The following is a 115,343-nucleotide window of genomic DNA, read 5'->3' as shown; positions in this document are numbered from 1 at the left end:
GGTGCGAGTGACCAATCGGGTCAGAAGGCCGGTCCCGGCGCGTCGATCACCACGGTTTCATCACGGTGATGTCACCATTGACAACATGAAGCCCCGCATCCTTGTCGTCGACGACGACGCCGCGCTCGCCGAGATGCTGACGATCGTGCTGCGCGGAGAGGGTTTCGAGCCCTTCGTGGTGGGCGACGGGACGCAGGCCCTGACCGCCGTCCGGGAGATCCGTCCGGACCTCGTGCTCCTCGACCTCATGCTGCCCGGCATGAACGGCATCGACGTGTGCCGGGTGCTGCGCGCCGATTCCGGTGTGCCGATCGTGATGCTGACCGCGAAATCCGACACCGTCGACGTCGTGCTGGGCCTCGAGTCCGGCGCCGACGACTACATGGTGAAGCCGTTCAAGCCGAAGGAACTGGTGGCCCGGGTGCGCGCTCGACTGCGCCGGACCGACGAGGAACCAGCCGAATTGCTGTCCATCGGACCGGTGGAGATCGACGTGCCCGCGCACAAGGTCACCCGCGACGGTGTGCCGATCTCGCTGACCCCTCTCGAGTTCGACCTGCTCGTCGCCCTCGCCCGCAAACCGCGGCAGGTGTTCACGCGCGATGTCCTCCTGGAACAGGTGTGGGGATACCGGCATCCGGCGGACACTAGACTCGTCAACGTGCATGTCCAGCGGTTACGCGCCAAGGTCGAAACCGACCCGGAGAACCCCGAGGTCGTCCTGACGGTGAGGGGGGTCGGCTACAAGGCCGGCCCGCCGTGATCGGGCGATCTCGACGACGGGTCAACAGCACTCTCGGACGCTTCACCCGCACCGCCGGCGCTGTCGGACGTGCCTTCGGGCACATCTGGCGGCGCTCGCTGCAGTTGCGGGTCGTCGTGTCCACGTTGGTGCTGTCGGTCGTCGTGCTCCTGGTACTCGGATTCGTGTTGGTCTCTCAGATCACCGACCGGTTGCTCGACGTGAAGCTGGCGGCGGCGACCGAGGAGATCGACCGCGCCCGCATATCCGTGGAGCGTGATCTCTCGAGCGGCGCGGGGAACATGTCGGTACAGAACCGCCTGCGCCAGACTCGATCACTGCTCACCGACCGGGATGCCGACACCGGCCAGGCGTCGGGCACTGTCGGCGCGTTCGACACCGTGCTGCTGGTGCCGGGCGGCTCGGACAACGGCGTCGCCAGCGGCGTCGGGCCGACCGCGGAGGTGCCGTCGAACCTGCGCGACATGGTGCGCGGCGGGCAGGTGGCCTATCAGTACACCCAGGTTCCCGACGGCACCGGCGGGCGGGCGCCCGCGCTGATCGTCGGCACGCCGACCAATGCGTCGGTCCCGGGCTTGGAGCTGTATCTGGTGTTCCCGCTGACCGCCGAGCAGAACACCCTCGACCTCGTCCGCGGGACGTTGCTGACGGGCGGCATCGTGCTGCTCGGGCTCCTCGCCGCGATCGCCTGGCTGGTCTCGCGGCAGGTCGTCATCCCGGTGCGTTCGGCCTCCCGGATCGCGGTGCGCTTCGCCGACGGGCGGCTCAAGGAACGAATGCCGGTTCGCGGCGAGGACGACATGGCACGCCTGGCCATGTCGTTCAACGACATGGCCGAGAGCCTGTCCAAGCAGATCACCCACCTCGAGGAGTTCGGCGGTCTGCAGCGCCAGTTCACCTCCGACGTCAGTCACGAGCTGCGCACCCCGCTGACGACGGTGCGGATGGCCTCCGACGTGCTCTACGAGGGCCGAGACGAACTCGACCCGGTCCGTAAGCGCTCGGTGGAGCTGCTCGACAAGGAACTCGATCGATTCGAGACGCTGCTCAACGAGCTGCTCGAGATCTCCCGCCACGACGCCGGTATGGCCGAACTGGCCGCCGAGCGAATGGACATGGCGATCCCGATCGACGGTGCGTTGGCCACGGTCGGCCATCTCGCCGAGGAGACCGGCACCGAGCTCATCCTCGACCTCCCGGCCGAACCGGTCCTGGCCGAGATCGACCCGCGTCGCGTCGAGCGCATCCTGCGCAACCTACTTGCCAACGCCATCGACCACGGTGAGCGGAAACCGGTCACGCTCACCATGCGTTCGGATGGTGACGCGGTGGCGATCACCGTGCGCGACCAGGGCATCGGCCTGCGTCCGGGGGAGGAGAAGCTGGTGTTCAACCGATTCTGGCGTTCCGACCCGTCCCGGTTCCGACGCTCGGGCGGTACCGGGCTCGGGTTGGCCATCAGCATCGAGGACGCGCGCCTGCATCAGGGTCGGCTCGAGGCGTGGGGCGAGCCGGGCAAGGGTGCGTGCTTCCGGTTGACCCTGCCGCTCGTGCGGGGTCACAAGGTCCTCGGCTCGCCGTTGCCCCTGAAGTCGGTGGGCACTGTGCAACGCACGTCCACCCCGAAGACCACCGGGCGCGCTCCGGCGGGGCCAGGAGTGGGTGCCGAATGACCCGGTCATCGCGCGGAGTTCTCGCGGTGGCACTGGCCGTCGCGGCGCTGCTCCTGGTCGCCGCATGCGGTGCGATCCCCAACGACTCCTCACCGCAGCCCATCAAGTCGTTCGAGCGGGAGGGCGCGACCAACGCGGTCCCGGTGCCACAGTCCGACATGGATCCCGAGGCGCTGGTCCGGGCCTTCCTCAAGTCCACCGTCGACCCCGAGTCGGCGCATCGCGCGGCACGGGCGTTTCTCACCCCGGTCGCGTCCCAGCAGTGGGACGACCGCGGGGATGCGCTGATCGTCGACGAGATCAACACCTTCGTCGACCAGCGCAACGAGGACTCGGTGCGGATGCGGTTGATCGGCGACAACGTCGGGACCCTCAAGTCCGACGGCCAGCTGCTGCCCGCCTCGGGGCGGGTGGAGACCAGCATCAGCCTCACGCGCTCGGGCGACCAGTGGCGGATCGACGGGCCGCTGCCGACCGGCACGATGATCGACCGCGACCAGTTCGACAACACCTACCGCCCGGTGTCGCTGTACTTCAGCGACCGCACGGGGCGCCGGCTGGTGCCCGACCCGCGCTGGCTCTACGCCGGACAGGCCACCGACCCGACCGTCCTGGTGAACCGGCTGATCGCCGGTCCCGCAACGGATCTCGCGGCGGCCGTGGACAGCGGCTTCCCCAACGACGCCGCACTGCGGGGCCCGGTGGTGGGCTTGGCCGGCGGCGGGGTGCGGGTGGACCTCGACGGCATCGGGAGCGCGCCGGCCCGCGACCGGACCGTGCTCGCGGCACAGATCATCTGGACCCTTGACGGCGCGGACATCTCCGGGCCGTATGTCATCGACGCCGACGGCGCCCCGCTGGCCGCCGAGCGCGCCTCGGGCTGGCAGACCGCCGACGTGCGCGCCTTCGACCCGAACTCCGTACCGACGACCGACGTCGGGCTCAACATCGTCGCCGGCGGGGCCCTGCGCGCGGTGACCGACACCGCGACCGTGGCCGTCCAGGGACCGTTGGGGGCCGCACGCGACGTGCGTTCGGCGACCATCTCAGACACCGGCGTACGGGTTGCCGCGGTCCGTGGCCCGTCCGGTCCCGACCGTAGGCTCGAGCTGGTGATCGGCGACTACGGCGGCGACGTCGGGCCGATCGTCGGTGGCTCCTCCATCACCCGGCCGTCGTTCGGTTCCGACGAGAACACCGTCTGGGTCGTCGTCGACGGCAGGCCGGTCCAGTGGCAACGCGACGACGACGGCACCCAGACGGTGCCCGTCGAGGCGTCGTCGATCCCGACGGTGGCGCGCGGGGCGATCACCGAGATGCAGGTGGCACCGGACGGTGTGCGAGCCGCGCTGGTGGTCGGCGGCCAGATCGTCTTCGCCGTCCTGTCGACCAACGCCGAGGGCCAGGTGTCGCTGACGAGCCCGCGGATCGCGGCCTACAACATCGGCAATCGCGCGGTCTCGGTGGACTGGGCGTCGCCGACGACGCTGATGATCGCGCGGGAGGCGCCGGAATCGCCCGTCGTGCAGCTGTCGATCGACGGCACCCCGGCGGTGGGTTTGCTGAGCGGGAACGTGTCGCCGCCGGTGCGCGCGGTGGTCGCCAACACGTCCACGATCTACGTCGGCGATCAACGTGGGGTGCTCCGGCTCGGCAGCAGCAACGGACAACCCGACCAGTACTGGACCGAGGTCGAGCCGGCGATGATCGAGGGCGCGATCCCGGTCCTGCCCTGAGGCGCAGGTCGCCCCAGCGTGGATCCATGTCAGGTGGCGCTCCTGTCGCGCCGACGCGAGTCAGGCCGCCGCCAGCACGACGACGGCCACGACGTCGAACCCGTTCTCGGACAGCACGCGCACGGACTCGGCCGCGGTCGCGCCGGTGGTCAGCACGTCGTCGACCAGGATGGCGGCGGCCCCGCGGGTGGGTGCGACGCCCGCGCGCAGCCGCACGGCGCCGCGGAGATTGCGGGCGCGCTCCCGGGCGTCGAGTCCGGCGGAGTCCCGTGCCGTCGCCGAGGTCCTCAGCAGCGGTGCCACCTGTACGCGTCGGCCGAGCGCCGGTGCCGCATGCGTCGCCACCGAGGTGACCGGGTCTCCACCGCGGCGTCGGGCGGTCATGCGGCGCGTCGGGGCCGGGATCAACAGCATCCGGTCGGCGTCGGGCAGCTCGCCCCAGCCGGCGAGCACGCGGATACCGCGTGCGAGTGCGGCGCCGAGTGGCCGCGCGAGATCGCGCCGGTCGTGTTCCTTGATCGCGATGATCGCCTGCCGGTACGGACCGCGGTACCGGCCCAGCGCCCACACCGCGACGCCCGCCTCCACCCGCGGATGGGCGGCGACCGGCACGTCGGACAACGCCGCCTCGCACCGCCGACACCACCCGGATCCCGGGCGTCCGCACCCGCCGCAGAGCACGGGGAACACCAGATCGGCACCCGCGTCGAAGACCTCCCGCCGCCATGTCACGCGCCGACGGTAGAACACCTCGCAACGGTGTGACGGGATCCCGGCTCGGGTGTGGACAACCGGCGCCGGGGCTCGGCCGGAGCACGAAACCGTCGCCGATCCGGATCGACTGAGACCCGGCGACCCCGATCGTCCCGACATGCCGACGCGGCACCGGCAAAACGTGGCCGATACCGGAACTTGCGGCTACGGTCGGGGGTACAGCAGGTTGCCGGTGGCCCTCGAGGCCGGTGCCGGCCACGACCGCTTCTGCCGGAGGTGATGCCCCTGTCGCCAGAGTGTCAGCTGTCAGCTGACATGGACACATCCTCGATGCCGTTCGAATCATCAGTGCGACAACAGATCACGATGGTTCAACCGGTTTCGGGACAATTCAGGAGGTAGTTGAATGTCCACAGTCATCCACCGCAAAGGCCAGCGCGAACCGAAAACCGCCGACCCACGACCGACCGTGGAGGAGGGCCTCGCGCCCGACCGCCGGCAAGCCGAGAACGATTCCTACGACCCAGAGTTCGCCTTCGTCCGCCCACCGGGAACGAAGGAATCCGACGATCCAGCCGAACCAACAGCGAAGGTCGTGTTCAGCGGCCGCAACGTCGAGATCCCCGACCACTACCGCATCTACGTCGGTGACAAGCTCGCTCGCCTCGAGCGATTCGATCCGACCATCTACCGATTCGACGTCGAGCTGAACCACGAACGCAACCGGAGACAGTCCAAGGTCTGTCAGCAGGTGGAGATCACCGCGACGGGCAAGGGGCCGATCGTGCGAGCGCAGGCCTGTGGCGAGAACTTCTACGCCGCGCTCGAGCACGCGCTGGACAAGGTCGAATCCCGACTACGACGGGTCAAGGACCGGCGGCGTGTCCACCACGGCAACCGCCGGCCGCTCTCGGTCGCCGAAGCCACCGAGATCGGTGCCCCGCCCCTGCGCGACAATCAGCTCTCGGTCGACGGCTTCGTCGGTGATCCCGGGGCCGATTCCGCACGTGCCGCCGATCAGTGGGACGACGGCGTGGAGGATCACACGCCAGGTCAGATCGTCCGCGTGAAGGAACACACCGCGGTACCGATGACCGTCGACGACGCGCTCTACGAGATGGAGCTGGTCGGTCACGACTTCTTCCTGTTCCACGACAAGGAGACCGACAAGGCGTCCGTGGTCTACCGCAGACACGCCTTCGACTACGGGCTCATCAGGTTGACGTGAACCCCGGGCGGGCACCCGTCGGCGGTCACCCGGTGGGCATCCGACGTCCACCTCGTCGACCCAGCTGACGGTCCGATCAGGGTCTGCTCAGCTCACATCGCTACCATGGGATCCGGTCTGTGCGTTCGCGCGGGCCGGATTCCGTGTGTTTTCTACAGGTGAGGGACTCGATCCACGGTGCTGAACAAGCTGTTGCGTGTCGGCGAAGGCCGCATGGTCAAGCGACTCGATGCGATCGCATCGCACGTCGAGACGCTGTCCGATGACGTCGAGGCGTTGACCGACGCCGAGTTGCGTGCCAAGACAGACGAGTTCAAGGAGCGGATCGCCGACGGGGCGTCGCTCGACGAGCTTCTGCCCGAGGCGTTCGCGGTGGCCCGCGAGGCCGCGTGGCGAGTCCTGGACCAGAAGCACTTCCACGTCCAGATCATGGGTGGCGCGGCGCTGCACTACGGAAACATCGCCGAGATGAAGACCGGTGAGGGCAAGACGCTCACCTGTGTGCTCCCGGCGTACCTGAACGCACTCGCCGGGGACGGCGTCCACGTCGTCACCGTCAACGACTACCTGGCCAAACGTGACTCCGAGTGGATGGGTCGCGTGCACCGGTTCCTGGGTCTGGACACCGCGGTGATCCTGACCGGCATGAGTTCGGCCGCACGTCGCGAGGCCTACGCCGCCGACATCACCTACGGCACGAACAACGAGTTCGGCTTCGACTACCTGCGCGACAACATGGCGCATTCCCTCGAGGACCTCGTCCAGCGCGGCCACGCCTTCGCGATCGTCGACGAGGTCGACTCGATCCTGGTCGACGAGGCCCGCACGCCGCTGATCATCTCCGGCCCGGCCGAGGGGTCGAGCAAGTGGTACACCGAGTTCGCCCGGATCGCACCGCTCCTCGAGCGCGATGTGCACTACGAGGTGGACATCAAGAAGAAGACGGTCGGCGTCCACGAGGCCGGCGTCGAGTTCGTCGAGGATCGCCTCGGCATCGACAATCTGTACGAGGCCGCCAATTCGCCCCTGGTCAGCTATCTGAACAACGCGATCAAGGTCAAGGAGCTGTTCCAGCGCGACAAGGACTACATCGTCCGCAACGGCAACGTGATGATCGTCGACGAGTTCACCGGCCGTGTGCTCGACGGGCGTCGCTTCAACGAGGGCCTGCATCAGGCCATCGAGGCGAAGGAGGGCGTCGAGATCAAGGCCGAGAACCAGACGCTGGCCACGATCACGCTGCAGAACTACTTCCGCCTCTACGAGAAGCTGGCCGGCATGACCGGTACCGCCGAGACCGAGGCCGCCGAGTTCGACCAGATCTACAAGCTCGGGGTGCTGCCGATCCCGACGAACAAGCCGATGATCCGCAAGGACCAGGGTGACCTGATCTACAAGACCGAAGAGGCGAAGTTCGCCGCCGTGGTCGACGACGTCACCGAGCGCCATGAGGCGGGCCAGCCCGTCCTGATCGGTACGACGAGCGTCGAACGTTCGGAGTACCTGTCACGCCAGCTCAAGAAGCGCGAGGTGCCGCACAGCGTCCTGAACGCGAAGTTCCACGAGCAGGAAGCGCAGATCATCGCCGAGGCGGGTCGGCTCGGTGCGGTGACCGTGGCCACCAACATGGCCGGTCGCGGCACCGACGTGGTGCTCGGCGGCAACCCCGACATCATCGCCGACACCCGGCTGCGCAAGGCCGGACTCGACCCGGTCCACACCCCGGACGAGTACGAGGCGGCGTGGGACGAGGCCATCGAGGTCGCCCGCAACGATGCCGCGAAGGACGCCGAGAAGGTCCGCGCGGCGGGCGGGCTCTACGTGCTCGGCACCGAACGCCACGAGTCGCGCCGTATCGACAACCAGCTGCGCGGTCGCTCCGGCCGTCAGGGCGACCCGGGCGAGTCACGGTTCTACCTGTCGGTCGCCGACGAACTCATGCGCCGGTTCAACGGCGGCGCGCTCGAGGCGATCATGAACCGCCTTCCCGACGACGTGCCCATCGAGGCCAAGATGGTCACCAAGGCCATCCGCAGCGCTCAGACGCAGGTCGAGCAGCAGAACTTCGAGATGCGCAAGAACGTGCTCAAGTACGACGAGGTGATGAACGAGCAGCGCAAGGTCATCTACGCCGAGCGCCGCACGATCCTCGAGGGCGAGGATCACCACGAGCAGGTCAAGGAGATGGTCTCCGACGTCGTCGGAGCCTACGTCGACGGCGCGACGGCCGAGGGCTACGCCGAGGACTGGGATCTCGACGAGCTGTGGTCCGCTCTGCGCGCGCTGTATCCGATCGAACTCGAGCCGAAAGATGTCGTCGGCGAGTCCGAATACGGTGAGCGCGATGACATCTCGGCCGAAGAGTTGCGGGAGAGGCTCGTCGCCGACGCGCGCGCCGCCTACGACGCCCGTGAGAAGCAGATCGACTCGATCGCCGGTGAGGGTGCGATGCGCCAGCTCGAGCGCAGCGTGCTGCTGAGCGTGCTCGACCGCAAGTGGCGAGACCACCTGTACGAGATGGACTACCTGCGCGAGGGCATCCACCTGCGTTCGATGGCCCAGCGCGACCCGGTCGTCGAGTACCAGCGCGAGGGCTTCGACATGTTCCACGGCATGCTCGAGGGCCTGAAGGAAGAAGCGCTGACCATCCTGTTCAACGCGCAGGTGCAGACCGAGCAGCCGGCCCAGCAGCAACCGCTCCCGAGCGCGGCGGATCTGCGAGCGGCAGTCGGCGCGGGCGCCCCGGCGCCCGTCCCCGCGGCCCCGGTCGCGGACTCGGGTGCGCAGGCCCCGGCCGCCCTGCGGGCTCCGTCCCAGTCCGGTGACCCGGCGGTCACGTACTCCGGTCCGGGGGAGGGCGGCGGTACGGTCGTCCATTCCGAGGAAGAAGAGCTCTCGGGCGCGGCGGAATCCGCCAGCCGCCGTGAGCGTCGCGCCGCGGCCCGCGCGAAGGGGGCACGGCCCAAGCCCCCGAAGTCGAAGAAACAGCGCCGCTGACGAGCAGTCGGCCGCCGGTGGCCGGTCCCGGATTCTCCGAGGGTCGACCGCCGGCGGTTTTTTTTCGTACTTGATGGAACCGGGACGACGCCTGGTGCGTCCAATCCCCATGCGTCCACTCCTCACGGGTCCTGAACTCGCCCACACAGGCACATCCGGGCCACACGAGCCCCGGCCGATGCAGACACCGCGGGTCCGGGTTCGTCCGGCCCCGCCGTACGAGCCCGACGGTCCGGTGGTGACGGCAGTCCGCACGGTTGCCCATGTCCCCTCGCCCCGTCCGTATCCGGCAGCCGCCCCCAGCACGACGTCGGCACGCAAGACCGCGTCGGCCGCCGCCGAGGCTCGCCGCTTCACCGTGGCGGTGTCCCGGGTGCTCTTCGAGGTGCTCGACCGACGCCGCTCGATCGCCCACCTCGGCGATGTCGTGGCGCCGGCGGTCGCCGACCAGATCGCGGCGCTCGTGCGGCACGACGCCTTCCGCATTCCCGAGGCACCCGGCCCCGGCACATCCGGGACCGGCCCGGCGCCCTCGACGACGCAGGTCCCGACCGGGAACGTGCTGCGGCGGGTGCATGTCCAGTTGTGCGATCCCAGCGCTGCCGAGGTGTTCGGGTCATATGAGGGCGGGGGACGGACCCGGGCGTTCGCCGGACGCATCGAGCGCAAGCCGATCCGGGTTCGAGGTGCTATGCCCGCGGGCCGGCGCTCACTGGTTCGCGTCGAGTACCGCTGGCAGCTGGTCGCGCTCGAGTTCGGCTGACAGTGCGCGTGGCCGAACGTTCATCGCGCGGCCATCGCGCTGCGCCGACCACGAAACCCAGCATCGGCGATTAGGATCGGCGACGTGGTCACCCGTCTGTCGCCCCGCGACGCGATGTACTACTTCCTCGACGATTCGCGTTCGACGACCCACCTCGGGGCATTGCTGATCGTCGATCCCGTGGCCGAGCGCGACACCGCGGGCGGTCCCGAGCCGTCCGGCCATGCGGCGCGCGAGTCGATGTTCGACTACTCGCGTCTGGTGTCGCTGGTGGAGAACCGTCTGCAGCTCATCCCGCGGTACCGCCAGACGGTTCGCGAGGTGACCCTCGGACTCGCACGCCCGGTCTGGGTCGACGACCGCGACTTCGACATCAACTTCCACATCCGTCGTGCCGGCCTGCCCCGTCGAGGTGAGAGTGTCGACCTCGACGACTTGGTCGCCCGCGTGATGTCCCGGCCCCTCGACCGCACCCGACCGCTGTGGGAGATGTACCTCATCGAGGGTCTCGCCGACGGCCGGCTGGCGATCCTCACCAAGTCGCACCGATGCCTCATCGACGAGCACGGGAGTCGCGAGATCAGCGAGGTCATCTGCGACGGCGCCGAGGCGGCCGAGCCGCTGCCCGAGGAGTTGTGGATGCCCGGGTCGCCACCGGGGGGCACCAACCTCGTCGTCGGCGCGCTGGCCGAGGCGCTCGCGCGGCCGGGCGACCTGGTGGACACGATGCTGCACGGCAACGGGATCGTGTCCGAGATGCGCGCCGCGATGGGCACGACCGTGCGACGCGTCGGAGATGTGGTGTCGCAGCTGAGCGACTCCGCACCGCGCAGCCCGCTGAACAATCCGGGCACGACGACCCGGTCCATCACGACCGCCCGGTTGCCGCGTCGTGGATGTGCGAAGGTCGCCGAACACCACGGGTGCACGATCAACGACGTCGAACTCGCGATCATCTCCGGGGTCATGCGCAAGTGGATGCTGTCGTTCGATCCGGCGGAGGTACCCGCCGACACGGTGCGCGTGGTGGTCCCGTTGTCCGCGCGCGATCCGGGAGTGGAGCGCACCGCCGAGCCCGAACCCGGGTGGATCGGCGTGGGCAAGCCGAGTTTCGTGACGGATCTGCCGGTGGGAGAGAGCAATCCGGTGGTTCGGCTGTCCCAGGTGGCGGGACTGGCGGATCGGTACGCGCAGTCGTCACGACGGATGACCCTCGGCCCGAGTCCGTTGTTCCCGGAGCTCGGTGCGGTGCCCTTCCCGGAGTTCAGTTCGCGGGCGTTCCGGTCGCTGAACAGTCGTGCCTACAACGTGCCGGTGGCGATGAGCACCGCCCCCGTCCCGGACCGGTTCGTCCTCGGCGCACCGGTGTCGCAGATGTTCTCGATCCCCACCCTCGTGTCGCAGCGTGCACTGGCGATCAGCATCGTCGAGTACCGTGACCAACTGCACTTCGCCTTCGTCGCCGACCGCGGTGTCATCGCCGATCTGCCGGCGATGGCCGATTACGTGTACGAGTCCTACGAAGAGCTGACCCAGCCCTACCGCGAGCCGACAGGAGCAATCGACGAATGAGGGTGTACCTGCCGGCGACGTTGGCGATGGTGTCGCGACTGACCACTGACGGCGAGTTCCGTCCGCTCGGTGGTACCGGCTTCGCGCTGACGCCCGCGCTCCGGGAGGCCTTCGTGTCCGGGGACGACGAGGAGCTGTCCGAGGTCGCGTTGCGCGAGGCCGCGCGGGCATCGCTGCGCCTGCTCGCCGGGGAGGCGCCGGAGCCGGGCGATGTGGATGCCGACGCCGATCTCGCCGCCGACGAGGCGGTCACCTCGCCGGGGGACACCCCGCGCCTGCCGCCGCGACGGGTGGTCGTCGCGGCCGATGTCGAGGACGTGACACCGCGTCCCGATCTCGACGACGCGGTGGTCAAGGTCTCCGGTGCCGTACCGCTGTCGGCGATCGCGTCCGTTCACGTCGACGTCGCCGAGGCGGAGCCGAAGGTTCGGGCCGCGGTCGTGGTGATCGACGCCGCCGACATGGGTGACCTCGATGCCGAACTCGCCGTCGGTGACGTCGAGGACTTCGACCTCGCGTGGTACGCCACCCAGGAGCTGCCTTTCCTCCTCGAACTGCTCTGAGCCGGCACGCCAACCTACGGTTCCGTAGGTTACTGTGTGTCCGACACGCTCCCGACGTCGAAGGCGGTTAGTGAGATGGGCTTGCTCGAGCGATTCGAGGAACCGGTTTCGGGGGTCGCGGCCCGCAGCCGCGGCGCGCAATGGGCGCGAGCCGCGCTCACCCGGATCACGACGCCGCTGCTTCCCGACGACTACCTCCACCTGGCGAATCCGCTGTGGTCGGCCCGCGAACTGCGCGGCAAGGTCGTCTCGGTGACCCGGGAGACCGAGGACACCGCGACGATCCGCATCCGGCCGGGATGGGGCTTCTCCTTCGACTACGTGCCCGGACAGTACGTCGGCATCGGCGTGCTGATGGAGGGTCGCTGGGCATGGCGGTCCTATTCCCTCACCTCGACCCCCGATTCGTCGGCGAACGACAAGACGATCTCGATCACGGTCAAGGCGATGCCCGAGGGATTTCTGTCGAGCCACCTGGTCAACGGCCTGACGCCCGGTACGGTCGTTCGTCTCGCCGCACCTCGCGGCGAGTTCGTACTGCCCGACCCGCTGCCGGAGAAGGTCCTCTTCGTGACCGCGGGAAGTGGTCTCACGCCGATCATCTCGATGCTGCGCACCGTCCGGCACCGGGGCCAGCACACCGACATCCGGCTCATCCACTCGACGCCGACTCCGGCCGACCTGCTGTTCGCCGACGAGCTCGGTGGCCTGGCGGCCGACGGCATCGTCGACCTGCACGTGCAGTACACGCGCTCGGACGGGCAGATCACGCCGGAGGTCCTGCCGTCCCTCTGCGCGGACTGGCGCGAGCGCCAGACCTGGGCGTGCGGACCCGCCGGGTTCCTGGACGGCTTGCAGCGCCTGTACTCGGAGGCCCATCTGGCCGAACGCCTGCACATCGAGCGGTTCGCGCTCGAACGCGGCGTCGTCGGGGCCCAGGGCGGCACCGTGACGTTCTCGCGGTCGGGGAAGTCGGCGGCCGTCGACGGTGCGACCACACTGCTCGAGGCGGGGGAGTCGGCGGGCGCGATCATGCCCTTCGGATGCCGGATGGGGATCTGTCAGAGCTGCGTGGTCATGCTCGACAAAGGATGTGTGCGCGATCTGCGTTCGGGCGTCGAGCATGTCGAGGGCGAACGGATCCAGACCTGCGTCAGCGCCGCGGCGGGGGATTGCACCCTCGACGTCTGACCGGGGAGTTCGTCGCGAGCCGCTCGTACCGACCGGTGACCCGGTAGGGTGAACGACGTGCGTGGCGAGAGGACACCGGCCCGTGGAAACGCCGGCGAAGGCACCCGTGAGAGCTGAGGCTTCGGTCCCCAGCCAGATCCCCGTCCTGAGTGACGGTGGGGTCACGTTGCGGCCGCATGAGCCCCGCGATCTCGATCGCATGGTGGAGCTGGCGGCAGATCCGGCCATGATGCGGTGGACCCCGATCCCGGCACCGTACAGCCGCGCGGCGGCGGAGCGGTTCGCGCTCGACTATGCGCCCCGGAGCTGGTCGGACGGAACCCGGATGCTGTGGGCCGTCGAGTTCGACGGCAGGTTCGTCGGCACCGTCGACATCGAGGGCGAGGGCCCGCTCACCCGACTCAGCTACGACCTGCACCCCGACGCCCGGGGATGGGGCGTGATGAAGCGCGCCGTCCTGCTGGCCGTGAACTACGCGTTCGGTGAGGCCGGCAAAGAGGTCGTCCGCTGGACGACGGTGGCCGGCAACATCGACGCGCTGCGGGTGGCCCATTCGTGTGGATTCCGCCTCGACGCCGCGGTACAGAACGGTGTCGAGGTCCGTGGTCACATCCGCGACGCCTGGGTGGGATCGCTCCACGCAAACGACCCGCAGCACCCGAAGACCGACTGGCGGACAGACGTTTTCGAGACCGATCGGTTCCGTCTCCGGCCGCTGGCGGAGACCGACGACCCGCGGATCCGGGAGACGCTCGACGACCCGGCATCGCGCAAGTACCTGTTCGCACGCCCCGATCCGTTGGAACTCGAGCATGCCGCCGCCGAGCGGCTCCGCAAGTGGTGGACCGCCGCGCAGGGTACGACGTGCACCTGGGCGGTGGCCGACCGCGAGACCGACGCCTATCTGGGCGACATCACGCTGCTGCACATCGACGAGGTCACCGGGGCCGAGGCCGGCTTCTACACGCATCCGGAGGCTCGGGGGAAAGGTGTTCTCGCCGAGGCATTCCCGGCTGCGGTCCGGTACGCCTTCGACAAGCTGGGCTTCCGTCGCCTCACCCTCTTCGCCGCAGACAGCAACGAGGGCAGCAAGAAGCTCGCCCGCAACGCAGGCTTCCGGGAGTTCGGCACCCAGAAGCTCGCCGCCCGATCCGCAGGCGTCTTCGAGGACCTCATCGGCTTCGAGCTGTTCCGCGACGATTACGAGGCCAACCGCAACAAGTGACGGCTCCTGCCTGAGGCCCCTTCGTCGACTGGGCGTCGTTTTTCGTTGACTGGGCGTCGATCCCCGTCGACTGTGCGTCAGTTCGCGTCGACTGGGCCTTGACCGGTCCCGCGGCCGGATGTCCCGGGCCGGCTGAGCCCCGTCGAAGCCCTCGTCACACTCACTGGACACATCGCCGTAGCTAACCTACGCTTGCGTAAGTTACGGAAACGTAGGCGTAGGCAGCGGTCACCGGCGCACCTCGAATGCGCGCGACCGACCACCGGCGAAGGGAACCACACATGGCGATCTCCGACATCCCCGAATACGCACATCTGACCGAATCCGACGTGGCCGCTCTGGGAGCGGAGCTCGACGCGATCCGCGCCGACATCGAAGCCGACCGCGGCGAGCGAGATGCGCGATACCTGCGCAACACGATTCGTTTCCAGCGCGGCCTGGAGGTCGCCGGTCGTGTTCTGCTCTTCGGCTCGACCCGTCGATCGGCGTGGTGGGCGGGTGCGTGCACGCTGGGCGTCGCCAAGATCGTGGAGAACATGGAGCTCGGGCACAACGTGATGCACGGGCAGTGGGACTGGATGAACGACCCGGAGGTGCACAGCACCACCTGGGAGTGGGACAACACCGACCCGTCGGCGCACTGGAAGCACACCCACAACTACATCCATCACAAGTACACGAACGTGCTCGGCATGGACGACGACGTGGGCTACGGTCTGCTGCGCGTCACCCGCGATCAGCGGTGGCGTCCGTTCAACTACGGAAACCTGGTCTACAACACCATTCTCGCGCTGGCCTTCCAGTACGGGGTCGCCGTGCAGCACCTCGAGCTGGGCAAGAAGCGCAAGACCCCCGAGGCGCAGGAGGAGTTCCGGCGCAATCGCAACGATGTGCTGTCGAAGATCGGCAAGCAGGTCGCCAAGGACTATCTCGCGTATCCGGCGCTGGTGAGTGCCGCCACCGGGCACAAGGTCGGGTACGGCCGCGCGTACGCCAAGGCCGCGACCGCGACCGCGCTCGGCAACGTGATCCGCAACGTGTGGAGCAACGCCGTCATCTTCTGCGGACACTTCCCCGACGGCGCGGAGAAGTTCACCAGGCAGGACATCGACAACGAGACGCAGGCCGAGTGGTACCTGCGCCAGATGCTCGGCAGCGCCAACTTCGACGCCGGATTCGCCCTCGCCTTCATGAGCGGCAACCTGTCGTACCAGATCGAGCACCACATCTTCCCGGACCTGCCCAGCAACCGGTACGCCGAGATCGCGGTGCGGGTGCGGGCACTGTGCGACAAGTACGACCTGCCCTACACCTCGGGACCGTTCCCGGTGCAGTACGCGAAGGCATGGCGGACGATCGCCAAACTGTCGCTCCCGGACAAGTACCTCTCCGCGACCGCAGACGATGCGCCCGAGACGGCGTCGGAACGTCGCTTCAAGCAGGGGCTCCCCGACGGTGCCCGACTGCAGGCGACGGTCGACGAGACGACCGGCGCCCGCCGCGGGCTGCGCTCGGCGATCGACAGCCTGCGCTCTCGTCGACGCGACAAGCTGGTCCGCTCGCTGCGCAGCCGTCCGGGCCGTGTCGATGTGTCCGAGGACAACGTCCGCCGCGACGACGAGGCCGCCTGATCCGCGCAGGTCAGACGGTTGCAGTTGTCGGACGAACCGCTTGTGCGGACGGCGAGGGCATAATGAGGCGTAATGGCAATCACTGACATCAACGAGTACGCGCACCTGACCGACGCCGACGTGGAAGCACTCGGCGCCGAGCTCGACGCGCTCCGTCGCGAGATCGAGGCGGACCGCGGGATGCGTGACGTCCGATACCTCCGGCGGACGATCTTCGCGCATCGCGCCCTCGAGGTCGCGGGTCGCGCCGCGCTGCTGGGCAGCCGCTCCCGGCCCCTCTGGCTGCTCGGTACCGGTGCCCTCGCGCTCTCGAAGATCATCGAGAACATGGAGCTCGGGCACAACGTGATGCACGGGCAGTGGGACTGGATGAACGACCCGGAGGTCCACTCGACCACCTGGGAGTGGGACATGGTGTGTGCCTCCCCGCACTGGAAGCACTCCCACAACTACATCCATCACAAGTACACCAACGTCCTCGACATGGATCACGACGTCGGGTACAAGACGTTGCGCGTCACTCGCGACGAGCCCTGGCAGCCCAAGATGCTGTTCCAGCCGCTCACCAACATCGTGCTCGCCGCGTTGTTCGAGTGGGGCATCGGCCTGCACGACCTCGACCTGAAGGACGCGCTCACCGGGAAGAAGTCCCGAGAGGTGGCTCTCCCGCAGCTGAAGGTCTTCGCACGCAAGGTCGGTAAGCAGCTGGCGAAGGACTACCTCCTGTTCCCGACGCTGTCGGGCCCGAACTTCAAGCACACGCTGACGGCGAACCTCACCGCGAATCTGATCCGCAACGTGTGGGCCTATGTGGTGATCTTCTGCGGGCATTTCCCGGACGGCGCGGAGAAGTTCACCGCGGACACGCTCGAGAACGAGACGCAGGGTCAGTGGTATCTGCGGCAGATGCTCGGCACGGCGAACTTCAACGCCGGCCCCGCCATGGCGTTCTTCAGCGGCAACCTGTGCTATCAGATCGAACACCATCTGTATCCGGACCTGCCGAGCAATCGGTACGCGGAGATCGGCGTCCGGGTGCGCGAGCTGTGTGACAAGTACGATCTCCCGTACACGACCGGATCGATTGTCGTGCAATACCTTCAGACGTTGCGCACGATCAACAAGCTCTCGCTGCCCGATTCGTTCCTACGCGCGACGCCCGACGACGCGCCGGAAACCGCGTCGGAGAAGCGTTTCGCGGGGATGACACCGCGCGCGAACGGCCTCAAGACCGCCATCCGCGAGCTGCGCGCCCGTCGACGTCGGCGCTGACGGCTCGCACCGTCAGTGCGGCTGCTGTGACTCCGGGGACCGGGGCTCCTCGACCGGGTCACCTTCGCCGCCGCTGACCGCCACCAGTAGGTGGCGCACCGCCATGGCGCGTCGGTACGAGTGACCGGTGAGCTCGTCCAGGCTGCACTCCGGGTCCGCCGGCGGGCCCAGATGGGTACAGCCCCTGGGGCATTCGGCGATGGCGGACTGCAGATCATCGAAGGCGGCGACGATGTCGTCGGGTCCGACGTGCGCGAGTCCGAAGGACCGGATGCCGGGTGTGTCGATCACCCAGCCGCGCGGGCCGGTGTCCTCGGGCAGTGCCAGTGCCACCGACTGTGTCGAGGTGTGCCGGCCCTTGCCGACTCCCGACACCACGCCGGTCGCTCGATACGCATCCGGCACAAGGCGATTGACCAGTGTCGACTTGCCCACCCCGGAATGGCCGATGAACGCGGTGATCCGGCCGCGCAACGTCGCGAGGATCTCGTCGAGCGGGTCGTCGCGACCCGCGCACACCACCGGTAGGTCGAGATCGGCGAAGGCCGCGGTGAACTCGGTCGGATCGGCGAGGTCCGACTTGGTCAGGCACAGGATGGGGGACAGGCCGCCCACATACGCCGCTGCCAGCGCGCGTTCGACGAACCCGGTGCGCGGCGGCGGATCCGCCATGGCGGTCACGATGAGGAGCTGGTCGGCGTTCGCCACGACGATCCGCTCATAGGGATCGGAGTCATCTGCGGTGCGACGCAACACAGTTCGACGATCAGCGACCCGGACGATCCGCGCCAGCGAGTCGGGACGGCCGGACAGGTCGCCCACCACGGACACGTCGTCGCCGACGACGATCGGCGTGCGCCCCAGCTCGCGAGCCCGCATGGTGACGACGCGTCGGGCCGGGTCGCCGCCGAGTACCACGCCCCAGCGGCCGCGATCGACCGACACCACCATCCCCTGCTCGGCGTCGTCATGCGAGGGCCGCTGTTTGGTGCGCGGCCTGGTGCCTTTGCCCGGACGGACCCGGACATCGGATTCGTCGTAACTCGCGGCCCGGCGACTCACCGGGAGGCCCGTTCCCGTCGGGTCATAGGCCCTCGATCATTTTCTGCCACATGGCCGGGAAGTCGGGCAGCGTCTTGCTCGTCGTCTCGATGTCGGCGACGATCACGCCGGGCGTCACGAGGCCGATGATCGCGCCCGCGGTCGCCATCCGGTGATCGGCATAGGACTCCCATGTGCCCCCGTGTAAGGGGGCGCCGGCGGTGCCGGTGATGCGGAGGCCGTCGTCGGTCTCGGCACACGTCCCACCCAGGCGGGTGATCTCCGTGGTGAGTGCGGCGAGCCGATCGGTCTCGTGCCCGCGGAGATGGGCGATCCCCGACAGCACCGACTGCCCGTCGGCCAGCGCGCACAGCGCGGCGATGGTGGGGGTGAGCTCGCCGATGTCACGGAGGTCGAGGTCGACCGCCTTGAGTACCTCGGGTCCGCGAACCGACAGCGTGCCGTCGAGATTCTCCACGGCGCAACCCATCGCGGCCAGCACGTCCGCGATCCGCGCGCCGGGTTGGGTGGTCACGGCGGGCCAGTACGGCACTCGGACGGTTCCGCCGGTCACCGCCGCCGCGGCGAGGAATGCGGCGGCGTTCGAGAGGTCGGGTTCGACCGTCCAGTCGACGGCCGCGATCGGTCCGGGTGCGACACTCCAGACATCGGGTCGCGAGGTGTCGACGACGACTCCGGCCGTCGCCAGCATGTCCACGGTCATGTCGATGTGCGGGGTCGACGGGACGGCCGGCCCGACATGCCGGACCACGACGCCGGCGTCGAACCGGGCCGCCGACAACAGGAGTCCCGACACGAACTGCGAGGACCCGGACGCGTCGATGGTGACCTCGCCGCCGGGAACGGTCCCGCTGCCGTCGACGGTGAACGGCAGCCGATCACCGTCGACGGCGACGCCGAGTCGTCGCAGTGCGTCGAGGATCGTGGTCTGTGGCCGCTCGCGCGCATGAGGGTCGCCGTCGAAGAACACCCGACCGGTGGCCAGGGCGGCGGCCGGAGGTAGGAAACGCATCACGGTCCCGGCGAGGCCGCAGTCCACCGCGGCACCGTGGAGGGGTCCGGGTACGACAGAGACGGTGGTCTCGCGGGCGGGGTCGATCCTGATCTCGGCGCCCAGTGCCTCCAGCGCGGCCAGCATCAGATCGGTGTCGCGGCTCCGGAGCGTTCCGCGGACGGTGGACGGTCCATCGGCGAGGGCGGCGAGGACGAGTGCACGGTTGGTGATCGACTTCGAACCCGGCAGCTCCACCGTCGCGTCCAGGCCGCGTCCGGCGGGCGCATCGTGTCCTCCGGTGACCGTCGGCGCGTTCCAGGAACTCATGGCGTCCAGTCTGTCATGGTGCGTGCGCGACCTCGGTCGCCGATCGACCCGGAGGCCCGGGTCCGCCGGACGTCCTGCCGCGTGCGGTGAGCGGTGTGGACGGCTATCGCGTGTCCTTGCGCAACGGGTGATCGGCGGGGATCTGGACGACGATGAGGGTGCGGCCGTCCGGATCGCTCGCGTGCATCTCGATCAGACCCCAGGGCTCGGTGCGCGGTTCGCGGGTGACGGGGACGCCGCGCTCCCGAAACTGCTCGGCGACGGCCTCGGCGTCGCGGACTTGCAGCCAGAGAACGGAATCGCTCGTCGCAGGGGGTGCGTCGGTCGCCATGTGTGTCGAGATCTCGATGAGTCCGTTGCCCGCGAAGAAGACGACGCCACCCGGATACTCGCGGTGCACCGGCAGCTCGAGCCGGTCGCGGTAGAAGGACTGCAGGCGTTCGGGATCGGCCGAGAGCAGGAGCACCCGGCTGGACAACACCTCCATCTACTGCCCCTCGGTGCTGCCGGCCGAACCGCCGAGCGCGTGGCCACGATTGACGTCGCTTCCGTGACTCGCCGCGTCGTAGGCCGCGCGTTCGCGAGCGAGTCGGTCGGTCTCGCCGATCGGTGCCGAATCGCCGAACGCGAACGCGGAATCGTGGGGCCACTCGTGCGGGAGATCGGGGTCGACGATGTCCGCATCGTCGTGTGCCGGGTCGGGATCTTGTCTGGAGGACATGGCTTCCACGATAGGCCGAACCGGAGCCCTCGCGGGGGATCCACGACCGACGTGCTTCGATGCGCGATCGTGCGGTCGTCGCAGTACAACCGCAAGGTCGCGGGCCTAGCGTTGTCCTGGTCGGGCGTCCAGCACGCGATCACCGGGAGGGATCATGACCAGCACCGAGCACCGAACCGAACACCGAGCCTTCGCCGAACCCGACGAGGTACGCACGTTCGGGCACGGCCAGATAGACATAGTCAGCGTGGGGCATTCGGACATCGGCCGGATGACCCTGCAGCCCGGCTGGAGGTGGTCGGTCGACGTCAAACCGATCGCCGGCACCGAGCTCTGCGAGGCGCCCCACTTCCAGTACCACGCCGCCGGCGTCCTGCACGTCGTGATGGCCGACGGAACCGAGTTCGACGCGGGCCCCGGGGAGATCACGTCCCTGCCCTCCGGTCACGACGCCTGGGTGGTCGGCGACGATCCCGTGGTCCTCGTCGACTTCTACGGCGCCAGCAACTACGCCAAGCAGCAGCACGGGTGACGCCCGTGCCTCGGGGGACGAAGCCGGGTCAGGACCCGCGCCGGGAGAATCCGCCTGAGGTGTAACCGTCCCAGGTGTCGAAGAGCCGCAACACCTTCGGGTCGCCGAGGCTCTTGATGTGGTCGGCCAGGTCCTTGGGCGTCGCCGGATTGGTGACGATGAACGGGTGCAGCGACGGGTCGTGTTCGGCCAGATAGCGGAGGGTGTCCGCCGGGGTGTCGGGGTCTGCGGCCGCCAGCGCGTCCCGGGGGTCGAAGGCGGCGGCACGAACGCCGTCGGCGCCGGAGAGGTCGGTTGTTCCATCGGGAGTGCCGACCACCGCGATGTCCCCGGTGTTGTGGTAATCGACCGGATCGGCGGAGACACTCCGCGTGTTCAACAGGAGGTTCAGCACGATCGCGGTGAGGGCGCCGGCGGAGATCCCTGAATGGAAGATGGTCTGGAACCAGTCGGGGAACTGGGCGTAGAGATCGAGGACGACGTTGACCGGCTCCTCACCGAGTTCGCGGTCGGTGTAGTAGATCTTGGCCTCGGTCAGCATCGCCACACCCACCGAGATGGCGACGACCAGGATGTTGGTGTTGTTGAGCTTCGCCTTGGCGAGCGTCCGGATGCCGCTGGCCGCGACCATGCCGAACAGGGCGACCCCGGCGCCGCCGAGCACCGGCAGGGGTATGCCCTCGATGACCGCTGCCATCTTCGGCAGGAGGCCGAGGACGACCAGGATGATGCCCGCGCAGGTCGCGACGTGGCGAGTCTTCACGCCGGTGATCGCGACGAGGCCGACGTTCTGGGCGAACGCCGTGTACGGGAAGGTGTTGAACACGCCGCCGAGCGCGGTGCCCAGGCCGTCGGCGCGCATGCCGTCGGCGAGCTTGCGGGGTGTGATCTTCTTGTCGACGATCTCGCCGACGGCGACGATGTCCCCGGTGGTCTCGGTCATGATCACGACGCCGACGATGATCATCGAGACGATCGCGCTGATCTCGAAGGTGGGTGCGCCGAACTGGAACGGCTGCGGGATGCCGAGCCAGGGGTACTCGCCGACCTGATCCCAGTGCGTCATCCCGAACGGGATCGAGATCAGGGTGCCGGCCGCCAGGCCGAGCAGGATCGACACCCGCCGGATCGCCGGGGGCGCGAATCGCTCGATGCCGATGATGACGGCAAGGGTGAGGAAGCCGAAGGCGATGTTCTTCGGGTCGCCGAAGTCGGGACCCGCGGCGGTGCCCCCGCCGAACCAGCCTGCCGCCACCCGCATCAGGGACACCCCGATGATGAGGATGATGGTCCCGGTGACCAGCGGCGGGAAGAAGCGGATCAGTCGTCCGACGATCGGTGCGACCGCGATCATGAACACGCCGCACGCGATCACCGAACCGTAGATGGCGGTGATGCCGTACGACGTCCCGATGGTGATCATCGGTCCGACGGCGGCGAAGGTCACACCCTGCATCAGCGGGAGGCGCACCCCGAACCGCCAGAAGCCGACCGCCTGCAGGATCGTCGCGATGCCGGCGACGAAGAGGTCGGCCATGATCAGGTGCACGATGTCGCCCTGTTGGAGCTGACCCGCGCTCACCATCGCCCCACCGACGATGAGCGGTACCGCCACCGCTCCGGCGTACATGGCCAGCACATGCTGCAGGCCGAGGGGGAAGAGACGAACGAAGGGTGGGATCTCGTCCACCGGATGCGCGGCGGTCTTCCCGTTCTTGATGACGCCCAGAACCGACATGGGTCGATTTCTACGGCTCGCAGGTTTCCGGAATTGAGCAGCCGTGTATCGGCGGCGTTTCCGGCAAGATATATCGGTGACCGCAACCGCTTCCCGCTGCAGCGCGGGCATTCTGCTCTATCGCCGGGCGCCCGCGGACCGCGCCGGCGTCGAGGTCCTCCTCGTGTTCCCCGGTGGCCCGATCTGGGCGCGCAAGCCGGATGCGGGGTCGTGGTCGTTGCCCAAGGGGCTCGTCGAACCGGGGGAGGACGAGTGGGCCGCCGCCCGGCGTGAGTATGCCGAGGAGATCGGGAGCCCGGTACCGGATGGCCGGCCGATCGAACTCGGCGAGGTGACGCTCAAGAGCGGCAAGCGGGTGATCGGTTTCGGCGTGGCGGGTGACCTCGACGTCGCGTCTGTCGTCAGCAACACGTTCGATCTGATGTGGCCGCCCCGGTCGGGCCGGATGCGGGCGTTCCCGGAGATCGATCGCGCCGAGTGGTGTTCGACCGATCTCGCGCGGACCAGGCTCAATCCCGCTCAGGTCCCGTTCGTCGACCGGCTGCTCGAGGCGCTGGCATCGTCCGGGGACGTGGCGGACTCGGGGGACCCGGCGGCCCCGGCGGACTGAGGCGACGACTCGGCGGACCGGGTGACCCCGGCGTCGCCGAGGAGGTACACGCGGGTGAGGTCCCGCCACAGGGGGAGGTGGGGATCGGTCGTCGGGTCGCGCCGGTCGATGAGGTAGGTCGTCGCCGCGCCGCGCATGCTTGTCAGGAGCAGCGGATACAGATCCGCGTAACGCGGCGACGCGGTGAGCTCGGGACCGAGGAAACCGGCCACCGCACGTCGCACGGTCTGGCCGATCTCACGCTCGGTCGGTAGCAGCGCCGTACGCAGATTGGCATTGGTCCGCGCGGCCACCCACAGTTCCATCGACGCGACGAAATACGGCTGGTGGAAGGTCGACCACCCGACGTCGGTGGCCAGCGCGATGCGCTGGATCGGATCTGCCGGCCAGTCCACGCGACTGGGCAGTTCGGCGATCCGGGTACGGGCGAGGTGTCCGACGGCCGCCATCAGCAGCGCGTCGCGCGAGGGATAGTGGTGCAACAACCTGCCCCGGCTGACGCCCGCCTCGTTCTGGATCGCGACCGTACTGGCGGCGGCGTACCCGCTGTCGACGAGGACGCGGATCGCGGCATCGAGGATGCGGGTCTGGGTGACCCCGCTGCGTTGCTGCCGCGCGCGCCGGGCGGCGCCGGGGGAGGTGGTCACGGAGGCATCGTAGTTCGGAGCGTCGCTGATTATCGACGGCCTCAGACGTCGAGGATGTGCGGGAGTCCCGCCCGGTAGCGATCGCGATCGATCTGTTTCAGCGGCTCGAGCATCGGCAGCTCCCAGAGCGGGAACACGGTGGCCGCGCGGGCGGGGCTGTCGGCGGCCGCGATGATCGCGTTGGTCACCCGACGCCCGGATTCGTTGGCGCCTTCCATCGTGGCGAGATCGATGTTGCTCCGGACGTGGTCGCCGCCGATGAACAGATTCGGGATGGATGTGTAGGCGTTCGGTCGGTTCTTGTACGAGCCGGCGGTGTTCACCATCAGCGGGGTGGCGTTGGCGATCGACGGCGACCAGGTGATGCCCGGGTCGAGGGACCAGGTGACGATCTCCTCCGACCGCAGGATCTTTCGCGACCCGGAGTTCATCGCGCGGCTCATCTGTGCCCACACCTCGCGCGCGATCTCGTTCCGGGTGCACTGCCTGGCGGGTTTGCCGTAGAGGATGCCCGGCTTCTCCCATTCCGAGATGTCGATGGACAGACAGTCTTTCACCCGGCCGTCCCCGTAGGTACGCGCGAAGTCGACGTTCCACGGACGGGCCTGGAAGAGCCCGGTCAGCGCCCACGGAGTACCCAGCGCCGCGATGTGGCTCGGCGGCATGTCGGCGCGCCGGGAGAGGAAGTACTGGATGCCGACCATCCAGTCGTCTTTCAGGGCATGAATCCCGGCCAGCGACGGGTCGGCGCTGATCAGCTCGGGCGACAGCAGCGGACGGAGCCGGTCGATCGGCATCGCGGCGACGTACCAGTCGGCATCCACCGACGCGCCCGAAACGAGTTGCGCACCGCTGATCCGGCCGCGGGCGAGAGTCAGCCGCGCCAGACCGGTCCCCATCTCGAACCGGACGCCACGACGGCGGAGGTGGGCGACCCAGGGATCGATCCACGCATGGTTGGTGGGGCGGTTGAGGATCCGGTCGACTCCGCCGTGCACGAGCCCGGCGTCGTAGCCGCTGATCAGTCCGGTCGCCGACGTGGCCAGGGCGAGTCCGATCTGGCCGATGGTGCGGGCCGACGCGGTGTCGGGTTTGGCCGCGACGAGTGCTCGCGTGAGCGCTCCGACGAGGTATCGCTGGTAGGCCCGGGACTTGCCCTTGGACTTCACGAACTGCATCCAGGACTGGTTCTCCCACTGGCCGATCCGGCGCTCGGTGCAGCTCGTCGCGATGATCAGCTCGCGGGTGACGAAGAAGGCGAGTTCGGGAGGCGGGACATCGACGACGAACTTCAGCCCGGTCATGAACGCGTTGCGCAGGTTGTCCAGCGTCACGATCTCGGGCGCGTGTTGGACAAAACCCATGATGGATGCCGGGGCGGTGGTCGGCGCGTATCCGGCGTCGTCGAAAGCGATCACCGCTGACTCGACGTCGACGAGATGCCGATCTCGAACATTGCTCGCGCCCAGCGGAATTCGCTCCATGGTGTCCGGCACGTGTTGGTAGCAGCCGGGGAAGAACCGGAAACCGTGCTCGCCGGGGAGCGCGAGGCGCCCGCCCCGCGCGGTGCCCGGGACGTCGTGGCTGTAGGCCTTGCCTCCGAGCCGGGACGGTTCGTAGACCGTGACCGCGAAGCCCCGTTCGACGAGTTCATGTGCCGCGGACAAGCCGGCCATCCCGCCGCCGAAGATCGCGACGTCGCGACCGCGCCCGCGGCCGTGACGTGGCACCGCCCGTGCGGTGGGTACGCCGACGCCCGGCAACGCCACCGCGGTTCCGGCGAGCACCGCGGCGGCCGCCGACCCGCGCAACACGGATCGACGCGGAAAACCGTTCGGAGATTTGAGTTTCGAGTTGGAATTGGCGTCCGTCATCCCCACGACCCTTCGTCGACACGATCTCGGCCGACCGAGAACAGTCAGCGTTGACTCATCTGGTGTGATGTCTACCACAGCGCGAAAGCGGGTCGGACGGTTTTGGCGAATCGTCTCAGTCGGTCGGTGTCGGCGTCCCGGCGGTGGGATCGCGGTCGGCCTACGCCGGCGGCTGGTCGCGCACGATGGTGAGGTGCGGCCGGGTTTCGGCGGTGGGTGCCGGGTCGGTGTCGATGCAGTCGGGACAGAAGTCGGTCAGGCCGGTGGTCGACCATCCGGCCTCTCCGAGCACTGCGTCGATGCGTGCGGCGCGCTGAACTGCGGATATCCCTCGTCCGCCGGTGATCCTCACCGATATCTCGGCCCCGCATCCGTCACAGCGCACCCGTAGTGTTTCCCCCATGAATGCAGGATGGCACACTAGACGATGCAGTTGATCGAACTTTTCGGGGGAAGAGAGCGCGATGTTCGTCACCACGCCGGCCGAGATCTTCACGGCCGCAGACCGGTCACGAGTGGGCCGCGGCTCAGCGTCGGCGGCCGGAGGTGCGTCTCGACGGGGACCTCTGTGCGCGCATGCCGGCCGCCGCGTGGGCGGTCTATCTCGAGGCGCTGGACCTGCCGGACCTGGCGCAGCGGGTACGCACCCGGCTGCCCCTGTCCTACTCGGACCTGGCCGACCCTCCCGATGCACGGCGAGCAGGGTCCACGAGGCACCGGCGGGCATCGTGAGTGCCACTCGGAAGCGGTCTGTGCATCTACCACGACCGCGCCCCGTGGAGCACTCGCTCACGACGGTTCGCGGCCGGTGAGGGTGCGCTGGCGGTAGTACTCGTACAGGCCGTCGAAGATGGCGTCGGCGACCTGGAGTGTCCGGGTGTCGTCGCCGGAGAGTGACAACCCGCGGAGGACGACGTCGAGTCCCGGTGCCTCCGGGGCGTCGTACCGGTCGTCTTCGATGTCGGCCTCGTGGACGATCTCGGCGATCGCCCACAGGACGGGGTCGCTCAGGTCGTGCCTGCGCAGGATTGTCTCGAAGGTGCAGTCGCCGTCGTGATGGCCCAGCTCGACCCCACGCATGTCGAAAGGGGTGGCATCCGAGGGGATTTCGGTGGGATCGGTGACGAAGACGAACTCCGCGGCGGGATCGACGTAACGGCGGATGAGCCATGCGCAGGCCGCCCGGTCGATGTGGACGCCGGCGCGCGTCGCCCACCTCATGACGGCCGCGCCGGTTCGGCCTCGACGACCTGGTCGGCCAGGGTGCGGAGCGCTTGGCGGGCGGTCTCGCGCGATTCGGTCGGAAAATGATCCCGGCGGGTGATCTCGCGGAACCTGCGACGCAGCGCGCCCAGCTGTTTGGCTGGGTCGGCGTGCTCGGCCACGTGTTGTGCCTCGGCCACGATCTCGGCGTACTCGGCGCCGCGCGCCTCCTGGAGTTCGGTCCGGATCCGTTCGAGCTCAGCCGGATTGGTGGGCGCGGCCTCCCAGACCTCGCCCGAGCCGCCGGCGTTGACCGCGTCCTCGGCCACCCATTCGAGTTGTTCGCGGGTTCGGGGGCTCGCGGGCAGCAGGACCACCCCGTCGGTCAGCTGGTATGCGCCGTACCTGCGGAGTTTGCGCCAGATCGCGATTCGCGGCGTCGACGGCTCCCGCGGTACCCGGTACACGAGCATCACCCAGGCTTCGGTCACCGATCACCTCCTCGACATGTCCATCAGATCATGCAACGGCAACCGATGTCGTGACCCGTCGCTCACCGTGCATCAAAACCTGGACAACTCGATTGTAACCGTGGTTGCATCTGCTGGAGTTGCACGACGGCCGTGGCACCAGAAGCCCGCGGCACGCGAGAGAGGGTTGGGTGTGGCGATGTCGGAGAGATCCGGTCTGCCCGGAGGTTCGGATTCGTCGAGGCGGTCGGAGGTGCCGTCGGAGTCGGTGGCCGGTGAGTCGGCTGGTGGCGGGACGGGCGCAGTGGTCGACCCGTCGGCGGGTGTGTCGTTGCGCACCGCGACCTGGGCGTGGTTCCTGATCTCGCTGCAGACCTTCGGAGGCCCCGCGGGCCAGATCGCGGTGATGCAGCGCGCGCTGGTCGACGACCGGCGCTGGATCGGTCAGCGCCGGTTCCTGCACGCTCTCAACTACTGCATGCTGCTGCCGGGACCCGAGGCGCAGCAACTCGCCATCTACGTCGGCTGGCTGCTCAACGGCACCGCCGGGGGATTGATCGCCGGCATCCTCTTCGTCTTGCCGGGCGCGATCGCGATCCTGGGACTGTCGGCCGTCTACGTCGCGTTCGGGGCAACCACCATCGTGGCCGCGCTGTTCGCCGGTATCGGCCCGGCAGTGCTGGCGATCGTCGCCCAGGCGGTCACCCGGGTCAGCAAGCGGGCACTCACCGGGCGTATCCAGATCGCCATCGCCGTCGCCGCATTCATCGCGCTCGCGGTCTTCGCCCTTCCCTTCCCGATCGTCATCGCGGTGGCCGGCCTCGTCGGCTGGTTGACCGGCCGCCACCATGTCACCGCCCGTGCCGAGACATCGGACGACGGGCCGGCGCCGGTCATCGCCGACGACGCGATCCACACGGCGTCCCCGAGCTGGCGTCGCGCCGCGATCGTGCTCGGCGTCGGTGTGCTGGCCTGGGTCATCCCGATGGGCATCGTCGTGGCAACCACCGGGACGGGCAGTGTGTTCACCCAGCAGGGCACGTTCTTCACCTGGACCGCCCTCATCACCTTCGGCGGTGCCTATGCCGTCCTGGCCTACATAGCCCAGCAGGCGGTCGACGTCTACGGCTGGGTCACCCCCGGTGAGATGGTGCGCGGACTGGGACTGGCCGAGACGACGCCCGGCCCCCTCATCATGGTCGTCCAGTTCGTCGCGTTCCTCGGCGCCTACCGCGATCCCGGCGGACTCGATCCCTGGGTCGCGGCGACCATCGGTGCGCTGTTGACCACCTGGGTCACGTTCGTGCCGAGTTTCGTGTTCATCTTCCTCGGTGCACCGTTCATCGAAAAGCTGCGCAACAACCGGCATCTCACGTCCGCGCTGAACGGCGTCACCGCGGCGGTGGTGGGCGTGATCGCGAACCTCGCCCTCTACTTCGCCCTGCACACGCTCTTCCGCGACACCACGGTCGTCACCGCCGGACCGCTGCACCTCGCGGTTCCGCACCTCGACACGCTGCGGCCGCTCGCGGTCGTGATCACGGTGATCGCCTTCGTCCTCATCTATCCGCTCAAGCAGTCCGTGCTCCGCACCCTCGGCGTCTGCGCGGTGCTCGGATTGCTCGCCGCCGCGGCCGGCCTGCCCCTGTACTGACCGTCGAGGTCAGCGTGTGAGGAACGGGCGGATCCAGTCGGGCGAGACGTCGTGGGCCACGGCCGCCGCGGTCTCCTCCTCGACGTCGACGAGCGCGTAGTGCTCGGCGCCCGCGGCCGTGGCGAGGATCAGCGTGGTCACGCCGCCCCGGCGTTGGAAGAGCGACGTGCGGCTGGCCCAGCCGATCACGCCGTCCCGGTCGACGACCACGCGTTGCCGGGCGACGCTCGGCGGGGCGATGACCACCGAGCGAGCCGTCAACCGATGTCCGAGATGACGGGCGCGGACGACGCCGAGTGCGGTCGAGGAGAGGACTGCGACGACTCCCAGCACGAGCCAGGGTGCCGGGATGGCGCGGGTGACGACGGCGATGCCGATGACGATGAGTGCGGCGGCCCCGCACAGGAATCCGCGGTTGAGGCGGCGCAACCGGGCGGTGGTGCCGTGTCCGACGAGCGGTGTGGTCAGCTCGGTCCGTTCGTGGGTGACGAGTCCGGCGACGCGCATGGCCTCGTCGATGGGTGCCGGCGGGAGCAGCAGGGGGTGTTTGGTGCTGCCGGTGGCGATCGCCTGCAGCCGAGCACCTTTCAGTGGCCGCATGAGTACCGGCTCGGTGAGGTGACTGCCACGGATACGCCGCTCGTCGAAGCTGATCGCGTTGGTGGTGAGCAGTCCGCGTTCGGTGCGCAGGGTCCCGTCGGGATGGCGGAGGAGTCGGAAGTTCCAGTAGTTCAGGACGTACCCCAGGACCGACAGGACGCCGCCGACGATGATCACGAGGAGGCATGCCCCCAGGACGACGAATCCGATCGCGGTGTCGCGCACCGCGTCGACGGCGTCGCGCGCGATGCCGATCCCCTCGTCGAAGACCCCGGCGTCGTTGGCGATCTGCGCGGTGAGGCCGGCCGCGCCGGCGGCCAGCGCGAGCCCGGCGACCGAGAAGGGGGAGTAGCGCAGCCAGGAGGTCTGGAACCGGGCCAGCACCTCGGCTTCGGGTTCCGCGGCGGCCGGATCGTCGGGATGTGTCCCGTCGGCCGGCGATGACGGTCCCCGGTGGGTGCGCGTCGCCATCAGGTTGTCGTGCAGTGCCCGCGCCTGGTCCACGGGGAGAGCGGTGAGGACGACCGTCGACGACTCGTCGTCACCGCCGGTGCCGATCTTGACCTTCTGCAGTTTCAGCACGCGGTGCACCGGGGAGGCCGTGAGGTCGACACTGCGGATCCGGTCCCGGCGCGCGGTCGCGACCTTGCGGGTGATCAGTCCGCTGCGCACCCGGACGTGTTCATCGGTGACCTGGTAGCGCGTGGTCAGCCAGGGCACCACCGTCACGAACGGCACGATCACCGCCGTGGCGATCAGGGTGAAGAGCGGTGCGCCCGAACCGGCGAAGACCAGCGCGATCACGACCGGCACCAGGGAGGGCAGGAGTTCGACGGGTTTGACCGCCATCATCCACGGCGACAGCCGGTGCCAGTCGTCGGGCCCGTCGACGGCGAACGGCTCAGGTCGCGTCATCGGTGAAAGCCTGTGTGCGGATGGTCAGGTCGGCGGCGGTCGTCCGCGCGACCTCGGCGTCGAGGCCGGCGATGTGGATGGTGCCGGCCGATGACGCCGTGGTGACGGTGAGCGTCGCCAGCCCGAGGAACTGCTCGAACGGGCCGGCCTCGGTGTCCACCACCTGTATTCGGGCGATCGGGATGATCACGCGGTGCCGGACGAACCAGCCCGATTGCGAGTACACCGCGTCGTCGCTGACCTCCCAGCGGTGAAAACGGTAGCGCCACACCGGGACGACAGCGGTGTAGACGACGGCGAGCACGGCGATGAGAATGGCCCCGAGCACCGCGGCCCAACGCGCCTCGTCGACGACCACGGCCACGACGACGGCGGCGACGACGCCGAGTGCACCGAGGACGAGAGGGCCGATGCGCCACAGGGTCTTGGCGCGCGGATCGACCCGGTTCGCCGGCTCGCGCAGGGTCGGGTGTACCTCGGAGTGCGCCGGCAGCGGTGGATCAGATGAGGGGTCCATTGCCGTCAGTCTAGGTGTGGAAGAGCCGGTGTCGCCGTCGGACCGACGTCGCGCTAGGTGACCGTGATCCCGCCGTCGACGGGGAGCGTCTGACCGGTGACGTATCCGGCGGCGGCCGAGGCCAGCCAGATCGCGGTGGCCGCGAGTTCTTCGCCGTGTCCGGTGCGGCCGAGCAGGACTCGCGGCATCTGTGAGTCGAGGTATCCGGGCTGGTAGGTGTCGGTCATCTCGCTCTCGAAGAAGCCGGGGGCGATGGCATTGACCCGAATGCCCTTGCGCGCGCCCCATTGCTGGGCGAGGTCTCGGGTGAGGCCGATGACGCCGGCCTTGCTCGCCGCGTAGGCCGCTTGCGGCAGCCCGGCGGTGGTGATGCCGAGGATCGACGAGATGTTGATGATGGCGCTTCCCGGCTGCATGACCCGCCCGCAGGCCTGGGCCATCCAGTACGAACCGTTCAGGTTGACGTCGATGACCGCGCGGAACTGTTCGGGTGTCTCGCGGGTCGCGGGGAATGCCGTCCCGACACCGGCATTGTTGATGAGCACATCGACCTTGCCGAAGGTTTCCATCGCGGCGTCGACGACGCGCTGACACTGGTCGGGGTCGGCCACGTCGGCGGGTACCACCAGCGCCTTGCGTCCCAGCGCCTCGACCGCCGCGGCGGTGTCGGCGAGCTTCTCCGCCCGTCGGGCGGCGAGCACCACGTCCGCGCCGGCCTCGGCGAAGCCACGCGCGAACGAGACCCCCAGCCCGGACGAGGCGCCGGTCACGATGACCACCTTGCCGGTGGTGTCGAACAGATCCATCACGGACATCGTTGTCTCCCTTGGGTACTCGGCAAGACGTCCGACGCGGTGCGCCGGCCGGCAGGAAAAGGCGTCAGAACCAGGCGGGTTCGACGTCGAGAGTCGTGCGGTCGAGGGCGGTCAGCAGGTCGAGCTGGGGACCGGTCTTGGGGAGCTCATACCGGAAGAAGTACTGCGCGGCAGCACGTTTGCCGTCGTAGAAATCGCCGGTCCGGGTGCCGACCGCGAGGAGCTGCTCGAGCCACATCCAGGCGATCACGATGTGTCCGGCCGTCTCCAGATAGACGGTCGCGTTGGCCAGTGACAGCTTGGGGTCGCCTGCCGACCAGATGTGCGCGGTCACCTTCACCAGGCGGTCCACCGCGGAGTGCAGCGCCTCGGCGTGATCGGCGAGTCCGTCGACCCCACGTGCGCGTCCGACGGTGGTCTCGATGGTCTGGGCCAGGCCGGCGAGTCCGGCGCCGCCCTGCATGATCACCTTGCGCCCGAGGAGGTCGAGTCCGTGGATGCCGTGTGCGCCTTCGTGGATCGGGTTGAGCCGGTTGTCCCGGTAGTACTGCTCGACGTCGAATTCGCGGGTGTAGCCGTACCCGCCGTGGACCTGGATCGCGAGGCTGTTGGCCTCGAGACACCATTGGGAGGGCCAGCTCTTCGCGATTGGGGTGAGCACCTCGAGCAACAGGTTCAACCGATCGCGTTCGGCGGGGTCGGTCGCGGTCGCCGCCTCGTCGACGAGGGTGCTGCAGTACAGCCCGAACGCGAGAGCGCCCTCGACATAGGACTTCTGGGCGAGCAGCATGCGGCGCACGTCGGCGTGCTCGATGATCGGGACCGGCTTGGTCGAGGGGTCTTTCTGGTCGACGGGCCGGCCTTGCGTGCGCACTTTCGCGTACTCGAGTGAGGCCCGGTAACCGGCGTAACCCAGTGCGGTGGCGAGGAATCCGACACCGATGCGCGCCTCGTTCATCATGTGGAACATGTAGGAGAGGCCGCGGTGCTCCTCGCCGACCAGGTAACCGACAGCGCCGGATGTCGGGTCGGCGGCGAACGTGCCGTCGCCGAAGTTGAGCAGGGTGTTGGTGGTGGCGCGGTTGCCCATCTTGTGGTTGAGGCCGACGAGCGCGACGTCGTTGCGGGTCCCGTCGGCGAGGTACTTGGGCACGATGAACAGTGAGATGCCCTTGACGCCGGGGCCACCACCGGGGATCTTCGCCAGGACGAGGTGGACGATGTTCTCGGTGAGTTCGTGGTCGCCGGCCGAGATCCACATCTTGGTGCCGGTGATCCGGTAGGTGCCGTCGCCTGCGGGTTCGGCCTTGGTGGTGATGTCGGCCAGCGACGACCCGGCCTGCGGTTCGGACAGGCACATCGTGCCGGAGAAGCGGCCTTCGACGAGGGGACGGACCCAGGTCTCGCGCTGCTCCTCGGTGGCGTATTCGGCGAGCAGGTTGGCGTTGCCCATGGTGAGGAAGTTGTACGACGACATGGCGGCGTTGGCGGCCTGGAACCACACGGCCGATGCCTGGCGGATGACGGTCGGCAATTGCATGCCGCCGAGTTCCTCGTCGAAGGAGGCGGAGATCAGGCCTGCCTTGCGGTACTCGGCGAGCCCGGCGACGATCTCGTCGGGCAGCACGACCTTGCCGTCGTCGCCGATGTAGGGCTCGTTGGCGTCGCCGATCTTGTTGGCGGGTGCGAAGCACTTCATCGCGATGTCGGCGCTGAGTTCGAGTACGGCGTCGAAGGTCTCGCGTGAGTGCGCGGCGAACCGGTCTCGCGAGGTCAGGGACTCGACGTCGAGCCATTCGTACAGCAGGAACTCGAGGTCCCGGCGGGACATGGGTGTGCTCATCGCATTTTCCTCGTCGATCGGGCGGCGGGCGCCGGTATCTGAATGTCCGCCGCTCGTCCATCATGCCCCGGCCGGACCAGGACACGACGACACACCCCGGCTCGGCTCGGCGACGGGCTGCGTGCGGACCGACGACGCCGGGTGGCGCCGTCACACGTCGATGCCGAACTCTTTGATCTTTCGGTAGATCGTCGCGCGGGAGATGCCCAGCGCGTGGGCGGCGGCCAGTTTGTTGTGACCGTTCTCCTCGAGGCTGCGCACGATGGCGTCGCGTTCGAGCGCCTCGATGCGGGTGAGGGTGTGTCGGCTCTGCGCCCGATAGGTCGGGGGAAGCTGTTTGACCGTGATCGTCCCGGACCGGTGATGGGTGACCACGTCGCGCAGGGCCTGCCGCAATTCGGCGACGTTGCCGGGCCAGGTGTACTTGCTGAGCTGTCGCATCGCATCCGGGGCGACCGGGAGTTCCTTTCCCCGGGTGAGTTGTCGGAGGATGGCGGGCACCAGGACCTGTAGGTCTTCGATGCGATGCCGGAGTGGCGGCACCTCCACGGTGTGGGAGAAGAACGGCAGCAGGGTCGCGCCCAGGGCGGGCAGGGTGTCGACGTTGCCGAGCGTGATTCCGAGCCATCCTGCGTGTTCGCGGCCCTGCAGCACGTCGGCGACGTCGAAGAGAATGTCGTCGTCGAACTCGTCGATGTCGCGCAGGATGATGGCGAAGTCGTCGCGCTCGATCTCGGTACCGAAACTGTCGAGGGTGTCGGCGTCGGAGAAGTCTTCCGCGGAGAAGACGCGGATGGTGCCACGGCGGTACTGGCCCGCTGCTGCGCGTAGCACCGCGGCCCGGCCGCTCCCGCGCTCGCCCGACACCGCGATCCAGCGGCCTGCTCCGACGTGCTGGGCGATGCGATCGCAGCATTCTCGCCATGACGAGCTGCGGCCGACGATGCCGGGGAGCGTCGCCGCCGTCGCCGGTCGGCGGCGGGGCTCGGGAGATGGCCCCGGATCCATCAGGTGGACGTGGAAGACCGCGATGCCCGCGTCGGTGTCGGAGAACTCGGCGACCGGTGCGAGTCGCACGGTGCGGCCGCTGGGCAGCGTGTTGACCCGGCGGGCGGTCGTGGTGTCGAGAGTCTGGTCGACCGCGTGCTCGAGCATCGACACCTGGTCCTGCGGGTCGATGCTCTGGCGTAGGCGCCGGTTCATCAATACGACGTCGGCGGCCAGCGCCAGGACCATCATCTGGGGTGCCCGCCGGCAGGTGGCGAGATAGGCTGCGAGAAGCCGGGATTCGCGCTCGCTGGCATTTGCCAACATCTGCTGCTCGATCTGGACGGTGGCCGATTTGGCCAGGGAGAGCAGCAGCGAACCGCCCTCTTCCACCCAGCCGGTGAGGTCGAGGGCGCCGACGATGCCGCCGGAGAACGGATTACGGATCGGGACCCCGGCACAACTCAGCTGGGCGAGGCAGCCCGCGTAGTGCTCGGCGCCGGTGACGAGTGTCGCCTGCCTGGTCTCGAGTGCGGTGCCGATTCCGTTGGTGCCGGCATGCTCCTCGCTGTAGCTGTACCCGGGAGCCAGGGATACGGCATCGAGCTGGCCGAGGAGTTCCCTGCTGCCGGCCGCGCGGGACAGCACGACGCCGTCCGGGGAGGTGAGGATGATGCTCACCGGCTCCGTGGACAGGTCCACGGCGAGCTGGTCGAGCACCGGGCGGGCCGCGCTCATCAACGGGCTGTCGGTGTTCGGTTCACGAACGAAGGGGAGCTCGAGCCGATCCGCCTGCACCTTGAATGAGCGCGACCGCCGCCAGGAGGTGGAGATCGCGTCTCGGACGGTGCCGTCGACACGGTCGTCGGGCGTCCCGTCCTCGCTCAAGAATCGTTCGCGCGCTCGCGCGACGTAGGTGATCGAGTTCCGGGCCCGGGCTGTGGGCTGATGATTCACCTGGGTGGACAACTCCCTACTATGATGTACGTCTCACATCAACCGCAGTGTACCGAACAGGTGCTGGTGGCGGGTGGCATCCGCTACGGAGTCGGCGAAACCGGCCTGCGGGGATCCATCTCGGCAGTGGGCCGGCCGCGATCGATGCCGAGAACGAATTCCGATCGCGACCGGCCCCCGTCACCGTTGTGCGGTGACGTCCCGCCGGGGTCGGTGGACCGGCCGGTGCATACCGGCCGGTTGCGTGGGGCGGTGTGCGGTGTGGCCGGCTAATAGATGTTCGAGGGTCGGACCATCCCCTCGGCGAGGTCGCCGAAGCCCGGCGCCTCGATGGCGCCCGGATGGGTGAGTACCTCCTCTACCACGGCGGTCTCCGTGGTGATCAGCAGAGCCGCGATGGACGCAGCGCTCTCCAGCGCGGCCTTGGTGACCTTCGCCGGATCGATGACGCCCTCATCGAACATGTCGCCGTAGCCACCGGTCATCGCGTTGAAGCCATGTCCCAGCGGCAGTCCGCTCACGACCCGCACCACCTCCTCGCCGTCGAACCCGGCGTTGGTGGCGATCCAGAAGAGGGGTTCGGCCATCGATCGGCGCACCACATCGATGCCGACCCCTTCGTCGCCGGATACCTCGGCGAGCGATTCCAGGGCTCGATGTGCCTGCGCCAGAGCAGTTCCGCCGCCGGAGACGATGCCGTCCTCGACTGCTGCCCGCGTCGCGGCCAACGCATCCTCCACTCGGAGCATGCGCTCCTTGAGTTCGACGCTGGTGACCCCGCCGACCCGGATCACCGCCACTCGGCCGGTCAGCCGCGCGATCCGGAGTTCCAGGCTGTCACGGTCCGCGTCGATGCGGGCACGCGCATGCTGGGCCTCGAGCTGGGCCACGCGGGCGTCGACGAGGCTCTGGTCACCCCGAGCGCCGACGATCGTCGTCGCATCCTCGGTGATGGTCACCCGGTCACACTTGCCGAGCTGTTCGACAGACACCTCCGACAGTTCCAGGCCGGTGTCCTTGGCGATCACCTGACCGCCCAGTGCGACGGCGAGGTCCTCGAGTTCGGCGACCCGCCGGTGCCCGAAGCCCGGGGCGCGGACCACTACCGATTGCATCGTCTTGTGCATGTTGCCGCCGACGAGGAGTTGCAGTGCCGGACCGTCGACGTCCTCGGCGAGGACCAGCAGTGGGCGGTCGGCGCGCTTGGCCGCCTCGATGCTGGGCATGATCTCCTGGACCGTGGTGATCTTCTTGTTCGTGAGGAGTACCACCGGGTTCTCGAGGACGGCTTCCATGCGTTCGTGATCGGTGACCATGTAGCCGGAGATGTACCCGTGGTCGAACTCGATGCCGTCGACCACGTCGACGCCGAGTCCGAGCGTGTCGCTCTCCTCGGTCGTGATGACACCGTTGCGCCCGACGTATTCGACGGCCGACGCGATCGCCGACCCGATGACCTCGTCATCGCTGGCGGCCAGAGTGGCTATCCGCTCGAGGTCGCTCCGGCCGCCGAGCGCGATGGACTGTTGCGACAGTGCCTCGATGACGGTGGCGATGGCACGTTCGATGCCACGACGCACTCGCATCGGGTTGGCGCCCTGTTCGACCGCGCGCAGACCCTCGCGAACCATGGCCTGCGCCAGCACGGTTGCGGTCGTGGTGCCGTCACCGACCGCCCCGTTGGTCTTCATCGCCACTTCTTTGACCAACTGGGCGCCCATGTTGGCGAACGGGTCGCGCAACTGGATCTCCCGGGCGATGGTCACCCCGTCGTTCGTGATGGTGGGAGGGCCGGTGAGCTTCTCCAGAACGGCGTTGCGTCCCTTCGGTCCCAGCGTCACCTTGACCGCGTCGGCGAGTGCGTTGACCCCTCGCTCGAGCCGCAGTCGCGCTTCGGCGTTGTAGCGCAACTCCTTGGCCATGGTAGTCCTGCCTTTCGTTCGTTGTTCTCGGCTGTGTACTGCGGTGAAACTGTTGTGTCTCTTGGTCCCTGAGGTGTGAGAAGCGACAGCAACGGAACCTCGAAGGGTCGGCGAGGTCAGGGGACGAGGATCGCCCGCCCGCGCACCCGGCCGGCGTCGAGGTCGTCGAGGGCCTGCTGGAAATCGTCGAGGGCGTAGGTGCTGGTGTGCAGCTTCACCTTTCCCCGCGCGGCGAGGTCCATCAGCTCCCCGAGGTCGTTGTAGGAGCCGACGAGGTTGCCGATGTAGTTGATCTCCGTCGAGATGACGTCGATGGTCGGCACGTTGATGTTCTCGCCGTAGCCGACGACGAAGAAGTTCCCGGCCCGCCGCAGCATCGCGGTGCCCTCGGCGGTGGCCCCGCCCTCCCCGACGAAGTCGAGTACGGCCTCGGCGCCGTGCCCACCGGTCAGTTCGAGGACCTTCTCGACGTGCGAGCCGACGGCGACGACCCCGACGTCGGCCCCGATCTGCTGGGCGAGTTCGACCGCGTCGGGGTTGCGGTCCACCACGACGATCCGGACCGCGGAGATGGCAGCGAGGACCTGGATTCCGATGTGGCCCAGACCTCCTGCGCCGATCACCACGCACGTGTCCCCGGGTCGCGTCATGCGCGCGACCTTCGCGGCGGCGTGGTACGCGGTCAGTCCCGCGTCGGCGAGCGCGGCGACGTCGGCGGGTTCCAGCGAGTCGTCGATCCGTACGACGCTGCGGGCCGTGGTCTTCAGGTACTCCGCATACCCGCCGTTGGTGTCGATGCCCGGGAACTGGCTGTTCTCGCAGTGCACGTCGTCGCCGAACCGGCATGCTCGGCAGAGCCCGCAGGTGATGAGCGGATGCAGGATCACCTTGTCGCCGACGGCGACATTGGTGACCGCGTCACCGATCGAGTCGACCCACCCGGCGTTCTCGTGGCCGATCGTGTACGGCAGTGCCACACCGGATTTCTCTTCCCATTGACCCTCGAGGATGTGCAGGTCCGTGCGGCACACTCCGGCGCCACCGATCTTCACGATCACGTCGAGGGGGCCGGTCACCACCGGCGCGGGAACCTCGTTGAGTTGCAACTTGTCGTGGTAACCCACGACCTGAACTGCACGCATGGTCTACTCCTGTTCCGTTCGGGTGGTGCCGCCGCGGGGGGTCCGGAGATCGGTGATGATGGGTCCGCTCCGGCCGTCGCAGGCGGTGTCGTCGGCGTAGCGGGTGGCGAGCAGACCTCGGCAGAAGTGGCTGTTGCCCTCCATCGAGATACGCACCGAGCGCGCGAAGCGCAGGCGCATCGGCACCTGTTCGGCCGGTAACGGCCGGCCATCCTCGTCGACGACGACGAGGCTGTTGGGACAGACGCTGAGTCCCAGCTCCATCCGCCGGCGCAGCAGCGCCGACTTGCGGTGACCGCGGGGGAGATCGCGCAGTGCGAGGCGATCGACCTCGGACACCAGTACGCGTCCCGCGGTGATCTCGGCAGCGACGCAGCGCTCCATCGCGGCGGTGTGGGCCTTGCGCCGGAACGTCAGTCGCAACTCGTCGAGGCTCTCGAGCGCCTCCGCTCCGAAAGTGCCCCTGTAGCCGGCGTGGGCGTCGAGCCCGGAGTTGATCTTGTCGCTGTCGTGGTGATCGTCCAGCAGGACCCGCACCTGACCGATCCCGTCGATGTCCTCGAGCGCGTCGAGGGCATCCGAACCCATCAGGTAGGCGAAGTTCGGTGAGCAGAACGACGTGGGCAGACGCAGGTGCACCGTCGTCCCGGCATCGTCGATCAGGATCGACCGGATGAAGTTGAGATCGGTGATCGGTTCGTCGAGCTCGGGATCGAGGACAGTGTCCAGCGCGGCGAGTATGTCGTGCTCGAGTCGGATCGCGCGACCGATGCCGGGCGCCGGGCGATGGTCCAACGCGGTCATGCGTTCACCGCATCTTTTGCGCCGGCTGCCACCTCGGCATCCGGATCGGCTGCGCTGGTGGGCAATCGGAGTTCCTCGGGTACCTCGATGTGCGGGTAGAGCGCGGCCGCGTTGAGGCCGAGAATCTTCTTCTTCTGCTCGACGGTGATCGGCGCGTACTCGGTCATGTCCTCCGGGATCTGGAAGTCGACGAACTTCTCGACCAGCCACTGCGGGGTCCACAAGGCGTAGTCACTGGCGAAGAGGATCTTGTCCTCGCCGATCCAGTAGAGGAGCTCGCCGATGATCTGGGCGAAGTACCGCGGACGGGTGTGGATGAACGGAATGGCCACGGCCAGGCCGCCGAACACATTTGACTCCTGTGTCGCGATCCAGCAGAAGTCCTCGAGCCGGGGGAGACCGACGTGCTCGACGACGAAGTTCAGGTCCAGGTAGTCGGTGGCCACCTTGTCGACGTCGGCGACGTCGAAGGCGTCTCGGTCCAGCGGCCGGATGGTGGGGCCCTTGTGGATGTGGACGTTCTTGATGCCGAGTTTGATGCACTCCTCGAGGTAGCGGCGCGACCAGGCGTCGTCGAGCTTGTAACCGCGTGAGTCGCCGAACCATTCGGCGGTGTAGAGCTTGACCCCCTTGAGGTTCATCACCTCGGCGTCGCGGCGCAACTGCTCGAGCCCCGCCTCGCCGTGCCGGGGATCGTAGGCGTGGTTGTAGGTCAGCAGACCGGGATTGTCCTCACACAGCTTCAGCGAGTCGTCGACCTGTGCGAAACCGTTGACGTAGAAGTCGCTCAGCATGGTGGCCTGGAAGATCGCGTGGTCGGCCGGGCCCTCCTCGAAGAGGTCACGCATCAGCCGCTCCGGGCCGTAGTAGGTGTAGGTGTCGTAGTCCCACACCTGGTCCTCGGGGCTGAGGTTGCGGTGATAGTCGTAGAAGCAGTCGATGAACTGCTTGCCGTGGATGTTCTTCTGGTTGGATTCGCGTCCGTCCCAGAGGTGGACGTGGGCGTCGACGATGAAGTACTGGTCGCCGTTCTTCTCGTACATCGTGTGCTCCTGACGATCATGGGCTGTGGTCTCGGCTGCTGGGGCTGGGCTGTGTCGAACGGGGGCTGTCTCGGATGTGGCAGGCGGGGCGGGGAATCGGTGGGCGGGGCCGGGTGATGGGGTGGTGTACGTCGTGACCGCCGGGAGCGGTCCGCCGGCGGTCACGACGCGGGCCTGATGCGAGCTCTCAGCTCTGGGCGGTGAGGTCGAACCCGATGTACTCGGCGGCGTCCTCGGGGCTGGCGAACAGGAAGGTCCGGTCGTCGAGGTGCACCATCCGCCCGTAGTGGGTCGAGCTGATCTCCTCAAAGATCGATCCGTCGAAGTCCTGACCGAGCGCATCGGTCAGTTCGTCGTAGTCGAACTCGAGCCGGTTGACCCCGTCCACGCGGATCATCGAGGGGTACTCGGTGAGTTCCACGCCGTCCTTCGCGCCCATGACGTCGGCGACGACGCGGCCGATCGGGGTGTTCATCAGGGTCACGCCGCACATGTTGGAGAACTCGGTCTCCGCACCGAATTGCATGGTCACTTGGTCAACTCCTCGGGGATGGCGACATCGATTGATGTCAGCAGGTCGGTGAACTTGGCGGTTGCCGCGTCCAGGCTGGTGGCGAAGGTGATCGACTTGTCCGCCGGCTGGGACCAGATCGGTTGCAGCGCGCGGGCCGCCTCGAGGCACCGGGGCACCCACACGGCGAGCCACCGGGCGAACAGCTCCTTGTTCTGGTCTCCGAATTCGTCGTCGCGCGTGAGGATTCGGAACAGGCTCCTGGTGTAGGCCAGGTCGCGGTCGTAGTCGTGCTCACCGGTGCCGACGATGGTGGGGGTGATGTAGTCGCCGTTGCGGGCGGCGACCTGCATGACCAGCTCCGAGCGGAACAGCGATCCGACGAGCTGTTCGAAGACGATGTTCGTGGCGAAGAGGAGCTCGCACCAGTCGCCGACCGCCGTCAGACGCTCGACCACCTCGCGGGTCGGCTGCCACTCCGGTGCTGCCTGCCACACCGCTTTGTGCGCCTCGCCGTCGAACTCCTCCTCGGCCTCGGACAGATCGAGATTGAACAGTGCGAGGTCTTGTGCGAAACGCATCTTGTGGGCGGCGTTCACCGCCACGGCGGTGTTGATCATGTTGGTCGGACCCGACCGCTGGATGGAGGTGAACACGTGTAGCGCCAGCCCGTTCTCGGCGTGCATCCAGGCGCCGAGGTTGCGCTCGATGAACTTCAGCCACGGTGAGTTCCAGGAATCGTATGCGCGCGCCCGCTTGGCGTTCTGCAGGCACAGGTCGACCTGGTGGACGACCGCAGAGTTGTTCCGGTAGATCGTCTGGTCCCACTCCTCGTTGGGATCGAGGAAGGCGTGCCAGTTGCTCGACTTCGCCGTCGTCCATTCCTGTGGGTAACCGCCCGGGCCGTTGCCGAACCCGTAGATCCAGCCCTGGCTCAGGTGCCGTTCGGGATCGGGCTGCACGTCGACGGTGACGTCCTCGTACATGGTCGCGCGCTTCTTGGCCGGCTGGTAGTAGCTGTACTTGCGGCTCTTGGAACTCGGGAAGTCCTTGGCGCCGGCTTCGGCGTCGGTGAACTCGATGGACGGGAAACTGCGTTCCCGCTGGTGGGGTTTGGGTGCGGTGGGTGCGGACATACTGCGCGCTCCTCGGGGTGTCGGCGGGCTGTCGGGGTGGGGTGGACTAGTCGAATGCCGGGCTGGTGAAACTGTCGTAGAAGATCTGGTCACGCGGCACCGAATGTTGTTCGGCGAGAGCCAACGCCGCGTCGACCATGGGCGGGGGTCCGCAGAAGTACACCTCCGTTCGGGACAGGTCGGATTCGCATCCGTTGACGATGTCGGTGACGTTGCCCTCGGCCACCGAGACGCCTGCGGGTGCGTCGGCGGCGGACTCGGACAAGCATGCGGTGAACCCGAAGTCGGCGATCTTCTCACCGAGAGAGGCGATCTCGTCGAGGCAGAAGAGATCGGCCGCGGTGCGGGCGCCGTAGTAGAAGCGCACCGGACGTTGGATCCCGGATTCGCTGATGTGCCGGAGGAGGGAGAGCAGCGGTGCCATCCCGGCGCCGCCTCCGATGCAGACGAGCGGGAGCACATGCCCGCTACGGAGGGTGCACGACCCGTACGGACCGTTGACCATGATCTCGGTGCCCGGTTCGAGTCCGCTCTCGAGCATGCCGGCGAACACGCCGCCCGGATACTTCTTGATGAGGAACTCGAGTTTGTCCGGGGTCGATTGTGTGGTGGCGATCGAGAACGACCGCTTCTCCTGCGTTCCGGGAATCGAGAGGTCCACGTACTGGCCGGGTTTGAACTCGAAGGTCGCCGGCTCCACGACATCGAGACGCAGGGACACGATGTCCTTGGTCATCGACTCGACCGCGGCAACGCGGGTTCGGACGTCCTGAATCGGTGCCCCGCCCAGCAACTCGTCCTCGTCGAAGTTCAGCAGTTCGATGTCGCAGTCGCTGTAGGCGTAGGTGCGGCAGAGCAGGACGTAACCCTCGGCCTCCTCGGCGTCGTTGCAGGCGAAGGTCGAGTAGTCGTCCATCTGGACGTCGCCGTCGAGCATGTAGGACTTGCACGCCGAGCACCGGCCCTCCCGGCACCCGTGCATGAGATGGATTCCCTGCCGGAATGCGGCGTCGAGAATGGTCTCGTCCTCGCCCACCTCCATCTCGATGTCGACGGGGGCGAAGTTGATGCGATGTGTATCGGCCACGGTGTCTCCAGTTCGAACTCGGGTGCGAGGACCCTTCGTGACGCTCCGCTCCTCAGGGAGCAGTGAATGGCTTGCGGGACATCCACTCGCTCCCTGAGGAGCGCTCGGAGCTTGCGGAGAGCGCGTCACGAAGGGTCGACGCGACTCAGGCCGGTACGGCCCCGTTGGTGTTGGCGCGGTACGCCGCGATGTGGGCGTCCCGCTCCTCGTCGGACATCAGATTGAGCAGCACGTTCGGACTGTTGAAGACGTTGCCGCGGACATCGTCGAGCGTCCACATCTTCTTCGGGTCCAGATCGAGGTGCGGCTGCGGGATCAGCGTCTTGCCGTCATCCCGGACGTAACCGAGGTCGGTGATGATGTCGGCGAGGTCCTTGCCGTGGTGGAGTGTCTCCCATTCGCGGAAACCGGTGAGGCGACCCATGTTCGGGGTCTCGCGACCCTCGTACTCCCCTCGGAACGCCACCGCGTCGGTCCAATAGCAGGTCTCCGAGCAGTAGGTGCGCCACTGGTTGTCGACCTTCTCGGTGACCATGTCCTCGCGGATGAGGGCAGGCACCATGCAGGTCCAGCACCGGTGCGGGTACTCATACCCCACCTCTTCGAAGGCGATGGGCTTGTTGCGGCCGGGGTAGGCGAGCCGGTTGTAGTTCTCCCACCACTTGCCGAACTTGTTGTACCAGCCTGGGTACTTCTCCTCGAACCACTCGAAGTCCTTGTCGGTCATGGCGTCGATGCGCCAGTAGTTGACCGGCCAGCCGGTGGCGAAGAAGCGGGCGACCTCATGCACGTAGTGCTTGTTGGTGATCCGGTTCCACGCCTCTTCGACGAGGTCGTGCGGGATGGTGAGCCCGTACTTCTCCAGCGGCAGAAGGTAACTGCGGTAGTAGTCGTCGTAGATCCAGCGACGCCACATCTCGGCGTAGCTCTCGCGGTCCTTGCGACGGTCCTTGGTGCCGTACTCGATGAAGGTGCCGATGGCCGCGTCGACGACACAGTGGTTGTTCCACCACGCGTAGCGCAGGTCCCGCTCCAGCAGCGGACGATTGCGCTCGTCGGCGAGTGCCATGAGCAGGATCGAGTAGCCGTTGGAGATGTGTCGCGACTCGTCGGACTGGACGGAGTGGAACACGGTGGGCAGCAGATAGTCGCCATTGGCGGCGGCCTCGTCGGGCATGGCGACGAAAAGAGTGTTGGTGAAGGCTGTTTCGGCGACGACGGTCAAGTAGATGTTGGCCGCGGTGATGGCGTCGCCGGTGATGAAACCCTCGCCGAACTGGCGACCGATGGTGCCGGCGTAGTTGTTGGCGAACGCCTTCTCGGTGATGTCGAAGCCGGCCGGGTCGATGTAGTTGTTCATGTACAGCTTCTTGAGGTTCATCTGGATCGTCGAATGACGAACCTCGTCGATCATCTGCACGGCGAGGCCGTTGTGGATCTCGGGATTGGGGACGGCGTCGATGGCCATCGGCATCGCGCGAGCCGCGGAGATCTCGGGGAACGGGATGATCGACAGGAACAGCTTCTGCCATTCCAGCCAGCGTTCCTGCACCTGGCGGAACATGTTGCCGCGGATGGCGCCGTCCATGGCGCCGTACACGCGATTGTCCTTCTCTTCCTCCATTGGGAAGTACGACCGCATGATCTGCTTGAGCGGATCCTTTTTGGGGGCCTTCTCGAAGGTGTAGTCGGTACCGAACCGGGTGGCCGGGGTGGCGAAGGTGGGCTCCCAGGACAACTCGGTGATCTTCGCATGGGCTTTTGTCAAGCTCTGCCTGCTCAAAGTGCGCCTCCTCGGTGGAGAGCCGGCGGACTGCCGGCCCGCATGGACTGGAGCGACTTCGATACAACCCTGTGACGTGGATTACAAACGTCTCACTGTGAGACGACGGCAACGAACCCGCCGCGTGCATCGCGCACGGGGCGGGTCCGGAAAGGGGAAGAGCTGCTAGTGCGCGCCGTCGGAGGCGGCGAACGACCCGGACGGCAAGAGCGGATCGTTGAGGCGCTGGGCGTACTGGTCGAAGTAGATCCGTGCGATCAGTTCGCGTCTGCTGCGGACGCCGGCCTTGTCGAAGATGGATTTCAGGTGATCCTGCACCGTGTAGGCCGACACGTGCAGGGCGGTGGCGATGTCCTTGGTGGCCACACTCTGCAGCACCATCTGGGTGACGTCACGTTCGCGGGCGGTGAGTCCGAACGCCTCGACGACCAGCGGGATGATCTCGGGCGGACGCGCCTCCTCGATCGTCACCACGACCTCACCCACCCGGCCGTCGGCCGACGACAGCGGCGAGGCGTGGATGACCAGCCACATGCCCGAGGCGCCGCGCACCCGGAGTCGCGGCGGGACCGTGGACTCGCCCGTCCCGTAACGCCGCGCCGCGCCGATGAGGCCGTAGATCGGGTTCATCACCGCGGCGCCGTTCGGGCCGGACGCGAGGTCGGCGATGCGTTCCTGACTCCCGGCACTCATCTGGACGATCTCGTTGTTGCGGTCGACGATGAGCACCGCCGGGCCGTGACCCGCCGCCGGTGACACGCTTGCACCGCTTCGCTCGGGCGCACTCACCACACTGCTCAACAGCCCCACGCGGACGCCGTAGGCGAGGGTGCGGGAGAGCGATCCCAGGAAGGCGACCTCGTCCGCATCGAACGGCCGGCACCCCGCGCCGCTGCGGAACATCGCGATCCCGGCCCACGCCCGATCGCCGTCCCGCAACACCATTCGGGCCTCGTCGTGGAAGCAGTACTCGGGAATCATCAACTGCGACATCCGGTTCGAGCGCTCGGTCGCGCCCCGGTTGAGCAGATTGAGCCCGACCGCGTCACGCTTGGCAGCGACCATCTCACGGTAGGCGGACGGCTCGACCTGGCCGTATTCGAGGAGCCCCCAGTCCGGATCCCGGTGATCCTCGCCGAGAAGCGAACCGTATTTGCGGGCGCTGGTGAGCAGCACGGTGTTGGGATCGAAGGTGCCGATGCAGACCGCGTCGACCGGCACCGCTCGGCGCAGCGACGCGACGGTTTCGGCGAAGAAGTCGTCGAGTCCGAGGCCGGCGTGGGCCACGACCTCGATGTCGCGACGCACGCGCTCGGCGGTCAGACTCGATGTCATCCGACAATTGTGGGCGTGAGCTGCGGCGGATGTCTATCCCACAATAGTGGGGTCACCCGGTCGGAGGACCCCGGTCGGATCGTGCCGGCGGCGGATGGTCTCCAACCGGGTTCGCTGGTCTGCCGACCAGAGCGCGTCGCGTTCGCCTGCGGTCCGCCCGGAGAAGTTCAGCAGAGCTCCGCACGAGTGGGCGGCGAGCGCCTCGTTCACGGCGGCGAGATGCTCCCCGACCTGGTCACCCAACGGGCCCGCGGGCACGCCGATGGCGATGACGGAGAACGCTCCGTCGCGACCGACGACGGCGTTGGGCACTCGTTGCGGCGCCCGCAACCGGCCGCCGAGGAGGCGGATCTCGACGATGGCCAGCGGGCTCGCCACCTGGGGGCCGGCGACCGCGAGCAATGCGTCCACGGCCGACGCCGGGAGACCTGCGAGCAGGCAGCCGCGTTCAGCGCTCGGCATCGGGCCGGGCGGGTCCATGTGCACCGCGTCGAGCGCGGCTGCCGGCAGTACGTCGACGTTCTCCAGCAGGACCGGCCCCGCCGATCGCATCGGCGCCAGCAGTGCGGCCGCGGTGGCCGGGTCGCCGGTGTGCGTGTAACGCACGTGGACGGCGAGCTGACCCTGCAGGGGTGGGGGCAGGTTGGGGTCCGGCGGGAGCCGGAGGATGGCCACCGAGGTGCCGGCCTCCTCGGGCAGGGTCGGGGCCCACTCACGCCACGCATGCAGGACGTCGCCCGCCGACGAACCGGCGAAGAAGATCCCGCCGCCGTAGACCGTGGGCAGATCGAACAACTCGAACTCGAGTGCGGTGACGATGCCGAAGCCGTCGCGTCCGCCGAGCAGTGCCCAGAACAGGTCCGAACCCGCGGACGCGTCGACCGTGCGGACGATTCCGTCGGCCGTGACGAGCTCGATCGACCGGACATGGTCGGCGGCGTAACCGAATTGCCGACCGAGGGGACTCAGGCCGCCGCCGAGCGTGTACCCGACGACGCCCACCGACGACGAGGAGCCGACGAGCCCGGTGAGGCCGTGTGGCGCGGTCGCCGCGGCCACGTCGCGCCACCGCACCCCGGCGCCGACGCGCGCGGTCCTGGTGACCGGGTCGACGCTGATCTCGGTCATCCGGGAGGTGGTGACGACCACCGTTCCGCGCCCCTCGATGGGCGAACCGTGCCCGGTCGCCCGCGCGCTGACACGCAATCCGTTGGAGCGCGCGTACCGCACGGCGGCGGCGACGTCGGCGGCATTCGTCGCACCGACGACCACGTCGGCAGCCGGGATCGCCGCGAGGTTGAAGCCGGACAGTTCGCCCGTGTAACCCTCGTCGGCCGCGGTGAGGACAGGGCCGGCGACCGCGGAAAGCAGGGCGTCGAAGTCGGTGGAGTCGATGGGTTCGGAGGTGATGGACACGATGATTCCTTCGGGATCGGGACGTGCGGATGAACGCTGTGCGTGTGTCGGTGGTGCGCCGGGACCGGCTGCTCCATGGGACTCAGAATGGCTGAGCCCCTTTTGTTCCCGCCATCCCTCGAACGCGGGAAATGCGCGCGCCAGAGTTCTGGGCCCGCGAGCGTCCCAGAATTCTGGGGGGCGGCGGTCAGTCGACCCGACCCCGATGGTTGAGCCGGTACCGAGCGAAGCCAGGCGCCGAGTCGAAGCCACTCGGTGACCCGACGCCGCTGTACACGCCCGACGGACGCTGCGCCACACGACGCGCGGCTGGTTGCGGATGCGGCCTCGCAGAGAGTCCCCAGACCCGGCCCAACAGAGACGAAGCGCATCTCACCCGAACGCGGCACAGATGTGGCTGGGGTTCACCACAGTCGACGATCCACCACAGTCAACGAGAATCAACGCACAGTCGACGAAAAACGATGCACAGTCGATGAATTCGCGTTTCGAGCCTGTGAAAACTCCTCGGAATCGAACGCACGTTCCTGTACCTTGGAGTCATGCCCGAGCTAGCCATTATCCTCGATCAGCTCATCGAGACCACCCCGCCCGCCGACGACCCCACAGGCAGAGCAACATTCGACGCCCTCGACACGTGGCGTCTGATCCGCAACCTTGCCGACCATCAGATCGTCACGCACGCAGCGCAACTGAACGCCCTCGGCGTCGCGCAGAAGGCTGGCAGCACCACCAAGAAGTTGCTGATCGAGTCAGGCCATGCCCCTGCTGCTGCACACCGCACCATGCGAAGTGTCGATGCCTTACACGCACTGCCCGTCCTCGCTCGTCACGCCGCCGACGGGCAACTGTCCGGCGAGATCGTCGATGCCATCGTGCGAGGCACGAACGAGATCGAGGAGCGATGTGCTGGCGCCCTTTCCGGGGATGACAAGAGGAGGCATGAGATGGAACTCCTCGCCCAAGCATTGTCCGGTGCGGCACCGACAGAAGTGCTCAAGCACGCCCGAGCCATCGGCAGCACGCTCGCCAACGCTTCCGGCACCGGTGTACCGGCGGCCGACGACCCATCGCTGAACTCGGTCAACGCCCACATCCGCGACGACGGACGCGTCGAAGTCCATGCCGACCTGACCCAGGTCGTCGGTGAGAAATTCCTGGCGATGATCGACGAACGTTCCTGCCCACGGCCCGAACCCGATGGCGCCGAGGATCGACGCACCGCCGAGCAACGCCGCGCAGACGCATTCGAACTCATCCTCGACCAAGCCGCGTTGGGTGCCAGCATCGACACCGTTGGCTCCCCACGCACCCAACTGATGCTGACCATTCCCGCCGTCGGGGACCCAGCGACGCTGCCGTGGACCGGTTCGGTCAGCCAAGCCAGCGCCCGACAAGTGTCGTGCGACGGATCCCTGACCGAGATCATCCTCGACGACGAAGGCGTACCACTGCAGATGGGCCACACCCACCGGCTGTTCCCGGCACACCTCCGTAGAGCAGTGATCATCCGCGACACCTGCTGCATCAAATGCGGTGCGCCGCCGTCACATACACAGGTCCACCACGTCACCCACTGGGCCGACGGTGGACCCACCGACCTCGACAACGGCTGCCTGTTGTGTCAACGCTGCCACACCCAGGTCCACCACCACGGGTGGGACATCGTGATGGGCTGTGACCGCCACCCCTGGCTCGTCCTTCCCGCCACCATCGACCCACAACGGCGGCCACTACCCGCCTACAACCGACGCACCATGCGCCTCGACGACGCCGCCTGACGCCACCCCCCCAGACCGCCAGACCTTTGCGTAGCACCTTCCGCACCCGGACCTCGTTCGGGATCGCAACCGTACCTTGACAACTTCACAGTGAGTTCCCTCCGTGCCCTGTTCCTGTTGCGATCACCTTCGCGCGGGAACGGGTTACCTGACAACGCGCAACGGCCTGTTCGCCGGCAATCGGCCCGCGAGACACGCTCCGTAACGGTTCACTGCGCGACCGCGACCACGTAGCCGCCCCGCCGATCGCCTAACCGGCTACGGGTTCATGGCGGACGTCGAACTGGCGCGCTGCGGTTCGTGGCTCGCCTGACTGCGGCCTGGGTCGGCCACATCCGCACCCTTTACGTCCGTCGGTGAGGATCTCGGAGCGCACCGGGCAGGAATGGTCGTCGGCGGTGTGGTGCGGGTAGAGGCAGCCGCGCAATGTTTGGTACCGGTCGAACGTCTTTCGCAATCTCGCCGGGTCGGGCAACTGGGTATCGCACAGCGTCACTTCGTGCTGAACGCCCCGCGAGGTCAGTCCGTCAGGGTCCGGTACGTGGCGGCTTCGAAGTCGAGGTATCCGTCGACCGACGCAGGATCGAAGAACGGGAAGATCTGCGTCGCCCAGAAGCCGCCGAGCCGGGTCTGGGGATCGATCCAGTAGTAGAGGTTGGCCAGCCCGGCCCACGACTGGGACCCGGCCGGGCGCCCGGTAGGCGCGTCGGCATCGTTGATCATGAACGGGTACGACCACGATTTCGGTGTGCCGGGGAAGAATTCGACGTCGTGGCTCAACGGCGGTATCACGCCGGGGAGTCGTCCGACGGCGAGGTGCCCGATCTGATTGCGAAGCGCGAGCTCGACGGTGTCGGGGCGCAGGATCTGCTCCCCGCCGTCGGATCGGCCGCCGCGCAACCACATCCGCAGGAACCTCAGATAGTCGGGGACCGTGGACCAGAGGCCCTGCCCGCCCATGTCGATCTCGGGATCGGCGGGCTGTTCCCAACGGTGGTTGGGCACGAGCTCGCCCCGCCTGCGCATGTGGAGGACGGCACGTCTGCTCCGGGCGTCGTCGGAGAGCGCGAATCCGGTGTCGGACATGCCGAGTGGGGCGAGGACCCGCTCGTGCATGACCTCGCGGAGTCGACGCCCGGCGACGGCCTCGATGACCTGTCCGACCCAGTCCAGGCCGGAGCCGTACTCCCAGTTCGTGCCGGGATCGAACAGCAGGGGGGTTCGCAGTGACGCCCCGGTCGCCGTGGCGACGGCGGGCACGCCGTGGTCCGAGGTCAGTCGGCGGTAGGTCTCGTTGAAGAAGTCGTAGCCGAAACCGGCGGTGTGCGTGAGCAACTGGTGTGTCGTGACATCGGACGCCGGCGGGCGGAGGCGGGGTTGGCCGTCGTCGTCGAAGCCCTCGATCACCTGCAGCTCGCCGATGTCCGGTACATAAGAACGCGCCGGTGCGTGGAGGTCGAGGTCCCCGTCCTCGACGAGCTGCAGCGCCACCGTCGCGGTGACCGCCTTGGTCGCGGAGAACAGTGCGAACACCGAGTCGACGGTCATCGGCTGGGGGTCGTCGAGGGCACGTACGCCGGCCGCGCCCAGGAACACCGTCTCCTCGTCGGTCGTCACGCCCGCGACCACACCCGGGACCCGCGGATCGCCCTCGGTGCGCGCCGTCAGGATCGGAGCCACCGCCTCGGCGAGGAGGTCGGAACGGACGGTGCCCGGGGGTCGGGTGTTCATGTGACGGCTTCTCCTCATCGACGTGGTTCGCGACCGGCGCCGACGAACGTGCGAAGCCGTTCGAGGGCGAGGGACAGGTCATCGGTGGATGCGGCGTAGGACAGCCGGACGTATCGGTCCGCGGCCGCGACCCCGAAGTCATTGCCCGGGGTCATGGCGACGTGGGCTTCGGCGAGCGCCCGGTCGCAGAACTCGGTCGACGTCAGCCCGGTGGAGCTGACGTCGAGATAGACGTAGAACGCGCCGTCGGGGATGACCGGCACATCGAGACCGATGTCGGCGAGTCCGTCGACGACGAGTTGCCTGCGCCGCGTGAACTCGCGGCGGTTGTGTTCGGCGACCGCGAGCGAGTCCGGGGTGAAGCACGCCAACGCCGCGTACTGCGACGGTGTCGGTGGGCACACGTAGAAGTTCTGCGCCAGCCGTTCCAGCACTCCCACCAGTTCGTCGGGGACGATGCACCATCCCAGCCGCCACCCGGTCATCCCGAAGTACTTGGAGAAACTGTTGACCACCACGGTCTGGGCGATCCCTGGCGACTCGGTGGCCAGGACGCTGCGCGGCGGCCGCCCGTCCGCGGCGGGATCGGACAGGCCGAGGTAGATCTCGTCGACGATCGACCATCCGTCCCGCGCGGCAGCCAGGTCGCACATCGCCACGAGTTCCTCGTAGGGCATCGACGTGCCGGTGGGGTTCGACGGCGTCGCCACGATGACCCCGCGGGTGGAGTCAGTCCACGCCTCGTCGACCTCGGCGGTGGTGAGCTGGAACCGGTTGGCGGGGGTCGTGGGCAGGAGCCTCACCCGCGCGCCGAAGGCGTGTGCGAACTGGCGGTTGCACGGATAGGACGGGTCGCCGATGAGGACCTCGTCGCCCGGGTCGATCAGTGCCGCGCAGGCCATCAGGAGTGCCGCCGACGCGCCCGCGGTGACCGCCACCCGCGCCGGGTCCACCGGGGCCCCGAAATGGTGGCCGTAGAAGTCCGCGATGGCCTCGCGCAATTCGGGTAGTCCGAGGGCACCGGTGTACGCCAGCGACCGCCCGGTCGCCTCGCGGGCTGCGGCGAGGACCGCAGGCGGCGCCCCGAAGTCGGGCTCGCCGATGTTCAGTTTCACGACGGAATGACCGGCCGCCTCGAGTTCGGCGGCCCGTTTCGCGAACTCCATCGCCTGGAACGGTGCGATCCCTGCGGCGCGTCGAGAGATCCTCATGCGTCACATTGTGCGCGGCGCGGAATTCGCGGTCCGACCCGCACCACCCGGCGATCTCCGACCTCGACGGGCAGGATGTGGGGGTGCCCATCCCCGAATTCATCCGCGATCTGCGAGCACAGGTCGGTCACCGCGAACTCTGGCTGTCCGGCGTCAGCGTCGTCGTCCTCGACGACTCCGGGCGGGTGCTGCTGACCCGGCGCGTCGACAACGGGCAGTGGGCCGTCGTGTCCGGCGTCCTCGAACCGGGTGAGGAACCGGCGCGGGCCGCCCTGCGCGAGGTACGCGAAGAGGCCGCGGTCACCGCCGAGATCGTCCGACTGACCAGTATCGACGTCACCCCGCTGATCACCTACCCGAACGGCGACCAGACCCGCTATCTCGACGTCTGCTTCCTCGCGCGGTACGTCGACGGCGATGCCCGGCCCGCCGACGACGAGAACTCCGACGTCGCGTGGTTCGCACCCGATGAACTGCCGTCGGATCTGACCGACACGTCCGCGCTGCGCATCGAGAAGGCGCTCAGCGGCAACGCCGAGGCCTGGTTCGCGCGGTAGGGGTTCCACCGGTAGGGGCTCCCTCAGGGAAGTCCCTGAAGTTCGCCCCAGAAGTGCCGCCGACCATCGCTTTCCGTCTTCGGCGAGCGCAGACTGGGCCCATGAGCACATCGACGAACACCACCGGCATGACCTTCTGGAAGGTCCTGGGAGTCATCGCGGTCGCGCTGATCGCGCTGGCCGTCCTCGGCCCGCTACTCGAGGGACTCTTCTGGATCGCTCTCATCGCACTCGCCCTCTACGGCGGCTACATGCTGTTCCGTTCGAACAAGAAGGGCACGCCGCCGACCGCCTACTGACCACGGCCCTAGCCCCCGAACAGCAGGTACAGGCCGAGGAACGTGTAGCCGACCATCGTCACCATCATGGTGAGCTGTCCGGTCAGCTGGTGCCGGCGGGGTAGGAGCCGCAACGACGCGTCGTGCGCCGCGGCGACTCCGAGCAGGTGTCCGCCGAGCACGAACGCCACCTTGAGTGTCACGGTGACGGTCGGGTGATCCGACATCACGTAGACCGGGTGGGCATCGCTGAGCCACAACACATTCCAGCCCCGTCCCAGCGGGTCGCCCAGCGCGAGGACGGCCTCCTGGCCTTGCTCGACCAGCGACTGCAGGTAGTGCGCGAGGATGTAGCCGATCACGATCGGGACGAGCGAGTGCGCCATCAGTCCCGGCAGGCGGCGTCGGAGGTCCGGTTGCACGCCGCCCACCGCGCGGGCGGCCGTCCAGAACGTCACCGCGACGACACCGACGAACACCAGCAGACCGGCGGTCGCGTACAACGTGGCGATCGTCCGGCTGCCGTCGGCTCCCTCGGCGACGAGGTCCTGCCACAGCGGGATCGCCGAGAAACTGTCGAATGCGGTGGAGCCGAGCAGGATAGCGAGGACCGTCACGGTGCCCGGGAGCACCGGCAACGTGGGCAGCGAGTTCATCGGACTCCGCGCGATCACCCGGCCCTCGCTGTTCCGGGCGAACGGCGAGAGTCGTGACGCCACTGTGCTGTACACCGCGAACGGGTCCGCGTCCGTTGTCCAGCGCAGCCCGTAGACGACGCCACCGGCGAGCGTGATCACCAGGTAGCAGATCAGCCAGATCCGCACCGACGACACCGAACTCGGGTCGGGGGACGCCAGTTCCAGCCAGACGAAGGCGAACAGGCCCGCCGCCGCAGGCCACCACCCCAGCCGGCGCGGATAATCCGTGAGCCCGACGACTCGTGGGCCGGCGACCTTCCGGACCACCCGCAGAACGGTCCGGACCGGCGACAGCAGTCGCCAGACCGGTCCGAGAAGCGCCGACAGCACGGTCATTCCGACCCAGAGCAGCACATAGAATGCGCCGGGCAGGGGATTGTCGTCGGTGTCAGGGCCGAAGGCGGACACGATCAGCCACACCGTGAGAACCAGGGCGAGACCGCTGATCACGCCGCGAACCCAGCGGTTGTCGACGGTCCTCGTCACCCATGGCGGCAGCTCTCGACCGGCGTCCGGTCGCCCGTAACGTGGTGTGCGCCAGGCGAAGGCGATGACCGCGAACGAGATCGTCAACGCCCAGGCGGCGCCGATCAACACCGCGGTCAGCGGAACCGGCAGGTACTCCGAACCACCCAGCCCGTGGGCGAGCAGAGCGTCAGTCGGCCTCGCGGGCGGGGTCATCGGCCTCGTTCCGGGTAGGGGGAGCGGTGGGGTCGGGGTGGGTGGCGCGATCGGCAGCGGTGTCGTCGGGTGCGTCGTCGGTGTTGCTGTCGGTGTCGTCCTCGTCCCCGCGGCGGCGGTCGATGATCGCGATCGTGACGATGACGCCCACCACCAGGAACGCGGGTATCACCGCCGGCAGGGCCAGCACGAGTGGATGCGTCGCGAGGTGGTGGACGGCGGGGCCGGCCGCGGAACCGATCACGGCTGCGGCTGGAGTTCTGGCTTCCGCGCGCCCGAGGTCGCCTCACGCGCGTTCACCCGGCCGGCCCCCCAGGAGAGCGCGGCGATGAGCAGGAGCGAACACACGAGCACCACCAGGGACGCGGCGCCGAACAGCCACGACGGGTAGTCGAAGGTGCGCTCGCGCTGCAGGATCGAGATCTCGGCGACGAACGGTTTCGTCGACGATTGCTGCGCGGGTTCACCTTCCGCACCGATGGCGGGGTCCGCCGGCAGGTACACCGGGACGCCGGCCATGGTGGTCCCGTCCTGCACGCGCAGGATGGTCTTCCACGAACCCGACACCGGCATCGGTTCGGTGGACCGGAACCGGTTGGGACCCACACGCTCGAGCCGGTCGATGACGATGCCGCGGTTGTTGTCGATCCCGCCCTGCCAGGACATCAACGTGACCCACTCGGGGTCGTCGCTGAGCGCATCGGTGGGCTCGAGGAAGACCTCGGCCGTGACGTTCTGGTCGGCCGCCGCGTTCGGGCCGGCCGGGGTCAGGACGATGCGTGCAGTGGTGTCCGCGGGGACGGAAACCCGCAGTCCGTTGGCGACGGCGCCGCCGATCACCAGCACCGAGAGCACGACGGCGGTGACGCTGATCCAACGGCGAGGGAGTCGCTCGCCGACGCTGACGATGCCGAGCATTCCGCCGCACAGACCGGCGACGACGCCCACCGGGACGGCCATCATCAGTGCCTCGCCCCACATGCCGGTGACCCACGGGAACGGATAGGCCGCGGCGATCCACCAGGACTCGATCCAGAGTCCGAGAGTCGCGACGCCCAGACCGGCCACCGCGCCGAAGAGCACCCGGCGCTTGAGCAGCGGGGTCAGCGCAAGCAGTTCGACGACCACCGCTGCGCCCAGGTAGAGCGGGAACACGTTGATCGGGGCGCCCAGAGCCGGTCCGACGACGACGGCGACGACCCCGCGCAACAGGATCGCGAACACCGCCGCGACGAGTGCCGCACCCGGCCCGAGGCTGATCCGGGCGGCGACGAGGGCGAACGCCCCGGCACCGGCGATCATCATGGGCTGCAGGACGAGGCGGAACTGCTCGACGCCGAAGTCGTATTCGATCTGGAACACCGACATGCCGATCACCAGGCCGCCGAACGCCAGGCAGCGGACGAGCCACTGACTCCGTCCGTCCTGCGGCGCATCGGGGCCCATGGCGGCCCGGCCCTCACGGTCGAGGATCACGACAGCGATGAGCGACAGACCCGCACCACCGATCAGCATGAGGTGCGTCGGGCCCCACAGCGTGACGTCCTGGCCGAAGATCCGGTGCCAGACGTCGTCGAGCGGGAATCCGAGCAGCGCGTAGAAACCGCAGCCTGCCAACAGGATTCCACCGACCGGGGCGTACCAGTTGCGGGTGATCCGGATCGCCGAGCGGCCGGGTTTGTCGAACGGCAGGAACACCGACAGCATGCCGGAGATGAACAGCAGGAACAGGCCCACCAGGATGAAGTAGTGCGCGGGGTTCGCGAGCGGCCCCTCGTCGCGGCCGTCGCCGATGTGCAGGCTGACGTCCCAGAGAAAGCCGAACAGCGCGCAGATGATCGTGCTGGTGAACAGAAAGATCGGCAGGGCAGCCCACGGCGGGCGGTTCACGCGGCGCCCGGCCCACTCCGACAGCGTGGTCAGCCAGGTGATCTTACGAGTGCGGTGCAGGTAACCGATCCAGAGCAGACCGATCGACACGACGGCGGCCACCGCGGACATCAGGAAGACCTGGTCGAGAGCCGCCCCGCCACCTTCGGCGGCGAGATGTAGAGGCGTGACATCGGTTGTTGACATGGTCGAAGTATGCACAACCGCACCCGGGTACCGGAAGTGCTATGCCCAAACCGGCGGTCACGCCGGGCGGGTCAGCCGATGGGAACGCAGGACGAGGTCGTGCAGATCTCTTCCGGCAACTCGATCTCGGGGAGTCCGGGGATGGCCGGCAGTCCGGGGATGATCGGCTGACCGGGAGTCGCCGGTGCATCGGGACCCGGGGCCGGGGGTGTTGCCGCGCCGCCCGGCACCGTCACCCGGATCGGTGCGGCGACCGTCGGGGTCATGCCGGTCAGGGGCGGGTTCGTGCCCCAGAACTCCTCGGTGGCGCCCGTGCCCGGCGGCAACGTGATCGTGGTGCAGCCCCAGTAGATGTCGTAGGTGCCGTCCGGGATCGTCGTCGATCCGGTGGGGGCGGGTGGCGTGCCCTGAGAAATTCGCAGCGGCAACGACTTCGACGACCCGGGGGTGATGAGCGCGCCGAGCTCCTCGGGGGTCTGGTACCCGAAGACGACGTTCGTCGGGGCGCCGCCCGCCGGGACGCCGACGATCTCGCAGCCGATGCGTTTCGCGGCCTTGTTCGTGACCGTCAGGGTGACCGTGTTCCCGGCTGCGGACGCTGTTGCGGTGACGTCGGTCGGCGCGGCCGCGGCATCGGGTGTGTGGGCGGCGCCGATCGCCGCCGCGGCGCAGACCGCCAGGCCGGCGGTGACCTTTCGGACTCGGATACTCATGCGGTTGTCCTTTCGCGTGGGTTCTGAGCCCGGGCCGAGCTCAACGTGCGGGATGATCTCGGTCGAGACAATCGAGATGCATGGTCGTCGGTGTTCGCGGGATATCGCATTTCGGCGAATTCTCATAAATGTGTGTCGAGTGAGTTTCTCACTGTGCTTCTGAATCGGCCGACCCATTTCATGGATATCGCCGGTCAATGCTCACCGAATCATTGTTACAGATCATCGGAATACCCGCAGAATGAGGGTGTACATCGAGATGGTCGTCTATTTCGCACGTTGCGGGTACGTCGACGTCGGATGGCGCGGGAGCGAACACCCGGTGGCCTCGGCACGGGGTCGGTAATCTGACTCGCGACCCAGGACGACCGAACAGACCGGGGACACCATGCCGACGGTGATCGCGACCATCAGCCTCAAGGGCGGGGTCGGGAAGACCACGCTCACCGGGGGCCTCGCCGACTTCCTCGCCGGTGTCTTCGGCAAGAAGGTCCTGCTCGTCGACCTGGACGCGCAGACCAATCTGACGACCATGACGATCGGCCAGGAGCGTTGGCTCGCGTGCAACGCCAGGCGTCAGACCGTCGCCACGCTGTTCGCCGATGTGCTCGACGGCACCCGGACCTTCGATCTCGAGGGCAGCGTGCAACGCGATGTCTCGACCGTGAGTGGACTCACCGGAATCGACCTGCTGCCGTCCTCGCTGGACCTCATCGAGCTGGCCGAGGAGCTGAGCGCCCATCGGGTCACCGCCGACGACCACCTGGCGGCCGTGGAGGTCCTGCGGAGCGCGCTGGAACCGATCGCCGGGAATTACGACTACATCCTCATCGACTGTCCGCCCAATGTCGGACCGTTCAGCCTCAACGGATTGGCGATGGCCGCCGGCTATCTGATCCCGACCATCCCGGATGTGCTGTCCACCTATGCGATTCCGCACATCCAGCGTCAGGTCGCGGATTTCGGCGCCGAACTGGGACGCGACATCGTCGAACTGGGGGTCGTCATCAGCAAGTACCGGGCGTCGTCGGCTCTCCATCAGGACACGGTGCGGCGACTGCGGCGGGATGCCACGATCCAGAACGTCCTGCCGACCTATGTGCACGAGGGCAATGCGATCGGCGCGGCAGCCGACTTCACGTCCTGGCCCAGCCTGCACGCGAAATACGGTTACCACGGACACTACGAACAGCTCCGCGACCTCACTCGCGCGGTCATGGTCGAGGCCGGCGCCAAACTCTCCGCGACCCTCCCGAGTTCCCGCGTCCCATTCGGTCAACTGACGCCGAAGCCCAGCTCAAGCGTCTAAATTCGTCTCAGCCGACCGACCGGGCGGCGTCTCGATTCCTCCTCAAGGGGTTCCCACCATGCGTAAAGTCCACATCACTTCGGTTCTCGGCGCCGCGGCACTGGCCGTCGCCCTCACCGCGTGCGGTTCCGACGACTCGGACTCGGCATCGGCAGGCACCGACGCGGAGGCGACGGTGACCGTCGACGGTCAGGAACTGGAACTGGCGGACAAGACGGTCGGTTGCACGGACGCCGCCGGCAAGGTGACGATCGGGATCGGGGCGGGCTCGGGGACCTCGGGTATCGGCGTCGTGCTGACGTCGGGCGATTCCCCCGAGGTCGAGTCCGTGGGTCTCGGCTCACTCGACGGAGTCACCCTGGGCTACCAGAAAGGCGCAGGCGGCGGCAGTGCAGACGTCACCAAGGACGGCGACACCTACACGGTGACCGGCGAGGCATCCGGTGTCGATCTCGCCAACCCGACCGAACCGGTCACGAAGTCCTACGAGATCAAGGTGACCTGCCCCTGAGAAGGATTCCCCGGTGCCGGGTCTCGATCCGGTGACAGGACCGGTCTCGATGTGTACACGTTTCTCTCGGTGCCGGTTTGAGTGTCGCCGTTCTGGGTACGTTGACGGATGTAGCAGATCGAACGATCTTGCGATCGGATGATCCGCTCAACGGATCAACGACGACCTCAGGAGGCAGACATGCTGGGAATTGGCATCATCGCGTGGATCATCATCGGCGGATTGGCCGGCTGGATCGCCAGCAAGATCATGAAGACCGATGCACAGCAGGGGATCATCCTCAACATCGTGGTCGGTGTCATCGGCGGGCTCCTCGGCGGTTGGCTGCTGACCCTGTTCGGGGTCGACGTGGAGGGTGCCGGTTGGATCTTCAGCTTCATCACCTGTCTGGCGGGTGCGTGCATCCTGCTGTTCCTCGTCAAGCTGGTGACCGGGCGGCGCGGACACACCCGCGTCTGAGGTCACCCGGACCCACAACGCTCGACTCCGCCCCGGCCCGCGTTCCCTCGGAACGACGGCGCCGGGGCGGAGTCGTGCTTGGTGCCCGGTGCATGTGCGTACGTTGGATTGGGTACGAGGACATGGCGACCGCACAAGTGAGCAACCGAAAGTGAGCATCCAGTGACTCGAGTGGCGATCATCGGCGGACACGGCAAGATCGCACTGCGGCTGGCCCGGATACTGACAGCCCGCGGTGACGAGGTGACCTCGATCATCAGGAACCCCGAACACGCCGAGGACGTCGCGGACACCGGCGCCGTGCCCGTGGTCGCCGACGTCGAGACGCTCGACACCACCGGCATCGCCACCGCGATCTCCGGCCACGACGCGGTGGTGTGGACCGCGGGCGCCGGCGGCGGGGATCCGGCACGGACGTACTCCGTCGATCGTGACGCCGCGATCCGGTCCATGGACGCCGCCGTCCGCGCGGGGGTGCACCGCTACGTGATGGTGTCCTACTTCGGTGCGGGCCCCGACCATGGTGTGCCCGAGGACAATTCGTTCCACGCGTATGCCGAGGCGAAAGCGGCCGCAGACACGTATCTGAAGTCCACCGAGCTCCGGTGGACGATCCTCGGACCCAGCCGGCTGACCGACGAAACCGGAACCGGCAGTATCGCTCTGGGTGGCGATCGGGTAGAGGGGGACGAGGTGAGCCGTGACAACGTCGCCCAGGTGGCGGCGGCAGTCCTCGACCATCCCGCCGCCGTGCACGAGGTGATCGAGTTCAACGACGGCGACACCCCGATCCTCGATGCCTTCCCGCGATCGTGAGGACCTCGGTCCTCCTGGGATCGGTTCCGGCCCGCGACGTCCGGAGGACATCTCCGGCGTCCTGACCTCGCTTCGCGAGATCGTCGGCGATGCGAATGTCCTGACCGACGCCGACGCGACGGCGGGCTTCCTGACCGACTGGACCGGCCGGTACCGCGGTGAGGCCGACGCGGTCGTCCGGCCCCGCACCACCGGCGAGGTCTCGCACGTGATCGCCGAATGCGACCGCTCGGGCATCCGGATCTGCGTGCAGGGCGGTAACACCGGGCTCGTCGGCGGTTCCGTCCCGCCGCCCGGTGGCGGGACGACCGATCCGCGGATCGTGCTGTCGACGGTGCGGATGACCGACATCGACGAAGTGGACACCGTGGGCCGGTACGTCGGCGTCCAGGCGGGCGCGACCGTCGAGTCCATCGACCGGCGTGCGGGGGAGTCCGGTCTCTCCTTCGGCATCGATCTCGCCTCGCGCCAGAGCGCGACCGCGGGCGGGGTCGTGGCGACCAATGCCGGTGGGACACGGATGATCCGCCGGGGCAACGCGAGGTCGCAGATCCTCGGGATCGAGGCGGTCCTCGCCGACGGCAGTGTTCTCCGCCGGTGGACCTCGCTGGTCAAGGACAACGTGGGATACGACCTGCCGTCCCTGCTCGCCGGCAGCGAAGGAACCCTGGCGGTGATCACTCGCGTCCTGTTCAGGCTCGTCACGCCGCCGACGGCCGCCACGGTCGCGGTCGCGTCGGTCGAGCGGGTCGAGAACGCCATCGACCTGATCGGCGCCGCGTCGTCGGCGGGGCTGACCGTCGAAGCCGCCGAACTGATGACCGAAGCGGGTGTCGCACTCGTCTCCGACCACGGGCACCGGCGGCCGACCACCACGCCGGGCCCCTACTACGTACTCGTGGAGCTGTCGGGGACCGGTGACATCGAGTCGGCGGCAGCCGAACTCCTCGCCGCCACCCCCGGGATCATCGACGCCGTCCTGGAACCGGCTCCGGCCCGCGCGCTCTGGGCAACCCGCGAAGGCCACACCGAGGCCATCGCCCGATCGAGTTCGACGCCGGTCGTCAAGCTCGACATCTCGGTGCCCATCAGAGCACTGCCCGAGGCGTTCGCGGAACTGTCCCGAATCGGTACGGACGGCGCGTTCCCTTGCCGGCCAATCCTCTTCGGGCACGTCGGGGACGGCAACATCCACGTCAACCTGCTCGACATCCCGCCGGAGCACGCGACCGCGGTGACCGACTCCGTGTTCGGGATCGTGGCCGCCAACGGGGGCAGCATCAGTGCCGAGCACGGGATCGGGCGCGCGAAAGTGGCCTGGACGCACCTCGGCCGCGACGCCACCGACCTCGCGACCATGCGGGCGATCAAGGCGGCGCTCGACCCGCGGGGTCTGCTGAATCCCGGGGTGCTGTTCGGGTGAGCGCCATGCCTCGGGCGGGAACCGCGCGGCGCGCACGGCGCGCGCGTGGAAATGCTGCGATCATGCACGGGTGGCTGATGTGAACCTCGATCGGTTGACCGCACTCGCTCACCGCTACGGCGTCGCCACCAGCTACGTCGGCTGGGGCGAGAAGCGTCACGACGTGGACCCCGAGACACTGGTCGCGGTCCTGCGGGCGCTCGAGGTGCCCGCGGGGTCGCCCGAGGAGATCGAGGAGTCGATCCGCGAGATCGACGAACAGCCGTGGCGCGAGTTCGTCCCGGCGGTGACGGTCGTGACCGAGGGCTCGGGCGCCACGTTCGCCGTCCACGTCCCGCACGGTCATCTGGTGAAGGTGTGGATCGTCAGCGAGACCGGCGAGGACGTCGCGGCTCCACAGCTCGACGTCTGGGTCGAACCGCGCCAGGTCGACGATGCCCTCGTCGGCCGCGCGACGTTCGCCGTGCCCGATGACCTGTCGCCCGGGTATCACCAGATCAAGGCACTCGACCTCGACGACTCGTCGGCGTCGAGTGCGCCGCTGATCGTGACGCCGCGTCGCCTGCACACCGCGGACCGGTTGATCGGCCGCAAACGGTGGGGACTCGCCGCGCAGCTGTACTCGATCCGATCGGCCGACTCGTGGGGCGTGGGCGACTTCGCCGATCTCGCCGGCATCTGCGAGGTGGCCGCGAGCGCGTACGGCGCCGACTTCGTCCAGGTCAATCCGCTGCATGCGGCCCAGCCGCAGGCGCCGATCGAGGCGTCCCCGTATCTGCCGGTGACGAGGCGCTTCGTCAATCCGCTCTACATCCGGATCACCGACATCCCCGAACTGGACGGGCTGTCGAAGTCGCAGCGCAAGTGGGTCAAGGCACTGGGTCGCAGTTTCCTCACCGAGAACACCGCCACCGACAAGATCCGGCGCAACAAGTCCTTCCGCGCCAAGATGGAGGCGCTCGAACTGATCTACGGCGTCCCGCTCGCACCCGCGCGCGCAAGCGCCTACCGCGACTTTCGGCGCCGTGAGGGCAAGGGCCTCAAGCGTTTCGCGACGTGGTGCGCACTCGCCGAACGCTACGACGCCGACGACCCGCGCTGGCACGGAAAGTTCCTCGACCGCGCGTACATGAAGAAGAAGCGCCGAAAGCTGGCCCGGCGCATCGACTTCTACATGTGGCTGCAGTGGATCTGCGACGAACAGCTCGCCACCGCCGCGCATGCGGCGCGCTCCGCGGGCATGGGGATCGGCGTGATGGCCGATCTCGCGGTGGGTGTCGCGCGGCACAGCGCCGACGCGTGGGCGCTGGGCGACGTGCTCGCCTCCGGGGCGACCGTGGGAGCGCCGCCCGACGGCTTCAACCAGCAGGGACAGGACTGGGACCAGCCGCCGTGGCATCCCCGGCGCCTCGCCGAGGCCGGGTACGAGCCGTACCGCGACATGATCCGCACCGTCCTGCGACATGCGGGAGGTGTGCGCGTCGACCACATCCTCGGACTGTTCCGGCTCTGGTGGATTCCCGACGGGAGCAGCCCGGCTCACGGGACCTACGTGCACTACGACAGCGAAGCACTGATCGGCATCCTGGCGCTCGAGGCGCAACGCGCCGACGCGGTCGTCGTCGGCGAGGATCTCGGGGTCTTCGAGCCGTCGGTGCAGGACTCGCTCCGCGAGCGCGGAATCCTCGGCACCTCGATCCTCTGGTTCGAACAGGGACCCGACGCGGCGATCCCGCCCGAGGACTACCGCGAGCTGTGCCTGACCTCGGTGACGACGCACGACCTGCCGCCGACCGTGGGATATCTGGCGGGCGACCACATCACGCTGCGATCGCGGCTGGGCCTGCTCGCCTCCGGCGAGGACGCCGAGCGGGCCCGGGACGCGCGCGAACGCGACGCGGTACTCGAACTGGCCTACGAGCGCGGACTGCTCTCCCGGGACACCCCGCTGACAGATCCCAAGGTCGTCGACGCCCTGTACGCGGTGATCGCACGGACCCCGTCGGTGCTGCTGAGCGTCGCTCTGGTGGACGCGGTGGGGGAGCGGCGGATTCAGAACCAGCCGGGCACCGACAGCAGCCAGTATCCGAACTGGTGTGTCCCGCTGGCCAATACCGAGGGCGACGTCGTCCTCGTCGAGGATCTCGTCAGCAGCGTGCGGTTCCGCAGGCTGGTGTCGGTGCTGAATAGATCGGGGCTCAACGAGTCGGGCGTGCCAGGTTCCTGACGGACACGATGGTCAGCACGAGCGCGACGAGGGCCAGCACGGCGACACCGATGTTGAAGGCGATCCCGGCGGGCCGGAGACCCCAGTACTGCGCGGTGATCCCCTGGCCGACGATCGGGATGGAGATCGCCACGTAGGCGACGACGAAGTAGGTCGAGGTGACCTCGGCCTTGCGTCCGGCCGGCGTCGCGGCGACCACCGACGCCAGGCCCTTGCTGAACGACATGCCCTGCCCCACACCGCAGATCACCGCGCCGCCGAGCAGCGCCGGGGTCGACGCGGCGACCAGCCCCAGGATCGACAGGCCCGTTCCGAGGATGAGGAGGGCGCAGCCGGCGATCAGCGCCGGCTCGGTGGGCATCCGACGTACGACGATCTGGGTGAGCGCCGAGGACGCGAACAGCACGAACACCAGGAATCCGGTGAACGCGTGGTCGTCGATGCCGAGGATGTTCGTGACGAAGGAGGGCATCACGCCGGTGAAGGTGCCCATCACCGCGAACCCGGCGAAGGCCGCGATCGACGCCCGGACGAACACGCCGCGGATGTCGGCGGGCACCGACAGTCTCTGCACGCTCAGCCGGGCGCCCGGGACGACGTCGACGGTCTCGGGGAGTCGCCAGATGCCGACGAAGACGAGGACCAGCAAGGCGAGATCGAGCACGAACGGGGTGTGCAGCGGGGACGGTGCGTACTCGGCGAGGAGGCCGGCGATCAGCGGACCCAGGCCCAGGCCGCCGATGTTGGCGGCGGTCGCCACCGCCGGCGCGCGTCCCCGCCAGGACGCCGGGGCGAGTTCGATGACCGCGGTGGTGGCGGCGCCGGCATAGATGCCGGCGGACAGCCCGGACAGCACGCGGCCCAGCAGCAACTGCCAGACGGGGCCCGCGGTCAGGAACACCACGGCGCTGACCGTCGACAGGATCGCACCGGCGATGAGCATCTTGCGCCGACCGATGACGTCGGACCAGCGTCCGAAACCGATCAGCGCGGCGATGACCCCGGCCGCGTACACGGCGAAGATCACGGTCGTGGTGGTGACGCCGAAGCCGAGTTCCTCGCCGTAGATCGCGTAGAGCGGCGTGGGCAGCGTGGTGCCCAGCATGATCACCGTGAAGGCGTAGACGGCCGCTGCGAACGATGCACCGGAAGGGGCGGAGGAGGAGGCGGGGACACTCGAACGGTCAGACATGGCAGCCGACACGCTACCGCCGCGGCCCTGGTACAGCGCTGTGTGCTGAGTTACAGTAACTGGTGGTAACAGTTAACTTCCGCAGTGCAGCAAGTTGGGGGTGTGTCGGATGCAACCAGAACTCGACGTCGTGATCGTCGGTGCAGGCTTCGGCGGGATGGGCGCCGCGATCGAACTCAAGCGTCAGGGGTTGGACAACATCGCGATCCTCGAGCGCGAAGACGATCTGGGCGGCACGTGGCACGTGAACCACTACCCCGGACTGGCCGTCGACATCGCCTCGGTCACCTACTCCTATTCGTTCGAACCCAATCCGTACTGGTCCCGACTGTTCGCGCCGGGCGCCGAGCTCAAGCGCTACGCCCACCACGTCGCGGACAAATACGATCTCAAGCGGCACATGGAGTTCGGCACCCTCGTCGAGTCCGCGTCATGGGACTCCGAGGATCAGCTGTGGCGTGTCCGGACAGGTGACGGCGGTGAGCGGACCGCCCGCTACCTGGTGACCGCGACGGGATTCCTGTCACAGCCGCACGTCCCCGACTTCCCCGGGATCGAGAACTTCGCGGGCACCATCCTGCACACCGCCGCGTGGGACGACGGATTCGACTTCGCGGGCAAGAAGGTCGCCGTGATCGGCACCGGCGCCACCGCCGTCCAGCTCATCCCGGAGATCGCCGCCCGTGCCGACACCCTGACCGTCTTCCAGCGCACCGCCATCTGGGTGGTCCCCAAGATAGACTTCGCGATCCCCGCGGTCGTGCAGCGGCTGTTCCGCCGGATCCCGCTCACCCAACGCGCTGCGCGACTGGTCAATTCGTCGCTGCTGGAACTGTTGATGGTGTTCGGCGTCCTGCACTACAAGCAGGTCAAGCCGGGCAACAAGCTGGCCGCCCGACTGGCCAAGGCCCACCTGCGCGCGCAGATCGACGACCCGGAGCTGCGGCGGAAGCTCACTCCGGACTACGACTTCGGATGCAAACGCCCGACCTTCTCCAACACCTACTTCGCCAGCTTCGCCAAGCCGAACGTGACGCTGGAGACCAGCGGCATCGCCGGCCTCGAAGCCGATGCCATCCTGGCCGCCGACGGCACACGCACCGAGATCGACACCCTCGTCCTCGCCACCGGGTTCAACCTCTGGGACGTCAACTTCCCGGCATTCGACATCATCGGCCGGGACGGGCGCAACCTCGGGAAGTTCTGGCGCGAGAACCGTTTCCAGGCCTACGAGGGCGTGACGGTCCCCAAGTTCCCGAACCTGCTGTCCCTCAACAGTCCGTACTCCTACAGCGGGTTGTCGTACTTCACGACCATCGAGGGCCAGATGAAGCACATCGCGCGACTGTTCGGTGAGCTCCGTCGCCGCGGGCAACGCACCTTCGAGGTCACCGAGGCGGCCAACGATGCCTTCCTCGACGAGGTGACCGACCGCCTGCAGTCGTCGGTGTTCTACAACGGGGACTGCGCGACGTCACGCAGTTACTACTTCAACCAGCACGGCGAGGCGACGCTCCTGCGGCCGGCATCGACGTTGCGCACCCTGCGCGAGATGAACTCGTTCCCGTTGCGCGACTACGAGTTCAGCTGAGCGAACCGGGGCGCGCCGGCGGGAGGGCTTGTCTCACAACAGCTCCCTGAGGAGCGAGCTTGCGAGCGTCACGAAGGGTTGAGCAACTCCGGTCCGTTGTTCGCGACCCGGTTGACCAGTGGGGCGACCTCGCGGATCGCGATGGCGTCGACCAGTGACCGGGCGGGTGGGGCGAACAGTTCGTCGGGCGCCCGGCCATCCGGATCGAGCCAGGCATCCCAGCTGTCGTACGGCATGATCAGCGGCATCCGGTCGTGGACGTCGCGCAGCTCGCCGACCGCATCGGTGGTGAGGATGGAGCAGCTGAGCAGCGGCGGGGCCGGTTCGGCCGTGTCGGCGTCGGTCTTGGGATGCCAGACCGACCACAGGCCCGCCATGAAGAGCCGGGTCCCGTCCTGCGGGGACATGAAGAACGGGATCTTGGTGGGTTTGCCCTTGCTGTCGACCGGACCCTTCTTCCACTCGTACCACCCGTCCATCGGTACGAGGCAGCGCCGCGACTTGACCGACGAACGGAACGAACTCTTCTCCGCCGCACTCTCGGCGCGGGCGTTGAACAGCAGCGGCCCCTTGCCGACCTCTTTGGCCCACGGCGGCACCAGTCCCCAGCGCATCGCCCGCACCCGCAACAACGGATCGTCGTCGGGATCGTCGGGCGAGTGGCGCTTGACGACGGTCATCACCGTCGTCGTCGGTGCCACGTTGTAGTTCACGCCGGGCGGGCGGGGAGTGGCATCGAGATCGGTGGAGTCCTCACCCGCCGGTTCGGGTACCTCGTTGACGGCCTCGATCTCCGCCGCGAGCTTCGCCGGGTCGGTGGTCACCGCATAGCGTCCGCACATGGTGTCCATGCTGCCCTAGTGGGGGCGACTAGGCGGCGGCGATGTCGGCGACCACGGCCTCGGTGACCGACACCAGATCCGCCGGGGCCAGTTCGATCTCGAGCCCGCGCTTGCCTGCGCTGCACAGCACGCGGTCGAACCCCGTGGCCGAGGAGTCGATCACCGTGGGCAGCAGGGTGCGCTGACCGACGGGCGAGACACCGCCGAGGACATAACCGGTGGTCCGGGTGACCGCCTTGGCCTCGGCCATCGTCGCCTTCGACGCACCGAGCGCGGCCGCCGCCGACTTGAGTGACAGCTTGCCGGGCACCGGGACCACCGCGACGGCCAGACCGGATCGCCCGCCGCCGGAGAGTTCGATGACCAAGGTCTTGAAGATCTGCTCGGGCCGCACGCCGAGGGTGTCGGCGAGTGCGGCGACGGCCTCCGCGCCGTAGGCCTCCGAACGCGGGTCGTGCGCGTACCGGTGTACGGAGTGGGCGATCCGAGCACGTTCGAGTGCGGCGATCGCCGGGGTGGATGCCATCGTCGGTTACCTCCTGGTGGTGAGCGGGGTCGCGGGGGTGGCGCGAGAGGCCTCCGCCGGGATCGGCCCGCCGCGATCGCAACGGCGACCCGGGAACAAACCGCCCGTCGCGCTCTGTTGGGACTGTTCGGACAGCGGACGTAGGGAAACGGACACGAAGGAGGTCGGGAGGCATATGAGCACAGCGGCCGTGATGGAGCTCCCGCAGCGCACCGAGCCGAGGTCACTCTCGGTGGGGGACGGGTCGGTAAGCTTGATCGACAACATCTCCGTGATGCCTCCCATCGAAGGGATCGTAGTGTCCGACACAGAAGCATCCGACACAGAGTCGTCCGGCCCGGGGTCGTCCGGCCCGGCACAGTCGGCGACCGGCCGGTCCGGTACCGCCAAGGCACCCCGCCGGGCCGATCCGAGCGAATCGCCGGAGCAGCTGACCGAGCGGTTCGAGCGCGACGCGCTGCCGCTGCTCGACCAGATGTACGGTGCCGCGCTGCGGATGACCCGCAATCCCGCCGACGCCGAGGATCTGGTCCAGGAGACCTACATCAAGGCGTTCACCGCGTTCGCGTCGTTCCGGGAGGGCACCAACCTCAAGGCCTGGCTCTACCGGATTCTCACCAACACCTACATCAACGGCTACCGCAAGAAGCAGCGTCAGCCCGCGCAGTACCCGACCGACGAGATCACCGACTGGCAGATCGCGGCGACCGCCGAGCACACCTCGCAGGGGCTGCGGTCGGCGGAGATCGAGGCGCTCGACGCCCTCCCCGACGACGAGATCAAGGCCGCGCTGCAGGAATTGCCGGAAGACTTCCGGATGGCCGTCTACTACGCCGATGTGGAAGGCCTGCCGTACAAGGAGATCGCCGAGATCATGGACACCCCGATCGGTACCGTCATGTCCCGACTGCACCGCGGTCGCCGTCAGCTGCGCGAGCTGCTGGCCGACGTCGCGCGTGAGCGCGGGTTCAATCGTTCCGCACGTGCGGCGGCGGATGCGGAGGTGGCGCGATGAGCGACGTCGATCCGGAGCTGACCCAGCTCGACTGCTCGGCCGTCATCGCCGATGTCTGGCTCCTGCTGGACAACGAGTGTGACCAGAACGCCCGGGAACGACTCCAGGGCCATCTCGACTCCTGCCCGTCGTGCCTGGCGCACTACGGCATCGAACAGCAGCTCAAGGCGCTCGTCAACCGGAAGTGCGGCGGCGACCAGGCGCCGCAGAGCCTGCGCGACCGTCTGCGCATCGAGATCCGCAAGACCGTGATCGTGCATGAGGTCTCCGAATCCGATCGCTGATCGCGTCGAGCTCGAGCACAACAACCACAACCCACGAAAAAGCCCGGGCGGCCTGTGAAGGCCGTACCCGGGCTTTTTGGCTTGCTCGCTCGCCGAGACCGCGTGGTGCGGTGATCAGGCGTTGGGGCGCTTGCCGTGGTTGGCAGCGTTCTTCTTACGAGCACGCTTCTTGCGTCCGCGCTTTCCCATGACGCATCTCCTTCATTGCGGGGCGGGCGCCGTGGGACCGGGCCCGCCGTGTACTGGTTCAGCTGTGCTGAGACAACCCTGGCATCGGCCGGGGAGGACATCCCTGGTGTCATCCGGGGAAGACATCCCTGGTGATCGGGACATCACAGTGTCTCAGGGATTCTCCCACGTACCAAAAACACCTCTGCTGACGCCCCCGGCACCGGGACCTCCGGGTACGACGCCGTGGGCTAATTTGGGTGCATGGCAGAAGACGTTGTGGCAGAGATCGTCGCGAGTGTCCTCGAGGTGCGCGTCGCCGCAGGGGAGCAGATCGAGGTCGGCGACACCCTGGTCCTGCTGGAGTCGATGAAGATGGAGATCCCCGTGCTGGCCGAGGAGCCGGGCACGCTCGCCGAGGTCAAGGTCGAGGTCGGCGACGTCATCCAGGCCGGCGATGTGATCGCCGTCTACGAGTAGTGAACCGGCCCCGGCCCGTCGTCGCCCCCGTGTCCTGAGATGTCCACCCTCTCCGACCTGCTCGCCGAACACACCACGCTGTCCGACTCGGCAGCCGCGCATCTGCAGCGCCTCGTCGCCGAATGGCAACTGCTTGCCGACCTCTCGTTCGCCGACCTCCTGTTGTCGGTGCGCACGGAGGCGGGCGCGGTCGTCACGGTCGCGCAATGCCGTCCCAACACGGCCTCGACGGTCTTCCCGACCGACGAGGTCGGCCGCGTCATCGACACCGAAGCCCATCCACAGGTGTTGCGCGCCTTCACCTCCGCCCGCATCCTGCGCGACGAGGACCCCACCTGGTTCGGCGCGACGGCCATGCGGCAGGAAGCGGTTCCGGTCGGCTTCGACGGCGAGGTGATCGCCGTGGCGACCCGAGCTGTCGACCTCACCCACCCGCGCCTGCCGTCGCCGCTCGAACTCGCCTATCAGGACTCGGCCGACGATCTGTGCCAGATGGTCGCCGACGGCACGTTTCCGCACGAGGAGGGGAATCCGCGCGGCTTGTCGACGCCCCGCGCCGGCGACGGCTTCGTTCGTCTCGACGGACAGGGCCTCGTCACCTACACCAGCCCGAACGCGCTGTCGGCCTTCCACCGGATGGGGTGGACCGCCGAACTCAATCACACCCGCTTGTCCGACGTCGTCAAGCAACTCATCACCGAACCGTTCGAGGCCGACGACGTCGCACTGATGCTCGACATCGCGGCCGGCGTCGCCGAGATCCCGACCGGCCCCTACCGCGACATCGGGATGCGCGTGGAGGCAGACGCCCGCCGCGCGACGGCCCTGATCCGCGCCGTGCCGCTCCGTCCGCGCGGCGAGACGACCGGAAGCGTCGTCCTGATCCGGGACGTCACCGAGGTCAAGCGACGCGACCGCGCACTCATCAGCAAAGACGCCACCATCCGCGAGATCCACCACCGGGTGAAGAACAACCTGCAGTCGGTCTCGGCGCTGTTGCGACTACAGGCGCGGCGCACGTCGAACTCCGATGCCCGCGAGGCGCTCAACGAGGCGGTGCGCCGAGTGGCCTCCATCGCGCTCGTCCACGAGTTGTTGTCGGGCAGCGTGGACGAGGAGGTCGACCTCGACGAGGTCGTCGATCGTCTGGTCCCGATCCTGGTCGATGTCGCGTCGGGGGAGGCGCGGGTGGCTGTGCGCCATCGCGATCGGCTCGGCGTGCTGACCGCCGAACTCGCGATGCCGCTGGTGATGGTCCTCACCGAACTCATCCAGAACGCGATCGAACACGGCTTCGACGGCGCGCCGCACGATGACGCCGAGATCGCGGTCGTCGCCGAACGGGATGTGCGCGGCCTTCGAATAGCGGTCCGCGACAACGGTTCCGGTCTCCCGGAGCATTTCGATCTGGCCACGTCCGACCATCTCGGCCTGCAGATCGTCAAGACCTTGGTGTCCATCGAACTGGGCGGTGAGCTCGACATCCGGTCCAATCCGGGTGGCCCGGGAACCGAAGTGGGTGTCTACATTCCGCTGCGCTCGTGAGCCGTGGTCGCGTACCGCATTGTCTGACCGCGGTTTCCGCCGGACGGTGGGGACGAGAGCACGAAAAAACCCGGCCGCGGCCGGTTTTCTTCGAGTCCGGGACGATGCCGGCCGTCGAGGCCTAGACGCTGCTCCGGGTACGCGTACGTGCGGTACGGCGCTTGAGTGCGCGTCGCTCGTCCTCGCTCATGCCGCCCCACACTCCGGCATCCTGGCCGGACTCGAGGGCCCACGACAGGCAGTCGGCGGTGACGGGGCACCGCGCGCAGACGAGCTTCGCGTCGGCGACCTGTGCGATGGCCGGGCCGCTGGTCCCCACGGGGAAGAACAGTTCCGGATCCTCGTCGCGACAGATGGCCTTGTGACGCCAGTCCATTCCACTACTCCTTCGGGCGCGTTCGCACCACTCGATCGTCTTGCTGGTGATTGTCGGCTGTAACTCTCAGTTCACGCGGCGCACCAAATGTTTCCGCGTTGTTGCTTGTGAATACTTTCACGAATCGGGCCGAAGTCAATGGGTTTGCTTCACACGTGGGCAACATCACGTCACCCGCCTAGCACTCCGGTCGCGGACTCCCGAAGGGGGGTCCGGGCACTTTGTCTCACGGCCTTGTTGTAGCCTACGCGTCTCGCGGCGGTACTGTCGACGACTTTCTGCAGGTCGCGACCCCGTCGCCGGTGAAAAACGCTCGTGACGTGGCCGGACGCCGAGGGTATTGTTCACCACATGCGCCGACGATGTTGATCCACACCGCCCCGGCGGCCCCACCGCAGGCTGACAGCCGCGGCGGTGGGCTCCGCCCTCCTCGAAGACCTCATCCCGCTCTACCCGCTGTACGCCGTCCTCTTCGCCGACCCCGGGATTCCGGGCGCCGGGCTCGGGCCCGCCGAGATCTCGGCGCTGTTCGTGATCTGGTCGGTGTCGTCGGTGATCGTCGAGGTCCCCACCGGTGTGCTGGCCGACCGCGTGTCCCGACGGAAGCTGCTGGTCGCCGGTCCGCTGATCACCGCGTCGGGTTTCGCGCTGTGGACGGTGGCGCCGTCGTTCGTTGCCTTCGCCGCCGGATTCGTCCTGTGGGCCCTCGGTGGAGCGTTGCGGTCCGGCACGACACAGGCGCTGGTCTACGACGAGCTGAACCGGCTGAGGCGCTCGCAGGACTACGCCCGACTGACCGGGCTCATGCGGGCGGCCGGGGCCATCGGAGTGATCGGCGGCACCGCGGCGGCCGCACCGTTGTTCGCGTGGGGCGGCTACGACGCCGCAGGCGCCGCCAGCGTCGTCGCCTGCGTGTTGTGTTCGGTGATGTCGGCGATGCTGCCCGAGGGTCGAGAGGCCGCCGCCGATCCACCGGAACCCGAGGACGCGGACCCCGACCTCGGTTGGCGGGAGATCGTCCGCCACGGCTGGGGCTCGGTGCGGACGCAGCCGGTCGCACGGCGCATGTTGCTGCTGGGTGTGGCGCTGACCTGGGTCGCGGCGCTCGACGAGTATCTCCCGTTGCTGATCGCGTCGTTCGTGGTCGACGCCGCCGCCGAGCCCGATCCGGCGGCGGTCGCGCTGCTGATGATCGTGGTGTCGGCCGGTGACATCGGCGGCGCGCTCGCGGCGGGGCGGTTCCGGTCGGTCGACGCGATCGGGCCGGCGGTGGGGGTGGGCGCGGTCGTGCTCATCGGGTCGGCGCTGTGGGGGCACCCGGTGGGCGCCGCGGGCGTCGCGACGGCGTTCGGGATCCTGGGGTGGGCGCGGGTCGTGGCCGACGCCGAACTGCAGGACCATCTGAGATCGGCATCGCGGGCCACCGTCACCTCGCTGGCCGGGATGGGCGAGGAGGTGGTCGCGATCCTGGCCTTCGCCGGCTGGGCGCTGGGGTCGACATGGCTGGGTCCGGCCGGGCTCTTCGCGGCGGCGGCGCTGCCCTACGTCGTGATGTCGGCGGTGCTGATCGGCGGTGCGATGACCGTGAGGGCGTCGCGGCGATGACGAAAACGTATGTCGCGGAACGCCCCGATGTAATCGCCGTCCATCTGTACGTCGATCGGGGCCTCCGCGCGGAAGCACACCTCGTCGACGTCGTCATCCCGAAAGAGGTGGCGTGCCTTGGGATCTGCCTGTGACAGGAGTCGCGTCGCCAGCGGGAGGTTACGGAACACACCGGTGGAGGTCGCCACGAACACCCCGAGGCCGGTGTGGAAACCGGTGCCGGGGTTGGTGCGGATCTCGCGCGGTCCGAGATAGGTCCACGGGCTGGTGTTGGACACGAAACCGTAACGCGCGCCGACGATCCGGTTCCGGCCCGGGATCTCGACGTCGAACGTGGCCGACGAACCGGACTGCTTCAGGAAGCTGGTGATCGTGGTCCACAGGTATCGGGCCGGCGTCGCGGTCTTGCCCGCGTGCCGCTTGTCCTCCATCGCGTGGATGACGACCGCGTCCATGCCCATGCCCGTGTTGAACAGGAACCAGCGGTCATCGGTGTGGCCGAGTCCGATCCGGCGACTGCGTCCCGCGTCGAGGAGGGTGATGATCTGCTGTGTCGCGAGCAACGGGTCGGGATCAATCCCCAGCGTGCGGGCGAAGACGTTGGCGCTACCGCCGGGGATCACGGCCAGGGCGGGCCGCCGCCGGTCGGGATCGCTGCTCGACGGCGGGTCGAGCAGTCCGTTGGCGGCCTCGTTCACCGATCCGTCGCCGCCGTGCACGATGACGGTGTCGAAGTCCTGGGCCGCGGCGCGCGCGGCGAGCTCGAACGCATGCCCGCGGTGCGTGGTGAGTTCGACGTCGAGGTGGAAATGCGCGCTCAGGGTGTGCGCCAGCGCGTCGCGGCCGGCCGGACTGGTCGCGGTGGCGAACGGGTTGACGATGAGCATGACACGCACGACACCCGAGGATATGGGGTCGTCGCCGCCCGCGCGTAATCGCGCGGATGTGTACGGCGCCATCGCTCCGGTACGCACACCCGCGGAGGTCCGCGCGGGGGGACCAAATATCCTGGGACGGTGAGCACCGAGAACGGCCGTCCGGAGTCCGATACCGATCCGTCGGTGACCCCGCGCCAGATCAAGATCGCCGGTGCGGTGACCACGCTGCAGGGGCTGGCCGGTGTTGCGGTCGCGGTGATCTTGGTCGTGCGCGGCCTGGCCGGGCACGAGGAGACCACCATCAGCGGTTACGGCACCGCGGCCTGGTTCGGCATCATCGGCGGGGGAGTGCTGGTCGGCGGTCTGGCGCTGCTCTCGGGGCGGCGGTGGGGACGTTCGATCGCCATGGTGGCGCAGATCCTGCTGCTGCCGGTGGCGTATTACCTGTTCACGAGCGGATGGCCGGTGTTCGGCGTGCCGCTGGCACTCGCGGCGCTCGCGGTCCTGGTGATGCTGTTCAGTCCGGCGTCCATGAGATGGCTCGCCGACGAACTCGAACCCGAGCGCTGACATCCTCCTCCGGCCGGTTCTCCTCCGTCCGGGTACGCCGCGCGGCCGAGGTGGACTCTCATCCGACGATCCACGCCCGGGCGGTCGTACAGTAGGGCGCATGACGCGCATCCTCGCGATTGCCAATCAGAAGGGTGGGGTCGCCAAGACCACCACGGTGGAGTCCCTCGGTGCCGCCCTCGCCGATCTCGACGTCTCCGTCCTCGTCGTCGATCTCGACCCGCAAGGGTGTCTCACCTTCTCGCTCGGGCACGATCCCGATCAGCTCACCTCCTCGGTCCACGACGTGTTGCTCGGTGACGAGGAGATCGCCGATGTCCTGCTCGACACCGAGGACAAGGTCACCCTGCTGCCGGCGACCATCGACCTGGCCGGCGCCGAGGCGCTGCTGTTGATGCGCCCCGGGCGGGAGTATGCCCTCAAGCGTGCACTCGCGGAGGTGAGCGAGGACTTCGACGTCGTGATCGTGGACTGCCCGCCGTCGCTCGGTGTCCTCACGCTGAACGGTCTCACCGCGGCCGACGAGGTGATCGTGCCGCTGCAATGTGAGACGCTCGCCCATCGCGGCGTCGGACAGTTGTTGCGCACGGTCCGGGAGGTCCAGCAGATCACCAACCCGAACCTCACGATGTTGGGTGCGGTGGCCACCCTCTTCGACGCCCGGACCACGCACAGCCGCGACGTTCTCGCCGACGTCGCCGATCGGTACGACCTGCCGGTGCTCGACCCGCCCATCCCGCGCACAGTGCGTTTCGCCGAGGCCTCCGCATCCGGGACGTCGGTCATGCGGGGGCGAAAGAACAAGGGCGCGACGGCATATCGCGCGCTCGCCGAGAATCTGTGGAAGCACTGGGAGGCGGGCGCCGAGGTCGGCACCTTCGAGGTCTGAGTCGGGTCTGAGGTCCGGGGGGCCGTGGGGGTCAGCCCGGACCGAAGGCCTCGATCCGGGGTCCGTGCTGTTCGACGACGATGTCGCCGAGGACACGCAGACTCACCACGGGCGCGGCCGGTTCGCTCCGGGCGAGCGGGATGGACCGGATCTCCCGGCCGGTCGCGACGTCGCGGACGCTGATCCCGGTGGTACTCGGCAGCAGGAGTTGTCCCGCCATCATCTGGCCGGGTCCCAATGTGCCGGGGACCTGGTAGATCGGATTCAGTGTCTGGGCATTCAGGACGACGGTCGCCTTCCCGGTCCAGTAGGTGACGATCCCGTCGGAGGAGATCGGGGCGCTGCCGGCGGGTGGCGTCGAGTCGCCTGCGACGGTGTTGGTCCCCGCCGCGTTCGCGTCGGTGTCGAACCGGCGGATCGCCGGCCCGCTCTCGGCGTCGAACGTGGGCGGTTCGGCCGGTGCGGCGCCACCGTCGTACACGGCGATCCCCGACGACGACATCGCGATGACCACGGGCGGCGGTCCGCTCACGTCGCCGGTGATGAGGGTCGACCCGTACTGTTCGACCTTCTCGTCGTCGCCGAGTACCGCGCCGAGGACCGTGAGCCGATACCCGGGGTCGTCGGCGCAGCGTTCGACGACGGCCACGCGGTCTCCCGACACCACCGACGAGAACAGCTCGCAGTCGACGCGATCGGGCGCGTCCTCCGGTCGGACCGGCGCCTCGACCCGGCCGTATTCGATTCCGCGAACGAGATTGGAACCCCAGGTCTCCATCCGGCGGGGGCCCTGCGCGACGACGTACCCCGAGTCGGTCGCGAGCCGGACCTCCGGGTCGGCGTCGCTGGTGCGGGCGCCCTTCCGGCTGCCGGTGCCCGCATCGAGAGCGGTCACCTCCGAGCAACCGCGGCTGTTGCGGTACACGGCCAGCGCCATATCGGCGCTCCCGGTCCAGGCGGTACCGACCGCACACAGGTCGAGATCGCGGCTGTACGACCAGAGTTCGCGACCGGTGGCCGGGTCGTGCCCGACGACCCGTCCGCCGTTCCCGGTGACGACGGCGGAGGTGCCGATCGCCGGGGCGCGGGTGGCGTCGGAGTCGGCCCGCCAGCGTGCGACGAAACTCGCGGGCACAGACTGTGCCGGCTGCACCGCGGCGGGTTCGGCCGCGGCCGGCACGCTCACGGTGTGGCGAACCGGGCTGAGGGCCCAGGCGGTGACGCACAGGGCCGCGACGACGACCACGATGGCCGCGGTGACCGCGAGATCGATCGGGCGGCGCCGTTCGGGCCTGACTCGTGCCACGCGGGTCAGCCGGTGGTCAGTCGGCGACAGCTGCTGTGGACTCCGGCGCGCCGGCGTCGGACGCGGCGGTCTGCTCGCCGGCGGGCTTGCGGTTGGCGCCACCGCGGCGACGACGACGGCGGCGCGGCTTCGCGGTGCCGTCGGCGGCAGGCGTTCCGGCGTCGGCGCCGGACTCGGTCGTCGTGGTCTCGGTTGTCGCGGACTCGGCAGCCGATTCGGTGGACGTCCCATTGGCGTCCGTTTGTCCGCCCCGGGTGCGACGGCGGGTGCGGGTCGAGCGCTTGCGCGGCTCGCGGTCCGCGCGCGTCTCCCGGGTCTCGTCGGGGTCGCGCGGCGGCTTGGCGGCGGCGATCCGGCCCGTCTTCGACTCGTCGATCGACAGGTCCGACCGGAGGTGTTCCGACGTCGAGTAGGTCTCCGGCGGATCGGGGATACCGAGGTTCAGCGCCTTGTCGATGAGCTCCCAGCGGTGCAGCTCGTCCCAGTCGACGAGGGTCACCGCGATACCCGTGCGCCCGGCGCGACCGGTACGGCCGATGCGGTGCACGTAGGTCTTGTCGTCTTCGGGGCACTGGTAGTTGATGACATGGGTGACGTCGTCGATGTCGATGCCGCGGGCGGCCACGTCGGTGGCGACCAGCACGTCGATGGTGCCGTCGCGGAACCGCTTGAGCGCCTTCTCGCGGGCGACCTGGCCGAGATCGCCGTGGACCGCGCCGACCTTGAAGCCGCGCTCGGCGAGGTCGTCGGCGACCTTCTGCGCGGTGCGCTTGGTGCGGGTGAAGATCATCGTGGCGCCGCGACCCTCGGCCTGCAGGATGCGGGCGACGAGCTCGGCCTTGTCCAGCGCGTGCGCCCGGTAGGCGTACTGCTTGGTGCGGTCGTGGACCGCGGAGTCGTTGGCGTTCTCGGCCCGGATGTGGGTCGGCCGGTTCAGGAACGTGCGGGCCAGGGTGACGATCGGACCGGGCATGGTCGCCGAGAACAGCATCGTCTGACGAGGCGCCGGCAATGCGGACATGATGCGCTCGATGTCGGGCAGGAAGCCGAGGTCGAGCATCTCGTCGGCCTCGTCGAGGACCAGGATCGACACCTTGCCGAGGACGAGGTGGCCCTGCTGGGCGAGGTCGAGGAGCCGGCCCGGGGTGCCGACCACGACGTCGACGCCGGACTGCAGTTCGGCGATCTGCGACTCGTAGGGACGGCCACCATAGATCGAGGTGACCTTCAGGGGGCGCTTCGTGCCATCGGCCAGGGTGACCTCGAGCGACGGCGCCGCCACCTGGAGATCGCCGGTCACCTGCACGCACAGCTCGCGCGTGGGCACGATGATCAGCGCGCGGGGCGTGGTGTCCAGCGGACGGACCCCGGACTCCTCGGCATGGGCGAGCCGGTGCAGCAGCGGGATGCCGAAACCGAAGGTCTTGCCCATGCCGGTGCGGGCCTGGCCGATGAGGTCGTGGCCTTCGAGCGCCAGCGGCAGGGTCAGTTCCTGGATCGCGAAGGTGTGGGTCTTGCCGTCTGCGGCAAGGGCCGAGACGATACGGTCGTCGACGCCGAGCTCGGCGAAGGTGGGGGCGGTGTGGGTGTCGTCGACGATGGTCGTCTGCACGGCGGAATCGCTCATGTGCGGTTGTGTGCCTTTCTGGGCCGGTCTGCGCGCGATGTGTTTCGGTGCGCGCACGGAGAAGGCTCGAAAGTGCACGCGCATATGTCGTAGTGGCACCGGGGATGTGACCGGGTATCGCGAGGAACTCGCAGTTCGGCGAGCAACGCCGTCGTCACATCCACACGCTCGCGCCGGCGAGCACGCGCTCCACGCGCAGCTCAGCGGGCAAGCGACGGGGGGTCCCGTCGGAGTGCACCGCCGTCGAGTGTACTTGGTGCCCCGCGGCGGCCCGCTACCATCACCTCATGGCGCCTGCATCCGACCCGTCCGAGTCGACCCCGTCACCTGCGACGTCCACCTCGGTGGCGTCGGCCGAGATGCGGGATTCGGCGATCGGGAAGCTGTTCGCCGTGCTGCTCGCCGGCGAGTTCGCCGCGTTCCACCGGCTCATCGAGGAGTCGGCGATGGCGCCGGATGTGCCCAGCCGCATCGCGATCGCCCGGATGGCGGCCTCCGAGGTCGGCCACTTCGACCGGCTCGCCGAGCGGGTGGAGGCGATGACCGGCCTCGGCGCCGCGGAAGCCGTCGAGCGCTACCGTTCGGTGTTCGATCAGTATCACCGCGCGACGACGCCGAAGACCTGGTACGAGGCGCTGGTCAAGGCGTATGTCGGCGACGGACTCGCGGCCGACTTCTACGCCGAGCTCTCCGACATGCTGCCGCCGGACTCGCAGGCCGTGATGGCCGAGGTGATGTCGGAAACCGCCAACTCCCAGTTCGCCCGTGACCAGGTCCGGGCGGCGGTCGAGGCCGACCCGTCGATCAAATCGGCCCTGGTGCTGTGGGGCCGCCGGCTACTCGGCGAGGCCATCACCCATGCGCAGTGGGTTCTCGCCGCCGAGGAAGAGGTCACCGATCTGCTCTTCGCCGGGGCCAGTTCGCTGACCGGCGTCGCCGGGTTCTTCGACGTCGTCGCCGGCAAACACGCCGAGCGGATGGCCGACCTCGGCCTCGCCTGACCCGGACCTGACCACGGCGGTCTCGGCCGACGGTGTTTCGCTCTGAGCGGAGTGGCTGTCCCGCCGTACCCCGGCTGCACTAGCCTTGTGCGGCAAGCGTTGACAGACACCGAGGAGGGCGGCACATGGCCGTGGAAGTGAAGATCGGCATCACCGACAGCCCGCGGGAGCTCACCATCGCGTCGACCCTGACCAGCGACAAGGCCTTCGCCGAGGTCGAGGCGGCACTGGGTGGCAAGCAGCAGCTGTTGTCCCTCGTGGACGACAAGGGCGCCCGCTACCTCATCCCGGTCACCAAGATCGCCTATGTCGAGGTGGGCGCGTCGGAGAACCGCCGCGTCGGATTCGGTTCCTGACCGGCCGCACAACCAGATCGACGAGAAGGGGCCTGTACGCCGGATGGCGTGCAGGCCCCTTCTCGTGCCGCAAGTGGTTCAGGCGGTGCCGTTGACAGTCGGCCCGCTCGGCTCGCTCCCGGCGCCGGTCGCATCCGGCTGCGCGTCGGCCACACTCGGCTCGACAACCGGCTGCGCGTCAGCCGACGCCGTCTGTCGCGGGAAGTGCGACAACCCGCCCCAGAGGAGAGCGACCGTGGTGTCCACGGCGGTCTGCTTGTCGACCGGGCGCTTGGCCTCGAGCCAGTAGCGGGCGTTGACCTGGCTGGCACCGACGAGCCCCGACGCGAGCATCCGCGAACGGTACGGATCTAGACCGGAATCGTGCATGACCAGGCCGTACACGGCGTCGACGCACGCCTCGGTCGCGCCCTCCACCCGGCGGATGACGGCGGGATCGGAGGCGTCGGAGGAGAAGATCAACCGGTAGCCCGAGTTGTCCTGATCGATGAAGTCGAAGAAGGCCTGGACCGCGGCACGGACGCGCTTGAGGTTGTCGGTGGTCGTCCGCAGGGCGGTGTTGACGTCGCTGACCAGCTTCTCGGCGTGGCTGTCCACGACCGCGATGTAGAGGTCGAGCTTCGACGGGAAGTGTTGATACAGAACGGGTTTGCTCACTCCCGCGTGCACCGCGATCTCATCCATGCCGGCCGCGTGGTAGCCGCGTTCGACGAAGATCTCACTGGCCGCGTCGAGCAACTGCATACGTCGTGCGCTGCGCGGCAGGCGAGTGCTGCGGCCGGGCACGGCGGACGCGTTGGTTGCGGTCGACATGCCCAAGAGAGTACTCGGCGGAGCTTCCTGCGCAGTATCGGTGGTCTGCTGTGAGAAAGTTGACCGGTGAGCCGCACAGAGGACGGTGGCCCCGGGTCCGAGCGTGGCCGGGTGCGTGCCAAGGATGTCGGCCCGAGATCGTCGGGACGCCCCAGACCGGACCAGCCGCTACGAGCGCGCTGGGACCCGACCGACGACAGCGGACGTCCCCGCGTCGACCGCGATGCCCAGCCGGAATACAAGAAGCAGTCGGCGCTCGGGCGGTTCGTCTCGACCTATGGGTGGCGTGCCTATGCGATCCCGGTGCTCACGATCCTGACGATCGCGCTGATCGTCGTCACCATCCGGGACGGCCGGACCGATGCGCTCGAGCCGGCGGCGGCCGCCAGCCCCGACTCCGCGGCGCGCAACACCGACATCAGCAAGGAGACCCGCCCGATCGGTGCCCCCACCGGCGACATCCAGGCGGCCGCGCTGCCCGCCGGGACGCTGCCCCAGGGCGGCCCGTTCACCGACCGGGCCCGCAAGACGTTCCGGGTCCTGCGCGGCGGCGGTCCGCCCGTCGGCACCGGCGGGCAGGTGTACACCTACACGGTGGAGGTGGAGAACGGCCTCAACCCGCAGGACTACGGCGGTGACCCGACCTTCGCGAAGATGGTGGACACGACGCTCGCCAACCCGCGCAGCTGGATCGGCGACGGCCGCGTGTCCTTCCGCCGTGTCGACCGCGGCGAACCCGACCTCCGCATCTCGCTCACCTCGACCGGCACCACCCGCGAGTTGTGCGGCTACCAGATCCGCCTGGAGACCTCGTGCTATTACCCGCCGCAGGCGCGGGTCACGCTGAACGAAGCCCGATGGGTGCGCGGTGCGCTGTCCTATCAGGGTGACGACGTCGCCTACCGGCAGTACCTCATCAACCACGAGGTCGGTCACGGCATCGGCTACGAGGCGCACGAGGCGTGCCGCGAGGACGGCGCGCTCGCGCCGATCATGATGCAGCAGTCCTTCGGCGTCGCGAACTCCGAGATCATGGCTCTCGACCCACAGATGAAGGCCAACCGGACCTTCGTGTGCCGTCCCAATCCCTGGCCGTTCCCCACCCGCTGACCGGGAATGCCGCCGCGGACTCATCCGTTGTGCCGGGGGTACGTAGTCAGCCCGAACAATGGAGGCGTTCGTGTCATCGCAAGGGTCGCCCACAGGGTCGCTGCCGCCGCTGGTGGAACCGGCCGCGGAACTGAGCAACGAAGAGGTGGCCCGCTACAGCCGTCACCTGATCATCCCGGACGTGGGGATGGACGGTCAGAAGCGTCTGAAGAACGCCAAGGTGCTGGTGATCGGCGCCGGCGGACTGGGTTCGCCGACACTGCTGTACCTCGCTGCGGCGGGCGTCGGGACGATCGGCATCGTCGAGTTCGACATCGTCGACGAATCCAACCTGCAGCGCCAGGTCATCCACGGCCAGTCCGACATCGGCCGGCCCAAGGCCGAGAGCGCGCGGGACTCCATCCTGGAGATCAACCCCTTCGTCACCGTCAACCTGCATGACCAGCGGCTCGAGCCCGAGGGTGCGATCGAACTGTTCTCGCAGTACGACCTCATCCTCGACGGCACCGACAACTTCGCGACCCGGTACCTGGTCAACGACGCCGCGGTCCTCGCGCACAAGCCCTACGTGTGGGGGTCGATCTACCGCTTCGAGGGTCAGGCCTCGGTCTTCTGGGAGGACGCCCCCGACGGCCGCGGTCTCAACTACCGCGACCTTTACCCGCAGGCACCGCCGCCCGGGATGGTGCCGTCCTGCGCCGAAGGCGGTGTACTCGGCATCCTCTGCGCCTCGATCGGATCGATCATGGGCACCGAGGCCATCAAGCTGATCTGTGGGATCGGCGAGCCCCTCCTCGGTCGTCTCATGGTGTACGACGCCCTCGACATGACCTACCGGACCATCAAGATCCGCAAGGATCCGGAGGGTGAGCGGATCGCCGGTCTCATCGACTACGACGACTTCTGCGGTGTCGTCTCCTCGGAGGCGTCCGACGCCGCCGCGGGGTCGACGCTGACCGCCGTCGAACTCAAGCAGAAGATCGACGCGGGCGAGAAGCTGGCGATCATCGACGTCCGGGAGCCCGTCGAATGGGACATCGTCCGCATCGACGGCGCGACCCTCATCCCGAAGGGCGACATCCTCTCCGGCGAGGGTCTCGCCAAGGTGCCGCAGGACCGGCCCACCGTGCTCTACTGCAAGACCGGCATCCGGTCCGCCGAGGCGCTCGCTGCGCTGAAGCGAGCCGGTTTCGCCGACGCCACGCACCTGCAGGGCGGCGTGACCGCGTGGGCGAACCAGGTCGACAAGACGTTGCCGGTCTACTGAGCCCGGTCATCGATCCGCACGTCGGTGCGGGTGGTTGCCGCGTGCCTTCCGGAAACGGACTACCGCGCTCGGTAATCTGGCCGACGTGAACACCGTCGAGCCGCCCGGACACGTGTTGAACACGTTCGGGCTCACCGCCCACCCGCCCATCGCGATGGGGGAATCGTGGGTCGGCGGGTGGCGTGTCGGCGAAGTCGTGCTCTCACTGGTTCCCGACCACGCGCGCGCCGCGTGGTCGGCGTCGGTGCGCGAATCCCTGTTCGTGGAGGGGATGCGCATCGCGCGTCCGTTCCGCGCCACCGACGGCCGGTATGTGGTGTCGGGCTGGCGGGCCGACACCTACATCGCCGGGACGCCCGAACCGCGGCACGACGAGGTCGTCCTGGTCGCCGACCGGCTGCACGAGGCGACCGCCTCGCTCGAACGGCCCCGGTTCCTGCTGCAGCCGCCTGCTCCGCCGCACACCGACGTCGACGTGTTCACCGCGGCCGATCGTGCCGCCTGGGAGGACGTCCCGCTGCGCTCGGCCCGGGCCGCCGGTATGGCCGAGCCGACCGCACCCGACGGTGTGCAGAGCGTCGACATGCTGAAAACCCTTGCGAAGCTTCGTAAGCCGGTGGACCTGCCGTCTCAGGTCGTGCACGGTGACCTCTTCGGCACGGTGCTGTTCGCCGGTGCCGCGGCCCCGGGGATCACCGACATCGTCCCGTATTGGCGGCCCGCCCCGTGGGCGGCGGCGGTCGCGGTGGTCGACGCCCTGGCGTGGGGTGGTGCCGACACCGAACTCATCCAGCGATGGTCGGATCAGCCCGAGTGGCCGCAGATGATGCTGCGGGCGACGATGTTCCGGTTGGCCGTCCACGCGCTGCACCCGCGGTCGACCTCGGGCGCACTGCCCGGGTTGCAGCGAGTCGTCGAACATGTACGTTTACTCGTATAACCGCAGCTCACAGCCCTGACTGACCGCTGACAGGGTTCTCACAACGCCCGTGTGACGGAGTGAGGACAACGTGACGATGCGGTCACCTCGCGGAAAATCCGCGCAACACGCCCCCTCCACACTTGGTCTCGAGTCGCACGACACCGGTGTCGGCGTCTTCCACGACAGCCACCACTGCACGCAGCCCTGTGCACGGCAGTGACACCACGTAGACCAGCAACCATCGGAGGCGGAGCCTTGGCATTCGCAGATCTCAGAGCACAACTGACACGGGACCACACGATCACCGACTGGGACCCGGAGGACCGGGTCGCCTGGGACAACGGCAATGCCGCGATCGCCAAGCGCAATCTGATCTGGTCGGTCATCTGTGAGCATGTCGGATTCTCGATCTGGTCCCTGTTCTCGGTGATGGCCCTGTTCATGGGCCCTGAGTACGGCATCAGCATGGACCAGAAGTTCGTCATCGCCGCCACCGCGACGCTGGTCGGTTCTTGCCTGCGTATCCCGTACACGCAGGCCACCGCCAAGTTCGGCGGCCGCAACTGGGCGATCTTCTCCGCCGTCGTGCTGCTCATCCCGACCGGGCTGACGATGATGCTGATGATGAACCCGGGCGAGTTCGGGTTCGGCTGGTTCCTCGCCGTCGCGGCCATCACCGGTTTCGGTGGCGGCAACTTCGCGTCGTCGATGACCAACATCAACGCGTTCTACCCGCAACGGCTGAAGGGCTGGGCGCTCGGACTCAACGCCGGCGGCGGCAACATCGGCGTGCCGGTCGTGCAGGTCATCGGTCTGCTGGTCATCTGGCTCGCCGCCGACCAACCCGAGATCGTGTGCGCCATCTACCTGGTCGCCCTGGCCGTCGCCGGTATCGGTGCCGCCCTCTACATGGACAACCTGGACCACCAGACGGCCAGCGGCCGGGCGATGCTCGACTGCCTCAAGTACCGCGACACGTGGCTGATCTGCCTGCTCTACATCGGTACGTTCGGTTCCTTCATCGGCTTCGGGTTCGCGTTCGGCCAGGTCCTCAACATCAGCTTCACCGAGGCCGGAGTCGCGAAGCCGGCGCTGGCAGCAGCGCAGATCGTCTGGATCGGTCCGCTGCTGGGGTCGGTCATCCGTCCTTACGGCGGAAAACTGGCCGATCGCGTCGGCGGCGGCAAGGTGACGCTGTACACCTTCATCGCGATGGTCTTCTCCGCGGCGATCCTCGTGGTCGCCGGCACGATCGCCGACAACAACGGCAAGACGATCACCGGCGCCACGTTGACGGCCTTCATCATCGGCTTCATCCTGCTGTTCCTGCTCTCTGGCCTGGCCAACGGGTCGGTCTACAAGATCATCCCGACCATCTGGGAGCACAAGGCGCAGGCGCAGAGCGGACTGAATTCGCTCGGGAAGACGAAGTGGTCGCGGAGCATGTCCGGCGCGCTCATCGGGATCGCCGGTGCCGCAGGCGGTCTCGGCGGTGTGGGTATCAACCTGGTGCTGCGCGCCAGCTACCAGTCCAACAAGTCGGCGACGATGGCCTTCTGGGTGTTCATGCTCTTCTACGTCCTGGCAGCGGTCGTGACCTGGTGGTTCTACGCCCGGCGCCCGATCGTCATCGCGGAGACCACCGATCTCGCGGTCACCGGTGCCCATGACGAAACGGCACCGACTGTCGACGGGACCGCATCGACCGGTGCTGCCGCCGAGGGCACCGACAAGCAGGCAACCAAGGAAGCGCTGGCCTGATCCTCACGGGACCGGCGAGGCAAGGGAGCAAAGAGCAGTGAACAGCGAAACCGCAACGCGCACAACCAAGACAGTTGTGGTGGTGGGCCATGGCATGGTCGGTCACCGCTTCGTCCAGGCGCTCCGCGAGCGTGACGCGACCGACCTGTGGCGTATCGAGATCGTCAGCGAGGAGATCGACCCGGCCTACGACCGGGTGGGGCTGTCCTCGTATGTCGGTGCCTGGCTTCGGGATTCTCTCGCACTCGAGGGGAACACGTACGCCGGGGACGATCGGGTCGTCACGCATCTGGGCGAGACCGTCACCGGCATCGATCGAGACGCCCGCCGGGTCGTCACCTCGAGCGGTCGCGAGATCGACTACGACGCAGTCGTTCTGGCCACCGGTTCCTACGCTTTCGTCCCGCCGGTTCCCGGCCACGACAACGACCGGTGCTTCGTCTACCGCACCCTCGACGACCTCGACGACATCCGGGCCGCGGCCGAGGCCGCCGGTCCGGGTGCGACGGGTGTGGTCGTCGGCGGCGGCCTGCTCGGACTCGAGGCCGCCAACGCACTCAAGCTCATGGGGATGACCCCGCACGTGGTGGAGTTTGCCCCGCGTCTGATGCCGATGCAGGTCGACGAGGGTGGCGGCGCGATCCTGAAGAACCTGGTGACCGAGCTCGGACTCGAGGTCCACACCGGGATCGGGACGTCGGAGATCGCCGACGCCGAGGACGGCGGCCTGCGGGTCACGCTGTCCGACGAGTCGACGATCGACGCCTCGCTCGTGGTGTTCTCCGCCGGCGTCCGACCGCGCGATCAGCTCGCTCGGGACGCGGGACTGGCCGTCGGCGAGCGCGGCGGCGTGCTCGTCGACGCCGGTTGTGGAACCGACGACGAGAACGTCTACGCCATCGGCGAGGTCGCCGCCGTCGAAGGCCGCTGCTACGGCCTCGTCGCCCCCGGTTACTCGACCGCCGAGGTGGTCGCCGACCGTCTGCTCGGCGGGACGTCGGAATTTCCCGGTGCCGACCTGTCCACGAAGCTGAAGCTCCTCGGCGTCGACGTGGCCAGCTTCGGGGATGCGTTCGGCACCACCGAGAACGCGCTGGAGATCACCTACCACGACGCGGTCGCCGGCCGGTACGCGAAGATCGTCGTCAGCGACGACGCGAAGACGCTGCTCGGCGGAATCCTGGTCGGCGACGCATCGGCCTACGCGATGCTCAAGCCGATGGTCGGCCGGGAGATCCCGGGCGACCCGGCGGCCCTCATCGCACCCGAGGGCGGCGCTGCGGTGGGTATGGACGCACTGCCCGACGACGCGGAGATCTGCTCGTGCAACGGCGTCTCGAAGGGTGCCATCTGCTCGGCGATCGCCGACGGCGCGTGCGACATCGCCGCGGTCAAGGGCTGCACCTCGGCCGGCACCACCTGCGGTGGCTGCCTGCCCAGCATCAAGCAACTGCTCGCCGCGTCCGGGGTCGAACTGAGCAAGTCGCTGTGCGACCACTTCACCCAGTCGCGCGCCGAGCTGTTCGAGATCGTCGCGGTGACCGGTATCCGCACGTTCTCCGAACTCGTCGACCGGTACGGCAGCGGGCAGGGTTGCGAGATCTGCAAGCCGACGGTCGCGTCGATCCTCGCGTCGACCTCCAGCGACCACATCCTCGAGGGCGAGCAGGCCGCGCTGCAGGACACCAACGACCACTTCCTGGCGAACATGCAGAAGAACGGCTCGTACTCGGTCGTGCCGCGGATGCCCGGTGGCGAGGTCACGCCCGAGCAGCTGATCGTGATCGGTGAGATCGCGCGCGACTTCGGGCTGTACACCAAGGTGACCGGTGGGCAGCGGATCGACCTGTTCGGTGCGCGCGTCGATCAGTTGCCCGAGATCTGGCGGCGCCTCGTCGACGCCGGGATGGAGTCGGGGCAGGCGTACGGCAAGAGCCTGCGGACGGTGAAGAGTTGCGTCGGTTCGACGTGGTGCCGGTACGGCGTGCAGGACTCGGTCGGCATGGCCGTGCTCCTGGAGAAGCGGTACCGCGGACTGCGCTCACCCCACAAGATCAAGTTCGGGGTCTCGGGATGTGCCCGCGAGTGCGCCGAGGCGAGGGGCAAGGACGTCGGCGTCATCGCCACCGAGCACGGCTGGAACCTCTACGTCGGCGGCAACGGCGGCCAGAGCCCGAAGCATGCGGTGCTGCTCGCCAGCGGAGTGGATGACGAGACCCTCGTCGCCTACATTGATCGGTACCTCATGTTCTACATCCGAACCGCCGATCGACTGCAGCGCACGGCGCCGTGGCTGGAGTCGCTCGAAGGTGGTCTCGACCATCTGAAGGACGTGGTGTGTGAGGACAGCCTGGGGCTCGCCGCCGAACTCGAGGAGGCGATGGCCCGCCACGTCGGCGGTTACCAGGACGAGTGGGCCGCGGTGCTCGCGGACGAGGACAAGCTGAAGCGGTTCGTCTCGTTCGTGAATGCGCCCGATGTCGTCGACCCGACGATCCGGTTCTCCGAGTACGAGCGCAAGGCGCCGGTGCTGCTCGACATGCCGGCGGTCCGTCCGGGTGCGACCGCTCCGTCGGGCCCCGATGGAGTGAGCGAGCGACCGGTGAGAGAAGGAGTGCCCACATGACCATCGCGCCAGGGGAGGCCGACACCATGTCCGCAGAGACGACACCCACCGGCGCCGCCACGGAGTGTGAGGGGAGCTGGGTGCGCGCTTGTTTGATCGACGACCTGATCGTCGGTCGCGGCGTCGCCGTGCTGGGTCCCGAGGGTGTGCAGGCCGCGCTGTTCCGTCTGCCCGCCGCCGAGTCCGATCGCGAGGCGGCGCCCGGGCGCTCCCGCCTGTACGCGATCGGCAACATCGATCCGTTCGGTCGCGCCGCGGTCCTCTCCCGGGGACTCACCGGCGACCGCGGGGGCGAACCCACCGTCGCCTCGCCGCTGGGTAAACAGGTCTTCGCGCTGCGCACCGGGATCTGCCTGGACGACGAGACGGTGTCGGTCCCCAGCTACGGTGTGCGGGTGGTCAACCGCATCGTCGAGGTGTTCTTCCCGGCGTGAACACCATGACCCCCGCCGGTGCAGACCCTGCCGGCGCAACCTCACCGGACCCCGACCCGTTGCCGCTCGCCGGTTTCACGATCGGGATCACCGCCGCGCGTCGCGCCGAGGAGTTCGCGGTACTGCTGGAACGACGCGGTGCCGAGGTGATGCAGGCCCCGACCATCCGCATCCTGCCGCTGGTCGACGACACCGAACTCGAGCGGGTGACCGAGGAACTCATCGCCCACCCGCCCGAGGTGATGGTCGCCACGACCGGTATCGGCTTCCGCGGGTGGGTCGAGGCCGCCGACGGGTGGGGTAACGCCGAGGCCGTCCTACGGGCGCTGTCCGATAGCCGGCTGATCGCACGCGGCCCGAAGGCCAAGGGCGCGATCCGGGCGGCGGGGCTGCGCGAGGAGTGGTCGCCGGAGAGCGAGTCCTCCTCGGAGGTCCTCGACCGGCTGCTGGAAGAGGGCGTCGACGGCGTCCGGATCGCGGTGCAGTTGCACGGTGCCACCAGCGAGTGGGAACCGCTGCCGGACTTCTGCACGGTGCTGCGCGCCGCCGGTGCCGAGGTGGTGGCGATCCCGGTGTACCGCTGGCATATGCACCCCGACGTGGCGCGCATCGACAAGATGATCGGCGCGGTGCTCCGCGGCGATCTCGACGCGATCACCTTCACCAGCGCTCCGGCGGCGGCGTCGATCCTGACCCGTGCCAAAGAACTCGGCAAGCTGCAGCAGTTCATCCACGCACTGCGGACCGCGGTACCGGTCATGTGCGTGGGCTCGGTGACCGCCAGTCCGCTGGAGGCGCTGCAGATCCCGACGATCTACCCGCGCCGGTTCCGTCTCGGCGCGCTCGCGCGCCTGATCACCGACGAACTGCCGCGGCGGAGCCACCTGCTGCGGGTCGCCGGGCACGACACCGCCATCCGCGGCCAGGCGGTCGTGGTCGACGGTGAGCTCCGGGAGATGTCGGCGACGAGTCTGCTCCTGCTCAAACTGTTGGCCCGCAACCCCGGTCGCGTGGTCTCGCGGCAGGAGTTGCTCGCCGGTCTGCCCGGCGACAGCTCCGACACCCATGCGGTCGAGGTCGCCGTCGCGCGACTCCGTGCCGCACTGGGGGATTCGAAGATGGTACAAACCGTCGTCAAGCGTGGTTACCGGCTCGCGGTCGACCTCGAGTACGACGCCGAAGACGAGTGAGAAGGAAGCGAGAACACATGCACGACAACCATGTACGGCTTCCGCACGGTGACCGGTTGCAGGGGTACAGCCCCGTCCTGGTCGCGCACGGGACCCGCAACCCGCACGGGGTCAACGTGATCGCAGAGATCGCCGAGGCCGTCAGCGCCCGCATCGGGCTCACCCGCACCGCATTCGTCGACGTCCTCGGACCGACGCCGAGCGAGGTCATCGCCGACCTGGAACGTCCGGCGGTGCTGGTGCCCGCGTTCCTCGCCTCGGGCTACCACGTCCGCAAGGACCTGCCCGAACACGTCGCGGCCGCCGGCCGGGCGGACACCGTCGTCACCCGGGCGCTGGGTCCCGATCCGGCCATCGCCTCGGTCGCCCGACTCCGGCTGGCCGAAGCGGGCTGGGAACCGGGCGACGCGGTCGTGCTCGCCGCCGCCGGGTCGTCGGACGAGAGTGCCTGCGGGCAGGTTCATCTGGCCGCCCGGCAGCTGGAATCGCTGATCGGCGGACGGGTCGAGGTCGGGTTCATCACGACCGCGACCCCCACTGTGCCCGAGGCGGTCGAGCGGGCCCGGCGCACGGGACGGCGGGTCGTGATCGCCAGCCACCTCCTCGCCCCGGGCCTGTTCCATCAGCGCCTGAGCACCTACGGCGCGGACGCGGTCGCCGCACCCCTGGGGCCGGACCCCAGGATCGTCGACCTGATCGTCACGCGGATGCGTGCGGCCATCAGTCCGTACCGACGTGTGCCGGTCCCGCGCCACGTCTGAGCTGCCCCGCAAACCCACCCTTTTTCGGCATATCCAGCACCCTCCAAGGGGGTGGGTATGCCGAGAACAGGTGGGTTTGCGGGTCGGTCACGTGGCGGGGTCCCACCGGCACTCGCGCAGTCGGATTCGCCCGTCGGTGACCGGAACACCCTCCGCCCGCAGCCGTTCCAGCTGACGAGTCGCGAGATGCGGCGCCGGCCGGCCGCCGGCGGGCACCACACGGTGCCAGGGCAGGTCGGCCGAATCGGTCCGCATGATCCAGCCGACGATCCGCGGGCTCGACAACCCGGCCGCGGCGGCCAGGTCGCCGTAAGTGCTCACCTGGCCGGCCGGAATGGCCGACACGAGTGCGCGGACCTGTTCGACCTGCTCCTCGGTGATGGCTGCCATCGTCGCCTCGACAGATGTCGTCGCTACAGCAGCGATCGGACCAGCGCGGCCGCGAGCCCGGGCTCGAGGAACGGCACCATGTGGCCGCAGTCGGCATGGTGGACGGTGACCTCGTCGCTGCGCTCGCTCGCGCACGCATCGAGGAAGGCCGGCCGCACGAACGGGGGCTGGACCTGGTCGGCGACCACCACGTGGGTGGGCACACCTGGCGGCGGAAGCACTGCGGGCCTTGCCATCTCGCTCCACGACGCCGCTGCGGCGGGTGCGCTCACCCGCCAGCCGACCCGGCCGCGCGGCCGGGGGACGAGGTGTTCGGCGAGTTCGGCCTCCATGAGCTGGTCGGGAACGGAGGCCCAGCCCTCCGCACGTTTCGCGGCGCGGGCGGTGTCGGCATCCGCGTAGTCCCAGTTGTCGAGACTGTCGGTGGCCACGTCGAGCGCGAATTCGGGGTCGAGGCCCTGCGCGGGGTCGAGCAGCACCAGCCCCTTCACCGCATCCGGGCGGCGGTTGGCCAGGTGCAACGCCAGCGCGCCACCGAACGAGTGACCCACGACGACCACCGGATGCTCATCGGCGGGGATGTGTTCGTCGATCACCGCGGACAACGCCCGCACCTGGTGCTCGATGCTCCATGGCGGTCGCCACGGGGACCGGCCGTGACCGATCAGATCCGGCGCGACGAGGCGCACGCCGGGGAGGTGATCGGTCAGCGCTGCCCAGCGGCGGCCGTGCCCGGTGAGTCCGTGGATCGCGAGAACCGCAGGACCGCTGCCGAAGACATGCGTGTTGAGAGCTGTCACCCGTCCATCCTGCCGTACGCCGCGCGGCGGACTCTGACACAGGTCGCGGGGACACAGGTCGCGGGCACGGCCGACGAGGCCGTCGGTGGGCCGTGATTCGATGGGTGCATGAGTCGGAAACCGGGTGCCCAGACCCCGCGGAGCGCGCTGCGTGCGCGACTCGTCGCGGCCCCCGACCCGACGGACCGGACCCGGTACTGGCCACCGTCGGTGGCGCAGGTGATCGACCCGCCCACGAGTCGGCCGGCGGACGAGGAGCAGGCGTGGCGCCCGGTGCGGGTGCACGGCGGCCCCGGGAGCGGAAAGACCGCGCTGATCGTCGACGCCGCGGTCGCCCGCCTGCTCGACCCCGCCACCGATCCGGAGTCGGTCCTCGTCCTGGCGTCGAGCCGACGCGCCGCCGTCGCGCTCCGGGAGGAGATCACCCGGCGCGTCCTGTCCGCGGGCTCGAGCGGTCGCCGGGTGCTCGGCGGTGCGCTGCGCGAGCCACTGGTGCGGACCGTGCACTCCTACGCCTTCGCGATCCTCCGCTTACAGGCGCAGGCCCACAACAATCCGCCGCCGCGCCTCATCACGGGGTCCGAACAGGATGTCGTCCTGCGTGAACTGCTCGCCGGTGACATCGAGGACGGCGCCGGGTACTGGCCTGCCCACCTACGGCCCGCGCTGGGCACCGACGGGTTCGCCCAGGCGTTGCGCGACCTGATGATGCGCGCCGCCGAACGCGGGGTGGGTCCGGAAGAGCTTGCCGCGCTGGGGCGTACGCACAAACGACCGGAGTGGGCCGCGGCCGCCCGGGCCTACGCGCAGTACGAGCAGAACATGCTGCTGCGCGGGGCGGTCGGGCTCGAGACCCCGGGGGCCTCGGCGCCCGCGGTCGACGCGGCCGAATTGATCGGGTCGGCCCTGTCGGCCTTCGCCACCGATCCCGACCTGCTGAGCGGCGAGCGTCGTCGTATCCGGCATCTGCTGGTCGATGACGCGCAGCATCTCGACCCGCAGGCGGCGCAGCTCATCACGCTGGTCGGCACCGGAACCCTCTCGACGATCATCGCCGCCGACACCGACCAGTCCGTGTTCGGATTCCGGGGTGCGAGTCCGCGATTCGCGGACGGGCTGGCCGAACCGGGCAGCCCGCTCGACATCCTGCTGGAACACGATCACCGCGCCCGGCCCGAGCTGTCCCGCCTCGGGCGCGCGATCGCCGCCCGGCTGCCCGGCGCTCGCCCGCACCCGTATCCCGACCCGGTGACGGATTCGGCCGACGCCGACCCGGGCGCGGCCGATGGGGGAGGCGCGGCCGCGGTGCGCGTGTACGGGTCTGCCGCGAAAGAGGCCACCGCCATCGCCGACCTCCTGCGGCGTGCGCATCTGTTCGACGGGGTCCCGTGGTCGCAGATGGCGGTCGTCGTCCGGTCGGTGTCACTGGCCCTGCCGCCGCTCCGACGCGCCTTCCGGTCCGCGGGCGTACCCCTGACGACGCCCGCGAGCGACCTGCCCCTGCATCGGCAACGAGCCGTCATCGGACTGATGCTGGTGCTGCGCGCCGTCGCCGCGCGGGCGGCCGCGGGAGCAGATGCCGACCTGCCCGACACCACCGACCCGGAGACCACCGACCTGTTCACCAGCGAGCTCTTCAGCACCGAGGACACGCTCACGTTGCTGTCCGGTCCGATCGGGGCGGCCGACCCGGGCTCGATGCGCCGTCTCCGACGCGGTGTGCGGCGTCTCGACGATGCCGATGACCCAGCAGGACAACCGGATTCGCTCACGTCGCTGACCCGCGCCATCCTCGACCCCGAGGTCGGCGCGCGCTATCGCCGACGGCTCACCGAGACCGAGGCGGCGCCGCTGGCCCGCGTGCTGGACGTCGTCGGTGCGGCCCAGCGGGTCCATGACGCGCGCCGCGGGATCGAGGAGACCCTGTGGGCGGCGTGGCAGGCCACGGGACTCGAGCGGCGGTGGGCGGCGTCGGCGGTTCGCGGCGGTCCGGCCGGCGAGCAGGCCGACCGCGACCTCGACGCGGTCATGGCGATGTTCGAATCCGCCGCGGACTTCTCTGACACACTGCCCGCGGCCGGGCCCGCCGGATTCGTGCACTACCTCTCCCAGCTCCAGATCCCGCGTGACACCCGGACAGCCACCGCGACGACCGACTCGGTGACGGTGCTGTCCGCACACGCCGCGGTCGGACGCGAATGGGAGGTCGTCGCCGTCGCCGGCGTCCAGGACGGGCTGTGGCCGTCGTTGCGCAGCCGCGGCGGTGTTCTCCAGACCGGGCAACTCGTCGACATCCTCGACGGCATGGCCGCCGACGCCGTGGACACCGTTGCCCGCGGGGCGACGGCGCTCGCCGACGAGCGCCGGCTCTTCCTCGTCGCCTGCACCCGGGCGCGTGGCCGGTTGCTCGTGACCGCGGTCGAGGACGGCAGCGGGGACGCGTCGCCGTCGCGGTTCATCACCGAACTCGCGGACCTGGTGGGTGATGCCGACGATCCGGCCGAATCCGCCCGCGCCGAGATCCGACTCGATCCCGGCGTCGACCGGGTGCTCTCGTTGCCCTCGTTGGTCGCCACGCTGCGATCGGCGGTGATCGCCGGGGCCGACGAGCCCGACGCGCCTCGCACCGAGGCCGCGGCGCGCCTGCTGGCCGAGCTGGCCGATTCCGACATCCCGGGCGCGCATCCGCGCGACTGGTTCGGGCTCGCCGCGCCCAGCACCGACGAGCCGCTGTGGACGCCGGAGTCGGGGGCGCTGACGCTGTCCCCGTCGAATGTCGATGCACTGACCCGCTGTTCACTGCGCTGGGTGCTCGAACGCAATGGCGGCCGCGACGGCGACGGCACCCCGGCACTGACCGGCAGCCTCGTGCACACACTCGTGCAGGCAGTCGCCGGTCAACTCGACCCGGCCGAGGTGACCGCGGCGCTGCGCGGCATCTGGGAGCGGGTCGACACCGGGGCGGGTTGGTACTCAGCTCGCGAACTCGAACGCGCGGAGAGCATGCTCGGGCACTTCCGGGAGTGGCTGCGCATCTCACGCACCGAGCTCGAGGAGGTGGGTGTCGAACTGCCGGTCGACGCAACCATTCCCGCTGACCCCGGGTCGGAGTCCGACGAGCCCGCGGTCCGTCTCCGCGGGCGCGTCGACCGCCTCGAGACCGATGCCGACGGCCGGCCGGTCGTCGTCGACGTGAAGACCTCCAAGAACCCGATCACCAAGGCCGACGCCGACGAGCACGCCCAGATGGCGGCCTACCAGGTGGCGTTGGCGCACGGCGGGGTGCCGCAGTTCGGCGATGCCGCCCCGGGCGGTGCACGACTGGTCTACGTGTCGACCGCAAACCGCAATTCCGGTGCGGCCGAACGTATTCAGCCGCCGCTCACGCCGGAGTTGCTCGACGAGTGGATCGGGGTGGTGCGCCGCGCGGCGCGGGCGAGCATCGGACCGACGTACACCGCGACACCCAATCCCGGTTGTGTGCACTGCAACCTCACCACCAGTTGTCCCGCGCAGATCCCCGGAAAGGCGGTGACCGATGACTGACCTCCAGGACCGGACCGAGCGTCCGATCGTCGGGGCGAAGTCACTGGCGGCGGCGCTGGGCCTGCCCGATCCCACGCCCGAGCAGGTCGCGGTGATCGAAGCACCCATGGAACCGATGCTCGTCGTCGCCGGCGCCGGTGCCGGCAAGACCGAGACGATGGCCTCGCGTGTGGTGTGGCTGGTGGCCAACCAGCTCGTGGCCCCCGACGAGATCCTCGGCCTCACGTTCACACGCAAGGCCGCGAGCGAACTCGGTGCCCGTATCCGGCGCCGGCTCTCGATGCTCGCCGGGTCGCCGGCGCTGCGGAACTGGGATCCCGACGGCGCGTTGGGCGCCCGGCTGCGCGGTGCCGACCCCGAGGTCAGCACCTACCATGCCTACGCCGGCCGGCTGATCGCCGATTACGGGCTGCTCCTGCCGGTGGAACCGTCGTCGACCCTGCTCACCGAGACCGAGCTCTGGCAGCTGGCGTTCTCACTCGTGTCCGCCTGGCCGGGCGAACTGAACACCAAGAAGGTGCCGGCGAGTGTCACCGAGGCGGTCCTCAAGCTGTACGGCGAGATGTCGGAGCACCTCGTCGACATCGCCGACCTCGCCCAGGCGGGTTCCACGCTGTACGACCTCGTCGACACCCTTCCGAAAGGTCCCAAGCAGCGCGACAAACCGACTCAGGCGCTGCTGAAGGTCAAGGAGGTCATCGACGAGCGCCGCGAGCTGATCCCGATGGTGATCGCGCTGGGGGAGACGATGCGCTCACAGTCCGCGCTCGACTTCGGCAGCCAGATGTCGCTCGCCGCGCGGCTGGTGGTGTCCAATCCCGAAGTCGTGACGGCCGAACGGACCGCCTTCCGCGCGGTCCTGCTCGACGAGTACCAGGACACCGGTCACTCGCAACGGGTGCTGCTGTCGACGCTGTTCGGCGGGCACGGGCGCGCACCGGTCGCGGTCACCTCGGTCGGCGATCCCATCCAGTCCATCTACGGGTGGCGAGGTGCCTCGGCGGCCAACCTGCCGCGGTTCGCGCGTGACTTCCCGCGTCCCGACGGGACCCCGGCCCGGCGCCTGGAACTCCTCACCAGCTGGCGGAATGCGGCCCAGGGCCTGCGGCTGGCCAACCAGATCTCCGAAGAGCTCCGACGCCGCGGTATCCCGGTCAGCGTGCTCCGGCCTCGCCCCGACGCCCCGCACGGAACGGCGACGATCGCCCTGACCGAGACCGTCGTCGACGAACGGAACTGGATCGCCGACGCGATCGAGGAACGGTACCGGGGGGCGGAGGCCGCGGAGGTGGCACCTCCGACCACCGCGATCCTGGTGCGGCGCAACGAGGATTCGGCACTACTGGCCGCCGAGCTCGAGAGTCGGGGCATCCCCACCGAGGTGGTCGGCATCGGCGGGCTGCTGCATGTCCCGGAGATCGAGGACATCGTCGCGACCCTGCGCGTGATGGCCGACCCGATGGCCGGGACCGCGGTCATGCGCCTGCTCACCGGGGCACGCTGGCGGCTGGGCGCCAAGGACCTCGCCGCGCTGTGGCGGCGGGCCACCACCCTGGCGGCGGAGAGTTTCGCCGAGGCGGGCGGGGTGGTCACCAGCAGAGAGGCGCTCGACGCGGCCCTCGACGCCGTGCTGCCCACCGAGATCGTCGACCGGGCGGGCATCGCCGACGCCGTCGTCGACCCGGGCGAGCCGACCGACTACAGCCCGGAGGGCTACGCGCGCATCCGGGCCTTCGGCGCGCAGCTGGAGTCACTGCGCCGCCGCATCGGTCAGCCGCTGCCCGAACTCGTCGCCGACGTGGAGAACACGATCGGTGTCGGCGTCGAGGCGCAGATCCGTGCACGCCGCATGCGGGGCGCGATCACCGGTCGCGAACATCTCGACGCCTTCGCCGACTACGTCAGTCACTACGCCGATCGCCAGGGCGCGAACCTGCCCGGTCTGCTGGCTTTCCTCGATGCCGCCGAGACCATCGAGAAGGGCCTGGAACCGGGACGCATCGAGGTGGCCGAGCAGCGCGTGCAGATCCTCACCGTGCATGCGGCCAAGGGGCTCGAATGGGATGTCGTCGCGATCCCGCACCTGGCGAAGGGCATCTTCCCCAGCGCCAAGGCCGACACCACGTGGCTGGGCAGCGCGCGTGAACTACCGGCCGACCTGCGCGGCGATCTGGCCATCCCGGCCGAATCGGCCGACGGTGCGCCGGAAGGATTTCCGCTCCTGAAGATCGACACCGTCGCCGACCGCAAACAGCTCGAGGACGCCCTGACCGACCACAAGGCGGCGATCGGTGAACGGCGTCTCGAGGAGGATCGGCGGCTGCTGTACGTGGCCCTCACCCGTGCTCGGCACGACCTGCTGGTCTCGGCGCACCACTGGTCGGAGACCGGTGACAAACCGCGCGGCGGATCGGATTTCTTCGAAGAGCTGATGGTCGGCATCGACGAGGCCATCACCGACCCGAGCGTCGATTCGACCGGTCTGTCGGTCGCGGTGCGCACGCCGCCACCCGAACCGGACAGCCCGAACCCGTTGGCCGAGCGCGCGATCGCGGCGCCGTGGCCGCGCGATCCGCTCGGCGGACGCCGCGACTCGGTGCAGCGGGCGGCCGACCTGGTCACCGACGCCATCACCGCACGCGCAGCGCCCGCCCTGTTCGACGCCCCGGCCGGTGACGCCGGGTCCGCCACCGCTCCGCCGCCCGATCCGGCGGACGAGATCGGCGCATGGGAAGCGGAGGTGTCGGCCCTGCTCGCCGAGCACCACCAGGCCAATCAGGCGCTCGTCGAGGTGTCCCTGCCGACCCACCTGTCGGTCAGCCAGCTCGTCGAACTCGACGCCGACGAGGCCGAGTTCGCCCGTCGGCTGCGCCGCCCGACACCGTTCCGGCCCAACCCGATGGCGCGGCGCGGCACCGCCTTCCACGCGTGGGTGGAACGCTGGTTCGGGGCGACACGACTCCTCGACATCGACGAGTTGCCCGGCGCGGCAGACGCGACCGCGAGTCCGGACGCCGATCTCGAGGAGCTGCGGGAGGCGTTCCTGTCCTCGCCCTGGGCGAATCGCAGTCCCACCGAGGTGGAGGTGCCGTTCGAAACCGTCATCGGCGGGATCGTGGTGCGTGGCCGGATCGACGCGGCCTTCGCCGAGAAGGACGGTTCGTGGACGGTGGTGGACTGGAAGACCGGAGTCGTCCCCGAGCCCGCCCGCCGGGAGTCGCTGTTCATCCAGCTGGCCGCGTATCGCCTGGCGTGGGCGCAACTGGCCGGGGTGGAGACGACCAAGGTGCGGGCCGCGTTCCATTACGTGCGCGACGGGCACACCCTGGAGGCCGACGATCTGCCCGACGAGGCCACCCTCGCCGCCAAGCTCGCCCGATGAGGTCCGCGTCGAGAGGTTGGTCCCGCCAGATGAGTTGCGATGCGCCGAGGTGGGCTACATTGCAGCGTGTGAGCGAACTCGACGGGCGCGAGCGCGCCGGTGGCTAGCCGTCTGCGCCGACGTTTCGGCGGTACCGAGCTGGCCAACCGGCCCGACCATGCACTGGTCGGTGTCGTCCGTATCCCCGAACTGCAGCAGAGTCCGAGCCGGGCGATCGGCCGGCGCGTCTTCTGGGCAACCCTCGCGCTGCTGTTCACCTCGGTGGTCGTCTGGCTGGATCGCGCCGGTTATCGCGACGCCCAGGACAACGAGCTGTCGTACCTGGATGCGCTGTACTACTCGGCGGTGACCCTCTCCACGACCGGCTACGGCGACATCACGCCGATCACGCCGTTCGCCCGTTTCATCAACCTCGTCATCATCACGCCCTTGCGCGTGCTGTTCCTGATCGTGCTGATCGGTACCACCCTCGAGGTGCTCACCGAACGGTCGCGGCAGGCGCTCAAGATCCAGCGTTGGAGGAATACCGTGCGCAATCACACCGTGGTCATCGGTTATGGCACCAAGGGCCGCACCGCGGTTGACGCGATGCGGGGTGACGGCATCAAGCCCTCCGAGATCGTCGTCGTCGACGCCGACGCCACCGTGCTCGAGGCGGCCGCCTCCGACGGGCTGGTCACGGTGCGCGGCGACGCCACCAAGTCCGACGTCCTCCGCCTGGCCGGTGTCGCCCACGCGACGAGCATCGTAGTGGCCACCAGCCGCGACGACACCGCGGTCCTCGCCACGCTCACCGCCCGCGAACTCAATCCGCGGGCGAAGATCGTCGCGTCGATCCGGGAGTCGGAGAACACCCATCTGATGCGTCAGTCCGGCGCCAACTCGGTCGTGGTGTCGTCGGAGACCGCCGGCCGCCTGCTCGGGATCGCGACGATGACCCCGTCGGTGGTCGAGGTGATCGAGGATCTCCTCACCCCGGACGCCGGGTATGCCATCGCCGAACGGGAGGTCGACCCGACCGAGACCGGCGGATCGCCCAGCCACACCCGCGACATCGTCCTCGGCGTCGTACGGAACGGTGTGCTGCACCGCGTCGACGACAGCGCGGTCGAGCAGATCGAGGTCGGCGACCGTCTGCTGTACGTCCGCAAGAGCCCCAACGACGACTGACCGATCCGCTGCATCCGAGAAAGGATTGTGCGACAGTGCATTTCGAGCTGCCCGAACCGCCCCTGCTGTCGCGAGCGGTGTTCGACCGCGCGGACGCGATCCGCGACGACGCGCCACGGATGGCCGCCGGCTGGCCGACGGCGAAGGTGCTGCTGATCGACGCGGCCGGTCGCTACCCGGTGACCGATGCCGGTGAGCTGCACTGGGTCGCCGCCACCACCGTCGCCCAGGCGCCGCCCGCGGACGCGGTCATCCTCGGGTTCGACGCAGCGGACGGCGACGGGGGAGCCGACCTGTGGACACGGCGGGTGGACCACATCGACGGACCGACCGATGACGCCCGACGCGGTGCGACGCGTCTGTCCGCCGACGAGGCGGGCCTGCTCGCCACCGCGCTGGGAATCCTGAACTGGCACGAGACCGCCCGTCATTCTCCGGTCGACGGTTCGGTCACCCAGCCCGCGCGAGGCGGCTGGGTCCGGCGCAGCGTCGACTCCGGACGGGACGAGTTCCCGCGGACCGACCCGGCGATCATCACCGTCGTCCACGACGGCGCCGATCGGATCCTGCTCGGCCGGCAGGCGGTGTGGCCGGCCGGCTGGTATTCGACGCTGGCCGGTTTCGTCGAGCCGGGGGAGTCGCTCGAACAGTGTGTGCTGCGGGAGGTGCACGAGGAGGTCGGGATCGTGGTGCGCGAACCGCGCTACCTGGGAAGCCAGCCGTGGCCGTTCCCGCGATCGCTCATGCTGGGTTTCGCGGCGATCGGCGACCCGGCCGACGAACTGGCATTCCTCGACGGCGAGATCGGCGACGCGCAGTGGTTCCACCGCGACGAGGTCCGGGAGGCACTGGCCCGCGGCGACGGCTGGTCGCGCGCCGAGGCGCCGGGTTCCGACGACGCCGACCGCTTGCGTCTTCCCGGGTCGATCTCCATCGCGCGGTCGATGATCGAGGCCTGGGCGGCCGGTTAGCGCGGCCGCGTGCCCTGTTCCTGAGAATGGGAGATGCGACCCCCATCGCCCCCTGAGGAGTGCTCCTGAGGATGAAAGATGCGACCCCCATCGCCCCCTGAGGAGCGTCCGGAGCTTGCGGAGGGCGCGTCACGAAGGGTGCCAAATCGGGGCGAAGGGCTGGGCGAGATGCCCAGCGCGTCAGACGCCCAGCTTGGCCTTGACGTCGGCGATGGAGGGGTTGGTGGCGGTGGTGCCGTCGGCGTAGAGGACGGTGGGCACCACGTGATTGCCGCCGTTGACACTGCCCACGAACTCCGCGGCGTCGGGGTTCAGCTCGATGTCGATCTCCTGCCAGCTGATGCCGCTGCTCTTCAGGCCGGTCTTGAGGCGGGCACAGAATCCGCACCACGACGTCGTGTACATGGTCAGTTCGCCGGTGTCGGAGGTGCGGGCGCCGGCCTCGTCGTCGATCACGTTGCTCATGGGTCTCATAACACCATGTCCGGGCCGGCTGTTCCCGGTTGCGTCGTTCTCCCCTGCGGGCGGCGTCGGTGGTTGGTGACATAGTGGACGCCGTGCCTCACCCGACTTCTGCTGCGAACCCCGAGTCCTCGCCTCGTGCCTCGTCGCCGGTGAGTCGAGGCGCGGTCGAGGGGCTCGACCCCGAACAGAGTGCCGCGGTCCTGGCGCCGCGCGGACCGGTGTGTGTGCTGGCCGGGGCGGGTACGGGCAAGACGCGGACCATCACCCGACGGATCGCCCACCTCATCGACACCGGGCAGGTGAATCCCGGTCAGGTGCTCGCGGTCACGTTCACCGCACGGGCAGCCGGGGAGATGCGGACCCGGTTGCGCGGTCTGGGTGTCGGCGGCGGTTCGGGGGGCAGCGTCGCGGCCCAGACCTTTCACGCCGCTGCGATGCGCCAGTTGCGGTATTTCTGGCCGCGGGCGTTCGGCGACGCACGATGGGAACTCCTCGACAACAAGTTCCCGCTCATCTCGCGCGCGGCCCGGCGCTCCGGTCTCGACACCGCCACCGACACCCTGCGCGACCTGTCGTCGGAGATCGAGTGGGCCAAGGCCTCGCTGATCTCACCGGAGAACTATGTCGAGGCCGTCGGCCGGCTCGGCCGCGAGTCCCCGGCGCCGCCGGCGAAGGTCGCTGCCGTGTACGGGCATTACGAGGACGCCAAGGTCTCACCCGACGGCGACCGGTTGCTCGACTTCGACGACATGCTCATCTACATGACGCAGATCCTCACCGCCGAACCGGGAGCGGCGGACGAGTTCCGTTCGCGGTACCGGTGTTTCGTCGTCGACGAGTACCAGGACGTGACCCCGGTGCAGCAGGGTCTGCTCGACGCCTGGCTCGGCGAGCGCGACGATCTGACGGTCGTCGGTGACGCCAACCAGACGATCTACACCTTCACCGGCGCGTCCCCCAACCATCTGCTGGACTTCAGCCGCCGGTTCCCCGAGGCGACGGTCGTCCGCCTGGAGCGGGACTACCGGTCCACTCCGCAGGTCGTCGACCTCGCGAACCGGGTCATCGGTGCGGCCCGAGGACGGATCGCGGGCACCCGCCTCCGCCTCGTCGGACAACGACCCGCCGGCCCGGCACCGCAGTTCGCCGAGTACGACGACGAGCCCGCCGCGGCAACGTCTGTCGCCATCGAGATCAAACACCTCATCCGTGCCGGGGTCGCGCCCGCGGAGATCGCGATTCTGTATCGCGTCAACGCGCAGTCGGAGAACTACGAGCAGGCGCTGACCGAGGCGGGCATCCCGTACCAGGTCCGCGGCGGCGAGGCGTTCTTCGCGCGCACCGAGGTCCGGCAGGCGATGCGGCAACTCGCCACTGTCGCCGGTCGCGAGGTCAGGCCCGACGTGGAGATCCTCGACGTCGTGCGAGCAGTCCTCGGCGAACTCGGGCTCACCGAGGAAGAACCGTCGGGCACACAGGCGCGGAGCCGCTGGGAGTCGTTGAAAGCGCTGGTCCAGCTGACCGAGGACATGGTGGCCGAGAATTCCGAGCTGACGCTGCCGCAGCTGTCGGCCGAGCTCGCGGCCCGCGCCGAGGCGCGTCACCCACCGACCGTGCAGGGCGTGACGCTGTCCTCGCTGCACGCGGCCAAAGGACTCGAATGGGATGCGGTGTTCCTCGTGGGACTCACCGACGGGTCGCTGCCCATCAGTCAGGCGATCAAGGGCTCGTGGGAGGAGGTCGAGGAGGAACGCCGGCTGTTCTACGTCGGCGTCACCCGCGCCCGCGAGCACCTGCACCTGTCGTGGGCGCTGGCCCGCAACGAGGGAGGCCGCGCCCGCCGGCGGTCACGGTTCCTCGCCGACCTCGTTCCCGACGACTCGCCCGCCTCGCCGATCGCGAAGGAGCGCACACCCCGCCGCGGACCGACGTGCCGGGTCTGCGGTTCACGGCTGATGGATTCGACCGCGACACTGCTCGGCCGGTGCGCCGGATGCCCGTCGGACCTCGACGAGGGGCTGTTGGTCTCGCTCAAGGAGTGGCGTCGCGAGCGGGCCCTGGAGAAGAAGGTTCCGGCGTTCGTCGTCTTCTCCGACAAGACGCTCACCGCGATCGCCGAGCAGCGTCCCACCGATACCGCTGCGCTGGTGGCGATCTCGGGGATCGGGGCCAAGAAGGTCGACGAGTACGGCGAGGACATCCTCGACCTCGTCAAAACTGCAGGTCAAAAATAGGTTGTGCGTGTTTCGGCCCAGCGTCTAGTCTGATTCCCGTCAGTACGGGGATCGGCCGAGTGTGTCCGTCACGCGGCCCCAGCAGAATCACCGACGACCGACGACAAAGCGACAAGCCACGAGACCAGAAGGGAGCGGATCAGTGAACGGAATCATCGTGCGCCAGGCCGGCATCTGCCAGTCTGCGGCGAAACTGAGCGCGGCGAACGCGTATGCGACCACATCGCATGCGGCGACGCCGAACCAGCCCGCCATCGCGCGTACCGGTCGCACCCGCTCCTGGATGCCGGTCGCCCGAGCGTGCACGAGCTTTGCACGCCCGGTCGCCCTCCCTCCGGCGGCTCTGCACCTGGCAGCCGAAGCGCGCGTAGCGCGAATCGCACCGCCCGCAGCAGCAGCACCCGCGCCGCGTCGGTTCCCCGTTCTGTTCCGAAGTTCCCGGAGTTAGATCTCCGAGACAATCCGGGCCACGGGCGAATCGCAGAGGCGACACCCGTGGCCCTCTTTTTTTCTGTCATCCGAATCTCCGCCCCGCTAGGGGTCTCGGACACAGAGCCACATCGAGGACTCGGGTTCAACACCCCAAACGAGCAGATGTGGAGAATCCCAATGACTGTCGAATGCGTACTCGAGTCCTGTATGTCGGCGGACCGCGCAGCGACCGCCCGGCTCGACCTGCCCTGCCAGGTCGCCGACGCAGATCTGTGGTTCGCCGAAGACCCCCGTGACCTCGAGCGTGCAAAGGCGATGTGCGCCGAGTGCCCGCTGCGGACCCAGTGCCTGCAGGCCGCGCTCGATCGGTCCGAACCCTGGGGGGTCTGGGGCGGCGAGATCTTCGAACGAGGCGCCGTCATCGCACGCAAGCGTCCCCGCGGCCGCCCGCGCAAGAACGTTGCGTGACAACGACAACGAAAGAAACGACACCGACGCCGTGAGCAGATGCTCGCGGCGCCGGTGTCGTTTCTGCGTGTCGTGTCGGCGTGTGGTGTCTGCCGGGGCGGGGTCAGTCGCCCAGGCCGGGAACCCACTCCTCCATGATGGCGCGGTAGGGAGCGTGCGCCTCGAGTTGCGAGGCGATGCCGACGCAACCGCCGAGCACGCGGAAGACCATCACGAAACGCTTGGGCACGTTGAGGTTTCGTGACGTCTTGTACACCTCGCCCCGGACGTCGGTGGCCTTGCCCGCGGCCCGTTGCATCCACTTCCGCGTGAAGTGGAACGACTCGGAGAAGAGCGGATCGACGTACGGACGCAGGTAGGCCTCGAGGTCGGCACTCGTCACCTTGTTCGCGTGGGACGGACGGATGAACTCGGCCGAGATCATGAGTTCTTTGAGCTCGTCGTACTTCTGGTCGCGTGCCAGCCGGAGGATCGGGCCGGTCTCGGGCGGGAGACCGTCCGGATAGTGACCCACCGCACCGAAGTCGAGGACACCGAAACGTCCGTCGGTGGCCAGGAAGAAATTGCCCGGATGCGGGTCGCCGTGCAGGAGCCCGACCCGATACGGGGAGCTGACCTCGAACTCGGCCATCTTCGCAGCGGCATCGTCGCGGGTCTTCTGGTCACCGGTGGTGATGACCTTCGACAGAGGAACGCCGTCCACCCACTCCGAGACGACGACCTTGGGTGCGCTCGCGACGACCTTGGGGACGAGGAAATCGGGATGACCGTCGTAGGCCTTGGCGAAGGCGCGCTGGTTGTCGGCTTCACCGAGATAGTCGAGTTCGGCCTCGGTCCGGTCGATGAGTTCGTCCATCATCGCCTTGACATCGGTGCCGGGGGACAGGCGCTGCAGGAGTCCGGACATGCGGGACAGGGTCTTCAGGTCGGCCTTCAGGGCGTGATCGGCGCCGGGATACTGCACCTTGACCGCGACCTCGCGGCCGTCGGACCAGACCCCCTTGTGGACCTGTCCGATGGACGCAGAGGCAGCCGGCACATCGGAGAAGTCCTGGAAACGCTCGCGCCAGCGGGTACCGAGCTGCTGGTCGAGCACCTTGTGGACCTTGTCCGCCGGCATGGGCGGTGCGTCGGCCTGCAATTTGGTGAGGGCTTCGCGGAAGGGCTCGCCGAATTCGTCGGGGATGGCGGCTTCCATGATCGAGAGCGCCTGCCCGACCTTCATGGCGCCGCCCTTGAGTTCGCCGAGGACGGCGAAAAGCTGTTCGGCGGATTTCTCCAGGAGCTCTTGGTTGACCTCGTCTCGGTCCCTGCCGACCATGCGCTTGCCGAAACCGGCAGCGGCCCGACCGGCCATACCGATCGGAAGAGAAGCCAGTTTCGCGTTTCGGCGACCCTGTCCTTTGGTGATGTCGGTCATAGCATCCTTTCCGCGTCACACATTAGACGACCTGGCTCGTGAATCCGGTACGGGACGACAATCGCAGTCCGGGTGCGGCGACCACCGCTTGATGTTGAGTCGAGTCGGGTCGTCGCGCACCTCCAGCACGCGATCCAGCAGCTGCGGGACCGGCGGCGGATTCGAACTCGGCCGCTCGTCGTGCACGGCGGCCACCAGCCGTTCGATCTGGGAGTGCGCGATGGCGGTGGTCATCGCCAGGATGGTCGGACTCGCCTGTCCCGACGTTCGGATCAGTTGCACGGCCAATGCCGGCCACTCCGGGTCCGCGTCGGACCGGTGCCGGTCGGCGCACATCAGGCAGCTGGACAGACCGGGCAACACCAGCGGCCCGACTATGCCCACCCCGTCTCGCACCCGGACCAGCAGGTGGGGGATCCGGGCGCGGGTCAGCGCGAAGACGACCCGCGGGTCGTGGACGACGAAGTCGGTCAGGATCACCAGGTCGGTGTCGATGGCGTCGAGCGAGCCGTCGGGGAGTCGGCGCATGGTCCGCCGGGCAGATCTGCCCGTGCCACCCAACGAACTCGTCAGTTGCTCGCTGATCGGTCCCTGACCGTGGATCAGGATGCGGAATTCCGGCGTGCGGCGATCGACATCGACGACCGCGCGGCCGGCCGCCACCAGACTGCTCAGGACGAGGTCGAGGTCGTCGTCGTGCAGGCCCGCGCGGCGGGCGCGGCGGGCGAAGGTGTCCGTCGTGCACGTGTCCTCCAGCGACCGCAGCAGCGCGGCAACGGAATGCGCCGACACCGCGGCGTCGAACTCGAGGAGCAGGCTGTCGGCCGGATCGATCCCGACCCGGACCGAGTTCCCGGGCTGAACGAGAATCGGCGTACCCGGTAGCAGCCGTGGCACCGCGGTCGAACGATCCGCGCGGGTGGGAGGCGAGATGGCGCTGGAACTCGTCCGGGCTGGCGACATGCGGCAACTCTGCCAGCCGGACGCCTTCAGTGACGTTCGGTGAGCAGGTTATCCACAACACGGCCGGATCCACCGAGGGTGTGGATCTACGATCCGCCTTGCGCCGAGTCGTCACCGGGGTCGCCTCCGGATTCGGGTGTCTGGGGACCGGGGCGCTTGCGCTCATCGCCGCGCGCCTTCTCGTCGGCGATGGTCTTCTCGAGTTGTGCGATCGGGTCGTCGAGTTCGTCGCCGGCCAAGAGACGATCGATGAAACCGGCGGGATTGTCGAGGTCGTCGGAATCGGGCAGCAGATCCGGGTGAGCCCACACGCCGTCCCTGGTCGCGACGTCGGTCGCCTCCAGCGTGCGACGCCACAGCTCCGACGCCTCGCGGACCTTGCGGGGTCGGAGCTCGAGACCGACGAGGGTCGCGAACGTCTGCTCGGCCGGCCCGCCCGAGGCGCGCCGGCGGCGCATGGTCTCGGTGAGTGCGCCGGTGCTCGGGATCCGATCGCCGAGTGCTCGCGTCACGACCTGCTCCACCCAGCCCTCGATGAGGGCGAGCAGGGTCTCGAGGCGGCCGAGCGCTGCCTTCTGCTCAGGGGTCGTGGTCGGCTCGAACGACGTCGACGAGTTGATGAGCTCCTCGAGTTTCGAAGGGTCGGAGAGCAATTGGGTCGGGTCGATCCCGGCGGTGGCGTCGGTGATCCCGCTGAAGTCGATACTGATTCCGCGGGCGTATTCCTCGACGGTGGTCAGCAGTCGCTGACGCAACCAGCCGACGTGGGTGAACAGGCGCACATGTGCGGCCTCACGCGCGGCGAGGAAGACGATGATCTCCTGCGCCGGCTGCTCGAGACCTTCGGCGAACTTCGCGATCGCCTCGGGAAGCAGGACGGCGATGCCCTCGGGCGCCAGCGGCAGGCCGACGTCGGTCGACGTCAGCACTTCCTTGGCGAGCTGTCCGAGGCCCTGGCCGAGCTGCGTGCCGAACGCCATGCCGCTCATCTGGGTGAGCATCCCGATCATCGGGCCGGCGAACTGCGCGGCCTCGGCGGGGAGGTTGTCCTGCCAGGTCCGGGCCAGCTGTTCGGCGACCGGATCGCACAGACCCTTCCACGTGTCCATGGACTCCTCGAGCCACTGGACCGGGGTCCACGCCACGGTCTGGGTGACCCCGCTGGGGAAGTTCGTCGCGTCGTCGAGCCAGACGTCGGCGAGGCGGACGGCGTCGGCCGACGCGGTGTTCTCCTTCTCGAGGATGGGGGTGAACGAACCGATCTGCTGCCGAGCCAGATTGGTCGCCACCGAGTAGTTCACCGGGCCGTCCCCGCCGCCGGCCATTCCCGCCCCCATGCCGCTGAACATGTTGCCCAGTTGCGAGAACATCTGGCCGATCATGTTGGGGTCGAAGTTCGACGGGTCGAAGTCGCCGCCCGGCCCGCCCCCGAACCCCTGGCCGCCCCCGAATCCGAACGGATTGGACCCGCCGAACGGGTTGCCGCCGGGATTGTCGCCCGGCTTGTTCTTGTCACCGCTGTTCTTGGCGCGGTCGTCGTCGCCGTCATCGGACGACGAGAAGCCGAAGGGCAGATCACTCATGGGTTCCACCGTACCGCCCGGTGAGGCGCGCAAACGGCGACGACTGTTCGCCCTGCGCGTAGTCGGCTCATGCTGCCTCGGCGCGGCAGGCTCGTCGTCGCCGCGGGGCACTATCGTGTGCGGAATGAGTTCGAGCCCCCGCTTCCGGAGAATCGCCGCGGCCGCGGTCTCCACCGTGGTCCTGCTGGCGTTGCTGGTGGTGGGCACACAGGTGCAGGTGCCCTACGCCGCACTCGGACCCGGACCGACGCTGAACACGCTCGGCACGACGAAGGTGGAGGACGACGGCGCGGTCGTCGAGCGCAAGGTCGTGCAGATCGACGGGGCGGCAACCGATCCGACGACCGGGCACCTGAATCTCACCACCGTCTCAGTCCGGGATGGGCTCTCGCTCTTCGACGCGCTGGGCATGTGGTTGTCGGGCACCTACTCCCTCACTCCCCGTGATCAGGTCTATCCGCCCGACCGCACCACCGAACAGGTGCAGCAGGAGAACGCCCAGCAGATGACGGGTTCGGAGGAGAACGCGACGGTCGCCGCGCTCCGCTACCTGGACCGGCCGACGGCGCTGCGCGTCGCGAGCGTCGGACCCGACGGGCCCGCGGTCGGGGTGCTGCGCGCCGGTGACGAGGTCGTGGCGGCCGGGGGTGTGCCGGTGGAGACCGGCGAACAGCTCCGGAAGGTCGTCGGTGACAACCCGCCCGGAACCGTGCTCCCGCTCGAGATCATCCGTGCCGGCGCCCGGCAGACCGTGTCGGTCACGCTCGGCAAGCATCCCGCGAACCCCGACGACGGGTATCTCGGTGTCGTCCCGGAGGTCGTCAACGCCGATCCCCGGCTCGAGGTCACCTACACGGTGGGGGACATCGGCGGGCCGTCGGCCGGGATGATGCTGGCACTCGCGGTCATCGACCAGCTGAGTCCCGGCGAATTGACCTCCGGCAAGTTCATCGCCGGCACCGGCACCATCACCGACGAGGGTGCGGTCGGACCGATCGGCGGCATCACGCACAAGACCCGCGCCGCGCGCGACGCCGGCGCGACGGTGTTCCTCGTCCCGGCCCGCAACTGTGCCGAAGCGGTCTCCGAGCGACCGGACGGACTCGAGCTGGTCAAGGTCGACACCCTCGACGGCGCGGTCGACGCGCTGGGTGCGATCGGCGCGGGACGTCCCTCGCCGACCTGCTGACGCGGCACCGGCACCCGCGGGTCAGCTCCGCCCGGGTGTCTCCGGCTCATCGGGGGCGAAGGTGTCGTGCAGTGCTTCCCGCAGTTCGAGGGCCAGCTGCGGATGGGTGAGCAGCTCGGGTTTCTCGTCGGGGATCGGACGTAGCCGCATCAGGGCCAGGTCGGTGCCGTTGCGCAGTACCCCGACGACCAGGCGGGCGACCTCCTCGTCCGGGTGCTGCTCGCCGGTCTCGGTGACGACGTAGCGCGGCGTGAGGTCATCGTCGTCCTCGGGCTCGACGATGATGATCTCGATGGCCACCGCGGCGCCGGCGACCGCCGGGGGCCAGATCGCCGACGCCAGGAACTCGTCGAGGTCGGCGACATCCTCCTCCTCCACGGGCGTGAAGACCGGGCCGTCCGCGGAGATGACGTCGGGAAGACGTTCGGCGAGCAGGGCGGTGGGTGCCAGCGCGAACACCGACGGCGGCTGTCCCCAGCCGCGCGTGTCGACGTGTTCCATGATCTCGCTCAGGGCACTGCCGAGGTCGTCGGTGGAAAAGGCACGAGGGGTGTTCGAGTCGCCGGGCACGTGCTCATCTTGCCTCGCAGTGCCGCACGACGACGACCCCGCCGTGCCGCGAGGGAACCACCGACGTGTCGCGATCGTTGAGCGGGCGCCCCGAGTGAGTTGGTCACCCGGGTGGTGCCAGTACAGTGGGCACCACGCCCAGCAGGCAATCGTGTGCGGGTGGTGTCCGGGTTGAGAGCTTTGGAGAGTGGGTCTGGTGGGCGTCCGAGGGCCGGCGGGAATGCCGACACTGTCACGCAGGAGCAAGATCATCATCGGGCTCGGCGTGGCCGTCCTGGTGCTGCTGCTCGTCGGGCCACGCCTGGTCGGTCTCGCGACCGACTGGCTCTGGTTCTCCAACGTCGGGTATTCCGGCGTCTTCACCAAGGTGATCTGGACCCGTGTGATCCTCTTCGCGGTCACCACGATCGTCGTCGGGGCCATCATCTTCGGCGCGGTGTCCCTGGCGTACCGCAGCCGTCCGGTGTTCGTCCCGACCGCGGGACCGAACGATCCGCTCGCGCGCTACCGCACCGCCATCATGAGCAAGGTCCGCTGGTTCGCGATCGTCCCGGCGGTGATCATCGGCGCGCTGGCCGGCCTGGTCGCGCAAGGATCCTGGGCGACGGTGCAGATGTTCCTGCACGGGCAGTCGTTCGGGCGGACCGATCCCCAGTTCAACCTCGACATCGGGTTCTACGCCTTCGACCTGCCGTTCTACCGGTTCGTGTTGAACCTGTTGTTCGTCGTGGTCGTGGTCGCCTTCCTGGCGAACCTGGTCACCCACTACCTCTTCGGCGGAATCCGTCTGGGCCAGGGCGGCGGTACGGTCACCACCGCGGCACGAATCCAGCTGGCAGTTCTGGCCGGCACCTTCCTGCTGTTGAAGGCGGCCGCCTACTGGCTCGACAGATACTCCTTGTTGTCGAGTCAACGAAAAGCCGAGATCTTCCCCGGCGCGAGCTACACCGACATCAATGCGGTGCTGCCGTCGAAACTCATCCTGATGGCGATCGCGGTCATCTGTGCGGTCGCGTTCTTCGCCGGGATCGTGCTCCGCGACCTCCGGGTGCCGGCACTCGCCACCGTCCTGATGCTGTTCTCCGCGTTGCTCATCGGGGTCGGCTGGCCGCTCACGATGGAGCAGTTCTCGGTCAAGCCGAACGCGGCGCAGAAAGAAGCCGAATACATAGACCGCGCGATCACGTCGACGCGCGAGGCGTACGGGATCGGGCCGGACAAGGTCGTCACCCAGAACGACTGGACTTCCCGACCGGCCACACCGGCACTCGTGAACAGCGACGTGCCGACACTGTCGAACGTCCGCGTCCTGGACCCGAACGTCGTGTCGCCGACATTCATCCAGCAGCAGCAGCGGCAGAACTTCTACGGGTTCCCGACCCAACTTGCGGTCGACCGCTATCGCATCGACGGCGAGCTGCGCGACTTCGTGGTCGCGGTGCGCGAGCTGGACCCCAGTCGCTACCTCGAGAACCAGCAGAACTGGCTGAACAAGCACCTCGTCTACACCCACGGGGACGGGTTCGTTGCAGCGCCCGCCAACCGGGTGAACGAGTCGCGCGACGTCAACGACATCGACGGCGGCGGCGACCCGTTCTACTACGTCAGCGACACCTCGAACTACCAGTCCGAGGAGTACAAGCGCGACGCCCCGATCAAGGTGGCGCAGCCCCGCATCTACTTCGGTGAGCTGCTCGCGAAGATCGACCCTGACTACGCGATCGTCGGTTCCGACGACGGACAGGCGCGTGAGCACGACATCGGTGACGACAAGTACACCTATCAGGGGCCGGCCGGGGTGTCCCTGGGCAACTGGTTCAACCGGGTGCTCTACATGGCCAAATACGCGGAGCGCAACTTCCTGCTGTCGGGGGAGATCAACTCGGCGTCGAAGATCATCTACAACCGCGACCCCCGCGACCGCGTCGAACAGGTCGCGCCGTGGTTGACGGTGGATTCGAAGACGTACCCCGCGGTCATGGAGGACGGCTCGATCAAGTGGATCGTCGACGGTTACACCACTCTCGACAACTACCCGTATTCGCAGCCGACCTCGCTGCAGAGTGCGACCGCCGACGCCCAGGACCTCAATCCCGGGCAGACCGGCCGCACCCAGGTCAACAAGACCGTGTCCTACGTGCGCAACTCGGTGAAGGCGACCGTCGACGCCTACACCGGTGAGGTGGAGCTGTACCAGTTCGACACCGAGGACCCGGTGCTGAAGACGTGGATGGAGGTCTTCCCGGGAACGGTGAAGTCTCGCGCCGACTTCGACGCGCAGACGTCGCTGCGGGAGCACGTCCGCTACCCCGAGGACATCTTCAAGATCCAGCGGTCGCTGCTGACCCGCTACCACGTCGATTCGCCGCAGACGTTCTTCCAGGCGAGCGACTTCTGGTCGGTGCCCTCGGATCCGACCGATCCCGATGCCGATCAGCGCGGACTCGATCAGCCGCCGTACTACTTCGTGGCGTCCGACCCGGAGAGCGGACAGCCGACGTTCCAGTTGACCTCGGTTCTCACCCGACTCAACCGGCCGATCCTCGGTGCATACGTGACGGTGTCGTCGAACCCCGAGAACTACGGGCAGATGACGGTCAAGCAGCTGCCCGGGAACGCGCAACGGTCGGGTCCGAAACAGGCCTTCAACCCGATGAAGACGGACCGCAAGGTCGCCGATTCGCTGAAGCCCCTTGAGAACAATGCGACAGTGACGTTCGGCAACCTGCTCACTCTTCCGGTCGGAGACAACGGGATTCTGCACGTCGTCCCGGTCTATGCACAGGCGCAGGGCCAGGAAGCTTTCCCCCGCCTGTTCCGGGTGATCACCCGGTACGAACCAGCTGAACGAGTGGCAAGTATCGGTTACGCGCCGACTACTGCGGCCGCACTGCGGCAGGTCGGCATCACACCCGCTTTGGGAGTGATCCCCGACGACCAGGAGCCGACCGAGCCGGACCAGGCCGGGTCGCCCGACACAGGCACCCCGACTCCGAATGAGCCACCGCAGCAGGGTGATTCGCCGGAGCGCGATGCTGCCGCGAAGGCCATCGGAGATGCCATCACGGCCTTGCGCCAAGCTCAGCAGGGTGGGGATTTCGCCGCATACGGTCAGGCGCTCGACCAGTTGAGCCAGGCTGTTGCCCGGTACGAGTCACTGGCCGCGCCCAACTAGTCGAGGTTCGCCCTGTCACCGAGCGCTACGTGTGCGAGGTATCGCTAGCCGCGATATTTCCGCAGGTAGCGCTCGGTTTCGTTGGGGGTGTTGTCGGGGAGTACCGGACTGTGGTGGTGTCGATGACCCAGCGAGAAGAAGATCGACACCGCGGTGGCGAACGCGGCGACCATCAGCAGGCCGCAGACGATCGCGGTACCCACGTTGCCGACGGCCATGTGGACCAGCCAGAGTGCGGCCATGGCGAACCCGCCCAGTGCCAGGACGAAACCGACGAAGCTCATCGGATGATTGCCGTGGCTCTCGTGGTGGAAACGGTGAGTGTTCATGGTTCCTCCTCGGCGGTGGCCTCTCGTGTGCCGAGTGTACGCCCGATGTGATCGGCATCACATTCAAGGACCCACGCCGGCGGCCTCCGGCGACCTCGCGCCGACCTGCGGCTACGTGCCGGAAGTGACCGCCGTCACGGGCGTTTGCCCAGGTCGCGACAGGTTGGGGTATCGATTTGCATCGCTGACGAACCGCTGTGTAACGTTGTGTTCACCAACGCGGGGTGGAGCAGCTCGGTAGCTCGCTGGGCTCATAACCCAGAGGTCGCAGGTTCAAATCCTGTCCCCGCTACCAACGCCAAGAACCCCCGCCCGGGACTCCCGGGCGGGGGTTCTTGCTATCTGCCGACACCTCGGTGGGCGAAGTCCTCTCGGCGACGACGATCCCTCGAGGGAGGCCGGCGCACTCACACCGGTCGACTCGCCGACCGGACTCGAGGTGCTTCGAGTCGAGGTCGGGTGATCCGATCTGCTGATCCCGGTCGACGGCGAGAAGGCCGCCGCCGATCACGTGCCCAGCCGCCCCGGGGTGCCGATCGACCGGTTTGGCGGGGACAGCCGCACGAAGTCTGCACGGGTATGCCGGTGACACGAGCTCCAGACCGCCTGTGACCAGGCGATTTGACGTCGAGTGGAGTGGTGCGTAACTTATGTCGAGTCAGCGCGCCACGGCGCCG

Annotated in this window: 98 protein-coding genes, 1 tRNA gene and 1 pseudogene; 51 read left to right on the top strand and 49 right to left on the bottom strand. The window is 68.5% G+C overall.

Annotation, left to right across the window (positions count from 1 at the left end; all coding sequences use genetic code 11):
• The first annotated feature begins 76 nt into the window (after positions 1-76).
• Genes mtrA through lpqB form a run of 3 tightly spaced genes read left to right on the top strand, consistent with a single transcriptional unit; the run spans position 77 to position 4,172 of the window.
• Positions 77-763: an MtrAB system response regulator MtrA gene (gene mtrA / locus AMD30_RS10560; protein WP_091344371.1), complete on the top strand. Its 687-nt coding sequence runs from the start codon at positions 77-79 to the stop codon at positions 761-763.
• The gene (gene mtrB / locus AMD30_RS10555) at positions 760-2,436 is read left to right on the top strand and encodes an MtrAB system histidine kinase MtrB (RefSeq protein ID WP_055475595.1); all 1,677 of its coding nucleotides are present in this window, start codon (positions 760-762) and stop codon (positions 2,434-2,436) included. Before mtrA ends, mtrB begins: the two co-directional genes overlap by 4 nt.
• Entirely contained in the window at positions 2,433-4,172 is a 1,740-nt protein-coding gene (lpqB, locus tag AMD30_RS10550) for an MtrAB system accessory lipoprotein LpqB (protein WP_055475594.1), read from the top strand. The genes mtrB and lpqB overlap by 4 nt, the downstream gene beginning before the upstream one ends.
• A 60-nt stretch (positions 4,173-4,232) precedes the next feature.
• Here the strand turns inward: lpqB and AMD30_RS10545 are convergent, their stop codons facing one another.
• Entirely contained in the window at positions 4,233-4,904 is a 672-nt protein-coding gene (locus tag AMD30_RS10545) for a ComF family protein (RefSeq protein ID WP_055475615.1), read from the bottom strand.
• Between the two features lie 388 nt (positions 4,905-5,292).
• On the opposite strand from AMD30_RS10545, the gene hpf reads away from it, so the two are divergent.
• From hpf to AMD30_RS10500, 9 genes are all read left to right on the top strand, one after another.
• Entirely contained in the window at positions 5,293-6,114 is an 822-nt protein-coding gene (gene hpf, locus AMD30_RS10540; RefSeq protein ID WP_010842170.1) for a ribosome hibernation-promoting factor, HPF/YfiA family, read from the top strand.
• Between the two features lie 177 nt (positions 6,115-6,291).
• Positions 6,292-9,111: a preprotein translocase subunit SecA gene (secA, locus tag AMD30_RS10535; RefSeq protein WP_055475593.1), complete on the top strand. Its 2,820-nt coding sequence runs from the start codon at positions 6,292-6,294 to the stop codon at positions 9,109-9,111.
• A 109-nt stretch (positions 9,112-9,220) separates the two neighbouring features.
• Positions 9,221-9,874, top strand: a complete 654-nt coding sequence (locus AMD30_RS10530; RefSeq protein WP_055475614.1) for an Rv3235 family protein — start codon at positions 9,221-9,223, stop codon at positions 9,872-9,874.
• A gap of 84 nt (positions 9,875-9,958) precedes the next feature.
• Complete coding sequence (locus tag AMD30_RS10525; protein ID WP_055475592.1) at positions 9,959-11,446, top strand: wax ester/triacylglycerol synthase domain-containing protein; 1,488 nt, start codon at positions 9,959-9,961, stop codon at positions 11,444-11,446.
• Positions 11,443-12,009 carry a DUF6912 family protein gene (locus AMD30_RS10520; protein WP_014927777.1) on the top strand — a complete coding sequence of 189 codons (567 nt, stop codon included), beginning with the start codon at positions 11,443-11,445 and terminating at the stop codon, positions 12,007-12,009. The genes AMD30_RS10525 and AMD30_RS10520 overlap by 4 nt, the downstream gene beginning before the upstream one ends.
• A gap of 75 nt (positions 12,010-12,084) precedes the next feature.
• A complete protein-coding gene (locus AMD30_RS10515) occupies positions 12,085-13,200 on the top strand; it encodes a ferredoxin reductase (protein ID WP_010842165.1) in 1,116 nt (371 codons plus the stop codon).
• 82 nt (positions 13,201-13,282) lie between these two features.
• On the top strand, positions 13,283-14,425 hold the full coding sequence (locus AMD30_RS10510) for a GNAT family N-acetyltransferase (protein ID WP_010842164.1): 1,143 nt from the start codon (positions 13,283-13,285) through the stop codon (positions 14,423-14,425).
• A gap of 281 nt (positions 14,426-14,706) precedes the next feature.
• A complete protein-coding gene (locus tag AMD30_RS10505; protein WP_055475591.1) occupies positions 14,707-16,056 on the top strand; it encodes a fatty acid desaturase family protein in 1,350 nt (449 codons plus the stop codon).
• A gap of 72 nt (positions 16,057-16,128) precedes the next feature.
• Positions 16,129-17,328: a fatty acid desaturase family protein gene (locus AMD30_RS10500; RefSeq protein WP_055475590.1), complete on the top strand. Its 1,200-nt coding sequence runs from the start codon at positions 16,129-16,131 to the stop codon at positions 17,326-17,328.
• Between the two features lie 12 nt (positions 17,329-17,340).
• Here the strand turns inward: AMD30_RS10500 and rsgA are convergent, their stop codons facing one another.
• The 4 genes from rsgA to AMD30_RS10480 all read right to left on the bottom strand — a co-directional run bounded on the left by rsgA (position 17,341) and on the right by AMD30_RS10480 (position 20,432).
• Complete coding sequence (gene rsgA / locus AMD30_RS10495; protein WP_055475589.1) at positions 17,341-18,390, bottom strand: ribosome small subunit-dependent GTPase A; 1,050 nt, start codon at positions 18,388-18,390, stop codon at positions 17,341-17,343.
• Between the two features lie 22 nt (positions 18,391-18,412).
• Entirely contained in the window at positions 18,413-19,711 is a 1,299-nt protein-coding gene (gene aroA / locus AMD30_RS10490) for a 3-phosphoshikimate 1-carboxyvinyltransferase (RefSeq protein ID WP_055475588.1), read from the bottom strand.
• Between the two features lie 103 nt (positions 19,712-19,814).
• A complete protein-coding gene (locus AMD30_RS10485; RefSeq protein ID WP_014927770.1) occupies positions 19,815-20,198 on the bottom strand; it encodes a VOC family protein in 384 nt (127 codons plus the stop codon).
• On the bottom strand, positions 20,199-20,432 hold the full coding sequence (locus tag AMD30_RS10480; protein WP_010844631.1) for a hypothetical protein: 234 nt from the start codon (positions 20,430-20,432) through the stop codon (positions 20,199-20,201). It lies immediately after the preceding gene.
• 154 nt (positions 20,433-20,586) lie between these two features.
• On the opposite strand from AMD30_RS10480, the gene AMD30_RS10475 reads away from it, so the two are divergent.
• Positions 20,587-20,964, top strand: a complete 378-nt coding sequence (locus AMD30_RS10475; RefSeq protein ID WP_010844630.1) for a cupin domain-containing protein — start codon at positions 20,587-20,589, stop codon at positions 20,962-20,964.
• 28 nt (positions 20,965-20,992) lie between these two features.
• On the opposite strand, the gene AMD30_RS10470 is transcribed toward AMD30_RS10475, so the two are convergent.
• Positions 20,993-22,702 carry a nucleobase:cation symporter-2 family protein gene (locus AMD30_RS10470; protein WP_055475587.1) on the bottom strand — a complete coding sequence of 570 codons (1,710 nt, stop codon included), beginning with the start codon at positions 22,700-22,702 and terminating at the stop codon, positions 20,993-20,995.
• Between the two features lie 76 nt (positions 22,703-22,778).
• Between AMD30_RS10470 and AMD30_RS10465 the strand changes: the two genes are divergently transcribed.
• Positions 22,779-23,312, top strand: coding sequence for an NUDIX domain-containing protein (locus tag AMD30_RS10465; RefSeq protein ID WP_055475586.1), 534 nt, complete (start codon positions 22,779-22,781; stop codon positions 23,310-23,312).
• Positions 23,313-23,347: 35 nt separating this feature from the next.
• Here the strand turns inward: AMD30_RS10465 and AMD30_RS10460 are convergent.
• The 5 genes and pseudogenes from AMD30_RS10460 to AMD30_RS10445 all read right to left on the bottom strand — a co-directional run.
• Positions 23,348-23,959: pseudogene (locus tag AMD30_RS10460) on the bottom strand (TetR/AcrR family transcriptional regulator); the annotation flags it as partial.
• 41 nt (positions 23,960-24,000) lie between these two features.
• Positions 24,001-25,833 carry a hydroxysqualene dehydroxylase gene (locus AMD30_RS10455; protein WP_055475584.1) on the bottom strand — a complete coding sequence of 611 codons (1,833 nt, stop codon included), beginning with the start codon at positions 25,831-25,833 and terminating at the stop codon, positions 24,001-24,003.
• Between the two features lie 160 nt (positions 25,834-25,993).
• The gene (locus AMD30_RS24995) at positions 25,994-26,329 is read right to left on the bottom strand and encodes a hypothetical protein (RefSeq protein WP_156354217.1); all 336 of its coding nucleotides are present in this window, start codon (positions 26,327-26,329) and stop codon (positions 25,994-25,996) included.
• Between the two features lie 293 nt (positions 26,330-26,622).
• Positions 26,623-27,054 (bottom strand): chromate resistance protein ChrB domain-containing protein, encoded by a 432-nt coding sequence (locus AMD30_RS10450; RefSeq protein ID WP_055475583.1) that lies wholly within the window; start codon positions 27,052-27,054, stop codon positions 26,623-26,625.
• Positions 27,051-27,527 carry a Chromate resistance protein ChrB gene (locus tag AMD30_RS10445; RefSeq protein WP_055475582.1) on the bottom strand — a complete coding sequence of 159 codons (477 nt, stop codon included), beginning with the start codon at positions 27,525-27,527 and terminating at the stop codon, positions 27,051-27,053. Before AMD30_RS10445 ends, AMD30_RS10450 begins: the two co-directional genes overlap by 4 nt.
• Positions 27,528-27,699: 172 nt before the next feature.
• Between AMD30_RS10445 and chrA the strand changes: the two genes are divergently transcribed.
• On the top strand, positions 27,700-29,160 hold the full coding sequence (gene chrA / locus AMD30_RS10440) for a chromate efflux transporter (RefSeq protein WP_156354214.1): 1,461 nt from the start codon (positions 27,700-27,702) through the stop codon (positions 29,158-29,160).
• Between the two features lie 9 nt (positions 29,161-29,169).
• On the opposite strand, the gene AMD30_RS10435 is transcribed toward chrA, so the two are convergent.
• The 15 genes from AMD30_RS10435 to AMD30_RS10365 all read right to left on the bottom strand — a co-directional run bounded on the left by AMD30_RS10435 (position 29,170) and on the right by AMD30_RS10365 (position 47,973).
• A complete protein-coding gene (locus tag AMD30_RS10435; protein WP_055475581.1) occupies positions 29,170-30,675 on the bottom strand; it encodes a PH domain-containing protein in 1,506 nt (501 codons plus the stop codon).
• On the bottom strand, positions 30,662-31,192 hold the full coding sequence (locus tag AMD30_RS10430; protein WP_055475580.1) for a PH domain-containing protein: 531 nt from the start codon (positions 31,190-31,192) through the stop codon (positions 30,662-30,664). The genes AMD30_RS10435 and AMD30_RS10430 overlap by 14 nt, the downstream gene beginning before the upstream one ends.
• Positions 31,193-31,245: 53 nt before the next feature.
• Positions 31,246-32,007 carry an SDR family NAD(P)-dependent oxidoreductase gene (locus tag AMD30_RS10425; protein WP_010844619.1) on the bottom strand — a complete coding sequence of 254 codons (762 nt, stop codon included), beginning with the start codon at positions 32,005-32,007 and terminating at the stop codon, positions 31,246-31,248.
• 64 nt (positions 32,008-32,071) lie between these two features.
• A complete protein-coding gene (locus tag AMD30_RS10420) occupies positions 32,072-33,850 on the bottom strand; it encodes an acyl-CoA dehydrogenase (protein WP_055475579.1) in 1,779 nt (592 codons plus the stop codon).
• 150 nt (positions 33,851-34,000) lie between these two features.
• Complete coding sequence (locus tag AMD30_RS10415) at positions 34,001-35,806, bottom strand: helix-turn-helix domain-containing protein (protein WP_055475578.1); 1,806 nt, start codon at positions 35,804-35,806, stop codon at positions 34,001-34,003.
• A gap of 257 nt (positions 35,807-36,063) precedes the next feature.
• Positions 36,064-37,716, bottom strand: coding sequence for a chaperonin GroEL (groL, locus tag AMD30_RS10410; protein WP_010844616.1), 1,653 nt, complete (start codon positions 37,714-37,716; stop codon positions 36,064-36,066).
• 116 nt (positions 37,717-37,832) lie between these two features.
• A complete protein-coding gene (locus tag AMD30_RS10405) occupies positions 37,833-38,858 on the bottom strand; it encodes an NAD(P)-dependent alcohol dehydrogenase (protein ID WP_055475577.1) in 1,026 nt (341 codons plus the stop codon).
• A 3-nt stretch (positions 38,859-38,861) separates the two neighbouring features.
• Positions 38,862-39,662, bottom strand: a complete 801-nt coding sequence (locus AMD30_RS10400; RefSeq protein WP_055475576.1) for an iron-sulfur cluster assembly protein — start codon at positions 39,660-39,662, stop codon at positions 38,862-38,864.
• Positions 39,659-40,705 carry an amidohydrolase family protein gene (locus AMD30_RS10395; protein WP_055475575.1) on the bottom strand — a complete coding sequence of 349 codons (1,047 nt, stop codon included), beginning with the start codon at positions 40,703-40,705 and terminating at the stop codon, positions 39,659-39,661. The genes AMD30_RS10400 and AMD30_RS10395 overlap by 4 nt, the downstream gene beginning before the upstream one ends.
• A gap of 187 nt (positions 40,706-40,892) precedes the next feature.
• Positions 40,893-41,231, bottom strand: coding sequence for a propane 2-monooxygenase effector subunit MimD (mimD, locus tag AMD30_RS10390; protein WP_014927755.1), 339 nt, complete (start codon positions 41,229-41,231; stop codon positions 40,893-40,895).
• Between the two features lie 2 nt (positions 41,232-41,233).
• Positions 41,234-42,352, bottom strand: coding sequence for an aromatic/alkene monooxygenase hydroxylase subunit beta (locus AMD30_RS10385; RefSeq protein ID WP_055475574.1), 1,119 nt, complete (start codon positions 42,350-42,352; stop codon positions 41,234-41,236).
• 46 nt (positions 42,353-42,398) lie between these two features.
• Positions 42,399-43,439 carry a 2Fe-2S iron-sulfur cluster-binding protein gene (locus AMD30_RS10380; RefSeq protein ID WP_010844610.1) on the bottom strand — a complete coding sequence of 347 codons (1,041 nt, stop codon included), beginning with the start codon at positions 43,437-43,439 and terminating at the stop codon, positions 42,399-42,401.
• A gap of 145 nt (positions 43,440-43,584) precedes the next feature.
• The gene (locus AMD30_RS10375; RefSeq protein WP_055475573.1) at positions 43,585-45,222 is read right to left on the bottom strand and encodes an aromatic/alkene/methane monooxygenase hydroxylase/oxygenase subunit alpha; all 1,638 of its coding nucleotides are present in this window, start codon (positions 45,220-45,222) and stop codon (positions 43,585-43,587) included.
• Between the two features lie 165 nt (positions 45,223-45,387).
• The gene (locus AMD30_RS10370; RefSeq protein WP_055475572.1) at positions 45,388-46,557 is read right to left on the bottom strand and encodes a helix-turn-helix transcriptional regulator; all 1,170 of its coding nucleotides are present in this window, start codon (positions 46,555-46,557) and stop codon (positions 45,388-45,390) included.
• A 33-nt stretch (positions 46,558-46,590) separates the two neighbouring features.
• Positions 46,591-47,973, bottom strand: coding sequence for an FAD-binding oxidoreductase (locus AMD30_RS10365; protein ID WP_055475571.1), 1,383 nt, complete (start codon positions 47,971-47,973; stop codon positions 46,591-46,593).
• Positions 47,974-48,515: 542 nt separating this feature from the next.
• Between AMD30_RS10365 and AMD30_RS10360 the strand changes: the two genes are divergently transcribed.
• Positions 48,516-49,754, top strand: coding sequence for an HNH endonuclease (locus tag AMD30_RS10360; RefSeq protein WP_055475570.1), 1,239 nt, complete (start codon positions 48,516-48,518; stop codon positions 49,752-49,754).
• 519 nt (positions 49,755-50,273) lie between these two features.
• Here the strand turns inward: AMD30_RS10360 and AMD30_RS10355 are convergent.
• Together AMD30_RS10355 and AMD30_RS10350 are read right to left on the bottom strand one after the other, a co-directional pair.
• Positions 50,274-51,485: a serine hydrolase domain-containing protein gene (locus AMD30_RS10355; RefSeq protein ID WP_055475569.1), complete on the bottom strand. Its 1,212-nt coding sequence runs from the start codon at positions 51,483-51,485 to the stop codon at positions 50,274-50,276.
• 14 nt (positions 51,486-51,499) lie between these two features.
• On the bottom strand, positions 51,500-52,696 hold the full coding sequence (locus tag AMD30_RS10350; protein ID WP_055475568.1) for a pyridoxal phosphate-dependent aminotransferase: 1,197 nt from the start codon (positions 52,694-52,696) through the stop codon (positions 51,500-51,502).
• Between the two features lie 83 nt (positions 52,697-52,779).
• Between AMD30_RS10350 and AMD30_RS10345 the strand changes: the two genes are divergently transcribed.
• Both AMD30_RS10345 and AMD30_RS10340 read left to right on the top strand, forming a co-directional pair.
• Positions 52,780-53,253 (top strand): NUDIX hydrolase, encoded by a 474-nt coding sequence (locus AMD30_RS10345; RefSeq protein WP_055475612.1) that lies wholly within the window; start codon positions 52,780-52,782, stop codon positions 53,251-53,253.
• Positions 53,254-53,354: 101 nt separating this feature from the next.
• Positions 53,355-53,552: a hypothetical protein gene (locus AMD30_RS10340; RefSeq protein WP_010843904.1), complete on the top strand. Its 198-nt coding sequence runs from the start codon at positions 53,355-53,357 to the stop codon at positions 53,550-53,552.
• Positions 53,553-53,560: 8 nt separating this feature from the next.
• Here the strand turns inward: AMD30_RS10340 and AMD30_RS10335 are convergent, their stop codons facing one another.
• The 4 genes from AMD30_RS10335 to AMD30_RS10320 all read right to left on the bottom strand — a co-directional run bounded on the left by AMD30_RS10335 (position 53,561) and on the right by AMD30_RS10320 (position 57,699).
• A complete protein-coding gene (locus AMD30_RS10335) occupies positions 53,561-54,910 on the bottom strand; it encodes a hypothetical protein (RefSeq protein WP_055475567.1) in 1,350 nt (449 codons plus the stop codon).
• Entirely contained in the window at positions 54,885-55,154 is a 270-nt protein-coding gene (locus AMD30_RS10330; RefSeq protein WP_055475566.1) for a hypothetical protein, read from the bottom strand. Before AMD30_RS10330 ends, AMD30_RS10335 begins: the two co-directional genes overlap by 26 nt.
• Complete coding sequence (locus tag AMD30_RS10325; RefSeq protein WP_055475565.1) at positions 55,151-56,986, bottom strand: hypothetical protein; 1,836 nt, start codon at positions 56,984-56,986, stop codon at positions 55,151-55,153. The genes AMD30_RS10330 and AMD30_RS10325 overlap by 4 nt, the downstream gene beginning before the upstream one ends.
• 71 nt (positions 56,987-57,057) lie before the next feature.
• Positions 57,058-57,699 (bottom strand): hypothetical protein, encoded by a 642-nt coding sequence (locus AMD30_RS10320; RefSeq protein ID WP_055475564.1) that lies wholly within the window; start codon positions 57,697-57,699, stop codon positions 57,058-57,060.
• A 388-nt stretch (positions 57,700-58,087) separates the two neighbouring features.
• Between AMD30_RS10320 and AMD30_RS10315 the strand changes: the two genes are divergently transcribed.
• The 6 genes from AMD30_RS10315 to malQ all read left to right on the top strand — a co-directional run bounded on the left by AMD30_RS10315 (position 58,088) and on the right by malQ (position 64,444).
• Positions 58,088-59,008: a ParA family protein gene (locus AMD30_RS10315; protein ID WP_055475563.1), complete on the top strand. Its 921-nt coding sequence runs from the start codon at positions 58,088-58,090 to the stop codon at positions 59,006-59,008.
• A 58-nt stretch (positions 59,009-59,066) separates the two neighbouring features.
• Positions 59,067-59,519 carry a lipoprotein LpqH gene (locus AMD30_RS10310; protein WP_055475562.1) on the top strand — a complete coding sequence of 151 codons (453 nt, stop codon included), beginning with the start codon at positions 59,067-59,069 and terminating at the stop codon, positions 59,517-59,519.
• A 180-nt stretch (positions 59,520-59,699) separates the two neighbouring features.
• Positions 59,700-59,978 (top strand): GlsB/YeaQ/YmgE family stress response membrane protein, encoded by a 279-nt coding sequence (locus AMD30_RS10305; RefSeq protein ID WP_010843911.1) that lies wholly within the window; start codon positions 59,700-59,702, stop codon positions 59,976-59,978.
• Between the two features lie 162 nt (positions 59,979-60,140).
• Positions 60,141-60,794, top strand: a complete 654-nt coding sequence (locus tag AMD30_RS10300; protein ID WP_197282765.1) for an SDR family oxidoreductase — start codon at positions 60,141-60,143, stop codon at positions 60,792-60,794.
• A complete protein-coding gene (locus AMD30_RS10295; protein ID WP_084817238.1) occupies positions 60,775-62,217 on the top strand; it encodes an FAD-binding oxidoreductase in 1,443 nt (480 codons plus the stop codon). Before AMD30_RS10300 ends, AMD30_RS10295 begins: the two co-directional genes overlap by 20 nt.
• A 79-nt stretch (positions 62,218-62,296) precedes the next feature.
• Positions 62,297-64,444: a 4-alpha-glucanotransferase gene (gene malQ, locus AMD30_RS10290; protein ID WP_055475560.1), complete on the top strand. Its 2,148-nt coding sequence runs from the start codon at positions 62,297-62,299 to the stop codon at positions 64,442-64,444.
• Here the strand turns inward: malQ and AMD30_RS10285 are convergent.
• Positions 64,416-65,636, bottom strand: a complete 1,221-nt coding sequence (locus AMD30_RS10285) for an MFS transporter (RefSeq protein ID WP_055475559.1) — start codon at positions 65,634-65,636, stop codon at positions 64,416-64,418. The genes malQ and AMD30_RS10285 overlap by 29 nt on opposite strands.
• A 109-nt stretch (positions 65,637-65,745) precedes the next feature.
• Between AMD30_RS10285 and AMD30_RS10280 the strand changes: the two genes are divergently transcribed.
• Entirely contained in the window at positions 65,746-67,227 is a 1,482-nt protein-coding gene (locus AMD30_RS10280) for a flavin-containing monooxygenase (RefSeq protein WP_055475558.1), read from the top strand.
• 68 nt (positions 67,228-67,295) lie between these two features.
• Here AMD30_RS10280 and AMD30_RS10275 read toward each other — a convergent pair whose 3' ends face one another.
• Positions 67,296-68,069, bottom strand: a complete 774-nt coding sequence (locus AMD30_RS10275; protein WP_055475610.1) for an SOS response-associated peptidase — start codon at positions 68,067-68,069, stop codon at positions 67,296-67,298.
• Between the two features lie 28 nt (positions 68,070-68,097).
• On the bottom strand, positions 68,098-68,595 hold the full coding sequence (gene ybaK / locus AMD30_RS10270) for a Cys-tRNA(Pro) deacylase (protein ID WP_010843918.1): 498 nt from the start codon (positions 68,593-68,595) through the stop codon (positions 68,098-68,100).
• A gap of 175 nt (positions 68,596-68,770) precedes the next feature.
• On the opposite strand from ybaK, the gene AMD30_RS10265 reads away from it, so the two are divergent.
• Entirely contained in the window at positions 68,771-69,610 is an 840-nt protein-coding gene (locus tag AMD30_RS10265) for a sigma-70 family RNA polymerase sigma factor (RefSeq protein WP_055475557.1), read from the top strand.
• Complete coding sequence (gene rsrA, locus AMD30_RS10260; RefSeq protein WP_055475556.1) at positions 69,607-69,894, top strand: mycothiol system anti-sigma-R factor; 288 nt, start codon at positions 69,607-69,609, stop codon at positions 69,892-69,894. The genes AMD30_RS10265 and rsrA overlap by 4 nt, the downstream gene beginning before the upstream one ends.
• A 114-nt stretch (positions 69,895-70,008) precedes the next feature.
• Here rsrA and AMD30_RS25790 read toward each other — a convergent pair whose 3' ends face one another.
• Positions 70,009-70,083: a 50S ribosomal protein bL37 gene (locus AMD30_RS25790; protein WP_369758845.1), complete on the bottom strand. Its 75-nt coding sequence runs from the start codon at positions 70,081-70,083 to the stop codon at positions 70,009-70,011.
• A 243-nt stretch (positions 70,084-70,326) separates the two neighbouring features.
• Here AMD30_RS25790 and AMD30_RS10255 point away from each other — a divergent pair, with 243 nt between their 5' ends.
• The gene (locus AMD30_RS10255) at positions 70,327-70,542 is read left to right on the top strand and encodes a biotin/lipoyl-binding carrier protein (RefSeq protein WP_055475555.1); all 216 of its coding nucleotides are present in this window, start codon (positions 70,327-70,329) and stop codon (positions 70,540-70,542) included.
• A gap of 39 nt (positions 70,543-70,581) precedes the next feature.
• Positions 70,582-72,087 (top strand): sensor histidine kinase, encoded by a 1,506-nt coding sequence (locus AMD30_RS10250; RefSeq protein WP_055475554.1) that lies wholly within the window; start codon positions 70,582-70,584, stop codon positions 72,085-72,087.
• Between the two features lie 121 nt (positions 72,088-72,208).
• Here the strand turns inward: AMD30_RS10250 and AMD30_RS10245 are convergent, their stop codons facing one another.
• The gene (locus tag AMD30_RS10245; protein WP_004023450.1) at positions 72,209-72,463 is read right to left on the bottom strand and encodes a WhiB family transcriptional regulator; all 255 of its coding nucleotides are present in this window, start codon (positions 72,461-72,463) and stop codon (positions 72,209-72,211) included.
• A gap of 414 nt (positions 72,464-72,877) precedes the next feature.
• Here AMD30_RS10245 and AMD30_RS10240 point away from each other — a divergent pair, with 414 nt between their 5' ends.
• The gene (locus AMD30_RS10240; protein WP_055475553.1) at positions 72,878-74,068 is read left to right on the top strand and encodes an MFS transporter; all 1,191 of its coding nucleotides are present in this window, start codon (positions 72,878-72,880) and stop codon (positions 74,066-74,068) included.
• Here AMD30_RS10240 and AMD30_RS10235 read toward each other — a convergent pair.
• On the bottom strand, positions 74,005-74,955 hold the full coding sequence (locus AMD30_RS10235; RefSeq protein WP_197282767.1) for a diacylglycerol/lipid kinase family protein: 951 nt from the start codon (positions 74,953-74,955) through the stop codon (positions 74,005-74,007). The genes AMD30_RS10240 and AMD30_RS10235 overlap by 64 nt on opposite strands.
• Positions 74,956-75,084: 129 nt before the next feature.
• Between AMD30_RS10235 and AMD30_RS10230 the strand changes: the two genes are divergently transcribed.
• Together AMD30_RS10230 and AMD30_RS10225 are read left to right on the top strand one after the other, a co-directional pair.
• A complete protein-coding gene (locus AMD30_RS10230) occupies positions 75,085-75,516 on the top strand; it encodes a hypothetical protein (RefSeq protein ID WP_055475551.1) in 432 nt (143 codons plus the stop codon).
• 100 nt (positions 75,517-75,616) lie between these two features.
• Entirely contained in the window at positions 75,617-76,405 is a 789-nt protein-coding gene (locus AMD30_RS10225; RefSeq protein WP_055475550.1) for a ParA family protein, read from the top strand.
• 31 nt (positions 76,406-76,436) lie between these two features.
• On the opposite strand, the gene AMD30_RS10220 is transcribed toward AMD30_RS10225, so the two are convergent.
• Entirely contained in the window at positions 76,437-77,711 is a 1,275-nt protein-coding gene (locus AMD30_RS10220; protein WP_055475549.1) for an Rv3212 family protein, read from the bottom strand.
• A 16-nt stretch (positions 77,712-77,727) separates the two neighbouring features.
• Positions 77,728-79,338 carry a DEAD/DEAH box helicase gene (locus AMD30_RS10215; RefSeq protein WP_055475609.1) on the bottom strand — a complete coding sequence of 537 codons (1,611 nt, stop codon included), beginning with the start codon at positions 79,336-79,338 and terminating at the stop codon, positions 77,728-77,730.
• A 287-nt stretch (positions 79,339-79,625) separates the two neighbouring features.
• Between AMD30_RS10215 and AMD30_RS10210 the strand changes: the two genes are divergently transcribed.
• Positions 79,626-80,339 carry a ferritin-like fold-containing protein gene (locus AMD30_RS10210; protein WP_083207443.1) on the top strand — a complete coding sequence of 238 codons (714 nt, stop codon included), beginning with the start codon at positions 79,626-79,628 and terminating at the stop codon, positions 80,337-80,339.
• A gap of 125 nt (positions 80,340-80,464) precedes the next feature.
• Positions 80,465-80,695, top strand: a complete 231-nt coding sequence (locus AMD30_RS10205) for a DUF3107 domain-containing protein (protein ID WP_004023442.1) — start codon at positions 80,465-80,467, stop codon at positions 80,693-80,695.
• A 78-nt stretch (positions 80,696-80,773) separates the two neighbouring features.
• Here the strand turns inward: AMD30_RS10205 and AMD30_RS10200 are convergent, their stop codons facing one another.
• Positions 80,774-81,508 (bottom strand): TetR/AcrR family transcriptional regulator, encoded by a 735-nt coding sequence (locus AMD30_RS10200; RefSeq protein ID WP_055475548.1) that lies wholly within the window; start codon positions 81,506-81,508, stop codon positions 80,774-80,776.
• Positions 81,509-81,574: 66 nt separating this feature from the next.
• Here AMD30_RS10200 and AMD30_RS10195 point away from each other — a divergent pair, with 66 nt between their 5' ends.
• From AMD30_RS10195 to AMD30_RS10160, 8 genes are all read left to right on the top strand, one after another.
• Positions 81,575-82,618, top strand: coding sequence for a DUF3152 domain-containing protein (locus AMD30_RS10195; protein ID WP_055475547.1), 1,044 nt, complete (start codon positions 81,575-81,577; stop codon positions 82,616-82,618).
• Positions 82,619-82,676: 58 nt separating this feature from the next.
• Positions 82,677-83,885, top strand: coding sequence for an adenylyltransferase/sulfurtransferase MoeZ (gene moeZ / locus AMD30_RS10190; RefSeq protein ID WP_055475546.1), 1,209 nt, complete (start codon positions 82,677-82,679; stop codon positions 83,883-83,885).
• Between the two features lie 85 nt (positions 83,886-83,970).
• A complete protein-coding gene (locus AMD30_RS10185; RefSeq protein ID WP_055475607.1) occupies positions 83,971-84,825 on the top strand; it encodes a TIGR02569 family protein in 855 nt (284 codons plus the stop codon).
• A 237-nt stretch (positions 84,826-85,062) separates the two neighbouring features.
• Positions 85,063-86,568, top strand: a complete 1,506-nt coding sequence (locus tag AMD30_RS10180) for a nitrate/nitrite transporter (RefSeq protein ID WP_055475545.1) — start codon at positions 85,063-85,065, stop codon at positions 86,566-86,568.
• A gap of 37 nt (positions 86,569-86,605) precedes the next feature.
• A complete protein-coding gene (gene nirB, locus AMD30_RS10175) occupies positions 86,606-89,194 on the top strand; it encodes a nitrite reductase large subunit NirB (RefSeq protein ID WP_083229296.1) in 2,589 nt (862 codons plus the stop codon).
• Entirely contained in the window at positions 89,191-89,628 is a 438-nt protein-coding gene (locus AMD30_RS10170; protein WP_055475543.1) for a nitrite reductase (NAD(P)H) small subunit family protein, read from the top strand. The genes nirB and AMD30_RS10170 overlap by 4 nt, the downstream gene beginning before the upstream one ends.
• Positions 89,629-89,633: 5 nt before the next feature.
• Complete coding sequence (locus AMD30_RS10165) at positions 89,634-90,818, top strand: uroporphyrinogen-III synthase (RefSeq protein ID WP_055475606.1); 1,185 nt, start codon at positions 89,634-89,636, stop codon at positions 90,816-90,818.
• 17 nt (positions 90,819-90,835) lie between these two features.
• Positions 90,836-91,579, top strand: coding sequence for a sirohydrochlorin chelatase (locus AMD30_RS10160; RefSeq protein ID WP_055475542.1), 744 nt, complete (start codon positions 90,836-90,838; stop codon positions 91,577-91,579).
• Positions 91,580-91,666: 87 nt separating this feature from the next.
• Here the strand turns inward: AMD30_RS10160 and AMD30_RS10155 are convergent, their stop codons facing one another.
• Positions 91,667-91,969 (bottom strand): MGMT family protein, encoded by a 303-nt coding sequence (locus AMD30_RS10155; RefSeq protein WP_055475541.1) that lies wholly within the window; start codon positions 91,967-91,969, stop codon positions 91,667-91,669.
• 23 nt (positions 91,970-91,992) lie between these two features.
• Positions 91,993-92,769: an alpha/beta fold hydrolase gene (locus tag AMD30_RS10150; protein WP_055475540.1), complete on the bottom strand. Its 777-nt coding sequence runs from the start codon at positions 92,767-92,769 to the stop codon at positions 91,993-91,995.
• Between the two features lie 108 nt (positions 92,770-92,877).
• Between AMD30_RS10150 and AMD30_RS10145 the strand changes: the two genes are divergently transcribed.
• The 4 genes from AMD30_RS10145 (at position 92,878) to nudC (ending at position 101,838) form a co-directional block, all read left to right on the top strand.
• Complete coding sequence (locus tag AMD30_RS10145; RefSeq protein WP_055475539.1) at positions 92,878-96,315, top strand: ATP-dependent helicase; 3,438 nt, start codon at positions 92,878-92,880, stop codon at positions 96,313-96,315.
• Positions 96,308-99,697: an ATP-dependent helicase gene (locus AMD30_RS10140; protein WP_055475538.1), complete on the top strand. Its 3,390-nt coding sequence runs from the start codon at positions 96,308-96,310 to the stop codon at positions 99,695-99,697. The genes AMD30_RS10145 and AMD30_RS10140 overlap by 8 nt, the downstream gene beginning before the upstream one ends.
• A 99-nt stretch (positions 99,698-99,796) precedes the next feature.
• Positions 99,797-100,867, top strand: a complete 1,071-nt coding sequence (locus AMD30_RS10135) for a potassium channel family protein (RefSeq protein ID WP_010843944.1) — start codon at positions 99,797-99,799, stop codon at positions 100,865-100,867.
• Positions 100,868-100,902: 35 nt separating this feature from the next.
• Positions 100,903-101,838 (top strand): NAD(+) diphosphatase, encoded by a 936-nt coding sequence (gene nudC / locus AMD30_RS10130; protein WP_055475537.1) that lies wholly within the window; start codon positions 100,903-100,905, stop codon positions 101,836-101,838.
• A gap of 180 nt (positions 101,839-102,018) precedes the next feature.
• On the opposite strand, the gene AMD30_RS10125 is transcribed toward nudC, so the two are convergent.
• Positions 102,019-102,303: a mycoredoxin gene (locus AMD30_RS10125; RefSeq protein ID WP_010843946.1), complete on the bottom strand. Its 285-nt coding sequence runs from the start codon at positions 102,301-102,303 to the stop codon at positions 102,019-102,021.
• Between the two features lie 83 nt (positions 102,304-102,386).
• Here AMD30_RS10125 and AMD30_RS10120 point away from each other — a divergent pair, with 83 nt between their 5' ends.
• Together AMD30_RS10120 and AMD30_RS10110 are read left to right on the top strand one after the other, a co-directional pair.
• The gene (locus tag AMD30_RS10120; RefSeq protein WP_055475536.1) at positions 102,387-104,537 is read left to right on the top strand and encodes an ATP-dependent DNA helicase UvrD2; all 2,151 of its coding nucleotides are present in this window, start codon (positions 102,387-102,389) and stop codon (positions 104,535-104,537) included.
• A gap of 609 nt (positions 104,538-105,146) precedes the next feature.
• Complete coding sequence (locus AMD30_RS10110; protein ID WP_044507075.1) at positions 105,147-105,437, top strand: WhiB family transcriptional regulator; 291 nt, start codon at positions 105,147-105,149, stop codon at positions 105,435-105,437.
• A gap of 103 nt (positions 105,438-105,540) precedes the next feature.
• On the opposite strand, the gene AMD30_RS10105 is transcribed toward AMD30_RS10110, so the two are convergent.
• The 3 genes from AMD30_RS10105 to AMD30_RS10095 all read right to left on the bottom strand — a co-directional run bounded on the left by AMD30_RS10105 (position 105,541) and on the right by AMD30_RS10095 (position 109,403).
• The gene (locus AMD30_RS10105; RefSeq protein ID WP_014927713.1) at positions 105,541-106,857 is read right to left on the bottom strand and encodes an ABC1 kinase family protein; all 1,317 of its coding nucleotides are present in this window, start codon (positions 106,855-106,857) and stop codon (positions 105,541-105,543) included.
• A 15-nt stretch (positions 106,858-106,872) separates the two neighbouring features.
• A complete protein-coding gene (locus tag AMD30_RS10100; protein ID WP_231632678.1) occupies positions 106,873-107,820 on the bottom strand; it encodes a hypothetical protein in 948 nt (315 codons plus the stop codon).
• Positions 107,821-107,906: 86 nt separating this feature from the next.
• On the bottom strand, positions 107,907-109,403 hold the full coding sequence (locus AMD30_RS10095) for a zinc-dependent metalloprotease (RefSeq protein WP_010843952.1): 1,497 nt from the start codon (positions 109,401-109,403) through the stop codon (positions 107,907-107,909).
• A 124-nt stretch (positions 109,404-109,527) separates the two neighbouring features.
• Between AMD30_RS10095 and AMD30_RS10090 the strand changes: the two genes are divergently transcribed.
• Positions 109,528-110,592, top strand: coding sequence for a YlbL family protein (locus AMD30_RS10090; protein ID WP_055475533.1), 1,065 nt, complete (start codon positions 109,528-109,530; stop codon positions 110,590-110,592).
• Positions 110,593-110,613: 21 nt separating this feature from the next.
• Here the strand turns inward: AMD30_RS10090 and AMD30_RS10085 are convergent, their stop codons facing one another.
• Complete coding sequence (locus AMD30_RS10085; RefSeq protein ID WP_055475532.1) at positions 110,614-111,162, bottom strand: PPA1309 family protein; 549 nt, start codon at positions 111,160-111,162, stop codon at positions 110,614-110,616.
• Between the two features lie 220 nt (positions 111,163-111,382).
• Between AMD30_RS10085 and AMD30_RS10080 the strand changes: the two genes are divergently transcribed.
• Complete coding sequence (locus tag AMD30_RS10080) at positions 111,383-114,337, top strand: UPF0182 family protein (RefSeq protein WP_231632677.1); 2,955 nt, start codon at positions 111,383-111,385, stop codon at positions 114,335-114,337.
• A gap of 44 nt (positions 114,338-114,381) precedes the next feature.
• On the opposite strand, the gene AMD30_RS10075 is transcribed toward AMD30_RS10080, so the two are convergent.
• On the bottom strand, positions 114,382-114,666 hold the full coding sequence (locus tag AMD30_RS10075) for a hypothetical protein (RefSeq protein WP_055475530.1): 285 nt from the start codon (positions 114,664-114,666) through the stop codon (positions 114,382-114,384).
• A gap of 218 nt (positions 114,667-114,884) precedes the next feature.
• Between AMD30_RS10075 and AMD30_RS10070 the strand changes: the two genes are divergently transcribed.
• Positions 114,885-114,961, top strand: a tRNA-Met gene (locus tag AMD30_RS10070).
• Positions 114,962-115,343: the final 382 nt, after the last annotated feature.

The sequence above is a fragment of the Gordonia sp. HS-NH1 genome, from assembly GCF_001418765.1.
Classification (GTDB): domain Bacteria; phylum Actinomycetota; class Actinomycetes; order Mycobacteriales; family Mycobacteriaceae; genus Gordonia.
The sequence above is the reverse complement of the archived record's forward strand: the minus strand, read 5'-3'. Positions and strand labels throughout refer to the sequence as shown.

What these genes read in the sequence shown, in the direction of transcription:
- AMD30_RS10385 (WP_055475574.1), bottom strand. Translation starts at nt 42,352, where the DNA reads ATGTCCGCACCCACCGCACCCAAACCCCACCAGCGGGAACGCAGTTTC.
- AMD30_RS10160 (WP_055475542.1), top strand. Translation starts at nt 90,836, where the DNA reads ATGCACGACAACCATGTACGGCTTCCGCACGGTGACCGGTTGCAGGGG.
- AMD30_RS10095 (WP_010843952.1), bottom strand. Translation starts at nt 109,403, where the DNA reads ATGAGTGATCTGCCCTTCGGCTTCTCGTCGTCCGATGACGGCGACGAC.
- AMD30_RS10485 (WP_014927770.1), bottom strand. Translation starts at nt 20,198, where the DNA reads ATGGAGGTGTTGTCCAGCCGGGTGCTCCTGCTCTCGGCCGATCCCGAA.
- AMD30_RS10505 (WP_055475591.1), top strand. Translation starts at nt 14,707, where the DNA reads ATGGCGATCTCCGACATCCCCGAATACGCACATCTGACCGAATCCGAC.
- AMD30_RS10110 (WP_044507075.1), top strand. Translation starts at nt 105,147, where the DNA reads ATGACTGTCGAATGCGTACTCGAGTCCTGTATGTCGGCGGACCGCGCA.
- aroA (WP_055475588.1), bottom strand. Translation starts at nt 19,711, where the DNA reads ATGAGTTCCTGGAACGCGCCGACGGTCACCGGAGGACACGATGCGCCC.
- AMD30_RS10470 (WP_055475587.1), bottom strand. Translation starts at nt 22,702, where the DNA reads ATGTCGGTTCTGGGCGTCATCAAGAACGGGAAGACCGCCGCGCATCCG.
- AMD30_RS10475 (WP_010844630.1), top strand. Translation starts at nt 20,587, where the DNA reads ATGACCAGCACCGAGCACCGAACCGAACACCGAGCCTTCGCCGAACCC.
- rsrA (WP_055475556.1), top strand. Translation starts at nt 69,607, where the DNA reads ATGAGCGACGTCGATCCGGAGCTGACCCAGCTCGACTGCTCGGCCGTC.
- AMD30_RS10335 (WP_055475567.1), bottom strand. Translation starts at nt 54,910, where the DNA reads ATGACCCCGCCCGCGAGGCCGACTGACGCTCTGCTCGCCCACGGGCTG.
- AMD30_RS10245 (WP_004023450.1), bottom strand. Translation starts at nt 72,463, where the DNA reads ATGGACTGGCGTCACAAGGCCATCTGTCGCGACGAGGATCCGGAACTG.
- moeZ (WP_055475546.1), top strand. Translation starts at nt 82,677, where the DNA reads ATGGAGGCGTTCGTGTCATCGCAAGGGTCGCCCACAGGGTCGCTGCCG.
- AMD30_RS10425 (WP_010844619.1), bottom strand. Translation starts at nt 32,007, where the DNA reads ATGTCCGTGATGGATCTGTTCGACACCACCGGCAAGGTGGTCATCGTG.
- AMD30_RS10400 (WP_055475576.1), bottom strand. Translation starts at nt 39,662, where the DNA reads ATGACCGCGTTGGACCATCGCCCGGCGCCCGGCATCGGTCGCGCGATC.
- AMD30_RS10105 (WP_014927713.1), bottom strand. Translation starts at nt 106,857, where the DNA reads ATGACCGACATCACCAAAGGACAGGGTCGCCGAAACGCGAAACTGGCT.
- AMD30_RS10370 (WP_055475572.1), bottom strand. Translation starts at nt 46,557, where the DNA reads ATGACATCGAGTCTGACCGCCGAGCGCGTGCGTCGCGACATCGAGGTC.
- AMD30_RS10080 (WP_231632677.1), top strand. Translation starts at nt 111,383, where the DNA reads ATGCCGACACTGTCACGCAGGAGCAAGATCATCATCGGGCTCGGCGTG.
- AMD30_RS10350 (WP_055475568.1), bottom strand. Translation starts at nt 52,696, where the DNA reads ATGAGGATCTCTCGACGCGCCGCAGGGATCGCACCGTTCCAGGCGATG.
- AMD30_RS10395 (WP_055475575.1), bottom strand. Translation starts at nt 40,705, where the DNA reads ATGTACGAGAAGAACGGCGACCAGTACTTCATCGTCGACGCCCACGTC.
- AMD30_RS10315 (WP_055475563.1), top strand. Translation starts at nt 58,088, where the DNA reads ATGCCGACGGTGATCGCGACCATCAGCCTCAAGGGCGGGGTCGGGAAG.
- AMD30_RS10450 (WP_055475583.1), bottom strand. Translation starts at nt 27,054, where the DNA reads ATGAGGTGGGCGACGCGCGCCGGCGTCCACATCGACCGGGCGGCCTGC.
- AMD30_RS10275 (WP_055475610.1), bottom strand. Translation starts at nt 68,069, where the DNA reads ATGTGCGGACGCTATGCGGTGACCACCGACCCGGCGAAGCTCGCGGCG.
- AMD30_RS10310 (WP_055475562.1), top strand. Translation starts at nt 59,067, where the DNA reads ATGCGTAAAGTCCACATCACTTCGGTTCTCGGCGCCGCGGCACTGGCC.
- AMD30_RS10360 (WP_055475570.1), top strand. Translation starts at nt 48,516, where the DNA reads ATGCCCGAGCTAGCCATTATCCTCGATCAGCTCATCGAGACCACCCCG.
- AMD30_RS10250 (WP_055475554.1), top strand. Translation starts at nt 70,582, where the DNA reads ATGTCCACCCTCTCCGACCTGCTCGCCGAACACACCACGCTGTCCGAC.
- AMD30_RS10515 (WP_010842165.1), top strand. Translation starts at nt 12,085, where the DNA reads ATGGGCTTGCTCGAGCGATTCGAGGAACCGGTTTCGGGGGTCGCGGCC.
- AMD30_RS10125 (WP_010843946.1), bottom strand. Translation starts at nt 102,303, where the DNA reads ATGAGCAACGTGATCGACGACGAGGCCGGCGCCCGCACCTCCGACACC.
- AMD30_RS10340 (WP_010843904.1), top strand. Translation starts at nt 53,355, where the DNA reads ATGAGCACATCGACGAACACCACCGGCATGACCTTCTGGAAGGTCCTG.
- AMD30_RS10215 (WP_055475609.1), bottom strand. Translation starts at nt 79,338, where the DNA reads ATGAGCGATTCCGCCGTGCAGACGACCATCGTCGACGACACCCACACC.
- AMD30_RS10165 (WP_055475606.1), top strand. Translation starts at nt 89,634, where the DNA reads ATGACCCCCGCCGGTGCAGACCCTGCCGGCGCAACCTCACCGGACCCC.
- AMD30_RS10530 (WP_055475614.1), top strand. Translation starts at nt 9,221, where the DNA reads ATGCGTCCACTCCTCACGGGTCCTGAACTCGCCCACACAGGCACATCC.
- lpqB (WP_055475594.1), top strand. Translation starts at nt 2,433, where the DNA reads ATGACCCGGTCATCGCGCGGAGTTCTCGCGGTGGCACTGGCCGTCGCG.
- AMD30_RS10210 (WP_083207443.1), top strand. Translation starts at nt 79,626, where the DNA reads ATGGCGCCTGCATCCGACCCGTCCGAGTCGACCCCGTCACCTGCGACG.
- groL (WP_010844616.1), bottom strand. Translation starts at nt 37,716, where the DNA reads ATGGCCAAGGAGTTGCGCTACAACGCCGAAGCGCGACTGCGGCTCGAG.
- AMD30_RS10200 (WP_055475548.1), bottom strand. Translation starts at nt 81,508, where the DNA reads ATGTCGACCGCAACCAACGCGTCCGCCGTGCCCGGCCGCAGCACTCGC.
- AMD30_RS10265 (WP_055475557.1), top strand. Translation starts at nt 68,771, where the DNA reads ATGAGCACAGCGGCCGTGATGGAGCTCCCGCAGCGCACCGAGCCGAGG.
- AMD30_RS10225 (WP_055475550.1), top strand. Translation starts at nt 75,617, where the DNA reads ATGACGCGCATCCTCGCGATTGCCAATCAGAAGGGTGGGGTCGCCAAG.
- AMD30_RS10420 (WP_055475579.1), bottom strand. Translation starts at nt 33,850, where the DNA reads ATGAGCACACCCATGTCCCGCCGGGACCTCGAGTTCCTGCTGTACGAA.
- AMD30_RS10170 (WP_055475543.1), top strand. Translation starts at nt 89,191, where the DNA reads ATGACCATCGCGCCAGGGGAGGCCGACACCATGTCCGCAGAGACGACA.
- AMD30_RS10100 (WP_231632678.1), bottom strand. Translation starts at nt 107,820, where the DNA reads ATGTCGCCAGCCCGGACGAGTTCCAGCGCCATCTCGCCTCCCACCCGC.
- AMD30_RS10405 (WP_055475577.1), bottom strand. Translation starts at nt 38,858, where the DNA reads ATGCGTGCAGTTCAGGTCGTGGGTTACCACGACAAGTTGCAACTCAAC.
- AMD30_RS10520 (WP_014927777.1), top strand. Translation starts at nt 11,443, where the DNA reads ATGAGGGTGTACCTGCCGGCGACGTTGGCGATGGTGTCGCGACTGACC.
- AMD30_RS10295 (WP_084817238.1), top strand. Translation starts at nt 60,775, where the DNA reads ATGCCTTCCCGCGATCGTGAGGACCTCGGTCCTCCTGGGATCGGTTCC.
- AMD30_RS10255 (WP_055475555.1), top strand. Translation starts at nt 70,327, where the DNA reads ATGGCAGAAGACGTTGTGGCAGAGATCGTCGCGAGTGTCCTCGAGGTG.
- hpf (WP_010842170.1), top strand. Translation starts at nt 5,293, where the DNA reads ATGTCCACAGTCATCCACCGCAAAGGCCAGCGCGAACCGAAAACCGCC.
- mimD (WP_014927755.1), bottom strand. Translation starts at nt 41,231, where the DNA reads ATGCAATTCGGTGCGGAGACCGAGTTCTCCAACATGTGCGGCGTGACC.
- AMD30_RS10145 (WP_055475539.1), top strand. Translation starts at nt 92,878, where the DNA reads ATGAGTCGGAAACCGGGTGCCCAGACCCCGCGGAGCGCGCTGCGTGCG.
- AMD30_RS10140 (WP_055475538.1), top strand. Translation starts at nt 96,308, where the DNA reads ATGACTGACCTCCAGGACCGGACCGAGCGTCCGATCGTCGGGGCGAAG.
- ybaK (WP_010843918.1), bottom strand. Translation starts at nt 68,595, where the DNA reads ATGGCATCCACCCCGGCGATCGCCGCACTCGAACGTGCTCGGATCGCC.
- AMD30_RS10235 (WP_197282767.1), bottom strand. Translation starts at nt 74,955, where the DNA reads ATGCTCATCGTCAACCCGTTCGCCACCGCGACCAGTCCGGCCGGCCGC.
- AMD30_RS10305 (WP_010843911.1), top strand. Translation starts at nt 59,700, where the DNA reads ATGCTGGGAATTGGCATCATCGCGTGGATCATCATCGGCGGATTGGCC.
- AMD30_RS10090 (WP_055475533.1), top strand. Translation starts at nt 109,528, where the DNA reads ATGAGTTCGAGCCCCCGCTTCCGGAGAATCGCCGCGGCCGCGGTCTCC.
- AMD30_RS10455 (WP_055475584.1), bottom strand. Translation starts at nt 25,833, where the DNA reads ATGACGGACGCCAATTCCAACTCGAAACTCAAATCTCCGAACGGTTTT.
- AMD30_RS10325 (WP_055475565.1), bottom strand. Translation starts at nt 56,986, where the DNA reads ATGTCAACAACCGATGTCACGCCTCTACATCTCGCCGCCGAAGGTGGC.
- AMD30_RS10155 (WP_055475541.1), bottom strand. Translation starts at nt 91,969, where the DNA reads ATGGCAGCCATCACCGAGGAGCAGGTCGAACAGGTCCGCGCACTCGTG.
- AMD30_RS10430 (WP_055475580.1), bottom strand. Translation starts at nt 31,192, where the DNA reads ATGGACCCCTCATCTGATCCACCGCTGCCGGCGCACTCCGAGGTACAC.
- AMD30_RS10205 (WP_004023442.1), top strand. Translation starts at nt 80,465, where the DNA reads ATGGCCGTGGAAGTGAAGATCGGCATCACCGACAGCCCGCGGGAGCTC.
- AMD30_RS10355 (WP_055475569.1), bottom strand. Translation starts at nt 51,485, where the DNA reads ATGAACACCCGACCCCCGGGCACCGTCCGTTCCGACCTCCTCGCCGAG.
- AMD30_RS10480 (WP_010844631.1), bottom strand. Translation starts at nt 20,432, where the DNA reads ATGTCCTCCAGACAAGATCCCGACCCGGCACACGACGATGCGGACATC.
- AMD30_RS10435 (WP_055475581.1), bottom strand. Translation starts at nt 30,675, where the DNA reads ATGACGCGACCTGAGCCGTTCGCCGTCGACGGGCCCGACGACTGGCAC.
- AMD30_RS10285 (WP_055475559.1), bottom strand. Translation starts at nt 65,636, where the DNA reads ATGTCTGACCGTTCGAGTGTCCCCGCCTCCTCCTCCGCCCCTTCCGGT.
- AMD30_RS10500 (WP_055475590.1), top strand. Translation starts at nt 16,129, where the DNA reads ATGGCAATCACTGACATCAACGAGTACGCGCACCTGACCGACGCCGAC.
- AMD30_RS10075 (WP_055475530.1), bottom strand. Translation starts at nt 114,666, where the DNA reads ATGAACACTCACCGTTTCCACCACGAGAGCCACGGCAATCATCCGATG.
- AMD30_RS10320 (WP_055475564.1), bottom strand. Translation starts at nt 57,699, where the DNA reads ATGAGTATCCGAGTCCGAAAGGTCACCGCCGGCCTGGCGGTCTGCGCC.
- AMD30_RS10280 (WP_055475558.1), top strand. Translation starts at nt 65,746, where the DNA reads ATGCAACCAGAACTCGACGTCGTGATCGTCGGTGCAGGCTTCGGCGGG.